At 43.7% G+C, this 115343-nt stretch carries 95 protein-coding genes, 1 other RNA gene and 1 pseudogene (1 of these 97 cut by a window edge); 41 read left to right on the forward strand and 56 right to left on the reverse strand.

The window, feature by feature from the left end:
- Together BLT07_RS08095 and BLT07_RS08100 are read right to left on the reverse strand one after the other, a co-directional pair.
- Positions 1 to 355: the 5' end (the start) of a 3-hydroxyacyl-CoA dehydrogenase family protein gene (locus BLT07_RS08095; protein WP_091867587.1), read on the reverse strand. The gene continues 533 nt to the left of window position 1, outside the view; 355 of the gene's 888 nt are visible here — the first part of the coding sequence; its start codon is at positions 353 to 355; its stop codon lies beyond the left edge, outside the window.
- 168 nt (positions 356 to 523) lie between these two features.
- Positions 524 to 1489, reverse strand: a complete 966-nt coding sequence (locus BLT07_RS08100) for a Gfo/Idh/MocA family oxidoreductase (RefSeq protein WP_091867589.1) — start codon at positions 1487 to 1489, stop codon at positions 524 to 526.
- A gap of 189 nt (positions 1490 to 1678) precedes the next feature.
- Between BLT07_RS08100 and BLT07_RS08105 the strand changes: the two genes are divergently transcribed.
- Positions 1679 to 2320, forward strand: a complete 642-nt coding sequence (locus tag BLT07_RS08105; protein WP_091867591.1) for a protein-L-isoaspartate(D-aspartate) O-methyltransferase — start codon at positions 1679 to 1681, stop codon at positions 2318 to 2320.
- Here BLT07_RS08105 and smpB read toward each other — a convergent pair.
- Both smpB and BLT07_RS08115 read right to left on the reverse strand, forming a co-directional pair.
- On the reverse strand, positions 2317 to 2781 hold the full coding sequence (gene smpB / locus BLT07_RS08110; protein WP_091868220.1) for an SsrA-binding protein SmpB: 465 nt from the start codon (positions 2779 to 2781) through the stop codon (positions 2317 to 2319). The two genes, BLT07_RS08105 and smpB, sit on opposite strands and share 4 nt — an antisense overlap.
- Positions 2782 to 2905: 124 nt before the next feature.
- The gene (locus tag BLT07_RS08115) at positions 2906 to 3463 is read right to left on the reverse strand and encodes a SixA phosphatase family protein (protein ID WP_091867592.1); all 558 of its coding nucleotides are present in this window, start codon (positions 3461 to 3463) and stop codon (positions 2906 to 2908) included.
- A gap of 100 nt (positions 3464 to 3563) precedes the next feature.
- Between BLT07_RS08115 and BLT07_RS08120 the strand changes: the two genes are divergently transcribed.
- Positions 3564 to 5102, forward strand: a complete 1539-nt coding sequence (locus BLT07_RS08120; protein WP_139205123.1) for a PorP/SprF family type IX secretion system membrane protein — start codon at positions 3564 to 3566, stop codon at positions 5100 to 5102.
- A 9-nt stretch (positions 5103 to 5111) separates the two neighbouring features.
- Here the strand turns inward: BLT07_RS08120 and BLT07_RS08125 are convergent, their stop codons facing one another.
- Positions 5112 to 5708: a TetR/AcrR family transcriptional regulator gene (locus BLT07_RS08125; protein WP_091867596.1), complete on the reverse strand. Its 597-nt coding sequence runs from the start codon at positions 5706 to 5708 to the stop codon at positions 5112 to 5114.
- 248 nt (positions 5709 to 5956) lie between these two features.
- On the reverse strand, positions 5957 to 8557 hold the full coding sequence (clpB, locus tag BLT07_RS08135; RefSeq protein ID WP_091867600.1) for an ATP-dependent chaperone ClpB: 2601 nt from the start codon (positions 8555 to 8557) through the stop codon (positions 5957 to 5959).
- A gap of 185 nt (positions 8558 to 8742) precedes the next feature.
- On the opposite strand from clpB, the gene ytxJ reads away from it, so the two are divergent.
- Together ytxJ and BLT07_RS08145 are read left to right on the forward strand one after the other, a co-directional pair.
- Entirely contained in the window at positions 8743 to 9138 is a 396-nt protein-coding gene (gene ytxJ / locus BLT07_RS08140; RefSeq protein WP_091867602.1) for a bacillithiol system redox-active protein YtxJ, read from the forward strand.
- A gap of 65 nt (positions 9139 to 9203) precedes the next feature.
- Positions 9204 to 9608, forward strand: a complete 405-nt coding sequence (locus BLT07_RS08145; RefSeq protein ID WP_091867604.1) for a hypothetical protein — start codon at positions 9204 to 9206, stop codon at positions 9606 to 9608.
- Positions 9609 to 9820: 212 nt separating this feature from the next.
- Here the strand turns inward: BLT07_RS08145 and BLT07_RS08150 are convergent, their stop codons facing one another.
- Entirely contained in the window at positions 9821 to 11008 is a 1188-nt protein-coding gene (locus BLT07_RS08150; RefSeq protein ID WP_091867606.1) for a hypothetical protein, read from the reverse strand.
- A gap of 147 nt (positions 11009 to 11155) precedes the next feature.
- A pseudogene (locus tag BLT07_RS21325) lies at positions 11156 to 11469 on the reverse strand (fumarylacetoacetase); the annotation flags it as partial.
- Between the two features lie 104 nt (positions 11470 to 11573).
- Between BLT07_RS21325 and glyA the strand changes: the two are divergent.
- Entirely contained in the window at positions 11574 to 12848 is a 1275-nt protein-coding gene (gene glyA / locus BLT07_RS08160; protein ID WP_091867611.1) for a serine hydroxymethyltransferase, read from the forward strand.
- 132 nt (positions 12849 to 12980) lie between these two features.
- Here glyA and BLT07_RS08165 read toward each other — a convergent pair whose 3' ends face one another.
- The 7 genes from BLT07_RS08165 to BLT07_RS08190 form a co-directional block, all read right to left on the reverse strand.
- Positions 12981 to 13634: a hypothetical protein gene (locus tag BLT07_RS08165; RefSeq protein WP_091867612.1), complete on the reverse strand. Its 654-nt coding sequence runs from the start codon at positions 13632 to 13634 to the stop codon at positions 12981 to 12983.
- Between the two features lie 174 nt (positions 13635 to 13808).
- Positions 13809 to 14480: a response regulator gene (locus BLT07_RS08170; protein WP_091867614.1), complete on the reverse strand. Its 672-nt coding sequence runs from the start codon at positions 14478 to 14480 to the stop codon at positions 13809 to 13811.
- A gap of 19 nt (positions 14481 to 14499) precedes the next feature.
- Positions 14500 to 16320, reverse strand: coding sequence for a tetratricopeptide repeat-containing sensor histidine kinase (locus BLT07_RS08175; RefSeq protein WP_175455286.1), 1821 nt, complete (start codon positions 16318 to 16320; stop codon positions 14500 to 14502).
- Between the two features lie 361 nt (positions 16321 to 16681).
- On the reverse strand, positions 16682 to 16840 hold the full coding sequence (locus BLT07_RS20940) for a hypothetical protein (protein ID WP_175455287.1): 159 nt from the start codon (positions 16838 to 16840) through the stop codon (positions 16682 to 16684).
- Between the two features lie 139 nt (positions 16841 to 16979).
- The gene (locus tag BLT07_RS08180) at positions 16980 to 17711 is read right to left on the reverse strand and encodes a LytR/AlgR family response regulator transcription factor (RefSeq protein WP_091868221.1); all 732 of its coding nucleotides are present in this window, start codon (positions 17709 to 17711) and stop codon (positions 16980 to 16982) included.
- Positions 17712 to 18378: 667 nt separating this feature from the next.
- The gene (locus BLT07_RS08185) at positions 18379 to 18789 is read right to left on the reverse strand and encodes an acyl-CoA thioesterase (protein WP_091867618.1); all 411 of its coding nucleotides are present in this window, start codon (positions 18787 to 18789) and stop codon (positions 18379 to 18381) included.
- Positions 18789 to 19841 (reverse strand): glutaminyl-peptide cyclotransferase, encoded by a 1053-nt coding sequence (locus tag BLT07_RS08190; RefSeq protein WP_091868223.1) that lies wholly within the window; start codon positions 19839 to 19841, stop codon positions 18789 to 18791. Before BLT07_RS08190 ends, BLT07_RS08185 begins: the two co-directional genes overlap by 1 nt.
- Before the next feature lie 135 nt (positions 19842 to 19976).
- Between BLT07_RS08190 and ffs the strand changes: the two genes are divergently transcribed.
- From ffs to fsa, 3 genes are all read left to right on the forward strand, one after another.
- Positions 19977 to 20075, forward strand: an RNA gene (gene ffs / locus BLT07_RS08195) — signal recognition particle sRNA small type.
- Between the two features lie 4 nt (positions 20076 to 20079).
- Entirely contained in the window at positions 20080 to 20889 is an 810-nt protein-coding gene (locus BLT07_RS08200) for an SDR family oxidoreductase (RefSeq protein ID WP_091868225.1), read from the forward strand.
- 84 nt (positions 20890 to 20973) lie between these two features.
- On the forward strand, positions 20974 to 21627 hold the full coding sequence (fsa, locus tag BLT07_RS08205; RefSeq protein WP_091867620.1) for a fructose-6-phosphate aldolase: 654 nt from the start codon (positions 20974 to 20976) through the stop codon (positions 21625 to 21627).
- 143 nt (positions 21628 to 21770) lie between these two features.
- Here the strand turns inward: fsa and BLT07_RS08210 are convergent, their stop codons facing one another.
- A complete protein-coding gene (locus BLT07_RS08210; RefSeq protein ID WP_091867622.1) occupies positions 21771 to 23153 on the reverse strand; it encodes a peroxiredoxin family protein in 1383 nt (460 codons plus the stop codon).
- Between the two features lie 190 nt (positions 23154 to 23343).
- Here BLT07_RS08210 and BLT07_RS08215 point away from each other — a divergent pair, with 190 nt between their 5' ends.
- The gene (locus BLT07_RS08215; protein WP_091867624.1) at positions 23344 to 24972 is read left to right on the forward strand and encodes an ABC-F family ATP-binding cassette domain-containing protein; all 1629 of its coding nucleotides are present in this window, start codon (positions 23344 to 23346) and stop codon (positions 24970 to 24972) included.
- A gap of 106 nt (positions 24973 to 25078) precedes the next feature.
- Positions 25079 to 26215 (forward strand): hypothetical protein, encoded by a 1137-nt coding sequence (locus BLT07_RS08220; RefSeq protein WP_091867626.1) that lies wholly within the window; start codon positions 25079 to 25081, stop codon positions 26213 to 26215.
- Here BLT07_RS08220 and BLT07_RS08225 read toward each other — a convergent pair.
- Positions 26205 to 26924, reverse strand: coding sequence for a hypothetical protein (locus BLT07_RS08225; protein WP_091868227.1), 720 nt, complete (start codon positions 26922 to 26924; stop codon positions 26205 to 26207). The two genes, BLT07_RS08220 and BLT07_RS08225, sit on opposite strands and share 11 nt — an antisense overlap.
- Positions 26925 to 27116: 192 nt before the next feature.
- On the opposite strand from BLT07_RS08225, the gene BLT07_RS08230 reads away from it, so the two are divergent.
- On the forward strand, positions 27117 to 27683 hold the full coding sequence (locus BLT07_RS08230) for a fasciclin domain-containing protein (protein ID WP_091867628.1): 567 nt from the start codon (positions 27117 to 27119) through the stop codon (positions 27681 to 27683).
- A gap of 85 nt (positions 27684 to 27768) precedes the next feature.
- Here BLT07_RS08230 and pheT read toward each other — a convergent pair whose 3' ends face one another.
- The 3 genes from pheT to BLT07_RS08245 form a co-directional block, all read right to left on the reverse strand.
- Positions 27769 to 30195, reverse strand: a complete 2427-nt coding sequence (gene pheT, locus BLT07_RS08235; RefSeq protein ID WP_091867630.1) for a phenylalanine--tRNA ligase subunit beta — start codon at positions 30193 to 30195, stop codon at positions 27769 to 27771.
- A gap of 102 nt (positions 30196 to 30297) precedes the next feature.
- Positions 30298 to 31416: a 3-isopropylmalate dehydrogenase gene (gene leuB / locus BLT07_RS08240; protein ID WP_091867632.1), complete on the reverse strand. Its 1119-nt coding sequence runs from the start codon at positions 31414 to 31416 to the stop codon at positions 30298 to 30300.
- Positions 31417 to 31603: 187 nt separating this feature from the next.
- The gene (locus tag BLT07_RS08245; protein ID WP_091867634.1) at positions 31604 to 32776 is read right to left on the reverse strand and encodes a 2-isopropylmalate synthase; all 1173 of its coding nucleotides are present in this window, start codon (positions 32774 to 32776) and stop codon (positions 31604 to 31606) included.
- A gap of 237 nt (positions 32777 to 33013) precedes the next feature.
- On the opposite strand from BLT07_RS08245, the gene BLT07_RS08250 reads away from it, so the two are divergent.
- Positions 33014 to 34558, forward strand: coding sequence for a hypothetical protein (locus BLT07_RS08250; RefSeq protein WP_091867635.1), 1545 nt, complete (start codon positions 33014 to 33016; stop codon positions 34556 to 34558).
- 26 nt (positions 34559 to 34584) lie between these two features.
- On the forward strand, positions 34585 to 35448 hold the full coding sequence (locus BLT07_RS08255; RefSeq protein WP_245726478.1) for a DMT family transporter: 864 nt from the start codon (positions 34585 to 34587) through the stop codon (positions 35446 to 35448).
- Between the two features lie 121 nt (positions 35449 to 35569).
- Here BLT07_RS08255 and BLT07_RS08260 read toward each other — a convergent pair whose 3' ends face one another.
- Together BLT07_RS08260 and panB are read right to left on the reverse strand one after the other, a co-directional pair.
- The gene (locus BLT07_RS08260) at positions 35570 to 36286 is read right to left on the reverse strand and encodes an RluA family pseudouridine synthase (RefSeq protein ID WP_245726479.1); all 717 of its coding nucleotides are present in this window, start codon (positions 36284 to 36286) and stop codon (positions 35570 to 35572) included.
- Positions 36287 to 36343: 57 nt separating this feature from the next.
- Positions 36344 to 37162: a 3-methyl-2-oxobutanoate hydroxymethyltransferase gene (panB, locus tag BLT07_RS08265; protein ID WP_091867637.1), complete on the reverse strand. Its 819-nt coding sequence runs from the start codon at positions 37160 to 37162 to the stop codon at positions 36344 to 36346.
- Positions 37163 to 37317: 155 nt separating this feature from the next.
- Here panB and BLT07_RS08270 point away from each other — a divergent pair, with 155 nt between their 5' ends.
- Positions 37318 to 37773, forward strand: coding sequence for a hypothetical protein (locus tag BLT07_RS08270; protein WP_091867639.1), 456 nt, complete (start codon positions 37318 to 37320; stop codon positions 37771 to 37773).
- Between the two features lie 55 nt (positions 37774 to 37828).
- On the opposite strand, the gene BLT07_RS08275 is transcribed toward BLT07_RS08270, so the two are convergent.
- Positions 37829 to 39295: a Gfo/Idh/MocA family protein gene (locus BLT07_RS08275; protein ID WP_091867641.1), complete on the reverse strand. Its 1467-nt coding sequence runs from the start codon at positions 39293 to 39295 to the stop codon at positions 37829 to 37831.
- Between the two features lie 168 nt (positions 39296 to 39463).
- On the opposite strand from BLT07_RS08275, the gene BLT07_RS08280 reads away from it, so the two are divergent.
- Positions 39464 to 40405, forward strand: coding sequence for a 3-keto-disaccharide hydrolase (locus BLT07_RS08280; protein ID WP_091867643.1), 942 nt, complete (start codon positions 39464 to 39466; stop codon positions 40403 to 40405).
- A 3-nt stretch (positions 40406 to 40408) separates the two neighbouring features.
- Here the strand turns inward: BLT07_RS08280 and BLT07_RS08285 are convergent, their stop codons facing one another.
- A complete protein-coding gene (locus BLT07_RS08285; RefSeq protein ID WP_091867645.1) occupies positions 40409 to 41836 on the reverse strand; it encodes an L-serine ammonia-lyase in 1428 nt (475 codons plus the stop codon).
- Positions 41837 to 42093: 257 nt separating this feature from the next.
- On the opposite strand from BLT07_RS08285, the gene dnaK reads away from it, so the two are divergent.
- The 3 genes from dnaK to BLT07_RS08300 all read left to right on the forward strand — a co-directional run bounded on the left by dnaK (position 42094) and on the right by BLT07_RS08300 (position 45935).
- A complete protein-coding gene (gene dnaK, locus BLT07_RS08290; RefSeq protein ID WP_091867647.1) occupies positions 42094 to 44010 on the forward strand; it encodes a molecular chaperone DnaK in 1917 nt (638 codons plus the stop codon).
- Positions 44011 to 44286: 276 nt separating this feature from the next.
- Positions 44287 to 44856: a fasciclin domain-containing protein gene (locus BLT07_RS08295; protein WP_091867649.1), complete on the forward strand. Its 570-nt coding sequence runs from the start codon at positions 44287 to 44289 to the stop codon at positions 44854 to 44856.
- A 143-nt stretch (positions 44857 to 44999) separates the two neighbouring features.
- On the forward strand, positions 45000 to 45935 hold the full coding sequence (locus tag BLT07_RS08300) for a hypothetical protein (RefSeq protein ID WP_091867651.1): 936 nt from the start codon (positions 45000 to 45002) through the stop codon (positions 45933 to 45935).
- An 83-nt stretch (positions 45936 to 46018) separates the two neighbouring features.
- Here the strand turns inward: BLT07_RS08300 and BLT07_RS08305 are convergent, their stop codons facing one another.
- Together BLT07_RS08305 and BLT07_RS08310 are read right to left on the reverse strand one after the other, a co-directional pair.
- The gene (locus tag BLT07_RS08305) at positions 46019 to 46450 is read right to left on the reverse strand and encodes a YybH family protein (RefSeq protein WP_091867653.1); all 432 of its coding nucleotides are present in this window, start codon (positions 46448 to 46450) and stop codon (positions 46019 to 46021) included.
- A gap of 248 nt (positions 46451 to 46698) precedes the next feature.
- A complete protein-coding gene (locus BLT07_RS08310) occupies positions 46699 to 47259 on the reverse strand; it encodes an RNA polymerase sigma factor (protein WP_091867655.1) in 561 nt (186 codons plus the stop codon).
- A gap of 266 nt (positions 47260 to 47525) precedes the next feature.
- Between BLT07_RS08310 and BLT07_RS08320 the strand changes: the two genes are divergently transcribed.
- The 8 genes from BLT07_RS08320 to BLT07_RS08355 all read left to right on the forward strand — a co-directional run bounded on the left by BLT07_RS08320 (position 47526) and on the right by BLT07_RS08355 (position 58708).
- Positions 47526 to 48518, forward strand: a complete 993-nt coding sequence (locus tag BLT07_RS08320; RefSeq protein ID WP_091867657.1) for a FecR family protein — start codon at positions 47526 to 47528, stop codon at positions 48516 to 48518.
- Positions 48519 to 48721: 203 nt separating this feature from the next.
- Complete coding sequence (locus tag BLT07_RS08325; RefSeq protein WP_217633303.1) at positions 48722 to 52159, forward strand: SusC/RagA family TonB-linked outer membrane protein; 3438 nt, start codon at positions 48722 to 48724, stop codon at positions 52157 to 52159.
- 11 nt (positions 52160 to 52170) lie between these two features.
- Complete coding sequence (locus BLT07_RS08330) at positions 52171 to 53703, forward strand: SusD/RagB family nutrient-binding outer membrane lipoprotein (RefSeq protein WP_091867659.1); 1533 nt, start codon at positions 52171 to 52173, stop codon at positions 53701 to 53703.
- 50 nt (positions 53704 to 53753) lie between these two features.
- Entirely contained in the window at positions 53754 to 55253 is a 1500-nt protein-coding gene (locus BLT07_RS08335; RefSeq protein ID WP_091867661.1) for a mandelate racemase/muconate lactonizing enzyme family protein, read from the forward strand.
- A gap of 34 nt (positions 55254 to 55287) precedes the next feature.
- A complete protein-coding gene (locus tag BLT07_RS08340; RefSeq protein WP_091868235.1) occupies positions 55288 to 56223 on the forward strand; it encodes an RraA family protein in 936 nt (311 codons plus the stop codon).
- Between the two features lie 36 nt (positions 56224 to 56259).
- Entirely contained in the window at positions 56260 to 56691 is a 432-nt protein-coding gene (locus tag BLT07_RS08345; RefSeq protein WP_091867663.1) for a nuclear transport factor 2 family protein, read from the forward strand.
- Between the two features lie 167 nt (positions 56692 to 56858).
- Complete coding sequence (locus BLT07_RS08350; protein WP_091867665.1) at positions 56859 to 57899, forward strand: sugar kinase; 1041 nt, start codon at positions 56859 to 56861, stop codon at positions 57897 to 57899.
- Positions 57900 to 58039: 140 nt separating this feature from the next.
- Positions 58040 to 58708, forward strand: coding sequence for a bifunctional 4-hydroxy-2-oxoglutarate aldolase/2-dehydro-3-deoxy-phosphogluconate aldolase (locus BLT07_RS08355; protein ID WP_091867667.1), 669 nt, complete (start codon positions 58040 to 58042; stop codon positions 58706 to 58708).
- A gap of 126 nt (positions 58709 to 58834) precedes the next feature.
- Here BLT07_RS08355 and uxuA read toward each other — a convergent pair whose 3' ends face one another.
- Both uxuA and BLT07_RS08365 read right to left on the reverse strand, forming a co-directional pair.
- Positions 58835 to 60037 (reverse strand): mannonate dehydratase, encoded by a 1203-nt coding sequence (gene uxuA / locus BLT07_RS08360; protein ID WP_091867669.1) that lies wholly within the window; start codon positions 60035 to 60037, stop codon positions 58835 to 58837.
- An 88-nt stretch (positions 60038 to 60125) separates the two neighbouring features.
- The gene (locus BLT07_RS08365; RefSeq protein ID WP_091867671.1) at positions 60126 to 60932 is read right to left on the reverse strand and encodes an SDR family oxidoreductase; all 807 of its coding nucleotides are present in this window, start codon (positions 60930 to 60932) and stop codon (positions 60126 to 60128) included.
- Positions 60933 to 61060: 128 nt separating this feature from the next.
- On the opposite strand from BLT07_RS08365, the gene BLT07_RS08370 reads away from it, so the two are divergent.
- Positions 61061 to 61894: a fumarylacetoacetate hydrolase family protein gene (locus tag BLT07_RS08370; protein WP_091867673.1), complete on the forward strand. Its 834-nt coding sequence runs from the start codon at positions 61061 to 61063 to the stop codon at positions 61892 to 61894.
- Between the two features lie 19 nt (positions 61895 to 61913).
- On the opposite strand, the gene BLT07_RS08375 is transcribed toward BLT07_RS08370, so the two are convergent.
- From BLT07_RS08375 to BLT07_RS08385, 3 genes are all read right to left on the reverse strand, one after another.
- Positions 61914 to 62741, reverse strand: coding sequence for an amidohydrolase family protein (locus BLT07_RS08375; RefSeq protein ID WP_091867675.1), 828 nt, complete (start codon positions 62739 to 62741; stop codon positions 61914 to 61916).
- Positions 62742 to 62833: 92 nt separating this feature from the next.
- Entirely contained in the window at positions 62834 to 64294 is a 1461-nt protein-coding gene (locus tag BLT07_RS08380; RefSeq protein WP_091867677.1) for a tagaturonate reductase, read from the reverse strand.
- A gap of 135 nt (positions 64295 to 64429) precedes the next feature.
- Positions 64430 to 66082 carry a UxaA family hydrolase gene (locus BLT07_RS08385; RefSeq protein ID WP_091867679.1) on the reverse strand — a complete coding sequence of 551 codons (1653 nt, stop codon included), beginning with the start codon at positions 66080 to 66082 and terminating at the stop codon, positions 64430 to 64432.
- 288 nt (positions 66083 to 66370) lie between these two features.
- On the opposite strand from BLT07_RS08385, the gene BLT07_RS08390 reads away from it, so the two are divergent.
- The 4 genes from BLT07_RS08390 to BLT07_RS08405 all read left to right on the forward strand — a co-directional run bounded on the left by BLT07_RS08390 (position 66371) and on the right by BLT07_RS08405 (position 71147).
- Positions 66371 to 67255, forward strand: coding sequence for a phytanoyl-CoA dioxygenase family protein (locus BLT07_RS08390; protein WP_091867681.1), 885 nt, complete (start codon positions 66371 to 66373; stop codon positions 67253 to 67255).
- A 56-nt stretch (positions 67256 to 67311) separates the two neighbouring features.
- Positions 67312 to 68082, forward strand: coding sequence for an SDR family NAD(P)-dependent oxidoreductase (locus BLT07_RS08395; protein ID WP_091867682.1), 771 nt, complete (start codon positions 67312 to 67314; stop codon positions 68080 to 68082).
- Between the two features lie 37 nt (positions 68083 to 68119).
- The gene (locus tag BLT07_RS08400; RefSeq protein ID WP_091867684.1) at positions 68120 to 70450 is read left to right on the forward strand and encodes an ATP-dependent helicase; all 2331 of its coding nucleotides are present in this window, start codon (positions 68120 to 68122) and stop codon (positions 70448 to 70450) included.
- 73 nt (positions 70451 to 70523) lie between these two features.
- Complete coding sequence (locus BLT07_RS08405; RefSeq protein ID WP_091867686.1) at positions 70524 to 71147, forward strand: L-threonylcarbamoyladenylate synthase; 624 nt, start codon at positions 70524 to 70526, stop codon at positions 71145 to 71147.
- Positions 71148 to 71211: 64 nt separating this feature from the next.
- Here the strand turns inward: BLT07_RS08405 and BLT07_RS08410 are convergent, their stop codons facing one another.
- From BLT07_RS08410 to BLT07_RS08420, 3 genes are all read right to left on the reverse strand, one after another.
- On the reverse strand, positions 71212 to 72069 hold the full coding sequence (locus BLT07_RS08410) for an OmpA/MotB family protein (RefSeq protein ID WP_091867688.1): 858 nt from the start codon (positions 72067 to 72069) through the stop codon (positions 71212 to 71214).
- Between the two features lie 102 nt (positions 72070 to 72171).
- Positions 72172 to 73173, reverse strand: coding sequence for a glycosyltransferase family 2 protein (locus BLT07_RS08415; RefSeq protein WP_091867690.1), 1002 nt, complete (start codon positions 73171 to 73173; stop codon positions 72172 to 72174).
- Positions 73174 to 73185: 12 nt separating this feature from the next.
- Positions 73186 to 73632: a type I restriction enzyme HsdR N-terminal domain-containing protein gene (locus BLT07_RS08420; protein ID WP_091867691.1), complete on the reverse strand. Its 447-nt coding sequence runs from the start codon at positions 73630 to 73632 to the stop codon at positions 73186 to 73188.
- A 26-nt stretch (positions 73633 to 73658) separates the two neighbouring features.
- On the opposite strand from BLT07_RS08420, the gene holA reads away from it, so the two are divergent.
- A complete protein-coding gene (holA, locus tag BLT07_RS08425) occupies positions 73659 to 74660 on the forward strand; it encodes a DNA polymerase III subunit delta (protein WP_091867693.1) in 1002 nt (333 codons plus the stop codon).
- A 152-nt stretch (positions 74661 to 74812) separates the two neighbouring features.
- On the opposite strand, the gene BLT07_RS08430 is transcribed toward holA, so the two are convergent.
- The 7 genes from BLT07_RS08430 to BLT07_RS08460 form a co-directional block, all read right to left on the reverse strand.
- Complete coding sequence (locus BLT07_RS08430; RefSeq protein WP_091867695.1) at positions 74813 to 75190, reverse strand: DoxX family protein; 378 nt, start codon at positions 75188 to 75190, stop codon at positions 74813 to 74815.
- A gap of 45 nt (positions 75191 to 75235) precedes the next feature.
- Positions 75236 to 77647 carry an alpha-ketoacid dehydrogenase subunit alpha/beta gene (locus BLT07_RS08435; RefSeq protein WP_091867697.1) on the reverse strand — a complete coding sequence of 804 codons (2412 nt, stop codon included), beginning with the start codon at positions 77645 to 77647 and terminating at the stop codon, positions 75236 to 75238.
- Positions 77648 to 77824: 177 nt separating this feature from the next.
- Positions 77825 to 80677 carry a metalloprotease gene (locus tag BLT07_RS08440; RefSeq protein ID WP_091867698.1) on the reverse strand — a complete coding sequence of 951 codons (2853 nt, stop codon included), beginning with the start codon at positions 80675 to 80677 and terminating at the stop codon, positions 77825 to 77827.
- 9 nt (positions 80678 to 80686) lie between these two features.
- Positions 80687 to 81373, reverse strand: coding sequence for an LOG family protein (locus tag BLT07_RS08445; RefSeq protein ID WP_091867700.1), 687 nt, complete (start codon positions 81371 to 81373; stop codon positions 80687 to 80689).
- A 27-nt stretch (positions 81374 to 81400) separates the two neighbouring features.
- Complete coding sequence (gene uvrA, locus BLT07_RS08450; RefSeq protein ID WP_091867701.1) at positions 81401 to 84271, reverse strand: excinuclease ABC subunit UvrA; 2871 nt, start codon at positions 84269 to 84271, stop codon at positions 81401 to 81403.
- Positions 84272 to 84452: 181 nt separating this feature from the next.
- Positions 84453 to 85229, reverse strand: a complete 777-nt coding sequence (locus BLT07_RS08455; protein ID WP_091867703.1) for a TIGR03915 family putative DNA repair protein — start codon at positions 85227 to 85229, stop codon at positions 84453 to 84455.
- Positions 85230 to 85336: 107 nt separating this feature from the next.
- Positions 85337 to 86599, reverse strand: coding sequence for a putative DNA modification/repair radical SAM protein (locus tag BLT07_RS08460; protein WP_091867705.1), 1263 nt, complete (start codon positions 86597 to 86599; stop codon positions 85337 to 85339).
- 227 nt (positions 86600 to 86826) lie between these two features.
- On the opposite strand from BLT07_RS08460, the gene BLT07_RS08465 reads away from it, so the two are divergent.
- Positions 86827 to 87591, forward strand: a complete 765-nt coding sequence (locus BLT07_RS08465; protein ID WP_091868237.1) for an XRE family transcriptional regulator — start codon at positions 86827 to 86829, stop codon at positions 87589 to 87591.
- 93 nt (positions 87592 to 87684) lie between these two features.
- Here BLT07_RS08465 and BLT07_RS08470 read toward each other — a convergent pair whose 3' ends face one another.
- The 4 genes from BLT07_RS08470 to BLT07_RS08485 form a co-directional block, all read right to left on the reverse strand.
- A complete protein-coding gene (locus tag BLT07_RS08470) occupies positions 87685 to 88113 on the reverse strand; it encodes a GNAT family N-acetyltransferase (protein ID WP_091867707.1) in 429 nt (142 codons plus the stop codon).
- Between the two features lie 15 nt (positions 88114 to 88128).
- The gene (locus tag BLT07_RS08475; RefSeq protein WP_245726480.1) at positions 88129 to 88791 is read right to left on the reverse strand and encodes a hypothetical protein; all 663 of its coding nucleotides are present in this window, start codon (positions 88789 to 88791) and stop codon (positions 88129 to 88131) included.
- A gap of 124 nt (positions 88792 to 88915) precedes the next feature.
- Positions 88916 to 90610, reverse strand: a complete 1695-nt coding sequence (gene ggt, locus BLT07_RS08480) for a gamma-glutamyltransferase (RefSeq protein WP_091867710.1) — start codon at positions 90608 to 90610, stop codon at positions 88916 to 88918.
- 256 nt (positions 90611 to 90866) lie between these two features.
- Positions 90867 to 91451: an acyl carrier protein phosphodiesterase gene (locus BLT07_RS08485; protein ID WP_091867712.1), complete on the reverse strand. Its 585-nt coding sequence runs from the start codon at positions 91449 to 91451 to the stop codon at positions 90867 to 90869.
- Between the two features lie 75 nt (positions 91452 to 91526).
- Here BLT07_RS08485 and glmM point away from each other — a divergent pair, with 75 nt between their 5' ends.
- Complete coding sequence (gene glmM, locus BLT07_RS08490) at positions 91527 to 92915, forward strand: phosphoglucosamine mutase (protein WP_091867714.1); 1389 nt, start codon at positions 91527 to 91529, stop codon at positions 92913 to 92915.
- 201 nt (positions 92916 to 93116) lie between these two features.
- Here glmM and BLT07_RS08495 read toward each other — a convergent pair whose 3' ends face one another.
- Positions 93117 to 94106 (reverse strand): sterol desaturase family protein, encoded by a 990-nt coding sequence (locus BLT07_RS08495; protein ID WP_091867716.1) that lies wholly within the window; start codon positions 94104 to 94106, stop codon positions 93117 to 93119.
- A 197-nt stretch (positions 94107 to 94303) separates the two neighbouring features.
- On the reverse strand, positions 94304 to 95191 hold the full coding sequence (locus BLT07_RS08500) for a lysophospholipid acyltransferase family protein (protein WP_091867718.1): 888 nt from the start codon (positions 95189 to 95191) through the stop codon (positions 94304 to 94306).
- 56 nt (positions 95192 to 95247) lie between these two features.
- On the opposite strand from BLT07_RS08500, the gene BLT07_RS08505 reads away from it, so the two are divergent.
- Entirely contained in the window at positions 95248 to 95898 is a 651-nt protein-coding gene (locus BLT07_RS08505) for a rhomboid family intramembrane serine protease (RefSeq protein WP_091867720.1), read from the forward strand.
- A gap of 171 nt (positions 95899 to 96069) precedes the next feature.
- Complete coding sequence (locus BLT07_RS08510; protein WP_091867722.1) at positions 96070 to 97707, forward strand: LVIVD repeat-containing protein; 1638 nt, start codon at positions 96070 to 96072, stop codon at positions 97705 to 97707.
- 86 nt (positions 97708 to 97793) lie between these two features.
- Here the strand turns inward: BLT07_RS08510 and BLT07_RS08515 are convergent, their stop codons facing one another.
- The 6 genes from BLT07_RS08515 to BLT07_RS08540 all read right to left on the reverse strand — a co-directional run bounded on the left by BLT07_RS08515 (position 97794) and on the right by BLT07_RS08540 (position 103439).
- Positions 97794 to 98924 carry a TlpA disulfide reductase family protein gene (locus BLT07_RS08515; protein ID WP_091867724.1) on the reverse strand — a complete coding sequence of 377 codons (1131 nt, stop codon included), beginning with the start codon at positions 98922 to 98924 and terminating at the stop codon, positions 97794 to 97796.
- A gap of 63 nt (positions 98925 to 98987) precedes the next feature.
- Positions 98988 to 99446: a DUF6146 family protein gene (locus BLT07_RS08520; protein ID WP_091868239.1), complete on the reverse strand. Its 459-nt coding sequence runs from the start codon at positions 99444 to 99446 to the stop codon at positions 98988 to 98990.
- A gap of 111 nt (positions 99447 to 99557) precedes the next feature.
- The gene (locus BLT07_RS08525; RefSeq protein WP_091867726.1) at positions 99558 to 100190 is read right to left on the reverse strand and encodes a DUF937 domain-containing protein; all 633 of its coding nucleotides are present in this window, start codon (positions 100188 to 100190) and stop codon (positions 99558 to 99560) included.
- A gap of 77 nt (positions 100191 to 100267) precedes the next feature.
- Complete coding sequence (locus BLT07_RS08530; RefSeq protein ID WP_091867728.1) at positions 100268 to 101218, reverse strand: D-2-hydroxyacid dehydrogenase; 951 nt, start codon at positions 101216 to 101218, stop codon at positions 100268 to 100270.
- Positions 101215 to 102279, reverse strand: coding sequence for a 3-phosphoserine/phosphohydroxythreonine transaminase (gene serC, locus BLT07_RS08535; RefSeq protein WP_091867729.1), 1065 nt, complete (start codon positions 102277 to 102279; stop codon positions 101215 to 101217). The genes BLT07_RS08530 and serC overlap by 4 nt, the downstream gene beginning before the upstream one ends.
- Positions 102280 to 102398: 119 nt before the next feature.
- Positions 102399 to 103439 (reverse strand): acyl-CoA reductase, encoded by a 1041-nt coding sequence (locus BLT07_RS08540; RefSeq protein WP_091867731.1) that lies wholly within the window; start codon positions 103437 to 103439, stop codon positions 102399 to 102401.
- 148 nt (positions 103440 to 103587) lie between these two features.
- Between BLT07_RS08540 and BLT07_RS08545 the strand changes: the two genes are divergently transcribed.
- Positions 103588 to 103941 (forward strand): 4Fe-4S dicluster domain-containing protein, encoded by a 354-nt coding sequence (locus tag BLT07_RS08545; protein ID WP_091867733.1) that lies wholly within the window; start codon positions 103588 to 103590, stop codon positions 103939 to 103941.
- A 17-nt stretch (positions 103942 to 103958) separates the two neighbouring features.
- Here the strand turns inward: BLT07_RS08545 and BLT07_RS08550 are convergent, their stop codons facing one another.
- Entirely contained in the window at positions 103959 to 106634 is a 2676-nt protein-coding gene (locus BLT07_RS08550; protein WP_091867735.1) for a TonB-dependent receptor, read from the reverse strand.
- 181 nt (positions 106635 to 106815) lie between these two features.
- On the opposite strand from BLT07_RS08550, the gene ychF reads away from it, so the two are divergent.
- On the forward strand, positions 106816 to 107910 hold the full coding sequence (gene ychF, locus BLT07_RS08555; protein ID WP_091867737.1) for a redox-regulated ATPase YchF: 1095 nt from the start codon (positions 106816 to 106818) through the stop codon (positions 107908 to 107910).
- 96 nt (positions 107911 to 108006) lie between these two features.
- On the opposite strand, the gene BLT07_RS08560 is transcribed toward ychF, so the two are convergent.
- Together BLT07_RS08560 and BLT07_RS08565 are read right to left on the reverse strand one after the other, a co-directional pair.
- On the reverse strand, positions 108007 to 108297 hold the full coding sequence (locus BLT07_RS08560; RefSeq protein WP_091867738.1) for a chaperone modulator CbpM: 291 nt from the start codon (positions 108295 to 108297) through the stop codon (positions 108007 to 108009).
- Positions 108298 to 108361: 64 nt separating this feature from the next.
- Positions 108362 to 109288, reverse strand: coding sequence for a DnaJ C-terminal domain-containing protein (locus tag BLT07_RS08565; RefSeq protein WP_091867740.1), 927 nt, complete (start codon positions 109286 to 109288; stop codon positions 108362 to 108364).
- Between the two features lie 236 nt (positions 109289 to 109524).
- Here BLT07_RS08565 and BLT07_RS08570 point away from each other — a divergent pair, with 236 nt between their 5' ends.
- The 3 genes from BLT07_RS08570 to BLT07_RS08580 all read left to right on the forward strand — a co-directional run bounded on the left by BLT07_RS08570 (position 109525) and on the right by BLT07_RS08580 (position 115270).
- Positions 109525 to 111387 carry a DNA topoisomerase IV subunit B gene (locus tag BLT07_RS08570; RefSeq protein ID WP_091867742.1) on the forward strand — a complete coding sequence of 621 codons (1863 nt, stop codon included), beginning with the start codon at positions 109525 to 109527 and terminating at the stop codon, positions 111385 to 111387.
- Positions 111388 to 111432: 45 nt separating this feature from the next.
- Positions 111433 to 114237, forward strand: coding sequence for a DNA gyrase/topoisomerase IV subunit A (locus BLT07_RS08575; protein ID WP_091867744.1), 2805 nt, complete (start codon positions 111433 to 111435; stop codon positions 114235 to 114237).
- A 76-nt stretch (positions 114238 to 114313) separates the two neighbouring features.
- Complete coding sequence (locus BLT07_RS08580; RefSeq protein ID WP_091867746.1) at positions 114314 to 115270, forward strand: sterol desaturase family protein; 957 nt, start codon at positions 114314 to 114316, stop codon at positions 115268 to 115270.
- Positions 115271 to 115343: the final 73 nt, after the last annotated feature.

The raw sequence follows: 115343 nt of genomic DNA on the forward strand, positions 1-115343 counted from the left end.
ACGAGGTGTTCGTGGCCAGAATGGTGTTTTTGGCGCATAAACCATCCAGCTCCCCAAAAATCTTAAGTTTCACCTCCAAATTTTCCGATGCTGCCTCGATGACCAAATCGGTATCCGCAATACCCTCGGCGAGTAAGGTGTACGTAGCTATTTTGCCCAAGGTAGCAGATTTCACGGTTTCGTCAATTTTTTCTTTGGCGATCATCCGGTCCAGATTCTTCGATATGGTCGAGATACCTTTGTCCAAAGCGTTCTGCGAAATATCGATAAGATTAACGCTGTATCCAGTTTGTGCGAAGACATGGGAAATTCCGTTGCCCATGGTACCTGCTCCAATTACCGCTATATGTTTCATAGTCTATTTTGTAATTTCCTGTCCTATCCTAAGTAGTTTGTAATGATTACTTCGAATGCGCTCAGTATAAACTAAAGTCGAAATACTTTGGATAAACTTCGGAAGGAATATTATTCCTTAATATCAAAATATCAAAACGCTTAATTTAGTAGCACCGAGCACCAAAAATCAATTCTTAAAAGCCTCGATAACTTCGAGGGCTACTTTCAACGCCAGTGTGCCTTGGGTTAAGGTTACCACGGGAATAGTATTCTTTTCAATGGCATCTGCGAAGGTTTCAAGCTCGTCGAGAATAGCGTTGTTAACGTGAACTTCGGGATTTTCGAAATAAATCTGTTTTTTGACCCCTTCCGCATTCTGGAGTATCATATCAAAATCTCCTTCTTTTTCCGGGGCATCCTTCATTTTGACAACTTCCACTTTTTTTTCCAGAAAATCTACCGAGATGTAGGCATCCTTTTGAAAAAAACGGGATTTGCGCATGTTCTTTAAAGAAATACGACTCGCTGTCAGATTCGCTACACATCCATTTTCGAACTCGATACGCGCATTGGCGATATCAGGAGAATTGCTGATTACGGAAACGCCACTGGCATTGATCTGCTTGACCTCGGAATCGACAACGCTTAAAATGGCATCGATATCATGGATCATCAGATCGAGCACGACGGGAACATCGGTACCACGTGGATTAAACTCCGCCAACCTATGGGCCTCGATGAACATGGGTTGGTGGATTTGATGTTTAACCGCTGAAAAAGCGGGATTGAAGCGTTCTACATGCCCAACCTGTCCCTTTACGTCATACTTCCGCTCAAGTTCGAGTAGTTGTGTGGCCTCTTCATAGGTAGTTGTAATCGGTTTTTCTATAAAAACATGCCTTCCTTTTTCCATGGCCCTTTTGGCACAATCAAAATGGGATAGGGTAGGGGTGACGATATCGATCACGTCGACGGCATCAATCAATTTTTCCATATCATCATAGAAAGTATAGCCAAACTCTTTTGCGATGGTCGATGCGTTTTCCACATCGGAATCATAGAACCCTATCAGTTCATATTTTTTTGAGGTATCGAGCAAGCGCAGGTGAATTTTTCCCAAATGGCCCGCTCCCATTACTCCAACTTTGAGCATAAATTTTCGTTTGTCCAAAAATAAGGATAGTTTGTCAGAAAGGAAGTTTATGGGTATATAAGTTTATTGGTTTATTCATTGAGAGTTAGTGCTTCAAGGTCAATTTATTGAATACGACGAAAGTCATATTGTGATACATTTGGGAATTGGAGTTTTACGGACTAACTTCGTACCACCAAAACCAGACCCTTGAAGGATACTCTCAAACATCGCGGAATGCGCAACAAATTGGCCGATATCCTAATTAAAAAGGGTATTTCCGACCAAAATACGCTCGACGCCATCCGCACCATTCCCCGGCACTTGTTTATGGACAGTAGTTTCGAGGGGCACGCCTATCAAGACAAAGCTTTTCCGATTGCCGCCGACCAGACCATATCCCAACCGTACACAGTCGCTTTTCAGACCCAATTGTTAGAAGTGAAACCTGGCCAAAAAATTTTGGAAATCGGTACCGGAAGCGGCTATCAAACCGCCGTCCTTCTACAGTTGAAAGCCAAGGTTTATACTATCGAGCGGCAACTGGAACTGTTTAAAAAAACAAAAATCTTTTTTTCCAAATTAGGCTATCGCCCCAAAAAGAAGATTTTTGGAGATGGGTATAAAGGCCTGCCCGAAGAAGCACCTTTCGATGGCATTGTTGTTACCGCTGGCGCACCGGAAGTGCCCAGGGCCTTGATGTCGCAGTTGAAAGTGGGCGGCCGATTGGTCATTCCCATAGGCACTAACGACCAGATAATGACGTTATACATCAGAAAATCGGACAAGGAATTCGAGAAAAAGGAGTTCGGTTCTTTTCGGTTCGTACCGCTGTTGGCAGATAAAAATTAGGTATTAAAACTCTTCTTGACCCGCGCAAGATTCCGCTTGCTATCCCTATCCTTTATCGTATCCCTTTTGTCGTATAGTTTTTTGCCCTTGGCAAGCGCAATACGGACTTTCGCCAAACCGCGGTCGTTGATAAAAAGATTTAGCGGCACGATGGTAAGCCCTGATGTGGTCACATCCTTCCTCAACTTTTTAAGCTCACGGCGTTGCAGCAATAATTTGCGTTCCGCTTTGGGCCTATGGTTAAAATGCGACGCATGCGAATATTCGTCCACCTGCATATTAATGACGAACAGTTCGCCTTTATCATTGAACTCCCCAAAACTTTGTGTTATGGAAGCCTTGCCCTCACGTATGGATTTTATTTCCGTACCGGCCAAAACGATACCGGCCACATAGGTATCCAGCAGCTCATATTCGAATTTTGCCTTCTTGTTTTTTATGTTGATATTCTTCTTGACCATCATGCAAAAATAAGGCTTGTATTGCAATTCGATGAGTAATCCTAAGAATTACCTGTACGCATCGTGAAAATTAAGCACAACATTTTACCGGGATAAAGAATTTTAGCGATTTTCGTAAAAGTACCTATCTCTCTTTCGGGCAGTTGCAATCGAAATGTAAACGTTGTGAAGTAGCATTTTCGTTTACCACTTGTACAATAAAAAGACTGCCATTGTCGCTATCATCCATAGCCATATAGGCATCTTCCCCGATTAGTTTATTGACAAGGTCGGGAGTTGTGTTGCTGTGCCCGACGACAAGCACTTTTTTACCCAGATTATCTGCCTTGAACTGTTCGATGTTCATGGTCTCGGGCTCATAATATTGAACGGTGATATCGTTTTTAACCGAGGTCGGTGCGGCGGTCATGGCAGTGCGTTCAAAATCAGTAGTATAAATGGCGTCTAAGGGAATATCACTCAAGATTTCGGCCCAATGCATCGCCCTGCCCAGTCCTTTTTGATTGAGTTCCGGATCTAGGTCTTCCGGGTCGGATCGATCTTTTTCGGCATGGCGGATAAGATAGAAGGTCGAGATTACGCTTTCCGTATTAAAATCCTCCCTAATTTTAGGGTCATCCTTACAACTTGTCGAGAATATTAGCAGTTGAACGATAATAATATAGAATATGTAGCGTTGCATAATAAGCGATGGGTTTGGTTGAAAACTCTTGCATAAATGTTAACTAAATTTAGACAAAAAAAGTATGTAAGACTACTTGTTTTTGTTTTTTTGTATCCTAATGAACCGACCCATCCTTACCTTACTTGTTGTTTTGCTTTTTACGACCATTTATGGTCAACAAGAGCGTCTTCCTGCCGATTTACGTCAGCATAATCTGACCACTTATAATGCCAGTTTGTTCAATCCCGCTTTTTCAGTAGGGCGAAACAACCCGGAATCCGTAGCCTTTTGGTCGCGGTGGCAGTGGCAGGGTATCGACGCGGATCCGTCAACTTTATTTCTGAACTACACAAGATCTCTAAACCATCGATCGGCTGCGGGTGCCGGATTTTTTCAGCATAATACAGGTATTTTTTTTAATACCGGGGCTGCGCTGAACTACGCCTATACCTTCGAATTGAACTCAAGGGTAAAACTGTCCGTGGGCGCGAATCTTTTCGGTTTCGTACAAAAATTGGCCGATGACCGGTTTCAGGTTGATCCCAACCTACCGCTACCGCTCGCTCCTGAGACCAATGATTTTATCCTACAAATGGCTCCTGGCGTAAGCTTGGAGGTCGAGCGGCTGACCTTAAGTTTGGCCTCCGAAAATTTGCTGGACTACAATTTTACGGCTAAGGAAGGTAATACGCCTAAATCAGATAAGATTTTTATGTCGCTAGTGTCCTACGATTTCCCCGTTTCCCTAGGGGCTGCCACTAATGCTTTTTTGAGGCCTTCGATGTACCTCAGAACCATACCCGGACAATCGAACCAAGTCGGTTTCTACACGCTTTTGAACACGGATGAATATTATGGACAGGTGGGATATAATAATTTCTACGGATATACCCTAGGTGGCGGCTATACCTTCTTTAAGCGTATGACCGTAGGTGCGTTAATGGAAATAGGTACGGGGGCATCGCTACAAAAGGAAACCTCATTTGAACTGATGGCCTCTTATTTCTTAGGTTCGCCCGATGAGCGCCATAAAATGGTGGGTGATGATATTGATGAGGACGGGAAAAATCCGCTTGAAGAAATAGAGGAAAAACAGAAAGAGGAAAAAGCAGGGAAGGATATCACAGATGAAGCTGTCATTGCGGATGAGCAGTTGGAGCAAGAAAAGAAGGAAGCGGAACAAGCTCGGGCCGAAGCTGAAAAAATGGAGCAAGCCCATAAAATGGACTCCTTCAAGATCAAACAGGCCGAGGCGGCAGCTTTGCAGAAAGAACAACAGCGTAAAATCGACTCCCTTGCCCAAACTCGTGCAGCTGCCATAGAAGCAGCCAAGAAAGCGGAAATTGCGGAAAGGGAATCCGCGATCGAACCTGAGGCAGGTGAAAAATATGAGGAAGTTCACACCGAAGACGGACTGGAACCCGGTTTCTATTTGATCGCCAACGTATTCGGTACCCAAAAATATTTCGACGCCTTTTTGGTTGACCTGAAAAGGAAAGGCATTCAGCCTAAATTCTTCTTAAGAAGTAAAAATGGCTATCAGTATGTCTATCTGCAGCGCTATGACACCATACAGGAGGCGAGAAAGGCAAGGGATACTGGTTTTGGAGGAAAATATACCGGAAAAACATGGATTTTTAGGGTGGTCAGCGAGTAAGAAAGGGGGTTATTTCTTAAGCTCTCTTTTGATCAATACATCCAAATACGTTATCGAGTTGATAAGGTACTTTCGGTCGCGGGTCATGGTAGACATGGCCACGGCACCCTGAATGATAGTAAACAGTTGTTTCGCGAACTGTAATGGTGTTACTGGAAGTTTTAATTCATTGTTGTTAACGCCATATTCAAGTACCAAGGCGATTTTACCCTCAATTTCCTTTATTGCCTCCCGGTTAGCGGCGGCAAGCAGTCGGTTGTTGCCCTGTGCGTCGACCCCGGTATTCAAAATGGGGCATCCCCCCATATCTTGTGTGAAGGTATCATAGTTTTTATAGAAGTCGGTCAAGGCGAAAATTTTGTTCAACGCCCCGCCTTCAGTTTCCAAGATTCTATCGAGTTTCGCCAACAGAAGTTTGCTGTTGTACTGGTAAGCCGATAGGGCCAAGGCTTCTTTGTTCTCGAAATTCCCGTAGATGGCACCCTTGGTGAGTCCCGTTGCTTCGGTCAGGTCGCTCATGCTCGTTCCGATATACCCTTGCTTGTTGAACATGGGCGCAACAGTCTCTATAATGTACGCAGTGGTTTTTTCCGCTTTGGTAGCCATGATGGTCGTGTTTTTTACGAAGATAAAAAATCTATATACTGTATGGTATTATTTTAAAAAAAAATTAAGCATTAACCCAGATTCAAATGTCAAACGCAAACACAAGTTTACAAAGAATTTAGGTTGTCAAGATGAAATAAAAAACGCATATCGCTTTAACACCCCTGAAGGCGCAAAGCGATATACGTTAAGTTAACACCGTTTTATAAACTTCCAATGCTAAAATCCCACATCTAGAATCTTATAATCTACTCCACGAGTTCATCCTGATTTCGGAAGACCAAGCCATCATCAAAGGAGTCGATCAGAACGATGCTTTCCGCAGAAATACCTCCGCTTAACAGCTCTTTCGACAGATTGTTCAGCACTTCTTTTTGAATGACACGCTTAATCGGGCGTGCTCCATATTGGGGATCGTAACCTTTCTTTGCCAAGTAAGCAATGGCCTCTTCGGTCGCATCTATAGTGATGTGCTGCTTGGCAATCATTTTCTTCAACTGATCTAGTTGAAGCTTGACGATTTTGGTGATGTCTTTTTTGCTTAAAGGTGTGAACATAATAATGTCATCGATACGGTTCAGGAATTCGGGACGGATAGTTTTGCGCAGTAAATCTAGTACCTCTACCCGAGCCGCTTCAGTGGCACTGAAAATATCTTTGCTATTTTCGAATTTTTCTTGAATGATATGGCTGCCCATATTACTGGTCATGATGATGATGGTATTCTTGAAATCCGCTACCCGACCTTTGTTATCCGTCAATCTTCCTTCGTCCAGTACCTGTAACAATACATTAAAGGTGTCTGGATGCGCCTTTTCGATCTCGTCTAACAATACGACGGAGTAGGGGCGGCGGCGAACGGCTTCGGTCAATTGTCCACCTTCATCATAGCCGACGTATCCCGGAGGTGCGCCTACCAGTCTACTGACGGAATGCCGCTCTTGGTATTCGCTCATATCAATACGGGTCAAGGCGTTCTCGTCGTCGAATAAATAAGCGGCCAATGTTTTTGCCAGCTCGGTCTTACCAACTCCGGTAGTTCCCAAAAATAGAAAGGATCCAATAGGCCGTTTGGCATCCTGCAATCCCGCGCGACTTCTGCGGATGGCATCGGATACGGCTTCAATGGCCTCTTCTTGTCCGACCACGCGATTGCGCAGCACGTCTTCTAGTTTCAGAAGTTTTTCACGCTCGCTTTGCAACATTTTGGTCACCGGTATCCCCGTCCATTTGGCGACAACTTCGGCAATATCCTCATTGGTGACCTCTTCCTTGATCAGCGTTTCGCCTTCCTGTTGTTCCTGCAGTTCTTTTTGTAGTATTTCAAGGGTTTCCTGGGCTTCCTTGATTTTTCCATAGCGGAGTTCGGCAACTTTTCCATAGTCTCCATTACGTTCCGCACGTTCGGCTTCTTGCTTGAACTCCTCGATATCCTGTTTTGTTTTTTGGATGTTGTCCACCACCGATTTCTCGCTCTCCCATTTGGCAAAGATTTCGTTGCGGTCTTCCTTAAGATTCGCAAGATCAACGTTGAGGGACTTCAATTTGGCTTTATCATCCTCCCGTTTGATGGCTTCGATTTCGATTTCCAATTGCATAATCTTGCGATCGAGTACGTCCAGTTCCTCGGGCTTGGAGTTGATTTCCATCCGTAGTTTTGAGGCGGCTTCGTCCATCAGGTCGATAGCCTTGTCCGGTAAAAATCGGTTGGTGATGTAGCGCTGCGAAAGTTCTACGGCTGCTATGACCGCCTCGTCTTTAATACGGACTTTATGATGTGCCTCGTACTTTTCCTTGATACCCCGAAGTATGGATATCGCACTTTCGGTATCCGGTTCCAGTACGATCACTTTTTGAAAACGGCGTTCCAAGGCTTTGTCCTTTTCAAAATACTTTTGATACTCGTCCAAAGTAGTGGCTCCGATAGCGCGCAAATCACCTCTTGCCAAAGCGGGCTTTAATATGTTGGCCGCATCCATGGCCCCCTGTCCGCCGCCGGCACCCACAAGGGTGTGGATCTCGTCGATAAAGAGCACGATATTGCCATCGGAAGAAGTCACCTCCTTAATGACGGACTTTAGCCGTTCCTCAAATTCCCCCTTGTACTTGGCACCGGCAATCAATGCACCCATATCCAACGAATAAATGATTTTGTCCTTTAGGTTTTCAGGTACATCACCTTGAACGATACGGTGTGCCAAGCCCTCAGCTATGGCGGTCTTACCGGTCCCCGGCTCCCCTACCAACATCGGGTTGTTTTTAGTTCTACGGGATAATATTTGGAGAATACGGCGGATTTCCTCGTCACGCCCGATTACCGGATCCAACTTTCCGGTATCCGCCAAACGGTTGAGGTTTTGCGCATATTTTTCCAAGGAATTATAAGTTTCTTCGGCACTTTGAGAGGTTACCTTCCCACCTCCTCGAAGTTCTGAAATGGCTGTTTTGAGGTCTTTCTCAGTGGCGCCTTGATCTTTCAGAATATGTGCGATTTTACTTTTTGATTTGAGGATGGCCAACAGCAAATGTTCGATAGAAATATATTCGTCCTCCATCTTTTTGGCGATGATGCTTGCCTCGTTCACCGTTTTACCGGCCTCTCGGGAAAGCATAATATCGCCGCCGGAAACTTTTGGGAAACTTTGTAACTCTTTATCCAATATTTGCTGCAACAGGTTCACATTAATATTCAGCTTTTTAAGTATGAACGGAAGTACATTTTCGTCCACTTCCCAAATGGCCTTGAACAGATGTTCGTTCTCGATTTGCTGGTGGCCCAAACTTTGCGCAAGCTGCTGGGCTTGCTGTAAGGCCTCCTGTGATTTTATGGTGTAATTATTGGGGTTCATAAGGTATACGTTTAGTTAGGATAATGTTTATTTTTGAAAAGTAGTAGGCAACAACCCTACCAATAGGTAAAACAGACAAAATGGCGCCTAGAGTCAATGAGAACGGGACATTTTGTCAGTTTTAATCCTAGTTTACTCACTGTACTATAGCAGTGCTAAATTATATCAACATCTAAAATTACACAATGAGTCTTTTCGATAGTATTTTTGGAAGTAAAAACAGTAACGGAAAAAAAAATGAGGAAAAGTTGCCCTGGATTTCGCTGACGTCTTTGGAGCAATTGGAGGAAATTGAACAAAAATCCGCTTCCCGTCCTCAAGTTATTTTTAAGCACTCGACGACATGTGGCGTTAGCCGGATGGTGCTGAACCTGTTTGAGAAAAATCCCATGCTGCAAGAGGGCAGGCTTGATATATACTTTTTGGACTTACACCGCCATCGCGAAATATCCAATGAAATTGCCCAAAAATTCCAGATTATGCACCAGTCCCCACAGCTTCTGGTCATCAAGAACGGTCAAATAGTCGCCCATGGGTCGCATGGCGGGATTACGGAAATCGATTTAGATGCTTATGTTTAACTGGTGATTTTAAGTAATTTGAAGCAACCATTAGAGAATTTTGCATCTATGTTCAAAGTAAGTATATGAAAATAGCAGTATGGACTTTACTTGTCGTCCTAGGTTTCGCACTTATGGCAAGTTGCGAAGATGATGACAATGATTTGCCTCAAGAAAAAACCATTAATGGGACTTGGAATTTAGTAAATGTGCATGGAGGATTTGGATCTGTCAACATCAACTATTCCAAACGAGACATTAAATGGATTTTTAATCAGGCCGATAGTACTTTGTCCGTACAAAATAACATTGGTAATGACAATGCTTTCGTGCTGCATAGCGGATATTACAATTTTAATTTGGAACCAAGTGGTGAGACTCAAATCCTTTTTGTAGATAATGATTATAGAATGATTATTCTTTCAATGGATAATAATTTGATTCTCACCGAGAATGCGAATGATGGATTTACAGCTGAATTCACAAGGTAAAACTACAGCTAAGAACCTTGAGTTCTAAAAGCCTATAATTCCGAGAATACCGATGCCGAAAAGGCAAGAGTACTTTGCCCCGATTTTCGAATGCTTTTAGCCGAATTCCAGATATGTTTTTAGCTGGTAGGCAATGGCCGAGAGGTGCATAGCATAGCCCTAAAACCTTCAATTCAATCGATTCGAAAAAATCTTTGAAGTCTGAAATAAGATTAATTAAAACGCTGCCTGACCAAAATGGATTTTAATCGCGATTTTAGGTCCTCTCCGGCATCGTACACCATCTGTTCGTTACTGGGGAAGGGCACGGAGGCCAGGCCCAATAATTTTACCAAGTCGTTGTCCAAAGCTCGTTTGTCGCCATCGTAGTTGGCATAAACATGTTCGAAAATGAACTCGCTGGATAGGGGGTAGGAGTCCAATGCCTGCTGTGTGGTCAAATCGGTAAAGTTTACCACCCCGGCAACCCGAGCGGACTTAAATTGTGTAAACTGATAAAAATTACATTGTACGGTCTTGAACTTATCGATTTTTATTTTGTTGCCCAGACTATCCTTGACCACATTGCCTTCGCGGTCTAGTGCGTAGCTTTGTCCGTCCTTGACCTGTCTTTCCTTGATGATCTCCTTCTCGTTGACCTGTTCAGGTGATATGTTAATTTCTCTCAGGGCAAGTTCCATGGTGTAGTCATACCGGATGTTCGGTAGGGGATTGGCATGAAACTGGGTCCACTGCCCATCGAGCCCGTAGGTGTTAAAGTTTAAAAGCTCTTCCTGTAATTTTGCGGGAACGATCTGGTCGGTGTTATTGACCATGTGCACCTGCACGTAATCCTGTCCTTTGGCGAAGGCTTCTTCCATTTTTGTTTTTGTGTCATCGAAACCGGGGTCGATTTCTTCCAAATACACCAAGTCGTCATAGGCTTTTCTATAATCTTGCTTACTTGTGGCATTTTTCAACAGGTTCGATGCCTTATCATAGAGATGGTCCGAAAGCTCGTCCTTGCTATCTAGTAGGTCATCTTGATAATCATTGAACTTGAATCGAGCGTTTCTTTTCTCATCGTATATTGGCAAAGGCAGCAAAGGGCGTATCCTTTCCTGAATATCGCGGAGGTTTACATAACTGCGGTAGATGGTCTCATAATGCGCGGGATTTTCATCCTCTAGTAGAAAGGCAATCTCTTTCAGTTCACGTTCCGTGTTCTTTTGAAAGGCTTCTTCCAGCATCAGTACGTAGTCTTGATTACTTTTTTTGGATTTGTTCTTGGCCAGATTTTCGATAGAAGTGTTGATTGCTTGACCATAGTCGCCCAAATTTAGGGCCTTCTGGGTCTTTTTTACGCCGCCGCAGGCCACTACAATGGCCATCACGGCCCCGTAAAATAATGATTTCTTCATAATGTAGGATTTTGCTATTAGGGACGTATTTTCAATAGCTGTGCCAAAATAGCCTTCTATACTAACGCTAAAAGTTGAAATATCTTATAAAATCGTCAAAGAGCATATCTTGGGTCACTATTTGTTTCTGGGTAGAAGGGTCTGGTCCAATTCTTCGTTTCCAGCATCGAAAATGGCATTGATGCGGTTAAGGACCAAGCGCCTAGCTTTACGTCCATCGGAAACAAAATCGTTTAGGGTATCCCGTCAAAAAAAGTCGTCGCTCAGGGTCAGTCCTTAAAGTAGCTCAACTGCTATAAGGCACCCAAATCGATGGTGTTTTCGCCTATTCGTAGGCCGATGCTTAGGATAGCGTCGCGTGTTAAAAACACCCCGAACGGAATATTCTGTATCGGAAATTCGGAGTTTTCAAGTAAGGGAAGTCATGTTCTTCTATTCGGATCGTTTGCATTTTCGGGCATCATGGAATTGTTAATTTATAATTTCCGTATCATAAATATTGTTTTATGGGAATTTGCAAGGGGCAATTTGTATTTTTGCACCTCACTTAACGGAAATTTTATTTATGCTACGCGACACCCGAGTTTTTGAACTTATAGCCGAAGAAAAGGAACGCCAGATCAATGGAATCGAGCTTATCGCTTCCGAAAATTTTACCAGTCCCCAAGTAATGGAAGCGGCGGGATCGGTCTTGACGAACAAATATGCCGAAGGCTACCCGGGGAAGCGCTATTATGGCGGTTGCGAGGTGGTCGATAAGGTCGAGCAATTAGCCATAGACCGTGCGAAGGAACTTTTCGGTGCCGAATATGCCAATGTGCAGCCCCACTCCGGATCACAGGCCAACGCTTCGGTGTATCATGCTTGCCTACAACCTGGAGATACGATTTTGGGTTTCGACCTTTCGCATGGCGGACATCTCACCCACGGATCTCCTGTCAATTTTTCGGGACGCTTGTACAAGCCGGTTTTTTATGGTGTGGATAAGGAAACCGGTAGATTGGATTACGATAAAATTCAGGAAATTGCCCTAAAAGAGAAACCCAAAATGATTATTGCCGGAGCATCCGCTTATTCGCGGGATATGGACTTCAAGAGGTTCCGAGAAATAGCGGACAGTGTAGATGCCCTGTTATTAGCCGATATCGCCCATCCAGCGGGATTGATCGCCAAGGGAATTCTAAACGACCCGATTCCCCATTGCCATGTCGTAACCACTACCACGCACAAAACTCTTCGCGGACCTAGGGGTGGACTCATTTTAATGGGTAAGGATTTCGACAACCCGTTCGGTCAAAAATTGAAGAACGGAAAGCTCAAAAAAATGTCCAATCTTATGGATATGGCCGTATTTCCAGGTAATCAGGGCGGACCTTTGGAGCATGTTATCGCTGGAAAAGCCATCGCTTTCGGGGAAGCCTTGACAGATAACTTTTTGCACTATATGCTTCAGGTAAAGAAAAACGCCGCTGCCATGGCGGCCGCTTTTGTTGCTAAAGACTATCAAATCATTTCCGGTGGAACGGATAATCATATGATGCTGATCGATCTTAGAAATAAGGACATCACTGGTAAGGATGCAGAAAAAGTATTGGTCAAGGCCGATATTACTGCGAATAAAAATATGGTGCCTTTTGACGATAAATCTCCATTTGTTACTTCGGGTATACGTTTTGGGACGGCGGCCATTACCACAAGAGGTCTAAAGGAAGACGATATGGTACGCATTGTCGATTTGGTTGACGAAGTTTTAATGCATTCCGAGGATGAGGATGTCATTAAAAGGGTTAAACAAAAAGTAAACACTTTAATGAAGGGAAGGGAATTGTTCAATTTCTGAAAGGGTTGATGCCAGTTATAGATTAAAAAAACCTGCTTGATTCGTCAGGCAGGTTTTTTAATTGATACTGTTGTCAAAAGATATTCCAGTCTCTTTATATTTGAATTTGGTACTTGGAATTGAATTTTCAAATTAGTGGTTAAGCATAAAAAGGTCACCATATTCAATTTTTGAATTTATCAAATCATAAATAACGGCATCCTCTTCGGAATCGCAATATAATCCCCAATACTTAAAATAATCCTTTTTTCTATGATTTCCAGCTTCGATGTCTTGTATTAAGGTATCGTTGGCATACGTACATTCCTCAAAAACAGGGATATAGATTTCGTAAGGCGTTTCGGTCAATCCTTTGCTCAGATGAACGTAATGCTTGCCGACCTGTTTGAAAATATTCTCAAGTTGTTCTGCGATGCTGTTATCGTATATCTTGTTAATGACGATTGTAGAATCTTTAAAGAAAAGGGTTATTTCCTCCACATCGACGTGTACATGATTTTCTTTGATCAGTTGACGCAAAAGTTTGGCAAATGAAGATTTACCCTGCCGAAGATTACCCCAAGTGCCTTTATTAAAATGAAAAAGCATTTCTACAAGACTTAGGTTACAATCTAGCTCTATGGCCAGTTGCACCGAATTTTTCAACGAAGAGCAGTTGCGAACGGCAACTTTCGAAAAAAAGTGCTTTTCCAGACTTTTTTTAAAAGTTTCAAGGCCCCCGATATTTAAGTCACCGTTGAAACCTTCGGGCGGGTTATTTTTGAAACTGTCGTAATAGAGTGGCATAGCTGTGTTTAGAGAGGTTCAATTGACAAACAAAAGTAAATTGCCTTTCGACTAACTGCGCAAAGAAAAACCACGGAAAAATTGGGGTTTTTCTTAGTTTAGACCTAATTTTATGGTAGTTAGCTTTAAATCAGTAGATTATATATATTAAAGAAACTCATACAAAATAAGGAATTAGATAAATCCACGTTTTTTCGCTTCATCGATTAATGCAAAATCGTTGCCATTTTCCACACCGAGCATTATTTTTAGTTGTCGTTTACGGTTTTCTACGGTAGTGCTGGCCGCCGCAACCAGTGTTGAAATATCCTTGGTTTTGGTACCTATGGAGAGTTGATATAATATTTTCTTGTCCCGCTCGTCGATTTGGTCCTCGTTGGCCATTTTTCTACGGATAGCCTGTAAAGCGGCAGCTGTATAATAGGGCGGATTGTCAAGAACCGTTTTCACCATGGTTTGCAGTGTTTTCTGATCGACCTCCGATTTCACCATGTAACCGTCCGGATTTACATTTTTCAGAATATTGTTGATGCGGTAACTATCGCTGAAGGAGGATACAAAAACGACCTTGGAAGTGGGGGAAATTTTCTTTGCCAGAAGTCCCAAATTTTCCCCGCCGCGTTCTTCCTTGGCATCTTCTGGAAACATTTGAATATCCAACAGAATAATATCATAGGGCAATCGCTTTGCAGAACTTTCGATTTCAGCCTTGCCCGCCACATAGCCGGGCGCGGTATGCACAACCACCTCAAAATTTTCAAACGTACTGGCCTCTAGGGTGTATTTATAACCGAGAACGATCATTTCATGGTCGTCGACGGCAAGTATGCGTACTAGGTCGCTCATAGTCTACTTCATATTTGTTTTACGTTTCTTCAAAAGGCTGCAAGCCTTTAGTAGTTTGGTGAACGGGATGATCTGAATAAGACACGGGAATCTCTAAGGTTACCGTAGTGCCGTTGCCGGGCGAACTTTCGATATGATATTCTCCGTTTAATTTTTCTATACGAGATGCGATATTGCGCATACCGATTCCCCTTTTTCTACTCGTCTTGCGAAAACCTTTACCGTCATCCGCAATCGTTACCAATAACGTATTTTCTTTGTTTACAAAGGTAACGGTAACGTTTTTGCATTGCGCATGTTTTACGGAATTTTGTAAGCTTTCCTGTACCATGCGGTACGTGTTTATTTTAATTTCACCGTTTAGCGAATCCCATTCCCATTCCTTATCGTAAACCAAACTACAATGTATATTCGCTGTATTGCCCACCGTTTTCAATAAGTCTTGGAGCGAGAGGATAAAATTATGCATTTTTTCATAGGCGGCATGGCTAAGCGCATGGGAAATTTCGCGTACTTCCTTTTCTACATTCTGTAAGACATCGATGGCCTTCATCCGTTGTATTTCGGCTTCGCTGTCATTTTTTTTGTTTAAGCCCGTAAGCACCATTCGGGCGCCCATCATACTCCCCAATACACCATCGTGGAGTTCTTCGGAAATTCGTTTTTGTTCTGATTTCTTACCTTCTTCCTCTTTTTGCTTTTGGCCGAGCATCAGGTTGAATATTTCTTGGTTTGCGGCTTGTTGTTCCTGTTGAAAGCGTAGCTTTTGGTTTTTTGATCGTTGGTCGTAGATTACGATTGCCGAAGCGCCGAGAAGAAAAACGGCAAAAGCGATACCGGCCCACAACTGTGTCTCGCTCTCCAGTATTTCGTTTTCGGCAATATATTCGTCGGTCTCGAAACGGATACGTGCAAATTTATTGCGAATTTGGCGTTCTTCTTCCTGTAGGCTATCACTTAGGGTGATGTATCGCTGATTGTAGGTAGAAGAGTTTTTTGAATCTATTTTGCTTAATAATTGTAAAGTTTTTAAAATACGCTCATTATTATCGGCTATCTCCGCATATCCCAATGCTTTTTTTGCTTGATTTGTTGCGAGCGTGGTATCACTTTGACTGAGATAGTATTCTGCCAGATCGTGATGAGTGAGGGATAGGCCTGTAACATCCTGTAAACTATCTCGAACCTTGAGGGCTTCAAGAAACTCGGATTCAACATTTTTGTTTTCCCCCGATTTAAACTTACTGAATGCGAAATTGTTAAGGGTCAAAGCATAAAGTTTGGGATTTCTGTGGCGTAGCCCGTGTTCACCTAAAACGGTTTTAAAATAGGAAATTGCTTTTACATAATCCCCTTTATCCAGGTATACGTAGCCAATATTGCTCATCGTTGCCGATTCCAACGTGTGGTCACCCGCTAACTTATTCTGATAGTCCAAAGCAATATTGTAATAATCAATAGCCCGGTCATACTCTTTTAATTCTACCGATATCGCCCCCAAATTAGTGTAAGAATTGAACAACTGTTGATAATTGTTCAAGGGTTTCAATAACTCTATAGCATTTATTGTGTTGATTTCACTACCCGTGTGGTCTTTTACACTCGATTGGGCTATGGCCATATTATTAAACATGGTACTGGATTCATTTGTTTTTCCGAGAGCGCTATATATTTTTTGGGCTGCCAAATAATGATAGTAGGCGCTATCTGCCAAGGTTTCTCTTTTGTAAAAATCAGCTAGGTCCCAGTTTGCCTCTGCGAGACTTACGCTGTCCCCGACCTTGCCCGCTAATTTAAGGGTTTCATGATTGGTTAATCTAAAGTTTAAAGAGTCGTTCAATTTTTTATATGCTAGCGATAAAAGTGCAAAAATCTTTGTTTTCGCTGAATCGTTACTGATACTAGAGGCTTTTGTGAGAGCTCGGCCAAGCTTGTTTTTTCTTGCTTCAAATGATAATTCAGCATTTTTTCCTTGATTTATCATGATAAACAAGGAATCCATTTCGGAGCTATTAGTTTTTACATCGGCATTCCCCCGATCAGAAGTACAGGAACATAGAAACAACAAACAAAAGCATAAAGATTTAATGAAATTCGAATATGTGGAGTTTGACGAAATCATTGAATGGGCTATAAAATTAAAAAAAAGGCCTTAAAGTAAATTTAAGGCCAATTTAGCTGAAAATGTATATTTAATGATTCTATTCTCTCTCTGTCCCTTCATTATATGCTCTGTCAGTAGCCTGAACCTGCACGTCATATAGCGCGTCGTTATCTTTTACACTTGTTTCAGACTCACAAGAAGAGAAAAGTCCAACACTCATTACCAATACTGCGAAAATACTTACTACTTTTTTCATAATAAACTAGTTTTAGGGGGTTATTATTTTTTAATACTGCTAAAGTAATACCAAATCCACGGAATGGGCAGTAGGAAAATCAAATGTGAGTGAACGTACCTATTCTGTGAGTAAGTAGATCGGTTCTGTTAGAATTATTCTAATTGAGGGAAGAAATCGTGTTTTTCGAGAGTATGGTCTTCAATCCGTCGATATTCGAACGGTATGATTTTGAGAAGGGTAATTGCATCTTATTATGCTTTAAGGTGCAAATGGATTTGCCATAACTAATACGCGAGATATAATCGGTATTCACGATATAGCTTTGGTGTATACGTACGAAATTTTTGGGCAATTGGTTCTCGAAGCTCTTTAAGGTTTTAAACGCATTGTTTATAGTTCCGTCTTTCATTACGAATTCCGTCGCATTATTATCGGCCTGTAAGTAGAGAATGTCATTCGTGTTGATATATTGAAAATCACTGTACGATTTCAAGCAGAGGGTATCCGGCTCGGCTTTTGCAGGCACCTGTTTCTTGAGTCGCAACAACGATTTCCGAATATCGAATTCGTTATAGGGCATCAACCAATAATCGAAGAATCCATTTTTAATGGCATCGTAAGCGTAATTCTTGCTTTTAGAAATACCTATAATAACGGGTAGGTTGCTTACGTATTGATGCAGTTCCATTACCATTTGAAAATATTCCTGGGCATTTTCGTTCAGGTTGATGAATACGACATCGGGAGAAAATTTTAATATGGAATTGATACCTTCCGTACTATCCTTAGCCAAAGCGGCACAGGTGAAATCGCCGTACTCCCCCAGATAGTGCTGCAGCTGCAGATTGGAGGTCGCATCGGAATCCAGTATGGTATAAGTATATTCCAAAGCACTATAATTTGAGTGCAAATTAGTGATAGTAAGATACATGCCAACCAAGTTATTCCCCACAATATTTGGGGTTTTTATTATAATTTATTGACAATGAACGTATTTGAAGGAAAAAACTTGCATGTTTATACGGTTTTTCGATGAAAGGATGCTATTAAGAATGTTTTTTTTGGCAGAAGTGAAAAAGGGATGGAATTGACTAAATAAGGATAAGCTTAAAAAGAAGGATATGAACTTCTTTAGACGTTTAATTTAACCTACGAATTTCGAATTTTGAGTCCCTATTTCCACATTTTTGAAAATAGTAGCCCTGGAATATTGTTAAAAAATGACTTTATATGACCTCAAATGCCGATATTCCCAGTTCCAAACAATACCTCTAAATGAGTCCTATAAAAGAACGACAAATTGTATGTTGAAAAGGGATTAATTTGGTAGTTCAAAAGCGTGAGGGCGTAGACGGACATTGCTGAAGATGTGAGTGCACCAAAATTTTCTGTAACCATACCATGAACTTATAAACTAAAAACTTTTAGTTTAAGAGCTTTTAAAAGTTTTAATCACAATAGCATTTTCCGTCAACCAATTTTCGTCAACCATTTTCCGTCAACCTTGAACAGCAAGCAAGTAGTGATCGAACGTTAATTTTTTTGACCTCAAATCTTCAATCCGACAAACTTGACTTCCCGAAAATCTTTTTGATCGCTTCAGAAATCCGAATAGGCCTAAGGGATTTTTCATTGAGCAGACACCATTCGGTACTTGATCGCACTAGAAGTTTATCGGTCTCCTTATCGTGCATTTCTACAACTCGAACGGAGGTAGCGCCATGGCTTTTTTCAATGAAAGTGCGTACGTGAATCACATCGCCTAGCTGTGCAGAATTTTTATAGGTAATATCGTGGTGCATGACCACCCAGATGACCCCTTCCCGCATGGGTTCCGGGGCGATAGTTATCCAATGCTCCTTTGAAATATCTTGGATCCATTGTACGTAGCGTACGTTGTTTACATGGTTGAGCTCGTCGAGGTCATCCTCTTGCACAATTATAGTCTTCTGATAGGCTCCGCTCATTATTTTTTCTGGATTTTGACCTCGAAGAGCTTGTCCCAATCTTTTCCCGTTACAAAAAATGTTTTTCTTTCAGGATGATACGCAATACCGTTCAACACGTTATCGGTATCGCTCCAAGTGGCATGATGACTTACTTTGTCGCTCAGACCTTTAAAATTGACAACACCTTCCATGGCTCCGCTTTTGGCATCAATGATCATCACGCCGGATTTTTGGTAGACGTTGGCATATATTTTCCCGTCTACGTATTCGAGTTCGTTGGCGCTATCGTTGATCGATGCATTGGTGACCGTCTCGATATAATCTTCCTCTACAAGGGTATCGGGATTCAGAAACCAAATTTTTTCGGTACCATCACTTTTAAACAGCCTTTTACCGTCATTGGTAAGGCCCCAACCTTCCTTGCTTTTCCCATATTGAAAACTATCTATCTTTTTTAGGTCCTTGAGGTTGTAAACAAATCCGGTTCCGCTTTGCCAGGTCAGCATATAGATTTTATCGTTCAGAATGGTCAGGCCCTCGCCAAAATAGGATGCATCAAGGTCTACTTTTTGTAATACTTTTCCCGTTTTAAAATCTGTTTTGCGCAATGAAGACCTTCCCTTTTTGCCGGTGCTTTCATAAAGCGTGTCGTTATGGAATTCCAGTCCCTGGGTATAGGCCCTATTGTCATGGGGATACTCCTTGATAATTTCGTACGTATATATCTCTGGGGCTTTGGACGCTAAAACTTTTATATTTTTTGAAATTTCTGCGAAACTATCATCGTAGTTCACCTTCGCCTTCAAAATTTTATTGCCCAAATGGGGTATGTCCAAAGAAATGGTACCGTCGCTTATTGGAAGTTCTTTTCCGTCTATGGAATAGGTGACATCACCAAGGGTCTTCTCTTTTTTATTTATAATGCCGACGGAAATGCTTTCATTCTGTGCAAAACTCTTCTGATTGTTCGGCAGTTGAATCCCAAAAAGGGATTCAGGGGAGTTATCGCCTCCACAAGCCATGAAAAAGGTCAATAGTATGCTGCAAGAAAAAGATTTTAAGGAATTCATTTCGGTGTATATATATAGGTATATGCGGTTTACTTTTTTGTCAAAGACAAAAATAGGGAATTGCCAAGAATTATACAGCAATGAAAATCTAGTCAAAAGCATTGCAAAAGTTTCAAAAGATCGTATATTTGCAGTCGGCAAGTCCTACACGACCAGCTCCTATAGAATCCCCCAGGGCGGGAACGCAGCAAGGGTATATGGTCGTAGCGGTGCGATGTAGGTAGCTTGCCGTTTTTTTATGCAACAAAAAGTCGTTCTCATAACGGGAGGTTCTTCGGGTATCGGCAAGTCCATCGGTCTTTATCTGCAATCTCAGGGACATAAGGTTTACGGTACTTCACGAAATTTATCCAAATACCCCGATTTTAAAAGTTTTGAGCTATTAGAGCTTGAGGTTACCGATCCGACAAGCATCCGCTCGGCCGTGCAGCAAATACTCGATAGGGAAGATAGGATAGATGTGTTGATCAATAATGCGGGCGTAGGGATCACCGGCCCCATCGAAGAGACACCGCATCAAGAAATAACAAAGGCTTTTGATGTCAATTTTAACGGCCCCCTGCATCTCGCCAAAGCCGTTCTTCCACAGATGCGTCTTCAAAAATCGGGCCTCATCATCAATATCACTTCTATTGCAGGAGGCATGGGATTGCCCTACAGAGGTATCTATTCCGCAACAAAAGGCGCTGTGGACATAGTTTCGGAAGCGTTGCGTATGGAGGTGAAAGATTTTGGGATACAAATTACCACCGTGGCTCCTGGTGATTTTGCGACGAACATTGCCGCGGGCCGCTACCATGCACCTATAGAGGGTCAATCGCCCTACAGTACAGCTTATGGTAAGACCTTGAAAATGATAAATAAGGATGTCGATACCGCCGAAGACCCTATTCTAGTGGCCAAAAAAGTCCTTGAAATCATTAATACAGCAAAACCCAAAGTGCATTATAAGGTCGGGGATGCGTTGCAAAAATTATCGCTCTTCCTAAAAAAGATCTTGCCCGATAAAATCTACGAGAAACTCGTGCTAAACCATTATAAATTGTAATTTTACTGGAAACGTATGGTATGAAGGGAATTATCAATTGGAAATTCCTTGCAATGACATTAATCCTTTTAAAAAAAGTAAAGAATGAAATTTTTTATAGACACGGCGAATTTAGACGAAATACGTGAGGCCCAAGAACTTGGAGTTTTGGACGGTGTAACAACCAATCCCTCCTTAATGGCCAAGGAAGGTATCACCGGAAGAGACAAAATCTTGAAGCACTATGTGGATATCTGTGAAATTGTGGACGGAGACGTATCCGCTGAGGTAATCGCCACCGATTTCGATAAAATAATAAAGGAAGGGGAGCAGCTCGCCGAACTTCATGATCAAATAGTGGTGAAAGTCCCGATGATCGAAGATGGCGTGAAGGCCCTGAAGTATTTTTCGGATAATGGTATCCGCACCAACTGTACACTCGTTTTCTCAGCTGGCCAAGCATTATTGGCCGCCAAAGCAGGGGCTACGTACGTTTCCCCATTTATCGGTAGGCTTGATGACATTTCGACAGACGGTCTGAACCTTATTGCCGAAATACGTCATATTTACGATAATTACGGCTACGAGACCCAAATTCTCGCCGCTTCGATACGTCATACGATGCATATTATCAATTGCGCCAAAATTGGCGCCGATGTCATGACCGGTGGTCTGGATTCAATCAAAGGATTACTGAAGCATCCATTGACCGATAGCGGTCTGGAAAAATTCTTGGCGGATTATAAAAAAGGAAATTAATTCATAGTTGGTTTAGGATTTTATATTTTATGCTTAGCGCTAATCCAGTTCTTGGGTAAAACCTTAGGTTCACAGCTAAAAAACCGTGAAATATCGTAAGATATATCACGGTTTTTTAGCTGTATCTACTCTTTTCCGATTGACTATAACGGTTTGTAAACATCGGCAAAGGCATTTACAATACGCCCGTCTTCGGTAATAATGCATTTGTTGAGCCGGTCGATAACCAACGATTTTGTGAGGGCATCAAAATCCGTGGCGCGGTACTGCATGTGTTGGTCGAGATCGGAGGTTTCCAGTAGGCCTTTCCAAACGGTTTCTGGGGTTCTAATGTTAATGCCTACAAATCGGTTTTCCGGATTTTCGGCGGTGAGCTTGGCAACTCTTCTTTTTATGTGCTCGAAGTGATTCCGGTTACTACCCGACCAAAAATAGAAAACGGTTTTCTTTTTCCCTGCTATATCCCGTAGAGAAATCGTATTCCCATCCAAATCATAAACAGCTACATCGGGAATTTCTTTATGGGGCTGAATGTTTTTGATTCCCTCATAAAGCGCGTCGATTTCTTGCATATGGCGGTTATTGTCTGATAGTTTATGAAAACTTTCAATAAATTTTTCGTTGTTTTCTTCCGCATCATTGACGTTCAGCAAATAATTAAAGGCAACGTACCTGAAAAGATTGTCCCTTAGATCCTTCTCCTGTACCAGACTGTCGATCAATTGCAGTTTATGCATGTTGAAATGCAGGGGATTGCGCACCATACCCTTTTTGATCGCGCAGTCGTGTTTACAGGTCATATACGACAGATTGCCCATATGATTATTCATAAATTGGTAATAGGGGCGGAGATACGTGAGATCTTTGTCGTTAAAGGTCAAATCAGAACGATAGTTGTAAAAATTTTCGGGTAGTTTGTCGAATACATTTTCCCCAGTAAACTTTAAATGCTTGAACGCATATTCTTCTTTATAGGTGTTGTAGTTATATTCCACACTCGCCCTACCGATTTTTTCCTTTTTCTCTGAAAGTGCGCTTTCTTTGTTCAGTTCGGTTAGCGCATCGAGCCGTATTTGCTTTAGGGAATCGATCTTATCCACAAAATCAACGGCATTCAATCGGTATAAAGTCCGTATCAGACTGGCCTCCTCTTCGTTAGCGAGAAAAAGATCCAAGAGAAAATTATTTATTTCCTCTCCTTTTCCCGAAAAAATAAGTGACTCGTCGAAATATAGAGTATTCAGCCGAATCATCAGGCTATCTCCCTTCTCAAGATATACATACTGTAGTTCGGGCTCATGGTTGAAATGATACAGTCCTTCGGAGATAGAGTCCATAGTAAAAGAGAACCTATTCTGCCCGTCCAATTTTGCGGAGTCAAGAGCAACATCGCCCTTGAACAATACGACATATTCGCTTGATGGATTAACGATTTCCCCGGCGAAAAATGCATTTTGGGATTTTTTTTCTCCTTTACCACATCCTACCAGCACGCACAAAAAAATATAAAAAATCGGTTTGCTCATATATATTTAGGTACTTGCATAGTGACACAAGGCTACTCAAATTTACGCATCCCTTGTCCCCTATGCTGTTAATAGGGAGTTAAAAGTATATCTGGAAACATCAATGGAATCGGTAGAGGTATCTATGCAGGTTCGTTCGTTTAGCCAGTGAAAAATCCGTATTTTTGCACGGATTTTAAAAAAATAAACTATGTTGTCGGTTTCAAATTTATCCGTTCAATTCGGAAAAAGGATATTGTTCGATGAAGTAAACGTGACCTTTACGCAGGGGAACTGTTATGGTGTTATCGGAGCCAATGGGGCGGGTAAGTCAACCTTTCTTAGGATTCTTTCCGGACAGATCGATCCCACCTCTGGTCACGTAAACCTGGAACCCGGAAAACGAATGTCGATTCTTGAGCAAGACCATAATGCCTACGATGCTTCGACCGTTTTGGAAACCGTGGTGATGGGAAACAAGCCTTTGTTTTCAATCAAACAGCAAATCGATGCCCTGTATGCGGATTACACGGACGAAAATGCCGATAAAATCGGGGAGTTGCAGGTAGAATTCGAGGAAATGAACGGATGGAACGCGGATGCCGCCGCTGCCGCATTGTTGTCGAACCTTGGTATACCGGAAGAACTGCACTATACGACCATGGCCGAAATGGATTCCAAGTTAAAGGTACGTGTGCTATTGGCCCAGGCTCTTTTTGGGAATCCAGATGTGCTCATCATGGACGAACCTACCAACGATTTGGATTATGAGACGATCAATTGGTTGGAAAATTTCTTGGCCAATTACGAGAATACGGTAATCGTCGTATCCCATGACCGTCATTTTTTGGATTCCGTATGTACCAGTATCGCCGATATCGATTTCGGAAAGATGAACCTGTATTCGGGTAATTACACTTTTTGGTACGAAAGCAGCCAGCTGGCGGCCCGTCAGCGTGCACAACAGAACAAAAAAGCGGAAGAAAAAGCTAAAGAACTGCAAGAATTCATCGCTCGGTTCAGTGCCAATGTGGCCAAGAGCAAACAAGCGACCTCGCGAAAGAAGATGTTGTCGAAATTAAAGATAGAGGATATCAAGCCCTCGAGCCGAAGGTATCCAGCCATTATATTTGACCGCGAGCGGGAAGCGGGCGACCAAATATTGAACGTTGAAAAACTTGCCGCTTCCACAGAAGACGGTGAGCTGCTTTTCGAAAACGTAAATGTAAACCTTGCCAAAGGAGATAAGGTGGCCGTAATTTCTAAAGATTCCCGGGCCACGTCCGCGTTTTACGAAATCCTCAACGAAAACAAAAAGGCCGATGCCGGTTCTTTTCAGTGGGGCATAACCACGAACCAATCCTACCTACCGGCCGATAATTCCGATTTTTTTCAGGAAAATATCAGTCTGGTCGATTGGCTACGCCAATGGGCCAAGACCGAAGAGGAACGCGAAGAAGTCTACATCCGCGGATTTTTGGGAAAAATGCTTTTCAGTGGTGAGGAAGCCCTCAAAAAATGTACGGTTTTGTCGGGTGGCGAAAAAGTCAGGTGTATGCTTAGCCGTATGATGATGCTACGTGCCAACGTACTAATGCTTGACGAGCCTACGAACCACTTGGACCTGGAGAGCATCACCGCTTTCAACAACTCGCTAAAAAATTTCAAGGGCACAGTGCTTTTCACGACCCATGATCACGAATTTGCACATACCGTGGCCGATCGAATCATCGAATTGACCCCTAAAGGCAACATTGACAGATATTTGACGTTTGAAGAGTATATGTCCGACAAGGCATTGCGGGAGCAGCGCGATAAAATGTACGCAGTTCCGGCTTAGTAAGTACAAGTCTTGATTTTTTGTTTTACCTACGAATGGTGCGTTTGACACTTTCGAATAAAAAGTCAGGATAAGTTCATATCCATTAAACCCAAATCTTGACATTATGAAAACCTATACTCTTGTCTATGCCTTCATGGCATTCTCTATCTTTGGTTGTAGTAAATCTGATACTGACACCGTTGATGACGGCAAAATCGAACCAAGCGTCGAGGCCGATTACACTTTACTCGTAAATACGAAGGGTATGCTCACCGGCAAGCTGCTGAATGGCGATGCCGAAACGCTAAGCGTGAACGATGCCGAAAGTGGATTTATCGCTATCGCCGAACCCCAATTGATTTCGGAAGAAGGTAAAGTTTTGACCATGTATCACAAAAAATCGAATTGTGGTGGCAGCATCACCGTGCACGATTTCAATGACGCTACCTCCAAGAGTTTCGACGTGTTCGCCGACCTAGGCACTTGTACCCTTACGCCAAAAGCTATCGTTAAAGGCGACCCTATGGTATATATCGCTTATGAAAAAGAGGTCAGTACCGAAACTAACGAGTTTTGGGTACGGGCCATCGATATTTCCGGTACCGAAATCACTTTTGAGGATATAGCCCTTAAGTACACTCCGGAGGGTTTGGCTTTTTCCAATGATAGACTTTTCATTTTAGGTCTTGACGAAGAAATCAATGACGAACATAAATTGACGGTTTTGGATGCTAACACCAACATAGAGGTATTCGAAGACAACCTTGGTTTTGATGCCAGAAGTATTTTTAAAAATCCCGAAGGGAATATTATTATTGGTTATGACGAACTTCATAGTACCTATAATAGCGCTACATTGGCTTTTACCTATACCAATTATCCTTCCGGAAAGGCCCCTAATTTTCTCAACTCCGAATTTAAGCACTTCGATAGCAGCGGAAAAATGTACTATGCAATGTTGGCCGGTACACTCAGTGCATATTCCTTGGTACCAGCAATATACGATTTCGATAAAAATTTGACGGTACTCTATGCCTACGAGAATTTTTTAACCGCGGCCCAGCTCAACTTTGAATTCGAAATTGAGAATACCACGGTGGTGCATTATGACGAAGCCAATAATTTACTTTTGATCGGATATAAAAAATCCGGTGCGGGCAATAAAGGAGGGCTGTTAAGGATTAAAGCAAACCCCCAACCTAAATTTGCCGGTAATATAGATTTAGAGGGAGCACCCTACGCTATCTATATCACGAATTAAAATACTTACTGTTCCAAATTGCGGGATTAAAGTTCTTACCTAATGCAAAGCCATAAAAAATAACTACTGATGCAATGCATTTGAACATAAAGAAGAAAATAATCCAAAATTCTGCGGTAGAATTGTTCTTGGAGAATAAACCTTGCGGTATGAGCATGGTAACCAGATAACTTACCAATGCGGTCAACAGGGCCAGGTTTACGATACTCTTGAAAGGCCACATCAGCCATTTACGTAGCGGATGCAAATCCTTGCCCCATTTATGTATTAAATAAAAATAGTTGTTTCCTATGGGCGCAAACAGTATGGGGTCGTCCCTATCCTCCAACTTGAACAATTTAGAGGGTGCCATAATTTTAAAGCCCTGGATTTCGATATTATGCTGCTTCTCAAGCCATTTGATTTTGGATATGGCTTCGGGGGGAATCTCGCCCTTGAAATATTTTGTAATCAGAAAACGCAACCTGTAATCGATACATATTTTTTTGATCTGATCAAGATGATAGATACGGCCGGTTTCTAAAAGGTCGAAATCGAATGCATTTACAATGTTATCCTTTCCTCCGCTAATATTTTTTTCGATACGTTCGTGACATTCGGAGTCAGCAGTTAAAATTTTTTGGACTTCCTCTAAAATAGCCCGCGAAACTTTTTCATCGTCTTTTAGACGGATGAGTTTCTCTTCGATGTTGGTTCTTTTTAATAGCATTTCTTTTTCTTTTATTCCAAATTTAAGCATTTCAACGCTAAACTGGATTTTCTACAGAAGCGTAAAAGTTAATATTTTGTTAATTGGCGTGCGGCTTACTTCTATTTTTTAAGGAAGGAAGCTTTTGGTTGTATCTTGTCGGAGAAATTCGCCCGTTCAACGATTGCTAATTTCCCAAGTCCATAATTTCCCATGATAAAATCCCTTATCGCTTCTTTTTTAGTCTTTTTGCTCACTGTCTTTTCCGTTTCAGCGCAAAAATTCTCATCTAGATCGGTAAAACCAATTCCTTTTCACATCAATAAATGGTCCATTCTGCGAACCACAGCGGCTTCTGAGAAGTATCAGACGCTTTTGGCGGTAATCAAAGCGACCGATTTCGAGGATTTGATGGACCATTCCGGTCCGTTCACCGTTTTTGCACCCTCCAATCTTGCATTTGAGAAATTATCCGGTACTTCTTTAGAGGATTTAATGCGGCCTGATCACAAAAAAGAACTTAAAGCTTTGATGAGTTATCATATTGTTGCCGGTAAATTCTCCGCATCAAAAATTTTAAAGGCTTTAAGTAGGGGTAAGGGGAAAACCACTTTCACGAGCCTTCAAGGCGACATTATTACGGCTACTATGAATGGGATCGATATTATTTTAAGTGATAGTTTCGGGAATACGGCAACCATTGTTGTAGCGGACGCCAACCAACAGAACGGGATAATTCATGAAATCGACGCCGTAATCAGACCTGAAAAATTACAGTGAACTTTGCGGAATTGTTCATAGTCAGATTGGTAAAATAATTTTTAATTTTCTTACAGCCAACTGTGACCAGCAAATCCTTCTAGCCTCACCGCAATTCCGCCCCAAGTTCTTTTTGGTAGCTCCGTTGCAGCTTGTCCATGATTTTATCAATTTGCTTATCGGTCAGGGTACGTTGGGAATCTTGCAAAGTGAAGCTCACGGCGTATGATTTTTTACCTTTGGGAAGTTTATCTCCAGTATATACATCGAAGAGATTGATATCCTTCAATAATTTTTTCTCCGTGCGTCGACCGAGTGCATAGACTTCCTGAAATGTGATTCTATCGTCTAATAGCAGCGCAAAATCCCGTTTTACTTCTGGATATTTTGGAATCTCCTGATAACTGATGTCATTCTTTTTAGCCAATGCGATCACCTGGTCCCAATTGAACTCTGCATAGAGGGTTTCCTGCTTGATGTCCATTTGTTTCAGAATGGATTTCCGTACCGTGCCTATCGAAACTAGTTCTTTGGAGTTGACCGTCATGGCAAGCCCTTCCGCAAAAATCGGATTTTCCGTACGCGCCGGGATGGTTTCCGATATGCCCAATCGGTGTAGAACGTTCGTGACAATGGACTTCAAATAGAAAAAATCGGTTCCTTTTTCTGCTATTGCCCAACTATCCGCATGTCGGTTTCCTGTTAAAAATAGACTCAGGCATTTCTTTTCAATGTATGATTTACCCGTTTGATGATAGGTTTTTCCGAACTCGAACAACTTTAAATCCCTATTCTTCCTATTAATATTATGCGAAACAGCTTCCAATCCTGAAAACAGCAGCGACTGGCGCATGACCGACAATTCGGTTCCGAGGGGATTGAGCATAGCAACCGCGCTCTTCCCAAAACTGTCACCCAAAAGATTGGAATACTCCGGTGAAGTTAAACTGTTGGCCATGATTTCGAAGAACCCTTGTGCCGCTAAAAAATTACCGACGCTGTGCTGTAGTTTATAATCCTCGTACTTATAGGTCGGTGCTATCGAGGCATTCAATTTGTTTTTGAAATCGATATTATTATAGCCGTAAATACGTAAAATTTCCTCTATAACGTCGACCTCTCGCTGCACATCGACCCGGTAAGAGGGAATAGATAGCCCAAGGCCGGCCTCGGTCACGCTCTTTACCCGAATATCCAAGGACGCGAGAATGGATTTGATAGTGTCTTGCGGAATTTCTTGGCCGATAAGGGAGTAAGTCTTTCGAAACGTAAGGAACACCTGCTGTTCGTCGATTCGTTTCGGATAAAAATCAACGACATCGGAGGTAATGTCGCCGCCGGCAAGATCTTTGATGAGCAGTGCGGCGCGTTTTAGGGCATATTCTACGTTTTCGATATCGATACCCCGCTCAAAACGAAAAGAGGCATCGGTATTGAGGCCATGTCTTTTTGCGGTTTTACGTACCGAAACCGGATCGAAATAGGCGCTTTCCAAAAAGATGGCCTTGGTTTTCTCAGTGACCCCAGTGTTAATACCGCCAAAAACACCGGCGATACACATGGGTTTTTCAGCATCGCAGATCATCAGGTCGTCTTCATGCAAATTACGCTCTTCACCGTCTAGGGTCATGAATTTTGTGCCTGCGGGTAAGGTCTTTACGATTATTTTATGCTCATGTATTCTTTCGGCGTCAAACGCGTGTAAAGGCTGCCCCAATTCATGTAAAACATAATTGGTAACGTCTACAACATTGTTTATAGGCTTTGCGCCAATGGCACGTAGTCGGTGCTGTAACCAATCGGGAGAGGGTTTGACTTTTAGGTTACTAATGGTCACCCCGCAATATCGCGGTGCTGCCTTATTGTTATCAACGGTTACCTGTACTTTTAAAGATCGGTTGTCAATACCGAATTGGCTCACGGAAGGGGTAATGAGTTCTTTGTCGATTTCTCGCTGTTTCAGTCCGGCCTTCAAATCCCTTGCCACACCGAAATGGCTCATGGCATCGGCACGGTTCGGGGTTAGGCCGATTTCAAAAACTTCGTCCTGTTCAACCTCGAAAACTTCCGAACAAGGTGTGCCAGGGGCCAGATTATCCTCTAGTACCATGATGCCGTCATGGCCGGCTCCGAGCCCGAGTTCATCTTCGGCACAAATCATACCATGACTTTCCTCACCGCGTATCTTTCCTTTTTTTATATGCCAGGCTTCTCCATCCGGAGGGTACAATGTAGTGCCAATAGTAGCCACGGGTACTTTTTGATCTTTGGCTACATTGGGCGCGCCGCAGACAATCTGCACTGGAACTTCGGCCCCGATATCAACGGAAGTGAGCTTTAGTGTATCGGCATTCGAATGTTTTTCACAGGAAAGTACATGGCCGACGACGACTCCTTTTAATCCTCCTTTGATGGATTCAAAAGTGGTAATTCCCTCCACTTCAAGCCCAATATCGGTCAAAAGTTCGGCGGTTTTATGGGATGGCCAATCCAGGTTAATAAATTGCTTCAACCAATTGTATGAAATCTGCATGGTTTAGGATTAGGATACTCTGATTAAAACTTTTGAACCGCACTTAGAAGTGGCAAAGATAAAATAATGGGTTTGGAAATGGGGATTTAGGGCTTGTAATTTCTAAATTATAGTCGATTTCCCCAGCCAGATATTCTCTTCGTTCAGATTAAAATTTTCATCGGAATCTACGATGTTCTCGGTGATATAATCACCGACGTATTCCGTACCGTACTTACTGCTGCCCAGCACATCGGGAGTAACCACTTTTTTCACGAAGGATTTATGAACGGCGCTCATGACAGCATTTGCTTCCTCATCCATCCCAAAATGCTGTAACATCATGGCCGTGCTTAGGATGGAGGCTATAGGATTGGCAATATTCTTGCCCTTGGCCTGTGGATATGAGCCATGGAAAGGTTCGAACATGGCGTTATCGGAACCCACGGATGCCGTGGGCAAGAGACCCGAGGAACCTATTATGACACTGCCCAGATCGGATAGGATGTCACCGAACATGTTATCGGTCAATATAACATCGAATTGGTCAGGCTTTAGCATCATCTGAACGGCCGCATTGTCTATAAAAAGACATTGCAGTTCGACATCGGAATAGCTTTTACCGATTTCCGTAACTGTTTTGCGCCACAGTCTTGAGGATTCCAAAACATTTGCCTTATCGACAAGGGTCAATTTTTTTCTTCTTTTTTTTGCTGCTTTAAAAGCCAAATGGGCGATACGGCTTATTTCTTGCTCCGAATATTCACAAAGATCGGAAGCAATGGTACCATCGGCACTTATTGTTTTCTTGCCGAAATAAATACCTCCCGTAAGTTCCCGAAAAATAACCAGATTGGTATTGACGATTATTTTTTCCTTTAAAGGGGAATTATGAATAAGTGTAGGAAAGGTTCTTATCGGACGGATGCTTGCAAAAAGCTCCAATTCCTTCCGTAATTTTAGCAGGCCCTGTTCTGGCCGTATTTTGGCTTCTGGGTTGTTGTCGTACTCCAAAGCACCGATAGCGCCGAACAAGATAGCGTCGGACTCCCGGCATAATTTGAGGGTTTCGTCGGGCAGGGGTTTTCCCGTACTGGTCATGGCAATGGCACCGACAGGCGCCTCGTGATATATAAAACGGTGGTTAAAGGTTTCTTCTACGGCCTTAAGGCATTTGACCGATTGGGCCAGTACCTCGGGTCCGATACCGTCTCCACCAAGAAGGGCTATTTTTAGTTGCATGACATTGGGTTACTGCGTTATTCGGTTGCAAAGATATTGCGTTTTCAGATGCGATGAATACAATTTCTGCACTACCGTAAAAATAACCTAATAACTCAATAACACCATAGGCCAAGTTCGAATAACTATGGGACAATCCCTTTAATGCGGAAAAGAATGTGAAAATGTGGAAAAGGGCGTGAAGTTGTTACGATACACTTTCTATCCCCAAATTGCAGGCCTCTATGATTTGAGGAATGTCTTCGTCGGAGATTGCTTTGTGTACGTCGGCAAACTTTAGAAACTCTTCGTAAACTTCGTCCAATTGACGTTTGGTCAGCTCATAGCCGACAAGTTTTGCCCGGTAGGCCAATGCTGCCCGGCCACTTCTTGCGGTGAGCACTATCGAAGATTCATTGACACCGACGTCTTCGGGGTCCATAATCTCATAAGTTTCCCTGTTCTTGATGACCCCGTCTTGATGAATACCGGAGCTATGCGCAAAGGCATTCGCACCGACTATGGCCTTGTTGGGCTGCACCACCATTCCCATCTTCCGCGATACCATCTGGCTGGTATCGTACAATAATTTACTGTTGATATTGGTGTCCAGATTTAGGTCGGGATGCTGGCGCATAATCATCACTACTTCCTCCAAAGACGTATTTCCGGCCCGTTCACCGATGCCGTTGATTGTACATTCGATCTGTCTTGCCCCGTTCATTACACCTGCGATTGAATTGGCGGTGGCGAGACCTAGGTCATTATGGCAATGGCACGAGAGGATGGCCTTATCTATGCCCTTTACATTTTCTATCAGATATTTCATTTTGGCGCCGTATTCTTCCGGCAGGCAATATCCCGTTGTATCCGGTATGTTAAGTACCGTGGCGCCCGCCTTTATGACCGCTTCACAGACCTTGGCCAAATATTCGTTATCGGTACGACCGGCATCCTCGGCGTAAAACTCCACATCCTCCACAAAAGTTTTGGCATATTTGACGGCGTTGACCGCACGTTCGATAATGGCCTCGCGATTGGAATTGAACTTAAATTTAATATGGGAATCGGAAGTGCCTATCCCGGTATGAATCCGTGGTTTTTTGGCAAATTTTAAAGCTTCCGCAGCTACTTCGATATCCTTTTTGACGGCCCGGGTGAGTCCGCATACCGTAGCATTTTTCACCAATTTGGAAATCGCTTCAACGGATGTAAAATCACCGGGACTCGATATCGGAAATCCCGCTTCAATAATATCCACACCTAAATCATCTAAACGTTCGGCAATGACCAATTTTTGGTCGGCATCCAATTTACATCCGGGCACCTGTTCGCCATCACGTAACGTGGTATCAAAAATTTGTACTATATCTTTACCCATTATATTTTGTACTTTAGCTAGCTTATTTTGAAACCGTTTACACTTTTCTTTATCCTAAAATATGGAAATGTATTCGGGTGTCGATTAAAAATCCAAGACACATTCATAATCGCTGGTTACGAATATAAAACCAAATATGCAGTTGGACTATCCAATAAACTTATTAGTACAACGCCAAGGGTGTTTTAGTATTGTTTAAACCTTTGATAAACAACCATATAAACTATAAATATTACGATGACAAATGCACATAGGGATGCCTTGTTCGTTTTGGTGAAGTCCCTTTCAAAATCCGAAAAACGTCAATTCAAACTATATGTTGGCCGTTTGGGGGTAAATACCGATGCCAAATTCTTGGCATTGTTCAATCTGATGGACAAGATCAAGAAATATGACGAGAAAGCGATTTTGGAAAGCGGAATCGTCAAAAAGGCCCAACTTTCGAATTTAAAGGCACATCTTTACAAACAAATATTGGTCAGTTTGCGTTTAAACCCCGTCAACCAAACGATTCGATTGCAGATACGCGAACAGCTAGATTTTGCGACCATCTTATACCAAAAAGGACTTTACAGACAAAGTCTGAAAATTTTGGACAAGGCCAAGGGGACCGCCATCGAGAACCAAGAAAAGAATATCGCTTACGAAATCGTCGAGCTCGAGAAGATTATCGAAACCCAATATATCACACGGAGTATTCCCGATAGGGCCGATGAACTTGCGGTACAGGCCAAAGAACTGTCCGCCCAAAATGTCATGACCAGTAAACTGTCGAACCTTTCCCTGCAACTCTATGGTATGATGCTAAAAGTCGGATATGTGCGTAGCGATGAAGATTATGTCAGGGTGAAAGACTATTTCGAACGCCATTTGCCCAAATATCAAATCGAGGATTTGGGTTTTCGGGAAAAATTATGGCTCTATAAAGCGCATCTGTGGTACAGTTTTTTGACCCAGGATTTTCTATCTACCTATAAATATTCCAGCAAATGGGTCGATCTTTTTTATGAACAAAAGGAGCAGATTTATCTAAATCCCGTTTTCTTTATAAAAGGAAACCATTATTTGTTAGAATCTTTGTTTTACGTGAAATATGCATCCCAATTTAAACAAACGCTTGAACGTTTGGAAAAAGTGGTAGGCGGTAAGAATTTCCCGAAGAACGACAATGTTACGTCGTTGGTATTTCTGTATGTGAACGCCAATAAGCTGAATCTCCATTTCTTGGAAGGCACGTTCAAAAAGGGACTGTATCTGGTCAAAATTGTCGAATACGGAATCAATAAGCACAAAGATCGCATCGACGCCCATCACATCATGTTGCTATACTATAAAATTGCTTGTCTGTATTTCGGAATAGGCGATAATAAGACCTGTATTCAATACCTAAAAAGAATCATCAATAACAGAAATCTTAAAATGCGCGAAGACCTTATGTGCTTTGCACGGGTTTTAAGTTTGGTCGCACATTATGAAGCCGGAATGGACTACCATCTAGAAATCCAGTTGAAAAGTACGTACAAATTCCTTTTGAAAATGAACGACCTACATGCAGTTCAGAAGGAAATGATCAAGTTCTTGCGAAATTTGGGAGGAATCTATCCGCATGAGCTAAAAAATGAATTCCAGAAACTGCATACGGAACTGAAGAAATACGAAGACCATCCCTACGAAAAACGCGCTTTTTTGTATCTGGATATTATTTCATGGTTAGAGAGCCATTTAGAGAACCGACCGGTCGCTGAAATCATTCGCGAAAAAGCGATGGCGGTAACGCGCTAAGAATTGCCATTAAATTCAACTTATTTTTGAAACAACCGACCACTTTCAATACCCATAATTTTCTGGAAATCAATTTGGCGATGTTACTTTTAAGTACATCGGGGCCGTTTGGCAAGTTTATTACATTGCCCGTGCCCTTGACCATTGCGATCCGGGCTTTACTGGCTCTATTATTCCTGGTGCTGTACTGTAAATTCAAGGGCATCTCATTCGGCATTCGAAGCACCGATCGATGGCCTATTTTTTTAAGCGGAGTACTCATGGCCGGCCACTGGTTGGCCTATTTTCAGGCTTTGCAGCTATCGAACGTAGCCATTGGCATGCTATCGTTGTTTACCTATCCGGTACTTACCTCTTTTTTGGAGCCGCTGTTTTTGAAGACCCGCTTCCAAAAAATCCATCTCCTACTGGGCATTCTTGTAATGTTCGGCATCTTTTTTCTAATACCGGACTTTAGTTTTGGCAACCAGAATACTATTGCGATCGGATTTGGGTTATTGTCTGCCCTGTGTTATGCCGTTCGCAATTTGATATTGAAAACAAAGGTAGACCGGTATCAGGGTTCGCTGTTGATGACCTACCAAATGGTCATCGTCAGCCTACTGCTTTTACCGGCTTATTTTTTGTACGATCTGTACGCAATCGGACAACAATGGGAAGGGCTTTTGGGTGTGGCATTGATTACCACGGTGTTAGGCCACACCATGTTCATAAATTGCTTCAAACATTTTTCCGTCACGACGGTCAGTATTTTGAGTAGTATCCAGCCCGTTTACGGTATTTTGATCGGGGCTTTGCTGTTGGCGGAAATACCTGCTTGGACTACTGTTTTGGGTGGAATTTTGATTTTAGCATCGGTTGTAGTGGAGAGTGTAAGGTCCTATCGTTGATTTCGAGCAACCAATTCCCATCTTCTTTCTGCTCTTTTTGATCGATGCCGGACGTTGGCCCCGGGATTTCAGAGGTACTTGGATTCTTTTTGACGTCCCCCTTTGACGATTTGAGAGGCGTTTATAAACAGGCATCCCAAACCGGATCTCGGGGCGGGGGAGCGGTCAAGGCTAGTAATTCTTTTTTTACGGGATGCATAAAACTAAGGCTTCGTGCATGTAAATGGATGCTGGCATCTTTATTGCTCCGGTCGAATCCGTATTTCAGGTCTCCCTTTATGGGACATCCGATGGCGGATAATTGTGCTCGTATCTGATGATGGCGACCCGTTTTTAGGTCGATTTCCAGTAGAAAATAGTTGTCGAGCTTTTTGAGCGTCCGGTATTCAAGGATGGCCTCTTTACTTTCTGCGACCTCTTTGTGGTTTGCGTATGATTTATTCTGTTTAGGGTTGCGTTTTAGCCAATGGACCAGCGTATCGCTTTCTTTTTTTGGGAGATTCTTTGTGACCGCCCAATAGGTCTTGGTCGTCTTTTTTTCAGCGAATAGTTTGTTAAGGCGCGGCAGGGCCTTCGAAGTTTTGGCGAATACCACAATACCCGAAGTAGGGCGATCTAGTCGATGGGCAACGCCCAAATATACCTTACCGGGCTTATCGTATTTTTCCTTGATATACAATTTTACGACTTCGCTCAATGGCAGGTCTCCGGTCTTATCGCCCTGCACGATATCTCCAGGTCTTTTATTGACGGCAATTAAATGATTATCCTCATAAAGCACCTGAAGATTTTTCGGAGTTGAAAGTATCTTATCGACCACTATATCATCAGTTTTCAACTATTTTTCTTAATTAGGATAACCGCCTTTTTAAGCGGATGCCAAACGTAACACCACCTAGTACTGTTCCTCGTCACTCGGAAAATCCCGACTTTTCACATCGGTCACATACTTAGAAATGGCAGTCCCCATTTCTTCATATAAATTCATGTAGCGCCTTAAAAAACGAGGATTGAACTCATGGGTCATTCCCAGTAGGTCGTGGATGACCAACACTTGTCCATCCGCATGCTTTCCGCCCCCGATACCTATGGTGGGAATGGTAATACTTTCTGAAACCTTTTTGGTCAGGGCTGCAGGAATCTTCTCTAGGACGATGCCAAAGCATCCCAGTTTTTCGAGAAGATGGGCATCTTCCATCAATTTATCGGCCTCCTGATTTTCTTTGGCGCGAACGGTGTAGGTGCCAAACTTATATATGCTTTGTGGCGTTAGACCCAAGTGGCCCATTACGGGAATACCTGCATTGAGGATTCGCTTTACGGATTCCTTAATTTCGATACCGCCTTCGAGCTTGACCGCATGTGCCCCACTTTCCTTCATAATCCGTATTGCCGAACGCAAGGCTTCCTTTGGATCGCTTTGATAACTGCCAAAGGGAATATCGACCACCACCAATGCCCTGTCCACGGCGCGGATTACCGAAGTGGCGTGGTAGATCATCTGATCCAGAGTAATGGGCAAGGTGGTTTCATGACCTGCCATCACGTTACTGGCGGAATCACCTACCAAAATGACATCGACATTGGCCGAATCGACGATCTTGGCCATGGAATAATCGTAGGCGGTGAGCATCGAGATTTTCTCCCCGTTCTTCTTCATATCTACGAGGGACTTTACCGTTACCCGTTTGTACTCTTTTTTGGCGGTGGACATGTATACGTTTGTTTTGCAGGGTTAAATGTAAGGAAATTGTTTTAGGTTGCGGCGCTCACGAATTTGTAGTCCGTTTTAAAAATAGTGGACACACCGCATTCAATATTAATCCAGCTCCGAACATTTGTCGTTACTTTTAGATAAAACTTTTAGCTATGAAGAATTGTATAAAATTTACGCTATTCCTTTTATTTTTTAATCTTTCGGCTCAAGATTCTGAAAAGGCTGCTGTTCAAAAAACCATAGAGACCTTTTTCGAAGGCTTTCATCAACAAGATACCACGTTGATAAAACGAATGGTCACTAAAGACATTATAATGCAACGAATAACTATAGATTCCTTAGAAAACGCATCAGTTCGGAATCAGGATTTCCACGAATTTTTAAAAGCAATTGTCAGTATTCCAAAGACTACTCAATTTCAAGAAATAATCAAGTCATATTCCATACAGATTGACGGTCCCATGGCTAACGTTTGGACGCCCTATGAATTTAACCGCAATGGCAAATTCAGCCATTGCGGGGTCAACTCCTTTCAACTGTTCAAGGAAAATAGGGATTGTAAAATCATTTATATCATTGATACGGGACGCACAAACAGGTGCAAATAAACAAAAAACTACCTGTTTTATTCACATTGATTTAATAGCGAGCACCCCACATCATTTAAACCTCCCAACCTTTTCTAAATTGCTGGCCGACGAACTCGTTCGCTTCCTCAAGATTGGTGATGCGCATGTTCTCGCCGTCCCATAGCAATTTTTTTCTTCCGAAAAATTCCATATCGCCTTTCGCATTTTCCCTGCGCAACAAATAACTTCTGATGGCCAGGTTGCCCATCAGTACGGTCTCGGTCATAGGGCCTGCATAATCGAAGGACGAGGTTAGGCCTTTGTGAAGTTCGCTGTCGAAACCGGCTTTGCAGGCATTGACCCATTTGCGCTGGTGGCCGTATTCAGGCTCCAAGTTAGGTTCCGTTTGCGGACCGAATTCCGTCGTACCGTCGTTGAGGTAAAGTTTGGGCATCAGGGGCGAACTGTCGTTGATATTCGTCGTTATAATTCCTTTTTCACCAATGATCATAACGCCGTTTTGGCTATCCTTTCCTCCGATATCGCTGTCCGCGGGAATGATATCAGGGTGGGAGGGACGTATGCCGCCATCGCTCCACGTCATCTCGATCGGGGCTTTCGTCTTTTCTGTCGCGTCAAAATTCAAGGTAATAAAAGAGGATGCGGGACAACCTTCGGGATGGTAATCGGGCGTCCACATTTCAGAGAAGACCGAGCCCACACTACATTCGGCACCGGTTGGATATTTTAGCTTTAGGGTTCTAAAAGGAATATCGATCAAATGGCAGCCGACATCGCCAAGAGCACCGGTACCATAGTCCCACCAGCCCCTCCAGCTGAAGGGCGCCAAATTGGGGATGTACGGTTTTTTTTCCGCCGGCCCCAACCATAGGTTCCAATCCAGCGAATCGGGTTTAAGGCTGGGATCGGGGGCGGGCATGGCACCTCCTTGAGGCCAAACGGGTCGGTTTGTCCATATCTGTACCTTCGATACAGCACCTATCTTGCCGTCATCGATCCATTTTTGCACCATGTTCAAAAGTGCATTCGAACCGCCTTGGTTGCCCATTTGACTGACAATTTTATTGTCCCGTGCCATTTGGGTAAGGGTACGTGCCTCGCGGATATTATGGGTCATCGGTTTTTGAACGTAAACATGTTTTCCGCGTTGCATGGCGTAGGAGGCTGCCGGAGCGTGCACGTGGTCGGGCGTGGAAATGGTAACGGCATCGATATCTTTTTCCTTGTCTAGCATTTCCCGATAATCCGCATACTTCTTGGCTTTTGGAAAGCGTTCGACGGATGCTTTGGCCGAACCTCCAAAATCTACGTCGCAAAGGGCAACTACTTTTTCACGGCCGTCGACGGAAGCGTTTCTGATATCACTGGCCCCTTTTCCACCTGCACCGATGGCGGCAAGGTTTAGCCGATCGCTCGGAGCCAGATAACCGGCGCCCCCGAGTACATGTCGGGGTACGATGAAAATAGAGGAGGCCAAAGCTCCTTTTTTAATAAATGACCTGCGGGTGCTTTTTGACAGTGCTATTTTTTTATCTTTCATGTTATAATTTGATTTGTGTAAAAAAAGAAGAATTTAAAGGTATTAAAATTAATAGGATGGCAAAAATTTTTATTTAATATCTAACAAATCCTCAAAATATTCAAAAAAAAACTTTCCTAACTATATGAATCCTTATATTTATGCCTTCAAATAAAAAAGGAACAAATAATGAACAATACACTGAAATTGTGTGCTATCATTCTAACCTTAGTTACCCTCGGGTCGTCAAATGTAAAGGCACAGGAGGCCAATCCTCTTGAGGGAAAATGGGACATGGTCATTCAGCAAGACGGTGCGGCACTCCCGTCTTGGTTGGAAATCAAACATTCGGGCTTAAGTACCTTAGTGGGCTATTTTGTCTACGCCAACGGTAGTGCCCGGCCGATATCGGAAGTGAAGGAAAATGAAGGCGCGTTTAGTTTCAGTATTCCTCCGCAATGGGAAGATGCCGATACCGATTTGGAGTTCGAAGGTAAAATGAAGGGAGACAACTTAGAAGGTACTTTAATCTATACGGATGGAAAAACCTACAACTGGACCGCTACACCTGCGCCCAAACTTGCCTATACCGATAACCCGAAATGGGGCAAGCCCATTCAACTCTTCAATGGCCAAGATCTCAAGGGATGGAAGCCTAGTGGCGAAAAAAACCAATGGATCGTTGAGGATGGCGTTTTAAAGAGTCCGGAATCAGGTTCCAACCTTATTACCGAAGAAAAATTCGAGGATTTTAAACTGCATGTTGAATTTAAGGTCCCCCCGGGAAGCAATAGCGGCATCTATCTTCGTGGCCGTTATGAGGTGCAGATAACCGACGACCACGGGAGCGAACCCAGCAACGTTCTTTTCGGCGGCGTATACGGATTTTTGACACCCAATGAAATGGCGGCCAACCCGGCCAGTGACTGGCAGACCTATGACATTACCTTAATAGGCCGCAGGGTGACTATTGTTGCAAATGGGAAAACAATTATTAGCGAACAGAATATTCCCGGTATTACTGGTGGCGCGCTGGATAGTAATGAAGGTGAACCTGGAGCGTTTATGATTCAGGGCGATCATGGGCCTATTTCTTTTCGGAAGTTTGTGGTTACGCCAAGGGCGAAGTAAGAGCTAACAATCACTCATATTGATTCCCACGGCCAGCCCGCCTTCCGAGGTCTCTTTGTACTTCGAGCTCATATCCTTTGCTGTGGCCCACATGGTTTCTACTACTTTATCCAAAGAGACCTTAGCATCTTTGGGATCGGATCCGAGTGCCAGTTCGGCAGCATTAATGGCTTTAATGGCGCCCATAGAATTTCGTTCGATACAAGGTATTTGCACTAGTCCGCCAATGGGGTCGCAGGTCAGACCCAAATGATGTTCCATCGCGATTTCTGCGGCCATGAGCACCTGTTCCGGCGAGCCGCCCAGAAGTTCCGTTAAAGCACCGGCGGCCATGGCAGAGGAAACACCGATTTCCGCTTGGCAACCGCCCATGGCCGCAGAGATAGTCGCCCCTTTTTTAAAAATACTTCCGATTTCACCGGCGACCAACAAGAATTGTTTGATGTGCTTGAAGTCCGCCTTATGGTTTTCTATGACCAGATAGTACATGAGAACGGCAGGAATTACGCCGGCGCTACCGTTGGTCGGTGCTGTTACTATACGGCCTAAAGAAGCATTTACCTCGTTTACAGCTAATGCGAAACAACTTACCCATTTTAAGATTTGGCGGAATTTCACCTCCGTACTTCGAATGATCGTTAACCATTCCTCAGGTGTTGCATATGTGTTGGCTTCCGAAAGCATGCCTTTATTAAGCTGGTAGGCTCGCCGTTGGACGTTGAGGCCACCTGGAAGTTTACCCTCCGTATGGCATCCGAGGTACATACACTCCAGCATAGTATTCCAAACCTTTTGAATGTTGGCATCGATTTCGGAATCGCTTCGTAGCGAGCGTTCGTTTTCCAGTACCAGTTCGGAAATGGAAATCGTGTTACTGGCGCAATACGCCAGCAGTTCCTTTCCGTTTTGGACGGGAAAGGGAAACGTATCGAAAGTCGCTTGTTTGCGTTTGGCGTTTTTACGCTCCTTAACCACTACAAAGCCGCCGCCGATGGAGTAGTAGGTGTTCGATTTCTTTTTCCCCGATTTTAATGTCGCTTCGAATTGGAGGCCGTTGGCATGATATTCCAAAAATTTCCGGTGGAAAAGGATATCCTCTTTGGGGTCGAAAGCTATTTTTCGGTCATTTCCAAAATTTAAGAGATGATCATCCTGTATATCCTTAACCCTACTATGGATGTTTTCAATAGGAATCTCCACCGGATCGGCACCCGACAAGCCGAGCATGATCGCATAATCCGTCGCATGTCCCTTTCCCGTCAAAGATAATGAGCCATAGATATGTACCTGAATTTTTTCGACTTCGGTAAAAAGTTCCGCCGACTTCAGCTCTGAAATCCACCGTTCGGCAGCCCGCCACGGTCCCAAAGTATGTGAGCTAGAAGGCCCGATACCGATTTTGAGCATATCGAAGATACTGATGCATTCCATTATTTATTATCGACTTTAGTATACGTAAAGATAGGAATATTAAAGAATGGAAAAATTCCCGATTATAAACCCCAAACCCCAATTATCTTTTAGGGAGTATAAGTTCCCGTAGCCCTTATTGTGAAATTTGGAATTTGACTTTGGAATTTAGGCCCCCCGCCCTCGAAATGACAACCTGTCAGTTTTATTCCCTTGGCATATTGTTTGACAATTAGTAAACGAAATCAGAAAACAGACACTAATTTAATATATACAGCATGAGCAAGATTATAGGAATAGATTTGGGTACGACCAACTCCTGCGTTTCCGTAATGGAAGGTAACGAGCCAGTGGTAATCCCGAATGCAGAAGGAAAGCGGACAACCCCGTCCGTAATTGCCTTTGTTGAAGGCGGTGAAATTAAGGTTGGCGATCCCGCCAAACGACAGGCGGTAACGAATCCCGAAAAAACGATTTATTCCATTAAGCGTTTTATGGGGAACAAATATTCCGAGTCTAAAAAAGAAGCGGAACGTGTACCTTATAAAGTGGTAAAGGGCGATAACGACACCCCACGGGTCGATATAGACGGGCGAATGTATACGCCTCAGGAACTTTCCGCCATGATTCTTCAGAAAATGAAGAAAACGGCCGAGGATTATTTGGGACAGGATGTGACCCGAGCGGTCATTACCGTCCCCGCCTATTTTAACGATTCACAACGTCAGGCCACGAAAGAGGCCGGTGAAATCGCAGGATTGACTGTAGAGCGAATCATCAACGAACCGACCGCCGCATCATTGGCATACGGACTCGATAAAAAGGATGTGGACCAGAAAGTAGTCGTTTTCGATTTCGGTGGGGGTACACATGATGTTTCCATTCTCGAATTGGGTGACGGTGTTTTTGAAGTACTCGCTACAGAAGGTGATACTCACTTAGGAGGTGATGATGTCGATCAAAAAGTAATCGATTGGTTGGCCGAGGAATTTAAAAAAGACGAGGATATAGACTTACGTAAAGATGCCATGGCATTGCAGCGTTTGCGGGAAGCGGCGGAAAAAGCGAAGATAGAATTATCTTCATCCGCACAGACCGAAATCAATTTGCCTTACGTAACGGCGACTTCTTCAGGACCAAAGCACTTGGTTCGCACATTGACCCGCTCAAAATTTGAGCAGTTAATCGAAGATTTGGTAAAACGCACCATAGATCCATGCCAAAATGCATTGAAAGCAGCGGGACTCTCTAAAAGCGATATCGATCAGGTTATTTTGGTCGGTGGTTCCACGCGGATACCCGCCGTACAGGAAGCTGTTGAAAAGTTCTTCGGGAAAAAACCATCGAAAGGAGTGAATCCCGATGAAGTAGTGGCCGTTGGTGCCGCGATTCAAGGTGGCGTTTTGACCGGTGACGTGAAAGATGTATTGCTGTTGGATGTTACACCCTTATCCTTAGGCATTGAAACCATGGGAAGTGTAATGACAAAATTGATTGAGGCCAATACGACGATTCCAACAAAAAAATCCCAAGTATTCTCCACCGCCGCCGATAATCAGCCTTCAGTAGAAATCCATGTGCTACAGGGAGAACGACCCATGGCAGCGGACAACAAAACGATAGGACGCTTCCATTTAGACGGAATTCCGCCCGCACAACGGGGTACGCCACAAATTGAGGTGACTTTTGATATCGATGCCAACGGCATTATCAAGGTTTCCGCGACCGATAAGGCGACCAACAAGTCCCAGGACATTCGTATCGAAGCGTCATCCGGATTGACCGAGGAGGAAATCAAAAAGATGAGGGCTGAAGCCGAAGCGAATGCCGAAACGGACAAACAAGCAAAGGAAACTGCTGATAAGCTTAACGAGGCCGATAGCATGATCTTCCAAACCGAGAAGCAATTGAAGGAATTTGGCGAAAAACTCTCCGATGACAAGAAAAAGCCGATCGAGGAAGCGTTGGAGGAACTGAAAAAGGCACACGCCAGCAAAGACTTGGCACAGATTACGCCTGCTTTGGATAAAATCAACGAAGCCTGGAAAGTAGCTTCCGAAGAAATGTACAAAGCTCAGGCCGATGCCCAACAAGGTGGCGAACCTTCCGCTAATGGAGAGGATTCCGCCGATGCTGGCGCAGACGCTAAAGAAGGCGATAACGTAGAGGACGTCGACTTCGAAGAAGTGAAATAAAGCACGTTTGCTAAACTAAAAAGGTAGAGAAAGCTTTTTAGGTCGTATATATCAATTGAGCCCGTCAGGTTTTTAAAACCCGACGGGCTTTTTCAATGGTAGGAATAGTCGCAATGGGGCAGTTAGTAAATATCGGATTTATCCCACATTCCTTAGCGAAAAAGCTTATCCTTTTAGCTACCTATATTTTGTTTAATGTTTTTAACAAAACTTTGAACATAATTAATTTTGAAAACCGATAATCTGTCATACATTTACCCTGAACAATTAAAAATTATGAAAATGAAAAGTTTATTTGTAAGTACCATGGCAATCGTTTTAACTGCTGGATCAGCTTTTGCAACGGCCACAACGAGCACAGATCCGACTCCGAAACTGGTAAAGGTAAGAGTAGAGAAAAGCCCTAACATTGTAGGTGTAGCGGCAGGAAATGAAAATTTCAGTACCTTGGTAGCAGCGGTTAAAGCAGCGGACTTGGTAGCCACATTAAGTTCTGACGGTCCTTTTACCGTTTTTGCCCCAACCAACGCCGCTTTTGCAGCATTGCCCGACGGCACTGTTGAAAGCTTACTGAAGCCTGAAAACAAGATGACGTTAACTTCTATTCTTACGTATCATGTAGTATCCGGTAAAGTTATGGCGGCAGATGTGGTCAAAGCTATTAAGGATAATGGAGGAAAATATATGGTGGAAACCGTGCAAGGAAATAAATTGACCTTGTCTCTAGACGGAGACAGTGTAGTTCTTACCGATGCCAAAGGAGGTACGGCCACGGTTGCCCAAGCTGACGTAGCAGCATCTAACGGAGTCATTCATGCTATTGACGCGGTAGTAATGCCCGAATAATTTCTTTTTACCTTATTATTTTAAGCATCCCATTTCGGGATGCTTTTTTTTATCCGTAGAACTCTCAATGGCTACAGTAACTACTCCCTAATTTTGATACAGCTTTTGTTTCCAGTTGCATGAATAAGTCCTAATTTTGTGCCATGTTAAAACAATATACCATCCTATTTTTTTACTTATCCATAGGATTACCTTCCCTTGCAACATCCCAAGAAATTAAAACTTTCAAAATCTCCGATTTCAACCTGAACGGAAACGTAAAATCTTGTCTTGTAATAACGGATTATGGGAAGGAAGAATACTATTTTGATACCTCCGGGAGATTGACCAAATCGATTACCCGATTTAACGATTTCGATTACGAAACCACCTATTATAAGTATCAAAACAATGAACTTGTAGAAAAAAGAGTGGAAAATTATCGGGATAATACATTTGACAAGTCCATATCTCTAGCGAATTTCTATGAAATAGATACCAGTGCAAATCGAAAGGTCACAGAGAAAATAGTTTCGTATACCAATAAAAAATTGCTGGAACAGAACGTATATCGGTATAATGCGAAAGGTCAGCTGATGAAAATGACCCGCACGGATACCGACGGTACGGATGAAAATATAATTAGCCATGATACCATTGACGGAAAAAATACAACGATAAAGACCCTTAACGGTAAACCACTGGAAACTGTTCAGACTTGGAACGAAGAATTGGAGGATGGTTCGTTACTGACGGTAAAAACAATTGAGAAATATTTTGATGGGGCTTTGAATACAAAATCACAAGAAGTGTACAATGCCGATAAAAAACTGATTTCAAAGGACGATTCTCTTTTCGATACTACGAACGAAAAATGGATTTCCGAAGAAAATACAAGGTATGTCTACGGCGAAAACGGATTTTTGGCCAAAATAGAGATTAATAGAGGTAATTTGATGATTATCAAAGACTATATTTATCAATTCGACGGTACGGAAAACCACAATTGGGTAAAAGAGATCATTACGCCCGATAATACCTATAAAACGAGAAAGATAACCTATTACGAAGCTCCGAAGCTGCCCAACGAGGATCGGTAATTTCTTGCTCAGCGTTAGTGCTTGTCTGAGAACAGTGTCAAACGTCTTGTCCGCCACCGAGATTCTAACGCTAAAATTAAGAATCAGCACGAAGAATCTGCCACAATTTTCCATTTCCCTTCAATTCTCTTAAAAATTATCATAAACGTTCCATTTCGGTCCCCGGCCTCGAGAGTTAAAAAATATTGGCCCATTACATAGTAGGCATCCTCGGTGATTTTGGTGATGGCGTGAATTTTAAAATTTAAGGTCCCGGTATCTTTTTTGGTCGGATAACCTTTTTTGTAGTTGTCCAAAGTGGTTTGCCATCCTTGTGTTACCAGTCCGCCGCTGAAATAGGTAAGGGAATCTGATTGCCAATAGCCCTCCATAAATCCTTCTAAATCATTGTTCGACCAGGCTTCCTCTTGTTCGGCCATTATAGCTTTTATGGCATTTTCGTCTTCATTCTGTGCGGATGTAACTTTCACGGTGATAAGACATAGAAATATAATAAAGGGAGTAAAGCTTTTCATAATAGTGTACTATTTTGGGGTTTTGATGAAGGTAAATAAGTCTGAATATATCTTTCCTATGCTGTGGCTTTATTCAAAATTTTATGATGAACAATGCAATACGTCTTTTGCTACTACTTGGTTTCTGTACTGCCTGGTTTCCTGTACACCAAGAAATTCTAGAGGGAGTGCTATTAAGAATATTCGGTTTTCATTTGGTCGTAAAAACTGTTTAAAAATCCACAAAACAGTTTTATCAAAGTTGGACGTTACGGGGTGAATTGATTTATATGACCGTGCGCTTTTTGTCGGAGAATAGCGAAAGACTTGGAAATATGATATTCGATCGTCTTTTTAGATACGTTAAGCCGTTCGGCGATTTCATGATTGGTACAACCTTCTTCTTTACTCATCAAAAAGATTTTTTTACACTTCGGGGGAAGGTTATGGATTTCACGCTGAACGAAAAAGAGTAGCCTTTCTAAAAAAGCATCATCCCCTGTCGTAATTTGCTTCATTTCTTCAATGTATTTTTTTTCCAGGGCAGAGACGGCCTTCCGTTTGCGGTATTGATCGACAAATTCATTGTGTACAGATCGATACAGAAAGCTTTTAATGGTAAAGTCCGTTTTTAGCGTATTACGCCGCTCCCAAGTATGAACAAATACATTTTGCACAATGTCCTCTGCTCGATCTTTGTCTTTTACCAAGCTGTTGGCATAAACACACAGCCGATGGTAAAAGGTATCGACCAGATAGGCATATGCTTTTTCGTTCCCGTTTTTTAGTTGTTTTATAAGGCAGGAGTTGTCATGAAAATCGATTTCCATAGATGCGAAATTGCTAATGATTTGAGTTATGAAAATTAAATTTACTAAAAAAATCATAAAAAAATTTAGGGTTGTTCAGATTTGCTCCGTAGTACCGATAGGTATCATTATGTGAAGGACTACGTTTTTGAAGATAGTATCGAAAAATACTTTTCCAAATCGATTTCCTCCCAAGAGTTGGATATTCTATTTTAGGGCCGGAAGGATAAGGGCCCAAACCGGTTTTCAATTCTGGGCCCAGAATCAATTACCCTATATCCTATTTAATGAGCGAATACAATTCCGAAAATGCGAAGGAAAGATTGTTAAGAAGAATCCGGCAGGACAAACGCAACTCACGAAAGAAATTTCAATATGCCGCTATCGGACTTATTTTTTTTGGTTTGGGATATGGGTACTTTCAAATTACGATGGTAGAGAATGCCGTGGAGCCGCCCATTAATAACCGAAATGAGATTACGCTACAATTGTCCGACGGTAGGGTAAAGAACATTTCGGAGGAAAATAATACTGCGATAGTTGACAAAAATGGCTATCGGGTGGGGGTTCAAAACGGGAATCGATTGATTTATCACAGGGCTACAACAACCAAGGATTTGGCCTACAATACAATCAACGTGCCTTATGGAAAGCGACTTGTACTAATATTGGCCGATGGCACCAAAGCACATCTCAATTCGGGCACAAGGTTAAAATATCCTGTGAAATTTAAAAACGGGCGAAATCGGGAGGTGTTTTTGCAGGGAGAAGGATATTTCGATGTGGCAGAAGACCGGGCGCATCCGTTTATAGTAAACACCGAAGAGGTCAATATTCGAGTTTTGGGGACACAGTTTAATGTATCGGCTTATCCCAATGATATAAATGGCAGTACAGTTTTGGTAGAAGGTTCTGTAGTGGTTTTGGAAAAGGACGAACCCTTCGATTCCATAAAGAATCGACAATTAAAACCAGGCCATATCGCAAACTGGAAGAAAGGAATTAGGGAAATGAAAATCGGAAAAACGGACACCAATCTCTATACAGGGTGGATGGACGGGCAGCTAATTTTTAATCATATGCCATTCAGGGACGTCCGAAAAAAATTAGAAAGAAATTATGATGTGACTATTTCAAACGATATCAAAGAATTGGAGAAAATTCAATTTACCGCGAGCTTCGATACGGAAACAATCCAACAAGTCTTAAGCGCGTTCAGTAAGAATTATCCCATGCGGGTAAGCTTTGAAAAAAATAGGATCCATATCGAGAAACCTTAAAAGTTTGAGCCTATGAAATAAAATTTTAAAAGGAACAACGCATTATATTCATAATTAGAAAACGGGAAAATGCCAACACATTTCCCAATCCCTTTAATAGTTTTCCACAATTATGCTAACCATTTAATTAGAACATAGATATGAAAAACCCAATCTCGAGGGTAAGGAACTTGGTCCCTTATCCGATGAAGTTCCATCTAAAAATGAAACTTACACTCTGTCTCTTTATGATTCTATTTTACAAGGTACACGGCAGCACGAACTCCGCTGATACCAAAATCACCTTACAGTTGCAAAATGTCTCCGTTGAAAAGGTGCTTAAGGAAATAGAATCCAAAACCGTTTTTAAGATATTGTATAATGATGACCAGTTGGATTACAAACGACAGGTTACCGTGAACTACGTAGAAGCATCGGTAACCCATGTAATGGCCGATCTTTTTAGCGGCACTCCGGTGAAGTTCGAGCTGATGGGGACACAGATTATTTTAACCCGATCCGCACTTGACGTCCAAAGGGCAAACGCTCATAAAAAAACCATTTCGGTGCAACAGGAAGTTTCCGGTACGGTTACCGATACCAACGGGGCACCTATTCCCGGGGTCTCTGTCGTGGAAAAGAACACTACGAACGGAACAGCCTCCGATTTCGACGGAAAGTATATGATAATAGTAGCACCAAATGCCACCTTAGTATTCAGTGCCTTAGGCTTTGGCACAAGGGAAATTGAAGTAGGACAATCATCGACTATTGATGCCACGCTCGAAGAAGATTCCGAAGCTCTTGACGAAGTTGTGGTTACCGCTTTGGGTATCAAACAGGAAACTCGAAAATTGGGTTACGCCGTTGCCAAGGTTGATGCAGATGAAGTAAACGTCAATCGATCTTCGAATTTCATGAACAGCTTACAGGGCAAGGTTGCGGGTGTTAACGTATCGGCCTTGGGTACAGGGCCCGGTGGATCATCGAAAGTCCGAATTCGTGGGCAATCCTCCATTTCGGGTACAAACAACCCACTGATTGTGGTGAACGGTGTGCCTATCGACAATACCAGTTTTGGCACCAATATCGGCAGTAGTGGCAGTAGTGGCGAACTGGGCTCCACTGGGGGAGGGGTAACCTCAGATGGTGGTGACGGATTTTCCAGTATCAACCCCGATGATATAGAGAGCATGACCGTATTGAAAGGGGCAACTGGAGCAGCATTATATGGCTCTCGTGCTAAAGATGGGGTCATTATGATTACTACAAAGACCGGCAGCCGTGGTCAAGGGATCGGGGTGGCCTATACCGTTAGTGTTGCCGATCAGAACCCTTTAGATTTTACGGATTATCAATATGAATATGGCCAAGGGGAAAATGGGGTAAGACCTACCTCGGCGAACCCCACTTCGGGCCAATGGTCCTTCGGTGAAAAGTTTCAACCGGGCATGACCCAAGTATTGTACAATGGCTTGGTGGTACCTTATGAACCGGTATACGATAGGATCAAAAAATTCTATCGCCATGGCTTGGATATTACCAACTCCATTTCATTAGCAGGTGGCGGGGAAAAAGGTGGTTTCAATCTGTCCATGTCCAACCTCGACAGCAAAGGGATTACACCCAATAATGAGTTCAAACGGATTACGGCAAGCCTGGGCGCGACCTATAATTTGTCGGAAAAACTATCCTTTAGCACCAACATCAACTATTCCAATGAGAAGAATATTAATCCCCCTAACGTAGGCGAACAGGACAATACGATTCCGGTCTCACTCTTTAATGTTGCCAATTCAATGCCTTTAGACGTTTGGAAGGAAAACGCATTTGATGCCAATGGGGATGAAATCGTGTATTCCCGCTTCCGAAATAGGACCAACCCCTATTTTGTATTGGCCAAACAGTTCAACAATATAACAAGGGACCGTGTTTTTGGAAATGCTACCCTTAAATACAATTTCTTTCCGTGGCTCTTCGGGCAGGTAAGGGCGGGTCAGGATTATTGGTCCAGAGACCAAGATTACAACGGCTTTCCCACAGGTCATGCTTCCAGACCGCCCGCACCGGAGGGGTTTGTAAATGGCACTTACACTCAAGAAGTACGTCGGTTTCGGGAAACGAACGTCGATTTTCTAGTATCCGCCACAAAAGATTTTGGCGAGGATTTTGGGTTTGGACTTACCGTTGGAGGAAACAAAATGAAGCGGATCTCGAAATTGAATCGGGTGAACGTAACCGACTTTATCATCAGGAATTTGTATACCGTACAGAACGGCAGGGTGAAAGATCCCATTTATAACCTGTCCGAAAGAGGGGTAAATTCATTGTACGGTACTATGGACCTATCTTATAAGGAAACTCTTTATTTAAACGGCACGCTTCGAAACGACTGGTTCACTACGCTGTCCCCCGAAAACCGGAGTATTCTATATCCTTCCGTATCCGCAAGTTATGTGTTTTCCAATAATCTAAAGGACTCAAGTTGGTTGACCTTCGGCAAATTGCGGGCTGCCTATGCCGAAGTGGGAAGTGATACTGACGTGCCTCCCTACTCCGATGTTTTGTTCTACAATATAAATGCCAATCTCTTTGCGAATTCCGACGGGCAGTTGCAACCAGTTGCGGGGGCGAACACCAATACGTTACCTAATCCAAATCTCAAGCCTGCCCGTGTTACGGAGGCAGAAGTGGGTCTGGACATTCGAATGTTCGATTCGAGGGTAAATCTAGATTTGAGCCTCTACAGGAAGACCACACTCGATCAGATAATCCCAGCTCAGATTTCGAATACTTCAGGGTTCGTAAGTACGCTCATCAATAGCGGTGAGAGCCGAAGCGACGGTGTAGAAGCACTAGTAACATTAGTACCGATTAGAAACGAAAATTTTCGATGGGATATCACATTGAACGCTTCCTATAACAAGACCAAGGTCGTAAGTCTCCTCACTGACGAACCCGGGGAAAGTATTGTGGTAGGAAACCATGCCTTTAATGGCTTTTTGTATCAAGTTGTAGGGGAAGAAATCGGACAGCTGGCTGGTTTTGGGTATAAGTTCGACGATCAGGGCCGCCAGATTTTCGCGGATGACGGAAGACCGCAACGTTCGGATGATATCGTTTTTTTCGGTAGTGCCCTGCCCAATTGGATAGGGGGTATCACCAACAGTTTCAAATACAAGAACTTCAATGCCTCTTTCTTGATCGATTTTAAATTGGGAGGAAAAATGATTTCAGGTACGAATTTTAATGCTACCCGTCATGGACTTCATAAACAGACACTGCCAGGAAGGGAAACCGGAGTTGTGGGCGATGGGGTCAACCAAGCCGGCGAAGTCAATCAAGTGGCCACGGAATCGCAGACCTATTGGGAGGTGGTACGATCACAACAGCTTATCGAGCCCATTGTTTACGATAGCGGTTTTTGGAAGTTGCGGCAGATGACCCTAGGATACGACTTTGGAGGCCTGCTCTCAGAAAATGCTTTAGTAAAGGATGTTACCCTGAGTTTGTTCGCCAATAATTTGTTTATCATTAAAAAATGGGTGCCCAATATTGATCCCGATTCCTTCGGGTATAGTTCTGACAACGTATCCGGACTGGAATCTACAGGCGTTCCGACGACCTGTAGCATCGGTTTTAATCTAAACTGCAAATTTTAAAGAAGACAATCATGAAAAATTGTATTATCAAATATCTAGTTTTCGCAAGCATGGTGTTGATTTTCTCCTGCGATAAAAACTTTGAGGAAATCAATACGAACAAGGTTGATCCGACAAGTGCCAGTGTCGATCCCATATTCCTGCTGAACAATGCCATAATAAACACCTCGAACTCGAACACGCAGATCATTTATGATATGGGCATCGTTCAACAGCTTATTTCCCCGAATTCCGGCTTACTGACCGGTGCCAATTATAATCAAGACAATCGTCAATCCTTAGATGATCATTGGATTAAGTACTATCAGAACGTGATTAAAAATACGGGAGATATAAAGGCACAGTTATCGGCCGAGAATGCTCAAAATCGCCCTAATCTGTTAAATATGACCCTTCTTGTAGAGTCCCTGGCTTTTATGATACTTACCGACGAGCATGGTGATGTGCCCTATTTCGAGGCCGGTAAAGGGGTGTCCGACCAGATAGTGTTGCCTGCTTACACGCCACAGGAGGAGATTTATAAAGACCTTATCAAGGTAGTAAGAAACGCTACTGCCTCCTTGAGCACCTCTGCGCCCGCGGAAAACGGAGAAGTGATGTATTCAGGGGATATTGGTAGGTGGAAGCGGTTTGGAAGTTCGCTTTTATTGCGGTTGGGAATGCGGCTTACCGAAGTAGACCTGGCCTTGGCGGAGCAAACGGTAAAAGAAGCGTTTGCAGGTGGTGTAATGCTATCGAACGACGATAATTACGTTATCCGCCACGATAGCAACTACACCAATAATGCCGGGGTGACCTTAAATGCTACCGAAGCCAATAATTTTTATATGGTAGATACTTTCGTAGAGTTTTTACAGGACTCCAATGATCCTAGGTTGGAATCCATGGCGGTACGATATATCGGTGCAGCTTCCGGTCCCGAACAGGTTCCTGAAAATGGCTCGACCGACCCCGAGGATCAAATCGGAATGCCCATGGGATTCGATAACTCAACGATTGCAGGTGTTGCGGAACAAATGAACCTGCCCAGTTTTTATGCCTTCACCCAAGTAGACCGCAACCGTTTTATCAAACAAACGGCACCGATGTTTATGGTGACCCATAGCCAAACGCAGTTATTATTGGCCGAGGCGGCGGTCAGGGGCTGGGTTACGGGAAATCCGGCGGGTTATTTTGAAGCCGGGGTACGTGCGCATATGGAGCAGATGGCCGCTTACGACCCAGAGTCCGCGATTCCTTCGGAGGACATTGACACCTATTTGGCCGCCCAGCCCTTTGATTCCGGCAACGCTTTGGAGCAGATCAACAACCAATATTGGGTATCCTCTTTTTTAAACGGTCCCGAAGCTTTTGCCAATTTCAGAAGGTCCGGTTTCCCGGTGTTGACCCCAAATCCGTATCCGGCACAGGATATTACTGGCGATTTTATAAATAGGCTAACCTATCCGACGGATGAAATTGCAACCAACAATGCCAATTTAAGTGAAGCGGTGGCTCGAATGGGTCCCGATAATTTGGATACCAAGGTTTGGTGGGACAAATAAAATAAAGACATAATACAATTTAAAGAACAGATCATACAAAAACAGCATCCATGAAAAACCACTTACAACATCTTATCGCAAAAAACAAAAAAGAAGAAAGCACCTATACCGCTTCCAGACAGGCCGAGATCGACAGCCCCAAAACAGGGGATGCCCGGCGCAATTTTCTGAAGATGACCGCGTTGGGCGGCCTTGGTCTTTCTGGATTAATGGGCTATTCCCTTGAAGATACCATGGCCCATACGACCTCAAAGGTCAATCGCGCCTCGGCACCGTCCGAATTGAAAATAACTGACATGCGCTATGTACTTACCGCGGTTATGGGGGGTACCGCCATAATCCGGATAGACACCAATCAAGGGATTTATGGCCTTGGGGAAGTCAGGGACGCCGCCGACGTTCGCTATGCCCTGATGCTCAAAAGCCGAATCTTGGGACAGAATCCCTGTAATGTGGAGAAAATTTTTAAGAGCATCAAACAGTTCGGAGGGCCATCACGTCAAGCGGGGGGAGTCTGTGCCGTTGAAATGGCCTTATGGGACCTCTGCGGAAAAGCCTATAATGTGCCCGCATGGCAGCTTTTAGGCGGCCGGTACCGCGATAAGGTCAGAATGTACGCGGATACCCCCGAGGCCAAATCGCCGGAAGAACAAAAAAAACTGATCGATTTCCGGGTCAACGAACAAGGCTACACTTGGCTAAAGATGGACGTTTCCATCGGTGAGCTCAAAGGAAAACCCGGTACCGTGGTCAACGGCAAGTTCTGGGAAAATGACAACGGCAGCCTGAACCAATGGGGCGATCAAAGAAATTATATGAACTATGGCAATACCATGCATCCCTTTACGCAAATACAGATTACCGAAAAAGGTATGGAGGAATTGCAGCAAATCGTTGAAAATGTACGGAACATGGTGGGCTACGAAATTCCGATTTCCACCGATCATTACGGCCATTTTGACCTGAACAACAACATCCGTCTGGCGAAAGCCTTGGAGAAATACCGATTGGCCTGGTTCGAGGATATGGTTCCTTGGCAATATACCGAACAATGGAAGACCATCACCAACGCCATTGAGACTCCGACCACAACAGGTGAGGATATTTATCTTTTAAAAGATTTTAAACCCCTCATCGAACAAAGGGCGGTCGATATAATCCATCCCGATCTGGCCTCTTCGGGCGGACTGCTCGAAACCAAACGTATCGGGGACTATGCGGAAGAATATGGTGTTGCCATGGCCATGCATCAAGCGGGAACGCCGGTATCGTTCATGGCCAACGTGCACTGCGCAGCAGCTACCCAAAACTTTTTGGCTTTGGAACACCACTCCGTAGATCTCCCTTGGTGGGAAGATCTCGTAACGACCGTAGGCGGCTTTAAGATGATCGACAAAGGTTTTGCCACGGTGCCATTGACCGCACCCGGCTTAGGCATCGAACTTAATGAGGAAGTACTGAAAAAGCATATCGATCCTAGGGATAAAAGCTATTTTAAATCAACCGATGAATGGAACGAGCTCCGGTCACACGATAGAACCTATAGTTGAAAAAGTAATGTGTATATTTAACAAATTGGATTTTATGAAAACAAGGATATTTTTACTGGCTTTATTTTTTATTTCCTGCTTACCGATCAGGTCACAGGGTGTCGCCGCAACCACCGAATACGTCAAGGAACTGACATCCAATTGGCAGGGCGAACGTTTTGATGATGGCCGGCCCAAGGTTTCGGACGCGCTGTTGGAACGGCTGAAAAAAATACAGATGGAGGAAGCTTGGGGCTACCTTCGCAATAAGGGTTATAATAATCAATACGATGGGGATTGGGAAATTTTACATCCCGATAGCGTGATGACGGGGAGGGTCTTGACTGCCCAATACATGCCTTTGCGCAAAGATTACCAACACTTGGTAAAATTGAAAGGAGCTAAAGAAAAGCGTGACACCTTAGGCGGCAGCAATTCTTGGCCTATTGAGATATTGCGTACAGGTGACGTATATGTGGCGGATGGATATGGAAGGGTCGTGGACGGCACCTTGATAGGATCAAATTTGGGTAATGCCATCTACGCGAATTCAAACAACGGGGTAATTTTTAATGGCGGCGTACGCGATGTAGCAGGTCTGATGGACATCAAAGGATTCAATGGTTGGTGGCGTGGTCAGGACCCTTCATATTTACAAGAAGAGATGTTGACCGGCATTAATACTCCGATCCGCATTGGCCGGGCCACGGTATTGCCCGGTGACGTTGTACTTGCTAACAGACATGGCATTGTTTTCGTACCCGCGCATTTGGTCGCCAATTTAGTGTTGTCCTCGGAAGTTGTTGCCCTCCGCGATCAATTCGGGTTCCAGCGCCTTCGGGAAAAGACCTATACCCCGGGGCAAATCGATACGGGTTGGACGGATGCAATCAAGTCCGATTTCAGGGACTGGCTCAAAAAGTATCCGGACAATATGTTGCCCATGACCCGTAAAGAGTTGAACGATCATCTTAATGCCGCTACCAACTAATTTAATAACTTTCAGAACGACCTATAGAAATCTGCCATGAAAAAACGAAATCTCTTTAGTATTTTACTTACATTTTGTACCCTAATCGTTTTCGCTCAATCGAACAATGACCAACAACAGCTAGATACAGCCGTAAAGGAACTTTACAGGGCCATGGTCGATAAGGATGGGAAAATACTTGACAACCTAACGGCCAAAGATTTGACGTATGGCCATTCAAGCGGAAAAATCGAAGACAAGACGCAATATATAGACGCTGTTTTAAATGGATCTTTCGAATTTAGTTCAATCGTTCCAGACGAACAGACCATTTACAGTTCTGGAAAAACGGCCATCGTAAGACATATATTTGTTGCAGAAGGTACCGATAATGGCGAACCTGCCGACGTGCGGATCGGTATTATGATGACTTACCAAAAACAAAACGGAAAGTGGAAATTGCTCGCCCGGCAGGCTTATAAACTTTAGGGTCGGTTTAACCATCATTTCCCAATCGGCTTTTCACTACATAGTTGTCCGATAACAGCCAATCGAAACCTTATTTTTGGGAACTTGTCAAGAACTCTTATATTAGTGGAGTCTGAAGTGTAATTCATGACGAGTTCATAAATTCATAATTAATTAATCGATAGTAAATGAAAAAAGTAGTGACTTTTGGGGAAATCATGTTGCGATTATCCCCTCCGGGATTTTTAAGGTTTTCGCAGACCAACAGTTTCGATGTCGTCTATGGTGGCGGTGAAAGTAATGTAGCGGTTTCGCTGGCTAATTATGGAGTTCCGGTGGATTTTGTCACCCGACTGCCCAAAAATGATATTGGGGAGTGCGCCCTGATGGAGATGCGTAAAAGGGGAGTTGGTACCGACAAGATTGTATATGGGGGAGACCGCTTGGGAATCTACTTTTTGGAGACCGGGGCGGTAAGTCGCGGAAGTAAGGTGGTATATGATCGCGCCCATTCTGCCATTGCCGAGATAAAAAAGGGAATGATCGATTGGGATTCCGTTTTTGATGGTGTGGAATGGTTTCATTGGACCGGAATCACTCCAGCAATTTCCCAGGGTGCTGCCGATGTTTGTCTAGAAGCCGTAAAAGCGGCCAAAGAAAAAGGCGTTACCGTTTCTACGGACTTGAACTATCGCGCCAAATTATGGAAGTATGGCGTTGAACCCGAAGAAATTATGACAGAATTGACTTCCTACTGTGATATCATCCTTGGTAATGAGGAGGACGCTGAAAAACATTTCGGTATCAAGCCCGAAGGTTTGGATATTACCACCCAAGGCGAACATGTAAAAGCAGAGGCTTTTCTATCTGTTTGTCAACAGATGATGAAAAAATTCCCAGATGCCAAAAAGGTTATCACTACGTTGAGGGGATCGATTTCTGCATCCCACAACACATGGGCAGGTGTGCTTTATGATGGCAAGACCATGTTTAAATCCCCCGAATACCAGATTACCCATATCGTCGATAGGGTAGGAGGCGGCGATTCATTTATGGGCGGGCTGATATATGGACTTCTAAAATATCCAGAGGACGACCAAAACGCTTTAAACTTCGCCGTAGCGGCGTCGTGCTTGAAACACACCATTGCAGGTGATGCCAATCTGTCGACAGTCGATGAAGTAGAAAAACTGATGGGCGGTGATGCGTCCGGTCGGGTAGCAAGGTGATTCAAATTCATAATTGCGACGAGCGGCATACAATGCTTACCATTTAATACTATATTTCTGCGACGCGGCAATCTGTAGAACCTTCTAGAATATTCTATAGATTGCTCTGCTTCGCTCGTAATAATTCAATAAAAGAAACGATGGCACAGTTTACAAGAATAGAAGTAATAAAAATAATGGAAGAAACCGGCATGGTGCCGTTGTTCTACCACCCAGATGTCGAACTTGGAAAAAAGGTCTTAAAAGCCTGTTACGACGGCGGTTCACGTTTGCTGGAATTCACGGCTCGTGGGGATTTCGCTTTCGAGGTTTTTCACGAACTGAACAAATTCGCAATTAAAGAACTTCCAGGTATGGTCATGGGCGTTGGCTCAATTACGGATGCCGCAGCGGCCAGTATGTTTATGCAAATGGGCGCAAATTTCATAGTTACCCCGACCTTACGTGAGGATATCGCCATCGTTTGCAACCGCAGAAAGATACTTTGGTCTCCAGGCTGCGGCACCCTGACCGAAATCAACCGCGCAGAGGAACTGGGCTGTGAAATTGTCAAACTCTTTCCCGGAGATATCTATGGCCCAGGATTCGTCAAGGCCATTAAAGGACCACAACCCTGGACGAGTGTAATGCCCACCGGGGGTGTCAGCACGGACGAGGACAACCTGAAAGGCTGGTTCAACGCAGGTGTAACTTGTGTAGGTATGGGATCCCAAATGATCAGTAAGGATATTCTGGCCAACAAAGATTTCGACGGACTTGAAAAAAGGGTGAAAGAAACTTTGGCGTTGATCAAGAAACTGAGAAGTTGATTTTCCGTTAAACGCTAAACGCTAAACGCTAAACGCTAAATGAGTTTGGTATTTATCTCTGGTTGTGTATATTTCCTCATGGTCTTATACCGAATTCGAGTGTGACTCACGTAAAACGCTTGACGTTTATTCCAAAATGGATTTCTTGATTCCCATTTCCAATCCCCGTAACTCCCCCAGACCGCGCAAGCGGCCAATGGCCGAATAGCCGGGGTTCGTTTTTTTGTGCAGGTCATCCAACATTTGATGGCCGTGATCAGGGCGCATCGGAATTTGATGATCCTCTCGCCCCTCCGCTTTTCGTTTATTCTCCTCTTGCAGTATTTTTTTGATTAAATCATACATGGGTACATCTCCTTCTAAGTGATTCGCCTCATAGAAATTGCCCTCGCCATCACGTTGGGTACTTCTGAGATGTAGAAAATGTACACGATCGGCAAAGCGTTCGAACATCCTAAGGATATCATTATCTTCCCTGACCCCTAAAGAACCCGTGCAAAACGTTATGCCGTTATGAACGGATTTTACCTTGTCGAAGATATAGGCATAATCCTTTTCCGTACCCATTATTCGGGGTAGGCCCAAAATCGAAAACGGAGGGTCGTCGGGGTGAATGCACATACGAATGCCATTTTCTTCGGCTACGGGAATCACTTCCTCTAAAAAATGCACGAGATGGTCGCGCATTTCAGTTTCCCCGATATTTTCATACGTATCTAAAATACGCTGGAACTTGCTAAGGTCGTAGCCCTTCTCAGGTACGGGATAACCTTCCGAAGAACCAGGTAAGCCTGCAATAATGGTTTTCACCAATTCCCAGATTTTGTTTTCGGACATTTTTTCGAAACGTTCTTTGGCAGCGGCAATTTGGTCTTTGGTATAGGTCTCCTCGGCATTGGGCCGCTTGAGAATAAAAAGGTCAAACGCGGCGAGAGCGTTGAATTCAAACCGTAAGGCCTTCGAGCCGTCTTCGACTTCGTAATCTAGGCTAGTGCGTGTCCAGTCCAACACAGGCATAAAATTGTAGCAGACAATCTTCACATCACACCGCGCCAAATTTTTAAGGCTTTGTTTGTAATTTTCAATGTGTTGCTTATAGTCGCCCTTTTGTGTTTTGATGCTCTCGTGAATCGGTAAGGATTCCACAACCGACCAAACGAGTCCGCTATCTTCAATTTTCTTTTTACGCTTTTGGATTTCAGCTACCTCCCAAACCTCCCCATTGGGAATGTGGTGAAGGGCGTTTACGATACCGGTAGCTCCGGCCTGTTTGATATCCTGAAGACTAACGGGATCGCTCGGTCCGTACCATCGCCATGTTTGTTCCATTTCTAATTTTATTTTAGACTTTATAAACGCTATGTATTGCGTCTATTTAGCATTCAATTTTGTATTGGCAACTTCTCTGAATACGAATTTAAACCCCACTAAATGCACTAAATCCGCCATCTACCGGAAGTACGATTCCCGTAATAAACTTAGCCGCATCGCTACATAAAAAGTGGATGGCTCCATTTAATTCTTCAGCGTCCCCGAAGCGGCCCATGGGCGTGTTTCTGATGATGGTCTCTCCGCGCTGGGTAAACGAACCGTCTTCGTTGATCAACAAGGCCTTGTTCTGTTTTCCTATAAAAAACCCCGGTGCGATGGCATTTACGCGTACGCCCTCTCCGAATTTTGTGGCCATTTCAACGGCCATCCATCGGGTGAAATTTTCCATGGCCGCTTTAGAGGCCGAATATCCCGCAACCCTAGTAATGGCACGTTCGACCGCCATGGACGAGTAATTGATAATCACCCCTACTTTTTGATCGGCCATGGTTTTCCCGAAAATTAATGAGGGAAGTACCGTTCCGTTTAGATTCAGGTCGGTCACTTTTTTAAAATCGTCCATCGAAAGATCGAAAATCGTTTTATCGGGGGCGATAGTCGCACCGGGCAGATTTCCTCCTGCAATATTTAGAAGAATATCGATTCTTCCAAAATCGTTCATAATCTGTAATTTGGCGTTCTGCAAGGATTCTTCATTCAAAATATCCGCTTCATAAGCCTCGGCCTTTCCACCGATCTTCGCTATTTCTTCCAATAAGGACTGTAGCGAAGATTTCTTTCGGCTCAGCAACGCTAGTTTTACTCCGGCTCGGGCCAGACTTTTGGCAACGCTTCCCGCCAAGGCTCCGCTGGCACCTGTTATAATCGCAATTTTATTTTTAATTTCGAACATAGGTTGTTTTTATGGAAAGGCAAGATAAAACAATATCCTGTTAAAAATAGGCATCAAAGCCTTTGGATTTTATCTTATCTTAGAAAAACCGTTATTTTTATCTCATTAAACCTTAAAAACTTTACTCCATGCAAATTTATAAGACTCCGGAAGGCGCCATCATCAAACAAAATGATGCATTTTACCGTAAAAAAGTAGATAATTGGGATACTTTTCTAAACCGAAAAAATCTGTATCAGACTTTACTAAAGGAGGTTCAACATATGGACTCCATCTCCAAAGAAAGTCTGCCAAAAACGCTACAACCCCCTATGGGTACGCAGGAAATATGGGCATCGGGAGTAACCTATATGCGAAGCCGCGAAGCCCGTATGGAAGAGTCAAAAAAAGCAGGCGGCGGCAGTTTTTATGATCGTGTATACGATGCCGACCGTCCTGAACTTTTCTTTAAGGCTACCCCACAGCGCACCGTAGGCCATGGCGGAACAGTGCGTATCCGAAAAGACTCGGATTGGGACGTGCCGGAACCGGAACTCACGCTTTTTATAAGTTCTGAAGGTAGTATTGAAGGCTATACCATTGGCAACGATATGAGCTCCCGAAGCATCGAGGGCGAAAACCCCCTATATCTTCCCCAGGCAAAGACCTATGAAGGTTGCGCGGGATTGGGACCTTGTATTTATGTACCGGAAAAGCCCATATCTCCCGATACTAAAATACAGTTGGAAATTCTTCGGGACGGCGAAAGCGTATTTTCAGATCAGATTGCCGTTAGCCAAATGAAACGGAAACACACTGAATTGGTGGAATTTCTGTTCAGGGAATGCGACTTCCCTAACGGCTGTTTTTTGATGACGGGTACCGGTATCATTCCTCCCGACGATTTTACTTTGAAAGTCGGCGATGAAGTGCGGATTGCGATAGACCATATCGGGACATTGGTTAATGTCGTAGGAAGCTAGGGGTTGATCTTAAAAACAACTATAGCCGATAAAACGCCAAGGCATTTTGACCCATAATGTTATTTTGGTCGTTTTCGCCCAGTGCTGAAATAAAATCCGTTACCACCGCTTTGACCTGTCCATAATTCCCGGCCACTAGACATACCGGCCAATCGGAGCCGAACATAAGCCTTTCGCTACCAAAAACCTCCAAAACATGGTGTAGGTAGGGGTGTATCTGTTCTGGTGTCCATGAGTTATAGTCCGCCTCGGTAATCATGCCCGATACCTTGCAATAGACGTTTTCGTGTTGGGCAATAGCTTCCATTAATAATGCCCATCCTTCATAAAATCCATTTTTTATATAAGGCTTGGCGATATGGTCGATGACAAATTTTTGATTGGGGAAGTGTTTTACAAACTCCAACACCGAACCCAACTGGTGCGGGAAAACCAAAATATCATAGGTATACCCGTATTTTTCCAAATAGGATATCCCTCGCATAAATTCGGGGCGCAATAAGAAATTGGGATCGGCCTCGCCCTGAACGATATGACGCCAGCCTTTTAATTTTTCGTTGGATGCGTATTTCCCTAGGGTTTCCTCCACGTTTTCGGCACGCAGATCCGCCCAGCCGACGACTCCTTTTATAAAATCTGTATTGCGTGCCAGATCAAGCAAAAAATCTGTTTCCTTAAGGGTTTGGTCAGCCTGTACGGCAACACAGCCGTCGATTTCATTTCCGCTATAGACGATTTTTAGGTCGGAGGGGAGGAAATCACGTCGAATGGAGGCCATTGTATCATCGATCCAAGTGTGTTTTTCAGGATTGTATTTCCAAAAATGTTGGTGGGAGTCTATGGTCATATTATTTATCTTTAAATTGAATCTTGGCGATTAGTTACTATATGGTTTTTAGCCTAGACGGTATGCCTTTTTGTCTATTTGAACTTTAGGTTTTAGCCGTGCAGTCTTTCATTTTTAAGGGCTTGACGAATACCTTTTTTATCAATCTCATCTATATTTCTTGAAACACTTTCGACCAATCCGTCAATCTTTGTCAAATCCTCTTTCCAAATTGAGGTATTGCTTAATAGGGATTGAGATAATTCTTTCAGTGTCAATTCATTGGAATCGTATTTTATCCATTGGGATGCAAAAATATCCAAGACCTTTTGATCGTCTTTTAGAGGGATGGATTCCCCATCGATTTCCCCCTTGTAAAATCGTATCAAGGCGGATAGGCCGAAAACGATACGTTTGGGCAATCTCCCTTCGTTGGTGTAATAATCTTTCAAGGTCGGTAATAGACGGGCAATGAATTTGGAGGTACTGTTCAAGGATATACTGATTAGCTGATGCTTTAAAAGCGGATTACGAAAACGGTCCAGAACATCGGATACGAATTTTCGTTTGATATCATCGGGAAAGTCCAAGGTCTTTGCTGCTTCTTCCAATAAAAGGGATGCTACATAACTGCTGATCGTTTTATCGTCCATCGCTTCCTTCACAAAACGAATGCCGGCCAAGTAGGCCACCGGTACCATAGCGGTATGCGCGCCGTTCAAAATGCGGACTTTCATCTCACGATAGAGCGCAAGGTCGTTTACAAACGCGACGTTCAAGTCTGTTTGGGAAAAAGGGAGCTCTTTTTGTACGGCATCGGGACCTTGAATGACCCAGCTGTGATAATATTCCCCCGCCACCAAAAGTTCATCTTCGTAACCCAGTTCCTCTTGAATGTTCCCTGCCCTTTCTTTTGGGTAGCCCGATACGATACGGTCGACCAACGTACTACAAAAATGGTTGGCGGAATCAATCCATTCGGTGAAATCACTATCCAATTGCCAGCTATCGGCATAGGCTAGTACACATTTTTTTAAGGCATCACCATTGTTTTCAATCAATTCGCAAGGAAGTAAAATACAGCCTTTCGAGGTGTCGCCTTTAAAATACTGGAAGCGATGGTGCAGCCAAATGGTCAGTTTAGCAGGAAATTCGGTGGGGGGTTTATCCTCGAATGAATCTTCCTCATTGAATTTAATCCCAGCTTCGGTCGTGTTGGACACTATAAATCGCAAATCGGGATTTTTCGCCAAATCCAAATAGGCTTCCCATTCGGTATAACAATTCACGACTTTTCGGACAGAGGTTACCAGGGATTTCTCCGCGACCAGTTCGCCATTCTTTATACCGTCAAGAACTACTGTATAAAGTCCATCTTGGGCCTTTAGTTCCGAATAATCCCCTCCTATTGTAGGTTTCACGATGGCGATACCACCATTGAAGTTGGTTTCTTTATTCAGAACTTCTACCATCCAGTCCACAAAGGCACGTAGAAAATTGCCTCCACCGAATTGCAGCATCTTTATGGGGAGATCTTGATTTTGGTTTGTTGTTTTTCTGTTTAGGGAACGCATGTTCTAAAATTGATTTTTACTTATCCATATCTTTTAGATTTGATGGCCGGATTCAAATGTTCTTCCATAAACAATTCGAACGCAGCAATCCACTGACTGTATTTAACTTGACCACTTTAGTTTGAACTTAAACTTTTATAGCGAAATTCCACGTTTCCAGGGAATAAAATCTTCCTGTCCCAACCGTACGGCAGCAGGCGTTACTTCCCCACTGGCGACTTTGACGATATATTCTAAAAGTTCCTCACCCTTGCTTTCTATCGTATCCTCACCTGTGATAATAGTTCCAGAATTGAAATCGATAAGATCTTTCATACGCTCGCTCAAGCTGTTGTTACTTGAAATCTTAATGACTTGGGCAACAGGATTTCCTGTGGGTGTACCTAAACCTGTGGTAAAGCATATAATGCTGCAGCCCGAGCCGGCCAGTCCCGTGGTGCTTTCGACATCGTTACCGGGCGTACACAATAGGTTAAGTCCTTTTTTGGATACCGGTTCGGTATAATCCAACACATCGGTAACGAGGCTGGTACCGCCCTTTTTGGCCGCTCCGGCGGACTTCATTGCATCGGTGATCAGTCCGTCTTTAATGTTGCCGGGCGAAGGATTATTTTCGAATCCGGAACCTACGGCTACCGCTCTTTCGGAATAGGCGCGCATTAAATTGGCAAATTTCTCCGCATTTTCTTCCGTATCGCAGCGATTGATGAGTTCTTGTTCCACGCCGTTAAGTTCGGGAAATTCCGACAATACGGTGGTCGCTCCTAGGGCTACCAACAAATCAGATGCATAGCCTAAGGCTGGGTTCGCCGAAATTCCCGAGAATCCGTCCGAACCTCCGCATTCCAGCCCCAATACCAAATGGGATAAAGGTGCAGGCTTTCGCTGGGTTTTATTGGCTTCTATGAGGCCCAAAAAAGTCCTTTTTACGGCATCGGCAATAAAATGGCGTTCGCTTTTACTCTGCTGCTGTTCTAATACATGTAAGGGTTTTGAAAAATTCGGATCCCGTTTTTTAATTGCTTCCTCCAGAATTTTATACTGGGCATTTTGGCATCCTAAGCTTAAGATAGTCGCTCCCGCGGTATTGGGATGGGTGATGTAGCCCGCCAACAAGTTGCAGAGCGTTTCGGAATCTTGACGGATTCCCCCGCATCCACCATCGTGATTCAGGAATTTAATGCCATCCACATTGGGGAAGGTCCGGTTCCGTTTGATATCCTCGGAAGTACGGATGATTTCCGAAGATAGGAGCTCCTCTTGCGAAGCTCCTTTTTCATATTGACGAACAAGGGTTTCCGTATCTACCACAAAATCATGTTCCGTATGGTATCCCAAAGATTTTAATAAGGCGGATTTAATTACATCTACATTCCTGTTTTCACAGAATACCAAGGGTATGACAAGCCAATGGTTCGCCGTACCCACTTTGCCGTCGGCCCTTTGGTATCCATTAAAGGTGGTGCTTTCCCATTTAGAGACATCGGGAGCGTTCCAAGATGATTTTTGTTTTCCGGTGGCATATTCCGAGGAGGCGTGCACCACGTTTTCGGTAGTGATCGTTTCCCCCTGTACGATGGGCTTCACGGCCTTTCCCACGAGAGCCCCATACATTAAGATTTCATCGCCCACTGCTAGGTCATTGACCGCAAATTTGTGTTTGGCCCTGGTAGTACCGACTAATTTAAAATCGTAATCTTCATGATGAACTAGTGTGCCTTCAGGCAAATCTGCCAACGCGGCCAAAACATTGTCTTCTGGATGTAATTGTATATATTTTTTTGACATTATTATGGGGTGTTGGATTTTAAAGGTAAACCTAGCTGATCTGCAATCTCTAATAAAGAACTCATTAGGGCTTATTGTTTGGAACCGAGAATATGGGCTTTTGAGATCATATGAAGTCATTTTTTAAAAGCATAGCAGGGCTACGGTTTTTAAAAATGCGAAAATAGAGCCTCAAAATGTGATATTCGTCCGTGAAAGAAAAAGTCTAAATGAGTTCATTTTTTATTAGTGGGTTAAAAATACAATTTTGAATGCTTAATTTTGAACCGATACCTGAAATTAGCAACTATGAGTGAAATATTGGACTTAGCAAACCGGCACAGACCTATATCTGATCTTTTTCAATGGCCAAAATCCAAAGGGGAATGGGATCAATACCGATTGTCTGACGAACAGGTCTCCCATTTTCATGAGGAAGGATATTTATCGGGCATAAAATTGCTTGACGATCAACAAGTAGAAGTTTTACGTAAAGATCTGACGGAAATCGTCGATGCAGAACATCCTGCACATGATTTATTTTATGAATTCCACAGCAACGAATCCGAGGATCCGAATTCTGTTTTGTTCCATTCCTTAGGACATTGGCGGATTACCAAAGGTTTTCACGATGTATTGTGGAATCCCGCTTTTGTAATGGCAGCTCACCAACTTTTAGAGGATAAGCCGGTACGGTTTTGGCACGATCAACTGTTCTGCAAACCTGCCGAACACGGTGGGGTAGTGGCCTGGCATCAGGATTATTCCTATTGGACGCGCACCGTAGCCATGCAGCATCTGACCTGCTGGACGGGTTTGGACGATGCCACTAAAGAAAACGGATGTCTACACTACATCCCTAAAAGCCACAAATGGGGATTATTGGATGCGCCCTCATTAGCAGGCGATATGAACGGTTTGATGGATTATTTGGATGATAAACAGAAAGAACAATTTCAAAATCCCGTTGCTATCGAATTGAAAAAAGGATACGCCACTTTTCATCACCCTTTAATGGTACACGGTTCTTATGAGAACAAATCAGAAATGAGCCGACGGGCCTTTGTGCTCAATGTTTTCGCCGACGGCACCATCAGCAATACGGATGACGAGCTTTTAAAGGGAGTACCACCCATTCCGAAAGGAAAAAAGATGGAAGGAAAATTTTTTCCCCTGTTGTTTGAGGGAGTTTGATTCAGTGGGCAGGAAACACATCAAACCATAAACGATAAAATTCTAACACCAAACAAATGAGTGTATTGAACAGTTTCAACCTGAAAGGCAAAACAGCATTGGTAACCGGCTGCAAACGAGGTATCGGCAAAGCGATGGCTCTGGCCTTGGCAGAAGCGGGTGCCGATATCATCGGGGTAAGTGCCACTCTGGAAAAGCACGGTAGCATGGTGGAACAGGAAGTGGAGGGTATCGGCCGGAAATTCAAGGCCTACGCCTGCGATTTCAACGAACGGGAAGCCCTGTATGCATTTATAGAAACGGTAAAGGATGATTTTCCTAAAATCGATATTCTTTTAAATAACGCCGGAACCATTTTACGCGCGCCCGCGGTCGAGCATTCGGACGAATATTGGGACAAGGTCATCGAGGTCAACCAGACCGCACCATTCATATTGACCCGGGAAATCGGAAAGGAAATGGTGAAACGTGCTTCGGGAAAAATCGTTTTTACCGCGTCGTTACTGACCTTCCAAGGGGGAATCACAGTACCGGGATATGCCGCCAGTAAAGGGGCCATCGGACAGATGACCATGGCCTTCTCCAACGAATGGGCAAGCAAAGGCGTTAACGTTAACGCTATCGCACCGGGCTATATCAGCACGGACAATACCGAAGCCCTACGAAGCGACGAAGAAAGATCGGAATCCATTTTGGCCCGTATTCCTGCCGGAAGATGGGGCCAGCCCGAGGATTTCAAAGGACCTATTGTTTTTCTGTGTTCCGAGGCTTCCAACTATATGAACGGCACTACCATGTTGGTCGATGGAGGATGGATGGGAAGATAATTATCGCTAAATTCAAGGACTGGAAAAAAAGGAAGAGGTGAAGAATTTCATAGACGAACTGAACGATGCGCAAAAAGCCCCCGTGCTTCATAAGGATGGGCCTTTGATGGTTATTGCGGGTGCGGGATCGGGTAAGACCAGGGTGTTGACGTATCGCATTGCCCATTTGATGGCCCAAGGAGTCGATGCCTTTAATATTCTCGCGCTGACCTTTACCAACAAAGCAGCGCGGGAAATGAAAAAGCGTATTGCGGATATTGTCGGTAACACCGAGGCCAAAAATCTATGGATGGGAACTTTCCACTCCGTTTTTGCAAAACTATTACGATACGACGGCAGTAAATTGGGCTTCCCCAGTAATTTCACCATTTATGACACCCAAGATTCCCAGCGGCTGATTTCCGCGATTATCAAGGAAATGGGACTAGACAAGGATATCTACAAGTACAAACAGGTGCAGAACCGGATATCCTCCTATAAAAACAGCCTCATTACCGTCAAGGCCTACTTTCAGAATCCCGAACTGGTAGAGGCCGATGCCATGGCCAAACGTCCGCGCATGGGCGATATATACCAAAATTATGTTGATCGTTGCTTTAAGGCCGGGGCCATGGATTTTGATGATTTGCTGTTGCGTACCAATGAACTGCTGACCCGTTTTCCAGAGGTGTTGGCCAAGTACCAAGACCGCTTCCGGTATATTCTTGTCGATGAGTATCAAGATACCAACCATTCCCAATATCTCATAGTAAAGGCTTTGGCCGATCGCTTTCAGAATATCTGCGTGGTGGGCGACGATGCACAGAGTATTTATTCTTTTAGGGGGGCTAATATCAGTAACATCCTGAATTTTCAGCGGGATTATGAAAATGTGGGGATGTACCGTTTGGAACAGAATTACCGATCCACCAAGAATATTGTCAATGCCGCCAATTCCATTATCGCCAAAAACAAGAACCAGTTGGAGAAAGTGGTGTGGACAGCCAATGATGAAGGAGGTGTGATAAAAATACACCGGAGTACTACCGACGCCGAAGAAGGACGCTATGTTGCGGGATCTATCTGGGATCATAAAATGAACGAGCAACTGGCCAATGGGCAGTTCGCCGTTCTTTATCGTACCAATTCCCAATCCCGTTCCATCGAAGACGGCCTCCGAAAAAGAGATATTCCCTATCGTATTTACGGGGGATTATCTTTTTATCAAAGAAAAGAAATCAAAGATGTGCTCTCCTACCTACGACTGGTTATTAACCCCAAAGACGAGGAGGCTCTAAAGCGTATCATCAATTTTCCCTCAAGGGGTATAGGACAGACCACACTGGATCGATTGACCGTCGCCGCCAATCACTACAAACGTTCCATTTTTGAGGTTATCGAAAATCTGGACAAAATAGATCTCAAAATAAATTCGGGCACCAAAAGAAAACTTGAGGATTTCATTACCATGATCAAAAGCTTTCAGATTATGAACGAGGGCGCCGATGCCTTTACCCTTGCCGAACACGTCGCCAAGAAGACCGGATTACTTTTGGAGTTTAAGAAAGATGGCACGCCTGAAGGTATCGGCAAAATGGAAAATATCGAGGAGCTGCTTAACGGGATAAAGGATTTTGTAGAGGGACAAAAAGAGCTGGCCGACGCAACGGGAAGTATTTCCGAATTTTTGGAGGATGTTGCCCTTGCCACCGATCTGGACAAAGATACCGGCGATGACGATCGGGTCGCCTTAATGACCATACATCTGGCAAAGGGGCTGGAATTTCCCTACGTCTATATTGTTGGGATGGAAGAAGACCTGTTCCCCTCCGCCATGAGTATGAATACCCGCAGCGAACTGGAAGAGGAGCGCCGTTTGTTCTACGTCGCCCTTACCCGTGCCGAAAAGCAGGCTTACCTCACCTACACCCAAAACCGCTACCGCTGGGGGAAATTGATCGACGCCGAGCCCAGTCGGTTTTTGGAAGAAATCGACGAGCAATATGTCGAAAACCTAACGCCGATAGACCACTCCGGCTACCGCTACAAACCGATGATCGATGCCGATATTTTTGGCGATGTAGATAAAAGCCGGCTCCGTCAGAACAAACCGACAAGAGGCACCCCGCCTAAAACCGGTGCACCCAACGAAAATCAACTTCGAAAATTGCGAAAGCTAAAACCGGAATTGGCCACTCCAATCGGCAACACCAATGCCATAGATCCGAGTCTCCAAGAGGGATCCACAGTAAACCACACCCGGTTCGGTAGGGGAAGGGTGTTGAAAATGGAAGGCGTTGGCAACGATAAAAAAGCGGAAATACAGTTCGAAAAAGGCGATATCAAAAAACTGTTGTTACGGTTCGCAAAATTGGAGGTGATTTCTTGATATGTGATAAAAGGATGTATTGAATTATGGGTTTTGCCTTAACTTAGCCGTTCAAAGTAAAACACGTGAAATCATGTCCGAATTTATTAGGTTATACGAAGAAAATCCCGATCCGGAAGCCATTAAGCAGATAGCCGATGTTCTACGCAAAGGTGGATTGGTCATCTATCCCACAGATACGGTTTACGGATTGGGCTGTGATATCACCAACTCAAGGGCCTTGGAAAAAATTGCCCGTATCAAGGGTGTAAAGTTGGCGAAGGCGAACTGGTCATTTATCTGCGCCGATCTCAGCAACCTTTCTGATTATGTGCGGCAAATCGATACGGCCACCTTTAAGATTTTAAAGCGTGCATTGCCAGGTCCCTACACCTTTGTTCTTCCTGGAAACAACAACCTTCCGAAAGATTTCAAAAAGAAAAAAACCGTCGGTATCCGGGTACCCGATAACAATATCGCAAAGGCTTTGGTAGAAAGCTTGGGAAACCCGATTGTTTCTACGTCTATTTATGACGAAGACGAGCTTTTGGAATATACGACGGACCCCGAATTGATTTTCGAAAAATGGCATAAGCTGGTCGATGTGGTCATCGATGGAGGTTACGGCGATAATATAGCGTCTACTGTAATCGATTTGTCCGGTAATGAGCCTATGATTTTGCGAGAGGGGAAAGGGGGCCTTGATATTTTCAGTTGATGAATTGGTATAAAAAAACCGCAACTTTTTTAAGTTGCGGTTTTTTATTTTATGCGTATTCGGCTTAGTTATTAATCGCCGGGTCATTCATACCTTCTTCTATCATACTATAGAACTGATCGATTTTCGGAAGTACCACAATACGAGTTCTTCGATTTTTCGATTTTTCGGTCATAGAAACGGGAATGTATTCTGATCTGCCTGCAGCGGTCATTCGCTTAGGGTCAACATTGAAATCGTTTTGCAAAATACGAACCACTGAGGTAGCACGTTTGACACTCAAATCCCAGTTATCTAAAAGCACACCATTTCCACCACGGTAAGGTACATCATCGGTATGACCTTCGACCATAAATTCGAAATCAGGTTTGTTGTTGACCACTTTGGCAACCTTGCCCAAAATTTCCTTGGCACGGCTCGTAACGTTGTAGCTTCCGCTGCTGAATAATAATTTATCCGAAATCGATACAAAAACAACACCTTTCTCTACGCTGATTTGGATGTCTTCATCATCCAAATTACCCAAAACTCCTTTCAAGCTTTGTACCAAGGCTAAGTTTACAGAATCCCTACGAGTAATCGCATCCTGAAGTTTTCGTATGGTAAGGTCTTTTTCCTTTAAACTTTCCAAAGATTTTTCAAGATTCTCGGCACCTTTCGAGGTAAGCGTTGTCATGTTACCCATGTTGTTGATCAATTCCTGATTGTTGGCCTGTAAGAAAGCATTTTGATCTTGTAGGGTTTTCATTTTTGAGGAATTGGTTGCTTTTTCCTCTAAACAATCGTTCAACTTTACGGTCGCGGAATTCAAAAGATCCTGCGTTTCTTTTTGTTTGGCTTCAAGTTCACCGTATTTCTTGTTCGATACACAAGAAGATAGCAACAAGGTCGCTCCTAAACAGCCTAAAATGATTTTTTTCATAATTTTGGATTACTAGATATTAATAAATTGTGTTTTTGACTTGATTGTTCAAAATGAATGCCAAAATTAGGCATTCGTCCATTTTAGCAGTGGCAAAATTAGTTAATATTTTATTAATACACCGAATTTATTGACACCATACACGAAGTGGGACCATACAATGGACTTTGTAAGGTAATACTTTACAATAAAATTTGCTTTTTCTCTCTTGTGGTACATTTTATAGAACTGCCTATAAAAGCTAAGATGTGCCCTGAGAATCGCAAAACAATGCTTGAATTTGAACTGAAAGATAAAACGTAGTGCGGCAATTCCGTCAAGCAATAGTCGAAAAAAGATAATGGCCAAAGCTTTCCGACGAGGAAGATTTTTGGTAATGGAAAATAGCGAGTTCCTAAAATTAAGGTAAGTTTTTTTAGGGTTCATATTGCTAAGTGTAGAACCACCTAAGTGATATACCGTGGACTTTCCTACATAAAAAACGGTATGGCCTTCGTTTTTGGCCCGCCAGCAAAGATCAACTTCTTCTTGATGGGCAAAGTAATCTTCATCAAACCCATTCAACTCCCAATATAGCTTACTTTTAATAAACATACAGGCACCGGTGGCCCAGAAAATCTCACAGGTATCGTCGTACTGTCCCACATCCTTTTCCAAGTATTGAAAAATACGTCCCCTGCAGAACGGATAACCGAGTTGGTCTATGAATCCGCCGCCCGCACCGGCGTATTCAAAGTGGTCTTTGCGCATCAGGTCCAATATTTTAGGTTGGATGATGGACACTTCGGGCATTTTAGAAAAAGTGGCAATAATGGGTAGCAACCAGTCTTCGGTGACTTCCACATCTGAATTCAACAAGCAGAAAATATCGGCATCCACATCTTTAAGACCTTCATTATATCCACGTGCAAAGCCACCGTTCTCGGCATTTTGGATGATTTTTACTTGAGGATAATTGTTCTTAACAAAATCTACCGAACCATCAGTGGAGGCGTTGTCGATTACATAGATATCCGCGCCTTCAGAGTATTGTACCACCGATGCGAGGTATCTTTCAAGAAGTACCTCTCCGTTCCAGTTGAGTATGGCGATGGCGATGCGCAAAACGATGGCAAATTAACGGCTAAAATCAGGAATATCGGTAAGAAACCTATATTTTTCGACGTCGAGATCCATTTTACAATAATAGTGTTCCAATCCATTGGTCACCATCAGATAATTAGATTGAAGTTGAAGATTGTACCTGGCGATCTGATCGAAGGTCCGTTGTGTAATCTCTATATGGGGGGCTTTACATTCCACTAGGATATCAATACGGCCATCAGGCTTGAAAACTACTACGTCATAGCGTTTTCGAAGGTGGTTAATGGTCAATTGTTTCTCTACGTTAATCAGGCTCTTGGGATATTTTTTATCGATCATCAGATAATTAACGACATGCTGGCGAACCCATTCCTCGGGCTGTAAAACCACGAACTTTTTGCGGATGGCATCAAAAATATGGGTATTATTTTCGCTACTTTTGAGACGAAAACCATAGTCCGGGAAATTGAGCGGTCGCATGGCGCAAATTTGATGATTTTTTTAGGATGGACGAAGCAAAAAGGATAGTAACCGAAATTAAAAATGGAAATATCAAGCCCCTTTATTTTCTTTTCGGGGAAGAGCCCTATTATATCGATGCCATTGCGACCTACATCGAAAAGAATGTACTTCAGGAAGAGGAAAAGGGATTCAACCAAATGGTGCTCTACGGCAAGGATGTTAACATAGACGAGATCGTGGCGAACGCCAAGAGATATCCGATGATGGCCGAAAGACAGGTAGTAATAGTCAAGGAGGCGCAACACCTTTCACGAACTATCGAAGAGTTGTTGAAATATGCCGAAAATCCGCAGCCCACGACGGTTCTTGTTATCTGCTACAAATATAAAAAACTCGACAAGCGAAAAAAGCTATACAAAGCTGTAAACGAAAAGGGAGTGATTTTTGAAAGCAAAAAACTTTACGAAAACAAGATTCCGGATTGGATTCGTAAACATCTTCAGGCAAAAGGGTATAGCATCTCACATAAAGCGGCTATTTTGCTATCGGAATATTTAGGCAACGACTTGAGCCGTATCAACAACGAACTCGAAAAATTGCGGTTTGTATTACCCAAAAATACAGAGATAACCCCTACGGACATCGAAACCCACATCGGTATCAGCAAGGACTACAATAATTTTGAACTGAAAAAAGCGATTGGCGAGCGCGACGTGGTAAAGGCGACCCGAATTATCAACTACTTCGCTCAAAACCCGAAAGACAATCCATTTGTGCTAACGGTAACGCTGTTGAACAGTTTTTTCACCCAATTATTGCAATACCACGGGTTAAACGATCATTCACCCAAAAGTGTCGCGAGTGCGCTACGTATCAATCCGTATTTTGTGGACGAAATCCACCTTGCCGCACGAAACTATCCTATGAAACGGGTAAGTGGTATTGTCTCACATCTTCGGGAAATGGATATGAAAGGGAAAGGGGTAGGGGCGAATGCCGCTTCACACTCCGACCTGCTGAAGGAGCTTTTGGTGAAAATCATTTAAGATTTATCTATTCCTGTATCTTATTTCCTGACGGACCTTTAAGATCGAAATGATTGGAGAGAATTAACTTTCGGCCTTTACATTCAAAAGTACATCGTCCGTCCTACTTTCCTTCTATCGAATTTTGTTTTTAAAAATGGAAGGAAGCCTATCTATTTTCTGTCCATACTATATCTGCCAGGGCCCAATAAGATAATGACAATAAAAAAGATCAAGTACAAAAAAGCCTTTTCCTTAGTTCCAAAAACGTCTGCGGCATGGTGTACAAAGGCGGCAACGGCCATGGTAATTGCTGGGGGCACGGCCATCCAACGGGTCTTAAAACCAATGATTATCAATATCGGACAGATAACCTCGCCGATAACGGCGAGAAAAAGTGACGGACCAGCTCCAATCCCCAAAGGATCTCCGAATTCAATATTACCACTAATAATTTTTTGAAATTTGGGGATACCATGGGTAAGAAGCATGGCGGAGGGCGCAATCCGGAGAATGGCCAGACCAACATCGTTTAAAAGTTTATTTTGCATGTATCTTTCGGTTTGAAACTGTTAAAATTATTGATGGTTTTTCAACTATCGTAACCGTGGAAAATTGTCGGGATTACTTTCGTGCATAATGGCATACACCCTTTCGAACACATCTTCGGAATTGGGCTTGGAAAAATAGTCGCCATCAGTACCATAAGCTGGTCGGTGTGCCTTGGCGCTAAGGGTTTCGGGGGCGCTATCCAAAAATTGATAAGCCCCTTGCTTTTCCAGAATCTCATTGAGAATGTAAGCGGAACATCCCCCGGGAACGTCCTCGTCGATGACCAAAAGTCGATTGGTCTTTTGAACGCTTTTTAAAGTGTCGTGGCGTATGTCGAAAGGTAGTAGGGTCTGGGCGTCGATTACTTCGGCGTCGATACCGAATTCTTTGAGTTCATCGACCGCTTGAATAACGATACGCAAGGTCGATCCGTAGGAAACCAAGGTAATGTCCTTGCCTTCCATAATGGTTTCTACAACTCCAATGGGGGTGCAGAGTTCCCCTAAATTGGTAGGACGGTCTTCTTTTAGACGATACCCGTTTAAGCTTTCAATAACCAAAGCAGGTTCATCACTTTTGAGCAGCGTATTGTAGAAACCTGCCGCTTGTGTCATATTCCTAGGAGACAGTATATACATACCGCGAAGGGCATGTATCAAAGCGCCCATAGGGGATCCGGAATGCCAAATACCTTCAAGACGATGACCCCGTGTACGCACTATAAGGGGCACTTTTTGTTTGCCGAAAGTGCGGTAACGCAGACAGGCCACGTCGTCGGTCAACGTAGCGAGGGCATAAAAAATATAATCCAGATACTGGATTTCGGCGATGGGCCGTAATCCGCGTAATGCCATTCCGGTACCCTGGCCGACAATGCTAGTTTCGCGTATACCGGTATCCGAAACGCGCAGCTTGCCGTATTTTTTTTGAAGTCCCTCAAGTCCTTGGTTTACATCGCCTATGGCACCTGTATCTTCCCCGAAAATTAATGTATTCGGATATTTTTCGAACAATTTATCGAAATTGTCCCTTATGATGATACGGCCATCTACTTTTTCGGGATTTTCAAGGTAAACTGGTTTTACTTCGGGGATATTGGTTGCCCTGTTCGGTGTTTCACTGTACAAATTCTTACTGTACAGGGGTTGGGTGTCCACTAAAAAGGTATTGGTCCATTCAAGTAGATCGTTCTTTTCCTGAAAATCTTCCCCTACTAGGTACCTTATAGCTTTTCGAGCACTGACGGCCATCTCCTTTTTTATCGGTTCTTCGATGGCAATCAGGTCGTTTTTTAACTTTGTGATAAAATTTTTGTTCTGGCTTTTGGCAGCGACCTTATCCAATAGATTCGTTAACGTCTTTTTTAAGGCCTTGTGAGGGGCCAGATATTCCGCCCAAGCTTCTTTTTTAGCACTCCGGACTTCTTTGGAAATCAATTTTTCAATTGATTTCAGTTCTTCTTCGGTTGTAATGCCAGTTTCCAAAATCCACTCCCGGAATTTTTTGTTGCAATCGTTTTCTTTTTCCCATTGTAGCCGTTCCTGACTTTTATATCGCTCGTGAGAGCCTGAAGAGGAGTGTCCTTGGGGTTGGGTCAGTTCGGTAACATGTATGATTACCGGCACGTGTTCTTCCCGCGCAATATCGGAGGCGTTTTCATAGGCATGCATCAAAGCGGTATAATCCCAGCCCTTTACTTTAAACATTTCATAGCCATTTTGGTCCTCGGTGCGTTGAAAACCGCTGAGCATTTCTGAAATATCCTCTTTCGTAGCATGATATTCGGGAGGTACGGAAATACCATAATCATCATCCCAAATACTAATGACCATGGGTACTTGCAGTACCCCGCCCGCATTTACGGTTTCCAGGAACATGCCCTCGCTGGTACTGGCGTTGCCAATGGTGCCCCAAGCTACTTCGTTACCATATTTGGAGAATTTGGAAGCGTCGACGTTTTTTAGGCTCCGGTACATTTTCGAGGCTTGCGCAAGACCCAATAGCCTGGGCATCTGCCCTGCCGTACAAGAAATATCGGCACTGCTGTTTTTTTGTTCGGTCAGATCGCGCCAACTACCGTCTTCGTTCAAACTATAGGTCAGGAAATGACCGACCATCTGCCGACCGGCGCTCATCGGCTCTTTTTCAATATCGGTGGTAGCATAAAGGGCATGGAACAGATCTTTGGGATGTAATAGGCCCAAGGCCATCATAAAGGTCTGATCCCTGTAATACCCACTTCGAAAGTCCCCGTTCTTAAAAGAACGTGCCATCGCCAATTGCGGAAGTTCTTTACCATCCCCGAAAATACCGAACTTTGCCTTTCCGGTCAGTACTTCCTTTCTACCCATCAAACTGCAGGTTCTGCTAAGTACCGCTATTTTGTAATCATCTAAAATCTGTTTCTTGAAATCGTCAAAAGAGATGTCGTTACTTGTTTGGGGCGATAGATCCATGAAGTATGTTTGAGTTGTTACAAAATTATCAAATCAATGGGATTTAAGCAATTCAAAAAGATAATAGATTAATTGAAAAATAAGCAAAAAAAGGGGAATCGGAATAGGGAATGGTTGAAAATCCTTTCGAAAAACAATGCGTTTTGAGAAATTCGACATGAAACGGCTACAAACCTTTTAAAACCACTGCCTCGTAAACAGCCCGATCAAGGTTTTGGGACTTACGGTAATGATAAAACGGATTTTCTCTCCATAATTTGGCTGGGAAACTTCCCATCCGTTGTTGGAATACACGGGAAAGTACAGTTCGAAATAATCGGTCAAAAGGTTTAGTCGAACTCCAGAATCGTATACGAACTTACCGCTGACCCCTTTGTTCTTGACAAATCCGGCATCACCATATACCTCGATCCAGCGCCATAGGTTTACGCTGGTGTTCACTGTGGCCAACAAATCGTTGGAAAATCGATAGCGCTCCGGTAAAAAGGATTTAAAACCTCCTTCGGCAATAATAATCTGTTGGCTATAAATCCCCGAATCTTCGGAACGCCCCAAATAACCATAATCAAATAGGTAGTCCGTAGGACGATCTAATGCGAAACTGAAGTAATTGGGATCGGCGTAATCCGTGGTCTTATTACGCAGAAACTTACCGGCAAAAAATCGCAAGTTAAATTGTCGGTTGTTTTCGAACAACTTACGGTATTCGAGTTCAAAAGCCAATTTGGTGAAGTCATTGGCATGCTGAATATCGCCGAACCAGGAGAGGTAATTGATAATTCCCGGGTTTCTACTGGTATACCTAGCGTTTAAGACGCTGTAGTCGGGTGGTGTCTGAAAATCACCCAAATTTTCATCTTTATCCCTCAATACGTTGACATAACGAAAAGAAAGAAAATTCCGCTTATTGGATATCAGGTTCTCGGGCCGCCAACCGAAACTGAGCGAAGGCGTAATCGTTGTATAGCGGGAATTCTCCTGAAAATGATAGGTAGAACCCCCTATGTGATAATTGGCCACGTAAAGTCCGCTTTTACTCAGATACTTTCTATAGGTAAATCCACCAGAGCCAACAAATGCCTTCTCCCGGAAGGAATAAGATGGGGAAACGTCATAGACAAACGGCTTTTCCAAAAAGGTCTTGTTGTACAATCGCATGCCCGGGGTCCATCCGTCATAAAGGTTGAAATTAGCCACGGGCACATAAAAGACTTGGTTGTAATAAGGATTTTCGGAATCCTGGAAAAAGGTGAACCTTAGTTTTTTGTTACTCGATAAAAATCCCCCCAATGATTTCCAGTTGTCCCTTTGGTTGAATTCCGGTATTTTTTGATCATAGTTCAATACCAATCTTTCTTCATCCTTTTTTGGAATGGTAACCGTTTTTTCCTCATCGATATCCGAAAACCAATATTTGGAAACCACGGAATCGTTACGTAATCCGAACAGCGATATGGGCACGTTGGTTCCCGCCTTATTCTTAAGGGTTACCCTAAGCGAATCCTCGGTTTTCTCTACTTTCTTTATCTTGAAATCTATTTTCCAGTCGGTGGACACGTAGTCTCTAAAAAACCAGTTGACATCTCTATCGGTCGAGCGTTTTAAAATGGATTCAAAATCCAGAATTTTAGCACGGTTTAACTGATAATATTGATAGAATGTCTTTATACTATTGTCTACCTTTTCTTTTCCGATATAGCTCGCCACGTAAGACAACCCGAGTCCCGCTTTATACCTATTCGCTATTTTTTGATTGAACTTGGTAAGGGAGTCGTTCGGGGTGTTCAGCGGCTGGTCTATATTTTTTCTTGCCATCAGCATGTACAGAAATGGATATTGCTCGTTAAAATCCATCTTTGCCAAATTGAAACTGCGGATTCCCCAGATCTTTGATAGTTTTCCCAACAGTTTTTGATCGGGATAATACTCTTCAACATAGGCAATCATGAGGTAGTTTGCTATAGCATCGCTCAACCACTGATCTTTTCTGGGGTCAAGAAAAAGCGTTTCCTCTAAAATATTGATCAAAGCGGTTTTCAAGAACTTCATTTCAAACTGAAACTGTTCTTCGTAGGGCCGAATAAATGAAGGCAACTGATTGATGCCGTAAAGCTTGTTCTTATCATAATCGATTTCGCTGACCAGCAGTTGCTCGTGCGGATATTTTCCCAAATGGCCATCGATAAATTCCGCTACCCGGTTTATGGAGAGCCCTTGGGAAAGTTCACTATATTTAGAGGCCTCCAGATCGGTAATTATCGTCATCTCTTCTGTGACGTGGGTTGTAAAACGATTTGTGGGCGTCAGAATTAGTTCCCCGTTCTTTTGATGGATACCCCGCAATTGGGCCATTTGTCCGTTTGGAAAATGCGTATTGCCCAATACCCTGAAATTCGAAGCTAAATATAGACTGTCCGGATATGTAAAATTAACCGTTGTATTTGTTGTTTCCGTATATAGGTCTTCCAGGTTTTTATTGGAATACAGATGCCAGACACCATCAAAAACTGCAGGTGTCAGATACCAATCCTTTAGATAATAGGTATTGTTTTTGCCATATCCGTAAGGGGTAAATTTATTTTCAGGAAGCTGAACCGTATATGTAAGAAACAATTTGGTCGATTCCCCAGGAGGTAGTGGAGCGTTCAATTTAATTTTAAGGATATCCTCTTCCTTGGTCCGTTCCCATGGTAAGCCCCTGTAGGCATCGTCTACGACACTCGTTATTGTAGTGTAGCCCCGTTCGCTTTTTTTGGCCAAGTGTAGGCTTTTTTTGAATTCTTCGGCAAAACGTTTTGCGAGTCCGGTATTCTTGTTGGCATAAGCATTGGCCCAATCGTTAAAATAAAGCACGTCGAGGGTCGAATCGGAAGTATTTTTATAAAGGAATTCTTGTTGGATGGTTATTTCCTTGGTTTTCCCATCCAGTGTTGCGGTAAGGATGTTTTCATGCTGGGCACACAATCTTCCTATACCGGAAAAAAGTAAGAGAGCGCAAAGGAATTTAAGTATGGGGAATTTTAGTTTCAAACAGGGGGATTAAAAATTTGGACTCAAAGAACGTCCTTTATAAAATGAGTCAATGATGTCGACAACCTCTTCCTTGGTATCTACGATATGAATCAGATCAAGATCATGGGGACTGATGTTCTTAATTTTGAGCATCGTATCTTTTATCCATTCGAAGAGTCCGTTCCAAAAATCGGAAACGACGAGAATTATTGGGAATTTTTCGATTTTGTGTGTTTGTATTAGGGTAATGGCTTCAAAAAGCTCGTCTAATGTACCGAATCCTCCCGGCATGACGACAAAGCCTTGGGAATATTTGACGAACATCACCTTTCTCACAAAAAAATAATCAAAATCAAGGCTTTTGTCGGCGTCGATATAGGGGTTGTCATGTTGTTCGAAAGGAAGGTCGATATTCAGTCCTACGGAGGTTCCGCCAGCAAGATGTGCACCTTTGTTTCCGGCTTCCATAATTCCGGGACCCCCACCTGTGATGACACCATAACCCGCTTCGGAAATACTCTGGGAGATACTGACCGCCAATTCGTAATAGGCATCGCCTGGTTTTGTACGCGCCGATCCAAAAACGGAGACACAGGGCCCAATAGTACCCAGTTTCTCATACCCCATGACGAATTCGCCCATGATTTTAAATATGGCCCACGAATCGTTGGTCTTTACCTCGTTCCAGCCTTTGTGATGTTGTTCTTTTCGCATTCGTTATGGTTTGGTATGTGTGGTTTTTTATACACCGATTGCTTCTTGTTCACTCTTCGGTTTTTTTAGTGCCAATTCCTTCCTTAAATACGCCGCTGTATAACTTTTTTTGTCCTTTGCCACTTTTTCGGGGGTGCCTTTGGCGACAATCATACCGCCACCGCGACCACCTTCGTAACCAATATCGATGAGATAATCCATCATTTTTATCACATCCATGTTGTGTTCGATAATCAAAACGGTATTTCCTTTGTCCACTAAACGGTTCAAAACCTCCATAAGTACCCTGATGTCCTCAAAATGGAGCCCTGTTGTGGGTTCGTCCAAAATATAAAACGTATTCCCGGTATTCAGTTTCGATAGTTCGGTGGCCAATTTCACTCGTTGCGCCTCTCCACCGGATAGGGTAGTGGACTGTTGCCCTAAAGTGATATAGCCCAAGCCGACGTCTTGTATTGTTTTTAACTTACGATGTATTTTGGGAATAAGTTCAAAAAAATCGACAGCTTCGTTTATCGTCATATCGAGTACATCGGCAATGGATTTTCCTTTGTATCTGATTTCTAGCGTTTCGCGGTTAAAGCGTTTCCCGTTGCAGGTCTCGCATTCTACATAAACATCAGGGAGAAAGTTCATTTCTATAACACGTACGCCACCACCACCGCAGGTTTCGCAGCGACCGCCTTTCACATTAAAGCTAAAACGGCCCGGTTTATAACCGCGAATGGCGGCTTCGGGGGTTTTGGCGAAAAGGGAACGAATCTCACCAAAAACTCCGGTATAGGTTGCGGGATTAGAGCGTGGCGTTCGCCCTATCGGCGATTGGTTGATATCGATTACCTTATCGACATGCTCTAGGCCCTTGATTTTCTTGTAGGGCATCGGTTTTTTCACCCCGTTAAAATAATGGGCATTCATAATGGGGTACAAGGTCTCGTTGATCAAGGTGGATTTACCACTGCCCGAAACCCCCGTTACTCCTATCATTTGCCCTAACGGAATTGTTACGGTGACGTTTTTAAGGTTGTTACCCGTACAACCGGATAGGGTTATTTTTTTTCCGTTACCCGTTCTACGATTTTGAGGCACCGCAATTTCTTTTTTCCCGGTCATGTAATCCGCGGTCAGGGTCTGAAAGTTTTTAAGGTCTTTGGGAAGTCCTTCGGAAATGATTTCACCGCCATGCCTTCCTGCCCTAGGGCCGATATCGATGACATGGTCGGCTCGTTCGATCATATCGCGATCGTGTTCGACGACAATAACGGAGTTACCGATATCTCGAAGGGCTTCCAGCGATTTTATCAACCGGTCATTGTCGCGCTGATGGAGACCGATACTGGGCTCATCCAAAATATAAAGAACGCCCACTAACTGCGAGCCAATCTGTGTAGCCAAACGAATACGTTGCGCCTCGCCACCGGAGAGGGATTTGGAACCGCGGTTCAGGGAGAGATAATCCAAACCGACATCCAGTAAAAATCGGATACGGGTACTGATTTCCTTTATGATTTCTTCGGCAATAATTTGCTGGCTGCCTTCCAATCTTTGGTTCAATCCTTCAAAGAAATCGGCAAGTTCAGAAATGTCGAGATGGGCCAGCTCGGCAATGTTCTTTTCGTCTATCTTAAAGTTAAGGGATTCTTTCCGTAGGCGGGAGCCTTCACAAGTAGGGCAAATCACCTTATCCATATAGCTCTTGGCCCATCGTTTAATTGAGGTGGAACCCGCTTGTTCAAATTGATTTTTGATAAAATGGGATATCCCTTCGTACTCGATCTTATAATTCCGCTTTACGCCCAAGGTTTTTGAGTCGACCTCAAAACTTTCATGACCGCCGTAAAGCAGAACGTTCATGGCCTCTTCAGGAACGTTTTCTATAGCATCGGTAATTTTAAAATCATAGCGTTGAGCTATGGTTTCGATCTGCTTGAAAGCCCAAGATTTCTTGTAATCTCCTAAAGGGGCAATACCTCCGGATTTGATGGATATCTTTTTGTCGGGGAAAATTTTATTTTCATTGACCTCGTAGACATGGCCAAGACCGCTGCAGTTGGGACACATACCCTTCGGAGAGTTGAAAGAAAAAGTATTAGGTTCGGGAACGGGATAGGATATACCTGTGGTAGGGCACATCAGGTCACGACTGAAATAACGGGCTATCGAAGCACCTTCTTCCAAGACCATCAAGACATCGTCACCGCTGTACATGGCAGTGTTGATAGATTCAGAGAGTCGTTTATCTAGATCATCGGTGTCTATGACCTTCAATCGATCGATAACGATTTCAATGTCATGGGTCTTGTACCGGTCCACTTTCATGCCCTTGGTAATATCAACGACTTCACCGTCGACCCTTACCTTGACAAAACCCTGTTTCCCGATTTGCTGGAACAGTTCGCGATAATGGCCTTTTCTGGATTTGATGACCGGAGCCAAAATATTTATCTTTTTACCATCGTAATCGGCCTTTATCAAGGCTTTGATCTGCTCGTCACTGTAGCTGACCATTTTTTCACCGGTATTATAGCTGTAGGCCAATCCGGCACGGGCAAACAAAAGGCGTAAAAAATCGTAAATTTCGGTGATGGTGCCGACCGTAGATCTTGGGGATTTTGAAGTGGTTTTCTGCTCGATGGCAATAACTGGGGAAAGCCCGTCGATCTTGTCCACATCCGGCCGCTCCAAGCCCCCTAAAAATTGTCGGGCGTAGGCCGAAAAAGTTTCGATGTAACGTCGCTGACCTTCGGCATAGATGGTATCGAATGCCAATGATGATTTTCCACTACCGGAAAGTCCGGTAATTACCACCAATTTCTCCCTTGGGATAGTAACGTCAATGTTTTTAAGATTATGAACGCGAGCACCCTGCACCTCAATATTTTCCTCGTATTTTATCATTCTTTCACAGCAAGGCGGCAAAGTTACAATTTTGACAATGAATTAGGAAGTTGGGAGGGTTTAATTGTTTTTGAATTGCTTCGGATTTTGCACAGCTGTCTACCGACAAAAAAACTAAATCGTTTGTCGGCGGACCTCGGAATGAAAACTTAAAAACGGTTCCAACACCTCACCCAAACTATTAAATTGCTTGCCGTTTCTCCGAGAGATACTTCCAATAGCGTTTGGGCACATGCTGGGTGTGCAGTGTCAAGTTGATACGGGATTTGATATTGGTGCTCTTAAAGTAATTGTTCCATAGTTCTTGATAGCTATATTCCTCGTGTACAAAGTTGTCACTTTTATGGATACTGTTGGCATAGTTTTCGTTCAAATCCAATGACACTATTTCGACCTTTTCAAGGTCGTAGAAGATTCCATAATGGCGCTTTACATCATAAATGAGCCATTGCTGGTCGGCATATCTGGACCGGAAATGTTTTGAAATCAGGGGAAGAACATCGAAATCAGGTTCAATAGTAGCGAAGTAGATATCATCTTGTGCTAGTTGAAACCTTACGAACGCTTCCATACGATGTTTCTCACGGCTAACTGATTTTGCCAATTGGTTGATTTTTAGAACAAGCCCATCCGAATAATCCGAATGAATCGATGTGTGATTGGCAAACAGTTTTCGGATATAACGATAAAGTAGTAGTTCGATGCCGTTTGTTTCGCTTAAATAGGCGAAATAAATATTCTTCATCGCGTTATGGTCCTTTTTTTGAATACCGTTCCAAACCCGTTTTGCTTTGTCAACATGTGTGATAATGGTTTCCGTTTCTGAAAAAAGGGCATTTTGGCTAATGGTGTTCTTGTGAATATCGGCTATGTGTGCCTTTTCTTCAAACGCGACGAAAATCGAGGTAAGAAAGCCGTTGAAACTTCCGTCATAGATAAGGGTTTTTGCATTTTCCATAAGGTTCTAATTTAAGATGCTGCGTAGTAATCCGGTTTTGTATAAGGCGTGATTTTTGAATTTTTAAAATTTTTGTTCTAAAGTTGTTTCTATCCTGAAAGATGATTTCAATTAAATAAACTAAGCTGCGAACCATACTCTTTTCTAAATTTTCCAACGGAATTTTGCAAAATCCGTCCTTTTATAATATTGGCGTCCATATCACGGCGTTCCCAATGGCTCGAATCGCAAACGATAAAATATTTAGCTCGGTTCAAGGCGACGCCGATATTTTTTAAATGCTCCCAATTGAGCTTTCGAAATCGCCTTGCGCTAATGATTTTAGGTACGGATTTCATACCAATACCGGGTATTCTGGCCAATATCTGTTTTTCTGCCTTGTTAATATCCACTGGAAATTGCTGTAGGTTCCGCAACGCCCAACTCAATTTGGGGTCGATGTCGATATCGAGATTGGGATGGTCATTATTCAATAATTCCCGCACTCCGAAACCGTAAAAACGCAAGAGCCAGTCCGTTTGATACAATCGATTTTCTCGGAGCATCGGCACTTGCGTACCAATGGCCGGTAAGCGACTATCTTCGGCCACTGGAACGTACCCTGAATAGTAGACCCGCTTCATGTTATAATTTTTATAGTAGTGCGTGGCGGAATACATAATATCTTTATCCGATTCACCCGTCGCACCAATAATCATCTGGGTGCTTTGCCCAGCCGGCGCATATTTAGGCGTACTCTTGATGATTTTCCTTTCCTCCCCATATTGTATGATTTCATTTTTAACCTTTAACATCGGTTTGATAAAATCCTCATGCTTTTTATCGGGTGCCAATAATTTGAGACCGGATATAGTTGGGACTTCGATATTAACGGAAAGCCGATCGGCATACAGGCCTGCTTCCCGCATCAATTCGTCGCTTGCGCCGGGAATGGATTTTAAATGGATGTAGCCGTTAAAATTTTCTTCCGTTCGCAGCTTTTTGGCGACGGCGATCAAACGTTCCATGGTGTAATCGGGACTCTTAAAAATACCGGAACTCAAAAAAAGCCCTTCTATATAATTACGCCTGTAAAAGTCAATGGTCAGATCTACCACTTCCTGAATTTTAAAAGCCGCCCTTTGAATGTCGTTGCTCTTTCGCGTAACGCAGTAGGCACAGTCAAAAATGCAATGATTGGTCAGTAAAATTTTTAAAAGGGATACACATCTTCCATCTTCCGTATAACTATGACAGATCCCCATGCCTGAACTATCGCCCAAACCTTTATTGGTATTCGTACGTTTACTACCGCTACTGGAACAGGAAACATCGTACTTGGCAGCATCTGCCAGAATCGTCAGTTTCTCCAGAGTTCGTTCAAATGACATAAAACTGAATTTGTAATTATTCCAAAATTATGGATTAATTCCGACTTATGGAAATAATCCAAATAAAATTTCGGATATATTCCAAATAGCGTATCTTTGAAAGCGGTAGTGTTTTTCAGATATTAGATTTTGTCGATAAAAAGACGAGAATTACATGTAGAGAAATTCCCTCCCAACTCCATCTGAAATGGAGTTGGAGGGCGGAAATGACAAAAAAAGACGTATTTATGGAAAATGAGATTATATTGAAACGATTTGCCGAGATTCGTCGGGATTTGGAATATACACAGGCAGAATTCGCCGCATTGTTGCATGTTTCCAGTACTACGGCCGACATTGAAAGGGGGCGTACCAAAGTATCAGGTAAGGTGGTGGTGGAACTTTTGAAGCAGTTCAAAATCAATCCGCTTTGGCTGTTCGGGGAAAGCGACAATAAGTATCTTGAAACTTCGAACACCTGCGTCATTCCAAAGGTGGTCACCGTAGATTCCGCCGACCGGGAGAATATGGTGCTTGTCAACGCCAAGGCAGCGGCAGGATATCCGCAAAATATACAAGATACCAGTTGGTATCAGCAGTTGCCCGCTTTTGATTTACCAATACCCGAATTCAGAAATGCTACCTATCGTGGGTTTCAAGTCGAGGGAGATAGTATGTTGCCCAATTTGAAGCCGGGAGAATGGGTGCTGGCCAAGGCGGTAGAGCATATAGATGATGTAAGTGCGAATAAAATGTACGTAGTTGTTTTACAGGACGCCGTTTTGGTTAAAAAAATTGAAAAGCGGCCCAATTCCAATAATATTACTTTGGTTTCCTTAAACGAAACCTACCCGCCTTACGATATTAAGCCTTATCAAATTCAGGAAATCTGGCAGGTCAGCAGCAGAATTACCTTTGGGGAGGATGCGACCACGGAAAAAGGGCTGCTCAGACAATTGCAAGAATCTATGGAAGAGTTGAAAGACCAGTTGAAACATGTGAAAAAAGTCTAAAAACGGCCTAAGTATTTTAGAATCTTAATATGGGATCCTATTTGTCCTGCCTTATGTCTAAATCGATTGACTTTTATAAAATAGGATATGGGTCTAAGATAATTTCAGATTATAGACTCCACTATCCCGCAAGGTAAATCCAAGACTTTTATATAAGCTAATGGCCGCCTCGCGATGATGCCCTGAAAAGAGCAAAACGCTGTCTAAATTTCTATGTCTGGCCTCTTCCAAAAGTTTTTCCATTAGTTTTCTGCCGATACCTTTGCCTCTGTGCTCGGTATCTACTACGACATCCTCTACCATCCCACGGCGGCCCGAGATTACTTTGTAGGTAGCCAACAGGGCGATTCCAACAATCTGGTCTTCAATGCGGCATGCGGCAAAGATGATATGGTTATCTTCTTGTAGAATTTGGTGCAGGGGACATTGTTTGATGCTGTCGTTCAACTGTTTGTAAAGCTCCGTTATTTGAAGTCGCATTGTATCGTTAATGTCGGATTTTTTTAGAATTTCTATTTCCATAATCTTCTGTATTTTTTAATTATAGGCTTTTACATCCTCCATTTTAAAGTCCATAGGCCCCAATTTATGGCAGATTGGCAAAAACACACCACTTTCCATAACCTGCCAATCCCCCCAAGTCGCTTCAAGTCCGCCTATGGGAATAATTTCGACCCACATCTGGAAACTTTCGGGAATACGGTTTTTTCCCAGTTTCCAAAGATATGAATCACCCGGCGTCGTTCCGCCGGAAGTATAGGTTATTAAAAGACCATCGGAACCATCCTCTAAAGTAACCAGACTTCTTTCCGTACCGCTATCAAAAACTTTGAAAGGAGCCACAAGCCAAAAGGAATCGTTATTGAAGTTGGATACTGCCGTTTTAATCAATTCCGTTCTACTATTTTCTGTGACCTGAATGTCATTTTCAAAAACACTACTTTTCGCAGGATTTGCTAAATTCAAAACTACACGATAATCGTCCCATTCCACGCGTGCTACGCCCAGCTGTTTATCCCATTTATACCGATGTTTACCCTCCTTAAAACTCCATTCTACATATCGGGTATCCTTATACGCTTCGTAATTAAGGGCCTTGAGCATTTTGCGGGCAAAGCTATCGGCTGCGATTCCAGATTTGCCCTGAGGGAGGGGTTTATTATAAATTGCATAGAGAATAGCAAAGGTTACTGTACTCAAAACGAATAGAATTCCAATGCATTTGATTAGTATTTTCAGTACTTTTTTCATTGACTTCAACAAACTGCTTCTTATACCGAGCTAAATAGGAGTTGGTTTACTAATTTGGGAAATAGTTAAGCGACTAGAACCCCACGGCCGTGTCATCACCGCGTCTATCGGCACCTCCTTCAAGATGGCCGTCGGGCAAAATACGAATGGCATTGACCTTGCCTATTATGGGCGTACGCTCTTCGTTAATGTTGTACCCTTTCGATCTTAATTCGTCTTTAAGTTGATTAGAAAAACCTTGAGGCTCGAACATAATGACATCGGGCAACCATTGATGGTGAAATCGAGGGGCGTCCACTGCCTTTTGCATGCTCATGTTGAATTCATAAGCATTTAAAATGGTCTGGGCGACCGCCGTGATAATCGTAGAACCGCCAGGGGTGCCGACGACCATCCACAATTTACCATCCCTTTCGACGAGGGTCGGGGTCATGCTACTGAGCATCCTTTTCTCGGGCGCGATACTGTTGGCTTCTGCGCCTATGAGCCCGAACATATTCGGTACTCCAGCTTTGGCACTGAAATCATCCATTTCGTTGTTCAGGAAAAATCCGAGTTCATCACTGTACAGTTTAGAACCGTAAGCGCCGTTAAGCGTTGTCGTGACCGACACGGCATTTCCTTCGTGATCGACGATGGAGTAGTGGGTGGTTTCCATACTTTCGGCCATCTGAACATTTCCTTCCTGAATATCTGAGGATTTGGTAGCCTTTTTAAACGAGAAGCTTTCCATCCGCTTTTTCAAGTACGCGTCGCTCAACAATGTTTCTTTGGGGATATCGACGAAATCTGGATCACCCAGATAATAATTCCGGTCGGCGTAAGCCCGGCGAGCGGCTTCGGTAAAAAGTTGGATTTCCTTTTCGGAATTATGGCCGTATTTGGAAACCTTGTACGGTTCCATCATCCTAAAGATTTGGTTGAGGGTGATTCCGCCACTGCTAGGCGGACTCATAGAAATAATTCGTAAATCTTTGTAGTTGAAGGCAATGGGTGTGCGCCATATGGCCTCGTATTCCGCAAGATCTTCCACTGTAACAAATCCGCCGTTCTGTTGTATAAAAGCGGCGAGTGATGTAGCAGTTTCCCCTTTATAAAATCCGTCTCGACCTTGTTCGGAAATACGTTGCAGGGTTTTGGCCAAGACAGGATATTTTAGGATATCGCCCGGTTTCGCATCGATCGGGAACGTTGTCGATCCCCCGTTGACCTCCAAAATTTCATCGCGGTAGGCTTCAAAGTGTTCAGCCTGTTTCTGGGTCACCACGATACCGTTTTGGGCCAAGGCGATAACAGGGGCAAAGATTTCTTCCAAAGGCAGCTTTCCGAATTTATCATGAACGGCAATCATACCGGCTACCGTACCCGGAACCCCGACGGCCGTAGCACCGACGGTACTCATATCGGGAATCACGTTGCCTGACGAATCCAAGTACATATCCTTAGTGGCCGAAAGTGGCGCTTTTTCGCGATAATCCAATGCGCCCGTTGTACCATCCGATTTGCGATAGACCATAAAACCGCCACCTCCCAGATTTCCAGCGAACGGGTAGGCGACCACCAACGCCATTTCGGTTGCGACCATGGCGTCAAAGGCATTGCCGCCTTTTTTCAAAATTTCTACACCTATTTTAGAAGCTTCCTCCCGTGCAGAAACGACCATGGCCTTTTCGGTAACCAATCCTGTCGGGGTTGCCGGTAAAGTTTTGCAGCCGATTAAAAGTAGTAGGATGATGGCGAGTGATACAACGTTCTTATTCGGTTTCATTTAAAAAGGTATTGGATTTAAAAAATGTTTAACATGCTAACCTAGCAACAAAATGGTTTTAACGTTCGATGCTGCTCGTCCGTCTGGGGCGATGCCTTCGGCAGGTTTAATATTTCGATTGATTTCGGACCATCTGTTTAAATTAACGCTACTCGAACTTTGAATATAACTTCAAGGCAATCGTGAATTCATCCTGGCCGAGATCGAGACTGGCAAGAGTTTTACACACCCCTGCTATTGTTCAGGGCAATTCCGTTCAAATCACCAAGAACTTCTTTTTTGAAAATACAATCAATTCCTCAAAAAAAGCGGTAAACTCCATCTCAAAAGCATCATAATGTTCCTCAAGGTCCAAAATGGCAAAGTTCATTTTGGATTTGTTTTCTGTTCTTCGGTTCATACCGTTCAGTACTTTTCCGATACCTTCCAAATTGGCGTAGTTTAGGAGCCAATTGTCCGATATCATGTAAGGCATCATCCGTTTTACACCTCCTGGTAAAATTACATAGTTATCGGCTAACAGATTATAGAACCTATCTACAAAAACGTCAAGGGATTCGTCAGAATAGGTTTTCCAATTTTTGGCCAAAAAGTGGTCGTAATAGATATCTACGATTACCCTGCTGTAATGGCTGTAATTTTTATGTAGCTTTTTACTGCTTTTTTTAGGGAGGGGATGGGTATCGGTAAACGTATCGATTTCTCGATGTAAAAAGATTCCTTTTTGCACACGTTCGGGCAGATGCTTGTACTTGTTGGCCCGAATGCTGTCCGCCATAAAATTCCCCAAAGTGATTTCATCATCCCCAAAGGAAAGATAGATATGTGCCAAAAAATTCATAGGTCCGAATTTACAAATTGCATCTCTACCGATTCATATTAGACCCGTATATTTGTCAAAACTTTTCTGCAACTTATGACACTTATAAAATCGATTTCGGGAATACGGGGTACTATCGGCGGTACCCCCGGTGATAATCTGACGCCAATAGATGCTGTAAAATTCGCTGCGGCCTATGGAATATGGCTCAAGGAATATTCAAACAAGGCCAAAATTAAAGTGGTCATCGGCCGTGATGCCCGCCTGTCGGGAGAAATGATACAGAGCCTGGTCGTTTCTACCTTGGTTGGCCTAGGTATCGATATAATAGACCTTGATCTGTCAACCACCCCGACCGTCGAGATTGCGGTGCCTTTGGAAAAAGCGGAAGGTGGAATTATCTTAACCGCGAGCCACAACCCGAAACAGTGGAACGCGCTTAAACTTTTGAACGAGAAAGGGGAGTTTTTAGACGCTGCGCAAGGCGCGAAGATTCTTGAAATCGCAGAAAATGAGGATTTCGATTTTTCCGAGGTGGATGATTTGGGAGAAATTATAAAAAACGATTCTTATATCGACATCCATATCGATGAAGTGTTGGAATTGGCCTTGGTAGATGCCGAAACCATTCGAAAGGCCAAGTTCAAGGTTGTCGTCGACGGGGTAAATTCCACTGGAGGAATCGCCATTCCGAAACTCTTGGACGCTTTAGGTGTTCAGACTGTTAAACTGTATTGTGATCCGACAGGTCATTTCCCCCATAATCCCGAACCTTTAAAAGAGCATTTAGGTGATATCAGCAAACGGGTCGTCGAGGAAAAAGCAGATTTCGGAATCGTTGTAGATCCCGACGTAGACCGTTTGGCATTTATCGACAATAAGGGGGAGATGTTCGGGGAAGAATACACTTTGGTCGCCTGTGCGGATTACGTTTTGGGAAAAACAAAAGGGGATACGGTTTCGAACCTTTCCTCGTCAAGAGCTTTGCGCGACATCACCGAAAAACATGGAGGCACTTATCACGCAGCTGCCGTGGGCGAAGTCAATGTGGTGACAAAAATGAAAGCCTGCAATGCCATCATCGGTGGCGAGGGCAATGGTGGAATTATATATCCTGAAAGCCACTATGGCCGCGATTCGTTGGTGGGCACGGCCCTGTTCCTAATGTTGATGGCTGAAAAGGGGGGTACGGTCGCCGAATTGCGTGCAAGCTACCCTTCCTATTTTATGAGCAAAAAGAAAATTGAGCTGACGCCCGATATCAATGTGGATGGTATTCTAAAGGCGATGGAAGCTAAATATAAGCAGGAGAAAATCTCCACCATAGACGGCGTGAAAATTGATTTTGCCGAAAATTGGGTACATCTTCGAAAATCGAATACGGAACCGATCATCCGCGTTTATACGGAAGCCAAAACACAGGCAGCCGCAGATGGTTTGGCGGACCGGATCATTGGGGAGATTAAGGAAGTTATTGGGTCCTAAGGTGTAGTGGACTGGCCGATGCCAGATGGGGAATGTCGGCACCCGTTGCAGATATGGAATGTTGGCACCTCTTACAAACCGGGAATGTTGGAACACTTCATTAGCCCGCGATGGCGAATTTAAGATTCTAATTCTCGATTACGTCCGGTTTGGAATTTGTTTTTCGAAACATCTCAGTTCGGCAAGCGGACGGGTTTGCCCTTAGACCGTTTGCTCTTCCATATACTCCTTACGAACCATCTTGGCAGTTTGGTGCTCGCCGGTATGGCTCCATCCAGGGGGCATAAAAATGTAAGCTATTTTGTTTTTTAAACCCGGGGCGTTCCAAACATCCTTGGCCAACGCCGCAAATTCTCCAAAATAAACGTCCATAAAGTTTCCCGAATCCATTTTTCTGGTGATGCCATACCGGATTTTTTCTTTCCGTTCCTCCTCTTGATAGGTGCCGAAGACGTGGTCCCAGACATTTAAAAGGTTGCAGAAATTGGTATCCATATAAAGTGGATTTTTTGCGTGGTGTACCCGATGGTGCGAGGGGGTGAGAATAAATTTGCCCAATGCACCGAATCGGGCATCCTTGATCATATTTTCCCCGACATGAATAAAAGCTCCATAGGTGCCGTCAATGAACATAATGGCAAAAAGCATGGTGGGTTCAAGTCCGGCCAGGATACAGACCGTGGTCCGTACAGTATCCGCATAGGGCGCTTCTAGGAAAAAATGGGCATAAGTCACTGATAGATTCATGTTCTCGGGCGCGTGATGTGTGGAGTGCAGGCACCAAAAGAGCCGTACTTTATGTCCCCAATAATGGTACAGAAAATGCCCGAATTCCCAAACAATATACCCGTAAATGAACCAATACCAAGTAGCGGAGGTCTGAAATGGCGCGTAGGGCTGTAGCCAACCGATGAGCAAAACGACCATGGCGATGGCGATAAAACGGCCAACGAACCGGTTGAAGACATAGATCAGAAAGTTTACCTTATACACCTTGGTGTCCGGTTTTTTGTAAACTAGGCCCAGAATAAACTCCAAAAGAACCAGCAGTGGAATAAGAGGCACTATAAAAGCGGTAATACCTTCGTAGGTAGTAAGCACGCTGTAATCCCCAGTTTGCAGAATGTCCCATGCATTTCCGATGCCAAGAAAACCGATGACTTCGTCGTAAAGGGTTTTTAGGATTTCCATGGGAGTAGCCTTTTATAGTTCGCCGTAAATTAATAATAAAAAAGCTCAAATTCAATATGCTTTAAAATACGTCTCGCAGGGAAGCGGTTTTAAATCGTCACAGACGAGTACAGGCGGAAGAAAAGTGTATTCGTTTATTGGTGTATAACCGTAAAAATACTTGTCGAAGTGCCACCGACAATTTGCTGGCCAACTGCCTACTTAGACCGCGCCGGTACTTTGCCCCTATGCTTCCACCGCTTATGTGTCCATAAATAGTATTCCGGTTTTTCGCGGATTTGCTGTTCGGTCAGCCGTAAAAATTGATCCGTTATTTCATTTTTCTCGGTGCTCGCCCCTGAAGTGGTTATGGGAATCAGCTGCGCTTTGTAATATCCCCTTTTTACCTTGGATACTTTTAAAAACACAACCGCCAGATCCATTTTTCGAGCCATGGTCTCCGCCCCATTGATTACCGGTACGTTGATGCCCATGAATTCCGTCCAATAGTGGGCCCGATGGTATTGGGGACTCTGGTCGCTGACCATCCCAAAAATACCGATAACGCCATCCCTTTTATTGCGTACTACGGTTTTGACCGTATCTTGGGAAGAAATCAAGGTGGTATTCCATCGGGCACGGACATTTCGGATCCAACGATCAAAATATTTGTTTCCTACGGGTTGGTAGACAGCGTATCCCTTGGCATCCACATAATTATTGATACTCACGTTCCACTCCCAATTGGCATAATGAGAGCAGACGATGAGTATGCTTTTCTCTTTTTCGATTTCCTGTAAGACTTCGATATTCTGAACCGCGTACCGTTTTTTGACGGCCGCTTTTGACAGGTTCATGGTCTTTACCATTTCAAGAAACATATCGCACATATGTCGGTAGAAGGCGATTTGGATTCTCTTACGCTCCGCATCGGACTTCTCAGGAAAAACCAGTTCCAAATTACTCCGAACCACCTTTTTGCGATATTTGATCACGCGATAGACCCAAAAGAAGACAACATCGGAAAACGCATAGAACAACCAGCGCGGTAATACCGAAATAATCCATAGCAGGGGATAGGCCAAAATGAAGATAAGTAGTTGCATGGGTATCGGTTGCCGTGCAAATATACTTATATTTGCCGCTTTAAATTCCCTCTCGAATGTTCAATATGCACGTAGCCACCATTGTCATTATTATCGCCAATGTATTGGTATCTCTTAAAGGTTTTAACGATACCTCTTTTTTTGACCGGTATAAATTTAACATAGCGGCAATAAATGCGGGTCAAAAGGAGCGGACGGTCACTTCGGGATTTTTGCATGTGGACCTTTCCCACCTATTTTTCAACATGTTCACCCTTTATTTTTTTGCGGATGTGGTGGTTCGGGGGTTCGGCCCTGGAAAGTTTATCGGAATTTATTTTGTCAGTTTGATCGCCGGAAGTCTGCTGGCCATTTTCTTCCATAAAAACGAGCCGCAGTATAGCGCAGTCGGAGCTAGTGGTGCCGTAACGGGAATTCTTTACGCCGCTATTCTATTGCAACCCGATATGGATCTTTTCTTGATGTTCATTCCCATTCCGATTCCCGCTTATGTAGTCGGTATCGGCTATTTATTATATTCTATCTATGGTATGAAGAGCCGTTTGGGCAATATCGGTCACACTGCCCATTTCGGGGGAGCAATCGGTGGCTTCGCCATGACGCTATTGTTTATGCCAAACATCATTTTCACTCAAACCCTGATGGTCGGATTATTGGCCATACCTATCATTATTCTTTTTGCCATGCAGAAAATGGGGAAGATTTAAATTAAAAACTGCGATTACCACAACCTTCCATTTCCATTTGGAGCTTAGAAAATATTTCAAACCCCGTGATTCCCTGCATTTCATCGAAAATAGGCCTAAAATTATATCCTTAAGGTAGTTTAGACGTTTGGGTAGGTATTGGAACTCAAATCCAAACAATAAACCCTTATTATGAAAAAAGTACGCTTAATGGCTTTAGCGGCCATCTTTATAATCTCCTGTAGTGATGAAACTACGGTTTACAGTGACGCCTCCGAGGATATTTCTATGGAAGGCAGCAAGGCCGTTCTCGAAAGTAGTATACTTTACGACGATGCCGGTGTCTTACAAATTTCCAGCGAAGATCAAATAACAGGCAAAACCGCTAAGGGCAGTGATGAGGAACAAGCAGGGGACTATCCGCTAACCTTAATCGCCCGTGTCGATGCCCCTTCTTATAGTGGGGCCGAAAACTTGGGGGCCTCCCATGTTCATGTTGATGGCGATTATGCCTATGTATCGTACAATACGGTTGAAGACGGCTATGCCGGTGCCATTGATGTCGTCTATGTCGGTGATCCAACGGACCCGAGACTTACTTCGCGTTTGTATTATACGAATGCCGATATCAATGCTGTCGAATATAACGATGGATATATCTATGCTGTTGGAGGTGTGGATTCCGAAAAATCCGTAAGGGCTACTTCGAACTCTTTTTTGGTCAAGATTCCCGTTTCCAATGGAAGGATGGATACAACTGCGGAAATGAGCTTCGGATTTCAAGAAGGTTTCAACGCTACGGATGTTAAGGTAACCGACAATTCGGTAATTGTCAGTAGTGGTAAGGACGGCTATTTGACCTCCTATAAGAAATCGGACCTTTCCGTTCAAACGGAAGCTCCTTTTGCCGATTTACGTTCAATAACCATAGATAATGGTAATGTAACCCTGTTGGATGGCAGCAGTGGCGTAAGTTTTTTAGATGCCACTTTCAATGTTACCCGCACTATTGCCATCGATTCCGATTTTGGGAATTTCGCTAAAAGAACCTTGGCCGTTTCAGATAGCGAAGTCATTGTTTCCGAAGGTTCAAAAGGTGCGGGTATCTACAATAAAGCCAACGGTAGTTTAAAGGAATATTTACCTATAGTAATTAACCCTGAAGGTGTCGCTCAAAGCGATATCGTTACCAATGCCGTTGCGCTCAACGAAAATATACTTTTTATGGCCAATGGCGGTGCAGGTTTATCCCTTTCTGAAATACAAGGAAACGGAACCGATATGGTCGGCGTGATGGACTTGAACGGTTCGGTAAATTTCGTAGCCTCGAAGGGGGACTATATCTTTGCAGCCTCCGGAAAAGAGGGATTGCAGATTGTGAAACTGAACCGACCCGACGCCACTTTGACTGCTCGATGTGCCGACTTACCCCATTATAAGGGAAGTGCCAACCTTAATGTTAATAATGGTGAAACGGCCGAATATAGTGGTTCTAAGAGTTTTAATCAGTTGAACATCAATGGCACGTTATTACTCTGTGGTTCTTGGACAGTTAAGGACAACAGCTACATAAATAACGATGGTATATTCGAGATGAAAGGTGCCTTGACCATCGGGAGAAACAACAAACAGAAAAACATTGCCGTTAATAGTGGTGCTACCTTGCGCATCGAAGGTGAACTGACCATTTACGGAGATTTAATACTTAACGAAGGGGCTAGGTTGGAGTTTGTTGGTAATAATTCCACGGTGAATATCTTCGGTAAAGTCCAGAAATCAAATAGTGCCGAAGTCAAAGGTAAATTCAATGATATTAAAAATAAGTTTTAGAAAATCGCAATAATTTTTATAGAAAAAGCCCCAACCGGTAGTTCCGGTTGGGGACTTTCAATATAAGGCTTTCCGTTTGACCACTATTAATTCAATAATTCTGCAACTTTCGCCTCCAAAGCGGGGCCTCTCAAATTTTTCGCCACGATGACTCCGTTTTCATCCAACAGAAAAGCGGCAGGTATGGCGTCTACGTTGTACAGCTTAGCGATAGGATCGTTGAAATAAGCGACATGGGAAACATGTTGCCAAGTCAAACCATCATCTTCGATAGCTTTTTTCCAGGCTTCAGCGGTTCTGTCCAAAGAAACTCCTAGAATATTCAAGCCCTTGTCGTGGTATTTTTCATAAACGCTTACCACATTAGGATTTTCAGCGCGGCAAGGTTTACACCAAGCTGCCCAAAAATCTACCAAGGTTACTTTGCCAAGGGCATCGTTCAGGGCAAGGTCTTTGCCATCGGGAGTGGGAGCGGTGAAATCTGGGGCTATTGCGCCGATTGTTGTATTTTTTGCATTGGCTTCAGCCTGTTTTTGGCCTTCCAATCGCTCTTGAATCGCAACGGCTACTTTTGTTTTCTTGATTTCGGGGGATAATTCTTCGTACATCGCCTGTGCCTCTTCCGCGGTTACCGAACCAGTTCCAAGGGCTCGGTCTATCAAAAGTGCCGAGATCAAAGCATCGGGATGGCTTTTGATATAATCGAGTTCAAAGTTTTTGTATTTATCCTGTAGCTCCATCATCTCATCTTGCAACGATTTTGCGGTGGCGGTATCCTTTTTTACGGTCGCCTGTTGCATATCCTGTTGAATGGACTGCGCTTGTAATGTCAGTTCTTTCGACTTATCCATATAATCGGCGAAAGTCTCGTTCTGTGCAGTACCCCCAATTTCGGCAAATCCTAAGCTGTCTTTTTGTGCCTTAAAATCTATTTCGCCGTTTTCGAGAATGACCGCCGTATAACCGGGCAGTTTATCAATAAAAACGTAGTTGAGTTCTGGGGTTTCAGCGGAGCCTGTAAAGGTGAATTTTCCATTTTCTACTTTCGCGGTATCCACGTCAACGGGTTGGTTGTTCTCGCCGACGGCTCTAAGAAAAACTTGGGTTCCGTTTTCTACCTCTCCCCTAAGATTACCGTTAATGGTGAACCCTTTCGGTTTTTGGTTGCAGGCTACAATCGCTATGATTATGCTGATGGACAATACAATTTTTTTCATTATAATGGGTTTAAGCCGGCAAATGTAGGTATATATCCCAATAAAAAAAAGTGTATGACGTATCTATATCCGTGGAACCCATGGTCCCAGGCGTTGATTGTATTTTCTTTGAAAATAGACAAAGTAGTTGTATAGCTTATAATTTACTTCGTAGCCATAGTCAATACCGGAACTATAATCAATTTGCATTTCATAGAGGTTACCACCATATCGTAAGGGTTGCATGGCCCTTTGATTCCAGTTAGTGACATAAATCTGGTTGCGGTTTTCGAGGTAGGATTGGGAGTAATAGCCCTCCGGTTTGGCGATACTAGCCAGCCAGGTATTGAACCCGGGGTCGATGATTATGATTTCGTACTCAGTACTGTCACTGGCTATTTTTACGGTATCGCCTTCTTGCTGGTTGAAAGTTTTCTTTTCGTTGTCAGTGACCTCTATGGTCTTTTTGGTACCGGTACAGCTGCTTGCCGCACATAGAATCATAAAGGCCAGTATACTTATTTGTAGTAGTAATCTTTTCATTTTCCTTTTTTTTGAATGGTTCAAAAACCATTCCAAGAAGATACAAAAAAACCACATAGAATTTATGTGGTTTTTGCCATTCAATTTTAAAAGAACGTGCGGTTAAAAAGTTTACTTTCCAAAGAGACCGCCCAATAGACCACCAATGCCACCTTTTTTTCCGCCTAAGGCCAACGAGGCCACATCGTCGAGAATACTGCCATCACCATCGGAATCTAAAAAGGATTCGATGAGGGACTGTTGTTTGTGCGCCTGTGTGCCACCGCCCATCATGCCGCCCAATAGGTTCTGCATACCACTGGCATCATTAACATTCTGCTGCTGTTTCTGCTTACCGATCATTCCCAATAGAATAGGTGCGGCTACTTGAAGTATCGTAGCGATGGTGCTGGTGTCCATTCCTGATTTTTGGCTCAAGGCATTTTCAACCTGGGCCTGTTTGCCGCCCAGTACGTGGCCCAAAATTCCCGCTCCGTCATCTTTAACGGACTGGTCGACACCACCTCCGAAAAGTCCTTCCAAATTATTCAGGATACTACCATCATGCTTGTTGGAGAGTGCGCTCATAAGCCCTTGCGCGCCTTCAGGCGTTGATGCGTTTTTCTTCATCGCACCCATTAAGAGGGGCAAAGCCATAGTGAGTACACTTCCGGTTTGATCCGTTGAGTTTCCGGTCTGGCCAGCTACCCCACTTATTAATTGTTTACCCATCGGGCTACTTAACAAATCCACTAATCCTGACATATTGTATTGTGTTTAAAATGAGGGAACAATGTACAAAAAAGAATGGTTTTATAAGATATAGGTACAATAAAAGCTAATTAATTCAGAAGACTGATTATTTGATCGGCCAACTCTGACCCTATACGACTTTGGGCTTCTCCGGTAGCGGCACCGATATGGGGCGTCAGGGAAATTTTAGGATGCATTAAAATCTTGATTTCGGGCGATGGTTCAGATTCGTAAACGTCGAGGCCCGCGAAGGCTACTTTTCCGGTTTCCAGCGCATCTACCAAGGCCACTTCATCTAACACACCGCCACGTGCCGCATTGACTATGGCCACCCCTGGTTTCATAAGTCCAAATTCTTTCTTGCCGATAACATAGTCTTTTTGCACGGGTACATGTAAAGTGATAAAATCGGATACTTTTAGGACCTCCGCCTTGGATAACGACTGAAAATCGAAAGCCATCGAACGTCCATCAAAAAAACGCACTTCTACAGTAGCTTTTTCAACAAGGGGATCATGGTATATGACTTTCATTCCAACGCCTATGGCCAGTTTTGCGATAGCCTTGCCAATCCGTCCAAAACCGATGACGCCCAAGGTTTTGCCCCTGAGTTCGGTGCCGCCGGCGTAGGATTTTTTGAGTTGCTTGAATTTGCTGTCCCCCTCAAGCGGCATATTTCTGTTGGCGTCATGCAGGTAGCGAACACCCCCGAAAAAATGGGCAAAAACCAATTCGGCGACCGAGGCCGATGAGGCGGCAGGGGTATTGATAACGTGAAGTCCCTTTTTCCGTGCATAGTCCACATCGATATTGTCCATGCCCACACCACCACGCCCAATAAGTTTTAGGGTAGGGCAATGGTCGATCAAATCTTTACGCACTTGGGTAGCACTACGTACCAACAGTCCGTCAATCTTGTTTTCGTTAATATAGCTTTGCAATTGTTCTTGGGATACGGTTACGGTAATCACCTCAAATCCCGATTTTTCTAGGGCTTCGATACCGGATTGCGCTATGCCGTCGTTAGCGAGTATTTTCATCCTTTTCTTTCCATTTCACTCATTATATCGACCAAAACACCAACGCTTTCCAGTGAAAGCGCGTTGTACATCGAAGCCCTATACCCGCCTATGGAGCGATGGCCATTGATGCCAACGACGCCTGCTTCCTTGCACATGGCGTCGAAAGATCCTTTCAACTTTTCATCCGTCAACGTAAAAGTGGCGTTCATTGTAGAACGATCCTCTTTGCTGGCGAAGCCTTCAAAAACGGGATTCAAATCGATTTCAGAATAGATTAGCTGGGCCTTTTTCTCGTTAATTTCTTCTATTGCAGCTATTCCGCCTAAATTTTTCAGCCATTCCAGCGTGAGCATCGAAACATAAACGGGAAACACCGCCGGGGTGTTGAACATACTCTCCTTGTCGATGTGCACCTGATAATCGAGCATAGAGGGAATTTTACGGGATACTTTTCCCAAAATATCGTTTTTGACCACGATCAAGGTGGTTCCAGCGGGACCCATATTCTTTTGTGCTCCGGCATAGATCAATCCGAATTGGGAAAAGTCCAACTTACGCGAAAAAATATCCGAACTCATGTCGCAGACTAGGGGCGTATCCGTTTTAGGGAATTCCTTTATCTGGGTCCCGAAAATAGTATTGTTAGAGGTAACGTGTAGGTAATCAAGTCCTGAAGGCACCGCATATCCTTTGGGGATATACTTGAAATTTTTATCTTTAGAAGAACCGACCTCTACGATTTCACCGAAGAGTTTCGCCTCTTTAATGGCCTTGTCGCTCCAAGTACCGGTATTGAGATATCCGGCCTTTGTCTCCAAAAGATTATAGGCGACCATTAAAAATTCAAGACTTGCGCCGCCCTGCAAAAATAGCGCGGTGTAGCCCTTACCTTCAAGACCTAAGAGCTCTAGGGCCAAACTTCTCGCCTTTTCCATCACTTCGACAAAAGCGTGACTTCGGTGTGAGATTTCGATCAGGGATAATCCTGAATTGTCGAGATCCGTTACTGCCGCCGAGGCTTTCGCAATTACTTCTTGGGGTAATACGCAGGGGCCTGCACTAAAATTATGTTTTTTCATCTTCGAATTAATAGGTTACTGGGTTATTGCAAATTTTTTATTGGGATGGAACTTTGCTAAAACGTCGCTAAGTTCATGAATTTATTAGGAAACACATGCATCGAAATGGACTTATTCTGTTAGTTTTTTAACAGGAAATCAACAGTATCCACGCCATCGGCATAATCGGTCAGGGATGGATTTTGGGTCTCTCCGAAGGCAATTTCACCGTCGAGGATGCCATCGCAGACAACGCACTGCAATTGATTTTCGTCATTTTTCAGATGCTCTCTTAGTGTCACAAGCGTTTCGTAATTTTCATGAAATAACGACGCGATAGGCGATGCATAACTGGTATCGTTCTTGAGGATTAAAAATCCATTATCGAGGATTTTGAATTCTGACATAAGGTAAACTGCCTTGTTGTAATCGTAATTGTTCTCGTATTTTTTTTGTTCGATAATCGGATGATAGCTATAGATGGATGTAAAAAATGAATCAAAATCGTAACCCGCGGGGACAAATAGTTTGGAGACGCTGCGACAGCCAAGTCCGTAATAGCGAAAAATATCCTCCCCCAGGGCTTCCAGTTGTTCGGGGGTTTCCTTTCCGGTCAGGACCGCAATGGAGTTCCTGTTTTTCCGGATAATGTTGGGCACCTTTCCGAAATAGTGCTCGAAGTAGCGGGCGGTATTGTTGCTTCCAGTGGCGATAACGGCATCGAAATCCTCCATTTTCCCGTCAGAAAAAATAATTTTATCCTTAAGTAAAGGTTCAATTTCGATAAGGTAATCCCTTATAAAATAAATTAATACATTGTCATTGGATGAAAGCTTGGCCATGACCTTATTCCCAGTTAACAAAACGGATAGCAAGTCGTGAAAGCCGACCAACGGGATGTTTCCAGCCATGATCACGGCCACCGTTTTGGTCCTGTTTTGCTGTACATCGTACGCCCCGAGCCAATCCGATAAAGTATCCTCTTTCAATAATTCGCCCCAACTTCTCAGGGCAAATTCAACATTATCCTTGGTGAACCATCCATTTTTATGTTGCGCCAAGGTGATAGTGTCTTCCAACTTTTGCGACCATTGGTCTTCGTGGACATCGGAACTACAATACGCCCGCAGAAATTCCCCGAGCTTTACAAAAGCAATATATATTCTTTGGTATTCGTTCATAGAATAGATTTGCGATACAAAGGTCTAGTCTTTACCTTTGCAATCAGATTTTGCAAAAGTAAGCATACTGAATATAAAATAGCTTTTCTATGTGGTAATGTATCCGCCTTGAAAAGATTCCGCGACAAGGGCGGTATAAATAGAAAACATGGCAATAGTTATAACGGACGAATGTATCAACTGCGGGGCTTGCGAGCCGGAGTGCCCGAATACCGCAATTTATGAAGGGGCGGATGAATGGCGCTACGGTGACGGCACATCCTTAAAAGGTGATGTCGTGTTGCCTGATGGTAAAGCGGTGAACGCCGAAGAGGTTCAAGAGCCTATCAGCGACGAAATCTACTATATTTCTCCGGATAAATGCACGGAATGCATGGGATTTCACGAGGAGCCACAGTGCGCGGCCGTCTGCCCGGTGGACTGCTGTATTCCCGATGATGACCATGTGGAGAGCGAGGAGACTTTGCTTGCGAAGCAGGCGTTTATGCACCCAGAGGGATAAAGACCGACCGCTAAAATTTAAAAACTAAAGCCCAGTCTAGCGTAGTAGTATGCTCCATTAAAACCCATTTGCACGGCATCCCAGTAGCCACCGCCTTCGACCCAGTCGTCTTGTTGGTCGGGGTATTCGTTAAAAAGGTTGTTGGCGCCGATATTGAGCTTTAGGCTCTCGCTCAATTGGTAGCCCAATACCAGATCCGTTACCAATCTGGGATTATAGGAGTCGGTGGCCGCAATCACTTTATTAGCAAAGCTGCCATAATCGGCGGTAGGTTCAAGCATTTGGAAATCCAAGAGCTGAATACTGCTGAAACGGGTAAAGCCCAGTCCGGCATCAAACTTGTTCTTTTTATAGTTAAGGTTCAATGTCAGTTTACTTTCGGGGGCCGATGCCAGTAAAAATGCCTCGTCCCGTTTTCCAAAAAAGGTTTCGGCGTCCAAGTTGCCGTTGTGAACATCCTTGATTTTCATATTGTTCAAATTACCGGTAAACGTGGCGGACAGGCTTCCCTCATCGATATTCTTCTTCCATGCCAAAACGATGTCTAGCCCTGTAGTTTCGGTATCCACACCGTTGACAAAAAACTGTGCCGCCGAAACCCCTGGGATGTCGTCCGTTTCAAAATTACCGGTCAATACAATCCTATCCTTTACGTTGATAAAGTAACCGTCGACGGTGGATGTGAAGTTTCCGAAGGTACCGGTGAACCCTAACCCGGCGTTCAAGGCTTTTTCCTCGTTCAATTGGTCGATGCCAAATGAGGCGGTAACCGGACTGTTATTGGGACTGAGCAACTGATCGACCGCCGTACCGCCGATAAAATTGGTAAAGCGGAGGTTATAATAAATCTGTGCCAGCGAAGGCGCCCTGAAACCGGTGCTTACAGACCCCCTGATATTCACATTGTCGGATGCTTTCAAACGAGCGGCCAACTTGCCATTAACAGTACTGCCAAAATCACTGTAGTTTTCGAAACGGGCCGCGGCGCTCAGCAAGAAGCTTTCCGAAATGTCGAATTCCCCATCGGCGTAAACAGAAAAGTTGGAACGGCTGCGGTCAACCTCGTTCGCAGGGCCATATCCGGGAAAGCCTTGGGAACCACCAGCCCGGAGTTCTTCTTCTCCATCAATGATAACTGTGGGTTGAATTTGGTTTTCAGGATTTGTAATCAATAACCCATTGACATCGAAAGTACCATATGACCCTGGCTCCCCGGCGAAAATGATAAAGTTTTCTGTTCTATATTCCGCACCGAAAGCCAAGTTCATGCCTGCCATGACATCCTCAAAATATTTTGAAAAATCAAGATTGATCGTATTTTGGCTCAGGCTATGACCGCCCGCATCGAAGTCGGTCGGGGAAACATCCTGTAAGGAAGCATTGAGCGTGCCCTTGATATAATAATGGAAATTATTTTTCCCATAGGTATTGCTGATATCTACTTTCCAACCACTATCAAGTTCCGTTCTGACTCCCGCGGATATAGAATTGTCGATAATATTAGAGGTTATCCGTGGGTTGAATCCATCCGGATAAATCGAGGTAACGACACGTGCGCCATCGTTCCGGGTAAAGGCGTAGGCATCGGTATCCCTATAATTCCTTCCGCCAAAAGCGTAGATTTCGGTGTTATCGGAAACGGGATATGCCGCGTTCACCATAAAATTAAAGGCTTCGATAGACGCTTCGCCGAACCCTCTTCTAAAGTCGAATCCCGGGCGTAGGCTTTTGTTCTTGTTGATGTATTCCGTCGTAAAATTCGCATATCCCTTTTCTCCTAGGCCGACCCCGTAATTGATGGCCGCTTTTACCGACCCACCGTCTAAACTTTGGTCGTCCCCGATCTGGTTGCCGTCTTTGTCCGTATCCAATCGGTTTCCTTTCGTATTTGCGGTACCCTCGGGAAAATCGCCTTGTGCATTGGTGTTGTAGGCTCCATAACTCAGTACGCCGGTCACCTGGTCCGTTTTATCCTGTAAAACAATATTGATGACCCCTGCGATCGCGTCGGAGCCATATTGTGCCGCGGCACCGTCCCGCAATATTTCGATTCGTTTGATTGCCGAAGCGGGAATGGTATTGAGGTCCGTTCCGGTATTTCCGCGTCCCTTAGTGCCGAATATATTCACTAAAGAGGATTGATGCCGTCTTTTGCCATTTATAAGAACTAGCGTCTGGTCCGGCCCTAGCCCCCTTAATGTTGCAGGCACGATATGATCGGCTCCATCGGAACCGGATTGTTTGTTGGCATTGAACGAGGGTGCCGCATATTGCAACAGCTCATTGACCTCGATCTTACCGCTTTGCGTACTCACCTCGGCGATATCGATGACGTCTACTGGTACGGCCGTGTCGGTCGAGGTGCGTTTCGGGTTTCTTGACCCGACTAGGGTTACCTCATCCAATAGCAGACCTTCCGAAAGGGTAACGTTTATAGTGGACTGCCCCGAACTGCCGATTTCGGTGGAATTAAAACCGATATAACTAAAGACCAAGGTGGCGTCCTGGGCTACCTCGATTGTATAATTGCCATCGAAATCCGTCACGGTTCCATTGGTAGTGCCTTTTTCGACGATATTCACGCCCGCCAAGGGTTCCCCGGAATCATCGGTGACCGTGCCATTAATCGTAGTTTGTGAATATATGAGGAAAACGTTACACAATAGTGTAACCGTAAAGTAGATAGTTTTCATAGTGTTCCGGTTTAGGCTTCTTAACCGAAAGTACCATAATTTTTAATATTCTTAACATGTGTTCAATAAAAAATTGGAAATGCTATCTTTGCACCCCCTTTGAAAAAAGTGGGATCAAAAAACGGAAGTTTGACATTGAAAAGATTCCCGCCTTTGCGAGAATGATATAAAAAGAATACTTATGAAAGCAGGTATCGTCGGATTGCCCAACGTTGGAAAATCTACCCTATTTAACTGTCTCTCCAACGCCAAGGCACAGAGCGCGAATTTTCCGTTCTGTACCATTGAACCTAATATTGGTGTTGTTAACGTTCCGGATGATCGGTTGTTGAAATTGGAGGAGCTGGTGAATCCCCAGCGCGTTTTGCCCGCTACCGTTGAAATTGTGGATATCGCGGGCTTGGTAAAAGGCGCCAGTAAGGGGGAAGGCCTGGGCAACCAATTTTTAGGAAATATCCGGGAGACGGATGCTATCTTACACGTGCTGCGTTGTTTCGACAATGACAATATCGTTCATGTGGATGGTTCGATAGATCCTATTAGGGACAAGGAAACAATCGATATGGAATTGCAGTTAAAAGATTTGGAGACCGTAGAAAAGAAACTCGACAAAGTAAAACGCGCAGCCAAAACAGGGAATAAGGAAGCCCAAAAAGAGGAAGCCGTTCTGAGCAGGATAAAATCAGGTTTGGAAAGCGGAACTTCAGTTAGGGCAATCGAATTCTCTAAGGACGAACGTGTTGAGTTCGTAAAACCTTTGCAGTTTATCACCGATAAGCCCGTTATGTATGTCTGTAATGTGGATGAGGAATCGGCCGCCACAGGCAACCATTATGTAGAAAAAGTGAAGGCGGCGGTTGCGAATGAAGATGCCGAGGTGGTCGTTTTGGCCGTCGGTACCGAAGCCGACATCACCGAACTGGAAACCTACGACGAACGCCAAATGTTCCTTGAAGATCTTGGCTTGAAAGAACCCGGCTCCGCCAAACTTATTCGTGGAGCGTATCGCTTGTTAAATCTGGATACGTATTTTACGGCAGGCGAGAAGGAAGTCCGAGCTTGGACGATTCCCGTAGGCGCTACAGCCCCTCAGGCCGCGGGCGTTATCCATACCGATTTTGAGAAGGGCTTTATTCGTGCCGAGGTCATTTCCTATGCCGACTACGTCAGTTTTGGTAGCGAAGCCAAGGTCAAGGAAGCGGGTAAAATGAGGGTAGAGGGGAAAGACTACATTGTTAAGGATGGCGATGTGATGCATTTTCGGTTCAACGTGTAACTCGCTATACTGATAAATTCCAAAAATTCAAATCCCAAATTCCAAAACATGCCTATTGAAATTTAGTGCTTGGTCCCGAAAATTAGATAGTATTTTTCACTCATAAAGCCGAAGTCGCTTTCTAAGTGTATTCATTTCACTTTCCATATTCCGTAGTCGGCTTAACATATGGTTCAATGCATCGATACCTTCCAAATTAATACCTAAATCGTTATGCAATCGGTCAAAGCGTTCGATTTCAGGAATTTCCTCGTCCAAAATGTAGATTTCAGTTTCGATTTGCTTGTAGTGTATGAGTCCGTATTCATTTAATGCTTTGATAAACGCATCGGGTATGTGGGTTCGCTTGCAATAGTGTCTTACCAGTATGTAGTTTTCTTTTTTCATGGTATGTATGCTGGATTAATTTCATTATGTACGCTGCACCTGCCCTTAGGCGGGCGGGTTGATTTTAGTCTCTCAATCTAGCGAGTTCGGTAAACAGCTCTTTTTCCCTATCGGTCAGATTTTTGGGTACCGTTACCTTATAGGTAATATAAAGATCGCCGGAGTGATTCTCCCTTTTGTACTTAGGCATCCCTTTGCCTTTTAACTTGACTTTGGTGTCGTTTTGAGTTTCAGGCTTTACCTTTAATTTGACTATTCCGCTTAAGGTATCGACTTGTATCTCTCCTCCCAACAAGGCTTTATACAGATCGATCTCGACCGTTTTATAAAGATTGTCACCGACGCGTTGAAAAGCGGTGTTGTTGAATACCTGAAAAGTTAAGTACAAATCCCCTTTAGGGCCGCCATTCGTTCCTTCACTTCCGTAGCCGTTTATTTTGATGGTCTGCCCGTCTTCGACCCCTGCGGGTATGGTAAGGCGTATTTTTTTGTCCCCAAGGTCTATGGTCTGTTTTTGCGAGCTTAGAATATCGGTCAAATTTAGCCGAAGCGTTGCGTTAAAGTCTTGTCCCTTAAACTGTCTGGAACTTCTACCGCTACTTCTTCTTGAACCGCCGGCCGAACCCCCGAACATGGACTCAAAAAAGTCGGAAAACTCACTTTCCGAAAAATTACCGGAACCATGCTGTGCACGACCACCGCCAAAGTCACCGCCGAATCCACCGGAAGCCGACTGTCGTTTTTGGGCTTCCTCATAGGCATCGGCGTGTTGCCATTCCTTTCCGTATTTATCGTATTTCTTGCGCTTTTCGGGGTCGCTCAGCACTTCATTGGCCTCGTTTATCCGTTGGAAATTTCGTTGGGACTCTTTGTCGTCAGGGTTCAAATCGGGGTGGTGCTTGCGTGCCAGTTTGCGATACGCTTTCTTAATATCGGCCTCGGATGCCTTTTTGTCCACTCCAAGAACCTTGTAGTAATCGATGAAATCCATATATTCTATTTGTAATTTGAAAATTATAAAAAGTAAACGGGATAAATGAGCGCTTTAGGTTTTTATATTGAATTTTGGACCGAACAATTTATGGATTTATGTTAACCTTTAGCATCCTATTGCAGACCGTCACTATCAACAATCCGCCTATTTTCATTGTTAATTACTTTAACGGCTAGGGGTTTCCTATTGTTCCAAGTCGCCTTATCTTTAGCGACACTTGCAAAATTTCACCCATGTCCGACGAAAGCCAATATACCGAAGATAACATCCGCTCGCTCGATTGGAAAGAGCATATCCGTTTGCGTCCAGGTATGTACATCGGTAAATTGGGCGATGGATCTTCCGCAGATGACGGTATATACATCCTATTGAAAGAAACCATCGACAACTGTATCGACGAATTCGTGATGGGGGCGGGCAAGACCATTGATATTTCCATTCATGGCGACCGGGTCATCGTTCGCGATTATGGTCGGGGCATTCCCCTGGGCAAGGTAGTCGATGTGGTCTCCAAAATGAATACGGGCGGCAAATATGATTCCCGGGCCTTCAAGAAATCGGTAGGTCTCAATGGCGTCGGCACCAAGGCGGTGAACGCTTTGTCCAGTTTTTTTCGTGTTGAAAGTACGCGAGACGGCAAATCGAAGTCCGCAGAATTCGCAATCGGAGAGCTTCAAGAAGAAGAATTGCTCGATGAAACGACCAGACGGCGGGGTACCAAGGTCACTTTTATCCCCGATGAGACGATTTTTAAGAAATACAAGTATCGCAACGAATATGTGGAGCGAATGCTCAAAAACTATGTCTATCTCAATCCGGGACTGACGATTGTTTTTAACGGGGAAAAGTTTTATTCGGATAACGGACTCAAAGATCTTTTGGAGGATAATAATAATATCGAGGATATGCTATATCCTGTTATCCATCTTAAAGGAGACGATATCGAGGTGGCACTTACGCATAGCAAGACCCAGTACAGTGAGGAGTACCATTCGTTTGTAAACGGACAGCATACGACCCAGGGCGGCACCCATCAGTCCGCTTTTCGGGAAGCCCTGGTGAAGACCATCCGCGATTTTTACGGGAAGAACTATGATGCTTCCGATATTCGGAAGTCTATCATCTCCGCTATTTCAATAAAGGTAATGGAGCCGGTTTTCGAGAGCCAGACCAAAACGAAGCTCGGCTCGACGGATATGGGTGGGGAATTTCCGACAGTGCGCACCTATATCAATGATTTTATCGGAAAATATCTGGATAATTACCTGCACAAGAATGCGGCTACCGCTGACAAGTTGCAGCGTAAAATCGTGATGGCGGAGAAGGAGCGGAAAGAATTATCGGGTATTCGGAAATTGGCTCGGGACAGGGCCAAAAAGTCGAACCTGCACAATAAAAAATTACGGGACTGTCGGGTGCACCTCGAAGATATGAAAAACGATAGACGTCTTGAAAGCACACTTTTCATTACCGAGGGCGATTCCGCCTCGGGGTCGATTACCAAATCCCGCGACGTCAATACTCAAGCTGTTTTTAGCCTGCGGGGCAAGCCGCTGAACTCCTACGGCATGTCCAAAAAAATCGTATACGAAAACGAGGAATTCAATTTGCTGCAGGCCGCGCTGAATATCGAGGAATCGATGGAAGATCTGCGCTACAACAATATCGTAATCGCTACGGATGCCGATGTCGATGGCATGCACATCCGGCTACTACTGATCACCTTCTTCTTGCAATTTTTCCCCGAACTGATCAAGGAAAACCATCTGTATATTTTGCAGACTCCATTGTTCCGTGTCCGAAACAAGAAGGAAACGATTTACTGCTATAGCGAGGAGGAGCGAAGGAATGCGATGCAAAAATTGTCCGGAAAACCGGAAATCACGCGATTTAAGGGATTGGGGGAAATATCGCCCGACGAATTCAAGCACTTTATCGGCGACGACATTCGCCTGGAACCTGTGATGCTCGACAAGGCCATGTCCATCGAGCAGTTATTGAAATTCTATATGGGGAAAAATACACCCGATCGGCAGGATTTCATCATCGAAAACCTTAAAGTAGAAGTTGACCTTATTGAAGAAAACCAATTGTAAACCAGCCTACCGGAAGGTAGGCCAATATAATACGAGTCTTTCCGAATGGATGAAAATGACGAACTGAATTTAAACGCTGGGGAGGAAGGTAACCCTAAGGAAAACAAGGGCGAAGCAGAAGACCAAAACCTGAACGCAGGTCAAGAAGACGCATCTGCCGACTCCAGGTCGGATGCCCCTACCGAAGAACAACCTCAAAATACCGAAGATGCCCTGACCCGTGTATCCGGTATGTACAAGGATTGGTTTTTAGATTACGCCTCCTATGTCATTCTAGAGCGCGCAGTACCTGCCATCGAAGACGGCTTCAAGCCCGTACAGCGCCGTATCATGCATTCCCTAAAAGATCTCGATGATGGTCGGTACAACAAGGTCGCGAATGTGGTTGGCCATACCATGCAATATCACCCGCATGGTGATGCGAGCATTGCCGATGCTATGGTGCAGATCGGACAAAAGGAACTTTTGATCGATACCCAGGGCAACTGGGGCAATATATTGACCGGAGATAGTGCTGCCGCTTCACGGTATATCGAGGCGCGGCTTTCCAAATTTGCCCTCGAGGTCGTTTTTAGCCCCAAAATCACAGAATGGCAACAATCCTACGATGGGCGGAAAAAAGAACCTGTAAATCTTCCGGTTAAATTTCCCCTACTTCTGGCGCAAGGGGCGGAAGGTATCGCGGTGGGACTTTCAACGAAGATTATGCCGCATAACTTTATAGAGGTCATTGATGCCTCCATAAAGCATTTGGAAGGCAAACGTTTCAAGCTGTTTCCCGACTTCCCGACTGCTGGAATCATCGATGTGACCAATTACAACGATGGACTTCGTGGCGGTAAAATACGGGTGCGGGCCAAGATAGCGCAGCACACCAAGACTACCCTGATAATAAGTGAGATACCTTACGGAACTAACACCTCTTCTTTAATAGATTCCATTTTAAAGGCGAACGACAAGGGCAAGATAAAAATTAAAAAAATTGAGGACAATACGGCCGCGGAGGTGGAAATTATGGTGCACCTCCCGCCCGGGATTTCCCCAGATAAGACCATCGATGCCCTCTACGCCTTTACCGCATGTGAATCATCTATTTCTCCCTTGGGATGCATCATCGAAGACAATAAACCTTTGTTTATCGGTGTCACCGAAATGCTACGCCGTTCCACGGACGCTACAGTCGATCTTTTGCGGCAAGAGCTGGAAATACAGCTCGCCGAATTGGAGGAACAATGGCATTTTGCATCCTTGGAACGCATCTTTATCGAAAACCGTATCTACCGCGATATCGAGGAGGAGGAAACATGGGAGGGCGTTATCGCCGCCATCGATAAAGGCCTGAAGCCGTTTACCAAAAACCTGAGGCGGGCAGTGACCGAAGAGGATATCATCCGCTTGACTGAAATCCGTATTAAACGGATATCCAAATTCGATTTGGACAAGGCCCAACAAAACTTGGACAACCTTGAACAAAGAATCGCTGAGGTCAAACACCATCTCGCTCATTTAGTGGAATTTGCCATTTCGTATTTCGTAGGATTGAAAGAGCGTTACGGAAAAGGCCGTGAACGGAAATCCGAAATCCGGATTTTCGAGGATATCGAGGCCACCAAAGTGGTGATCCGCAATACAAAGCTCTTTGTCAACCGCGAAGAAGGCTTCGTGGGCACTTCCCTGAAAAGGGACGAGTATGTAGCGGATTGCAGCGATATCGATGATATTATAGCCTTTACCAAAGAAGGTAAAATGATGATCTTTAAGGTCGATTCCAAGGTTTTCGTAGGCAAGGGCATCATCTACGTAGCTATTTTCAAGAAAAAGGACAAACGCACCATTTACAATATGGTCTATCGCGACGGCAAAAGTGGCGCCACGTACATAAAGCGTTTTAACGTTACCAGTATTACCAGGGAAAAATTATACGATGTGGGCAAGGGAAAGCCTGGTACAATCGTATACTATTTTTCCGGAAACCCTAATGGCGAGGCGGAAACCGTAACCGTAAACCTGCGCCAGTCGGGAAAAATCAAAAAGCTAAAGTGGGACATCGATTTTGCCGATGTACTGATAAAAGGCCGGAACACAAAAGGAAATATCGTCTCCAAATATCCTGTGAAACGAATCGAACTCAAGGAAAAGGGACTTTCAACCCTAAAACCGCGAAAACTTTGGTTCGACGAGACCGTTCGCCGCCTCAATATCGATGATCGCGGCGAGTTTATGGGCGAATTCCGAAGTGGGGACCGGCTGTTAATTGTCAACCAGAGCGGACTGGTAAAAACGGTGACGCCGGAACTGACCCTACGTTTTGACGACGACATCGTAATTCTTGAAAAATGGATTCCCGAAAAACCCTTGTCCGCCATTTATTGGGAGGGCGAGAAAGAACTTTTTTATATCAAACGGTTTCTCATCGAGAATCCCGATAAGGAAGAAAACATTCTTACCGACCATCCCAAATCATACTTAGAGCGATTTTTAACCGACTATTTGCCGCGGGTGGAAGTCGTTTTTGCCAAGAAAAGAGGTCAGGAGCGTAAAGACAACTGGGTAGTGCATCTCGAGGAATTCATCTCCGTAAAGGGCATCACGGCCATGGGCAACCAATTGACCAAAGAAAAGGTACTGGAAATTAACGGGCTATCGCCGTTACCTTACGAACCGCCAGAGCCGCAGAAAGCCGAGGATATCGAAGTGAAAGAGGAAGAGGAAATTGAAGATGATGCGAATATTTCGAAGGCTATAGGTAGGTCTGATAAAAACCCTCTCGAAGACCCAAACGTATTAGAAGACCCGTCGAAAAAACCAAAAAAGAACAATGGTGACGATCAGCCGACATTGTTCGACTGATCCAGAGCCTTGAATAAATATTGAAATAATCATAAAGCGTTTAAGAATACCTATCTTTGGCAAAAATTGAATTTGAATGGATTTCACAAACCCCTTAATTTACGGAGTACCCTGTTTTATCGCGTTTATATTGTTGGAACTCACCTACAGCCATACCCATGGCGATGAGGACCTTTATGATTGGAGAGATCTCTTGGCCAGTGGCGCCATGGGGGTAGGCTCCGCTATCTTAGGGCCGCTGATCAAGGTGACCCTTCTTATTGTAATATTTACGCTTACCTACGAATTCTTTAATCCGGAAGTTGACGGCGTCCGCACCAATATAATGGGCTACGAATCGTTCGGCTATGCATGGTATGTATGGTTGCTCTGCCAATTGGCCGACGATTTCACCTATTATTGGTTCCACCGGGCCAATCATGAAATACGCATTCTTTGGGCCGCACATATCGTACACCATTCTTCGGATAACTTTAATTTGGGAACTGCCGTACGCAACGGATGGTTTACCCTATTGTACAAGCCTTTCTTTTACATGTGGATGCCCGCCATAGGCTTTCCGGTGGAGATGGTCGTGGTCGCTTTAGCCATTGAATCGCTGTGGCAATTTCAGTTACATTCCAAATACGTTCCCAAAATGGGATGGGTCGAAAAAATCTTTAACACCCACACCATGCATCAGGTGCACCATTCCCAGAATGTGGAGTATCTCGATAAAAACCACGGGGGCTTTCTAAATATCTTCGATAAAATTTTCGGCACCTGGAAAGAGCTAGATGATGATGTTGAGGTCAAGTTTGGGGTGATTCATGCGCCTCACTCCTACAATCCCATTGTAATATTGACCCATGAATTCAAGGATATTTGGGCCGACGTCAAAAAAGCGAATAAATTCTCCGACAAACTTATGTATATCTTCGGACCCCCGGGATGGAGTCCAGATGGTAGCACCCTGACCGTGAAGCAGCAACAGCGTTTATTTCGGGAGCAGAAAGCTAAGAATCCCGAAATGGTTTATAGTCGGCCGAATTGATCCGAAGAGATTTAGTGATCAAGGTTTGGTGGCATCAAGCGGATAAGTCTTGCAGCCTAATAAAACTTAGAGG

It is taken from the genome of Pricia antarctica, assembly GCF_900101815.1.
Taxonomy (GTDB): Bacteria; Bacteroidota; Bacteroidia; order Flavobacteriales; family Flavobacteriaceae; genus Pricia; species Pricia antarctica.

Bases quoted from the DNA above. Each gene is read 5' to 3' on its own strand.
- BLT07_RS08500 (WP_091867718.1), bottom strand. From the start codon at position 95,191: ATGCAACTACTTATCTTCATTTTGGCCTATCCCCTGCTATGGATTATT.
- BLT07_RS08365 (WP_091867671.1), bottom strand. From the start codon at position 60,932: ATGTTCGAAATTAAAAATAAAATTGCGATTATAACAGGTGCCAGCGGA.
- BLT07_RS08385 (WP_091867679.1), bottom strand. From the start codon at position 66,082: ATGTCAAAAAAATATATACAATTACATCCAGAAGACAATGTTTTGGCC.
- BLT07_RS08355 (WP_091867667.1), top strand. From the start codon at position 58,040: ATGGCACAGTTTACAAGAATAGAAGTAATAAAAATAATGGAAGAAACC.
- BLT07_RS08325 (WP_217633303.1), top strand. From the start codon at position 48,722: ATGAAACTTACACTCTGTCTCTTTATGATTCTATTTTACAAGGTACAC.
- BLT07_RS08505 (WP_091867720.1), top strand. From the start codon at position 95,248: ATGTTCAATATGCACGTAGCCACCATTGTCATTATTATCGCCAATGTA.
- BLT07_RS08445 (WP_091867700.1), bottom strand. From the start codon at position 81,373: ATGCGAAAAGAACAACATCACAAAGGCTGGAACGAGGTAAAGACCAAC.
- BLT07_RS08465 (WP_091868237.1), top strand. From the start codon at position 86,827: ATGGAAAATGAGATTATATTGAAACGATTTGCCGAGATTCGTCGGGAT.
- BLT07_RS08230 (WP_091867628.1), top strand. From the start codon at position 27,117: ATGATAAAATCCCTTATCGCTTCTTTTTTAGTCTTTTTGCTCACTGTC.
- ychF (WP_091867737.1), top strand. From the start codon at position 106,816: ATGAAAGCAGGTATCGTCGGATTGCCCAACGTTGGAAAATCTACCCTA.
- BLT07_RS08115 (WP_091867592.1), bottom strand. From the start codon at position 3,463: ATGCAACGCTACATATTCTATATTATTATCGTTCAACTGCTAATATTC.
- BLT07_RS08210 (WP_091867622.1), bottom strand. From the start codon at position 23,153: ATGAGCAAACCGATTTTTTATATTTTTTTGTGCGTGCTGGTAGGATGT.
- ggt (WP_091867710.1), bottom strand. From the start codon at position 90,610: ATGAAACCGAATAAGAACGTTGTATCACTCGCCATCATCCTACTACTT.
- holA (WP_091867693.1), top strand. From the start codon at position 73,659: ATGGACGAAGCAAAAAGGATAGTAACCGAAATTAAAAATGGAAATATC.
- BLT07_RS08225 (WP_091868227.1), bottom strand. From the start codon at position 26,924: ATGCTATTAAAAAGAACCAACATCGAAGAGAAACTCATCCGTCTAAAA.
- BLT07_RS08145 (WP_091867604.1), top strand. From the start codon at position 9,204: ATGAAAATAGCAGTATGGACTTTACTTGTCGTCCTAGGTTTCGCACTT.
- BLT07_RS08560 (WP_091867738.1), bottom strand. From the start codon at position 108,297: ATGAAAAAAGAAAACTACATACTGGTAAGACACTATTGCAAGCGAACC.
- BLT07_RS08100 (WP_091867589.1), bottom strand. From the start codon at position 1,489: ATGCTCAAAGTTGGAGTAATGGGAGCGGGCCATTTGGGAAAAATTCAC.
- BLT07_RS08305 (WP_091867653.1), bottom strand. From the start codon at position 46,450: ATGAAAAGCTTTACTCCCTTTATTATATTTCTATGTCTTATCACCGTG.
- BLT07_RS08410 (WP_091867688.1), bottom strand. From the start codon at position 72,069: ATGAAAAAAATCATTTTAGGCTGTTTAGGAGCGACCTTGTTGCTATCT.
- BLT07_RS08370 (WP_091867673.1), top strand. From the start codon at position 61,061: ATGCAAATTTATAAGACTCCGGAAGGCGCCATCATCAAACAAAATGAT.
- BLT07_RS08215 (WP_091867624.1), top strand. From the start codon at position 23,344: ATGTTGTCGGTTTCAAATTTATCCGTTCAATTCGGAAAAAGGATATTG.
- BLT07_RS20940 (WP_175455287.1), bottom strand. From the start codon at position 16,840: ATGAAAAAAGTAGTAAGTATTTTCGCAGTATTGGTAATGAGTGTTGGA.
- BLT07_RS08420 (WP_091867691.1), bottom strand. From the start codon at position 73,632: ATGCGACCGCTCAATTTCCCGGACTATGGTTTTCGTCTCAAAAGTAGC.
- smpB (WP_091868220.1), bottom strand. From the start codon at position 2,781: ATGGTCAAGAAGAATATCAACATAAAAAACAAGAAGGCAAAATTCGAA.
- glyA (WP_091867611.1), top strand. From the start codon at position 11,574: ATGCTACGCGACACCCGAGTTTTTGAACTTATAGCCGAAGAAAAGGAA.
- BLT07_RS08550 (WP_091867735.1), bottom strand. From the start codon at position 106,634: ATGAAAACTATCTACTTTACGGTTACACTATTGTGTAACGTTTTCCTC.
- glmM (WP_091867714.1), top strand. From the start codon at position 91,527: ATGACACTTATAAAATCGATTTCGGGAATACGGGGTACTATCGGCGGT.
- BLT07_RS08515 (WP_091867724.1), bottom strand. From the start codon at position 98,924: ATGAAAAAAATTGTATTGTCCATCAGCATAATCATAGCGATTGTAGCC.
- BLT07_RS08275 (WP_091867641.1), bottom strand. From the start codon at position 39,295: ATGAAAGATAAAAAAATAGCACTGTCAAAAAGCACCCGCAGGTCATTT.
- BLT07_RS08545 (WP_091867733.1), top strand. From the start codon at position 103,588: ATGGCAATAGTTATAACGGACGAATGTATCAACTGCGGGGCTTGCGAG.
- BLT07_RS08285 (WP_091867645.1), bottom strand. From the start codon at position 41,836: ATGGAATGCATCAGTATCTTCGATATGCTCAAAATCGGTATCGGGCCT.
- BLT07_RS08540 (WP_091867731.1), bottom strand. From the start codon at position 103,439: ATGAACGAATACCAAAGAATATATATTGCTTTTGTAAAGCTCGGGGAA.
- BLT07_RS08250 (WP_091867635.1), top strand. From the start codon at position 33,014: ATGACAAATGCACATAGGGATGCCTTGTTCGTTTTGGTGAAGTCCCTT.
- ytxJ (WP_091867602.1), top strand. From the start codon at position 8,743: ATGAGTCTTTTCGATAGTATTTTTGGAAGTAAAAACAGTAACGGAAAA.
- BLT07_RS08565 (WP_091867740.1), bottom strand. From the start codon at position 109,288: ATGGATTTCATCGATTACTACAAGGTTCTTGGAGTGGACAAAAAGGCA.
- BLT07_RS08530 (WP_091867728.1), bottom strand. From the start codon at position 101,218: ATGAAAATACTCGCTAACGACGGCATAGCGCAATCCGGTATCGAAGCC.
- clpB (WP_091867600.1), bottom strand. From the start codon at position 8,557: ATGAACCCCAATAATTACACCATAAAATCACAGGAGGCCTTACAGCAA.
- BLT07_RS08575 (WP_091867744.1), top strand. From the start codon at position 111,433: ATGGATGAAAATGACGAACTGAATTTAAACGCTGGGGAGGAAGGTAAC.
- BLT07_RS08190 (WP_091868223.1), bottom strand. From the start codon at position 19,841: ATGAATTCCTTAAAATCTTTTTCTTGCAGCATACTATTGACCTTTTTC.
- BLT07_RS08390 (WP_091867681.1), top strand. From the start codon at position 66,371: ATGAGTGAAATATTGGACTTAGCAAACCGGCACAGACCTATATCTGAT.
- BLT07_RS08350 (WP_091867665.1), top strand. From the start codon at position 56,859: ATGAAAAAAGTAGTGACTTTTGGGGAAATCATGTTGCGATTATCCCCT.
- dnaK (WP_091867647.1), top strand. From the start codon at position 42,094: ATGAGCAAGATTATAGGAATAGATTTGGGTACGACCAACTCCTGCGTT.
- BLT07_RS08435 (WP_091867697.1), bottom strand. From the start codon at position 77,647: ATGGATCTATCGCCCCAAACAAGTAACGACATCTCTTTTGACGATTTC.
- BLT07_RS08165 (WP_091867612.1), bottom strand. From the start codon at position 13,634: ATGCCACTCTATTACGACAGTTTCAAAAATAACCCGCCCGAAGGTTTC.
- BLT07_RS08150 (WP_091867606.1), bottom strand. From the start codon at position 11,008: ATGAAGAAATCATTATTTTACGGGGCCGTGATGGCCATTGTAGTGGCC.
- BLT07_RS08520 (WP_091868239.1), bottom strand. From the start codon at position 99,446: ATGAAAAGATTACTACTACAAATAAGTATACTGGCCTTTATGATTCTA.
- BLT07_RS08330 (WP_091867659.1), top strand. From the start codon at position 52,171: ATGAAAAATTGTATTATCAAATATCTAGTTTTCGCAAGCATGGTGTTG.
- BLT07_RS08335 (WP_091867661.1), top strand. From the start codon at position 53,754: ATGAAAAACCACTTACAACATCTTATCGCAAAAAACAAAAAAGAAGAA.
- BLT07_RS08380 (WP_091867677.1), bottom strand. From the start codon at position 64,294: ATGCGTTCCCTAAACAGAAAAACAACAAACCAAAATCAAGATCTCCCC.
- BLT07_RS08405 (WP_091867686.1), top strand. From the start codon at position 70,524: ATGTCCGAATTTATTAGGTTATACGAAGAAAATCCCGATCCGGAAGCC.
- BLT07_RS08220 (WP_091867626.1), top strand. From the start codon at position 25,079: ATGAAAACCTATACTCTTGTCTATGCCTTCATGGCATTCTCTATCTTT.
- BLT07_RS08455 (WP_091867703.1), bottom strand. From the start codon at position 85,229: ATGGAAAATGCAAAAACCCTTATCTATGACGGAAGTTTCAACGGCTTT.
- BLT07_RS08200 (WP_091868225.1), top strand. From the start codon at position 20,080: ATGCAACAAAAAGTCGTTCTCATAACGGGAGGTTCTTCGGGTATCGGC.
- BLT07_RS08395 (WP_091867682.1), top strand. From the start codon at position 67,312: ATGAGTGTATTGAACAGTTTCAACCTGAAAGGCAAAACAGCATTGGTA.
- BLT07_RS08525 (WP_091867726.1), bottom strand. From the start codon at position 100,190: ATGTCAGGATTAGTGGATTTGTTAAGTAGCCCGATGGGTAAACAATTA.
- serC (WP_091867729.1), bottom strand. From the start codon at position 102,279: ATGAAAAAACATAATTTTAGTGCAGGCCCCTGCGTATTACCCCAAGAA.
- BLT07_RS08375 (WP_091867675.1), bottom strand. From the start codon at position 62,741: ATGACCATAGACTCCCACCAACATTTTTGGAAATACAATCCTGAAAAA.
- BLT07_RS08495 (WP_091867716.1), bottom strand. From the start codon at position 94,106: ATGGAAATCCTAAAAACCCTTTACGACGAAGTCATCGGTTTTCTTGGC.
- BLT07_RS08340 (WP_091868235.1), top strand. From the start codon at position 55,288: ATGAAAACAAGGATATTTTTACTGGCTTTATTTTTTATTTCCTGCTTA.
- BLT07_RS08510 (WP_091867722.1), top strand. From the start codon at position 96,070: ATGAAAAAAGTACGCTTAATGGCTTTAGCGGCCATCTTTATAATCTCC.
- BLT07_RS08430 (WP_091867695.1), bottom strand. From the start codon at position 75,190: ATGCAAAATAAACTTTTAAACGATGTTGGTCTGGCCATTCTCCGGATT.
- BLT07_RS08470 (WP_091867707.1), bottom strand. From the start codon at position 88,113: ATGGAAATAGAAATTCTAAAAAAATCCGACATTAACGATACAATGCGA.
- pheT (WP_091867630.1), bottom strand. From the start codon at position 30,195: ATGCAGATTTCATACAATTGGTTGAAGCAATTTATTAACCTGGATTGG.
- BLT07_RS08280 (WP_091867643.1), top strand. From the start codon at position 39,464: ATGAACAATACACTGAAATTGTGTGCTATCATTCTAACCTTAGTTACC.
- fsa (WP_091867620.1), top strand. From the start codon at position 20,974: ATGAAATTTTTTATAGACACGGCGAATTTAGACGAAATACGTGAGGCC.
- BLT07_RS08120 (WP_139205123.1), top strand. From the start codon at position 3,564: ATGAACCGACCCATCCTTACCTTACTTGTTGTTTTGCTTTTTACGACC.
- BLT07_RS08125 (WP_091867596.1), bottom strand. From the start codon at position 5,708: ATGGCTACCAAAGCGGAAAAAACCACTGCGTACATTATAGAGACTGTT.
- panB (WP_091867637.1), bottom strand. From the start codon at position 37,162: ATGTCCACCGCCAAAAAAGAGTACAAACGGGTAACGGTAAAGTCCCTC.
- BLT07_RS08485 (WP_091867712.1), bottom strand. From the start codon at position 91,451: ATGAATTTTTTGGCACATATCTATCTTTCCTTTGGGGATGATGAAATC.
- BLT07_RS08580 (WP_091867746.1), top strand. From the start codon at position 114,314: ATGGATTTCACAAACCCCTTAATTTACGGAGTACCCTGTTTTATCGCG.
- BLT07_RS08185 (WP_091867618.1), bottom strand. From the start codon at position 18,789: ATGAGCGGAGCCTATCAGAAGACTATAATTGTGCAAGAGGATGACCTC.
- BLT07_RS08295 (WP_091867649.1), top strand. From the start codon at position 44,287: ATGAAAATGAAAAGTTTATTTGTAAGTACCATGGCAATCGTTTTAACT.
- BLT07_RS08300 (WP_091867651.1), top strand. From the start codon at position 45,000: ATGTTAAAACAATATACCATCCTATTTTTTTACTTATCCATAGGATTA.
- BLT07_RS08310 (WP_091867655.1), bottom strand. From the start codon at position 47,259: ATGGAAATCGATTTTCATGACAACTCCTGCCTTATAAAACAACTAAAA.
- uxuA (WP_091867669.1), bottom strand. From the start codon at position 60,037: ATGGAACAAACATGGCGATGGTACGGACCGAGCGATCCCGTTAGTCTT.
- uvrA (WP_091867701.1), bottom strand. From the start codon at position 84,271: ATGATAAAATACGAGGAAAATATTGAGGTGCAGGGTGCTCGCGTTCAT.
- BLT07_RS08270 (WP_091867639.1), top strand. From the start codon at position 37,318: ATGAAGAATTGTATAAAATTTACGCTATTCCTTTTATTTTTTAATCTT.
- BLT07_RS08170 (WP_091867614.1), bottom strand. From the start codon at position 14,480: ATGAGCGACCTAGTACGCATACTTGCCGTCGACGACCATGAAATGATC.
- BLT07_RS08345 (WP_091867663.1), top strand. From the start codon at position 56,260: ATGAAAAAACGAAATCTCTTTAGTATTTTACTTACATTTTGTACCCTA.
- leuB (WP_091867632.1), bottom strand. From the start codon at position 31,416: ATGCAACTAAAAATAGCCCTTCTTGGTGGAGACGGTATCGGACCCGAG.
- BLT07_RS08460 (WP_091867705.1), bottom strand. From the start codon at position 86,599: ATGTCATTTGAACGAACTCTGGAGAAACTGACGATTCTGGCAGATGCT.
- BLT07_RS08320 (WP_091867657.1), top strand. From the start codon at position 47,526: ATGAGCGAATACAATTCCGAAAATGCGAAGGAAAGATTGTTAAGAAGA.
- BLT07_RS08245 (WP_091867634.1), bottom strand. From the start codon at position 32,776: ATGGGTAAAGATATAGTACAAATTTTTGATACCACGTTACGTGATGGC.
- BLT07_RS08570 (WP_091867742.1), top strand. From the start codon at position 109,525: ATGTCCGACGAAAGCCAATATACCGAAGATAACATCCGCTCGCTCGAT.